The sequence below is a fragment of the Desulfomicrobium aestuarii genome (assembly GCF_055385525.1).
Genome location: NZ_AP042427.1, coordinates 1,355,060 through 1,470,402 on the forward strand (window position 1 = coordinate 1,355,060; position 115,343 = coordinate 1,470,402).

Here is a 115,343-nt window from a genome sequence, read left to right on the forward strand (position 1 = left end):
CACCTGTCCGCCTCCCAGAACGGGACGTCCATTTCCTGGATCGACGCCATGTTCACCTCGGTCTCGGCCACCTGCGTCACGGGGCTGGCCGTGGTGGACACGGGCACGACCTTCTCGACCTTCGGACTGAGCATCCTGGCCGTGCTGATCCACGTCGGCGGCCTGGGCGTCATGACCTACACGAGTCTGGTCTTCTACCTCTGGCGCCGGCGCGTGACCCTCACGGACCGCCTGGCCGTGGGCGAGTCCCTGCTCGGCGACCCGTCCTTCAGGCTCGGGCGGTTTCTCGTCCACGTCTTCGTGGTCTGTCTGAGCATCGAGGCCGCCGGGGCCGTGGCGCTGCAGGCCTTCACCCGCGGCGAGATGGGCTGGTTCGGGGCCTTCTTCCACGCCGTCTCGGCCTTCTGCAACGCCGGTTTCGCCCTCTACCCGGACAACCTCATGCGCTTTGCCGGCAACCTGCCCGTGAACCTCGTCTTCATGCTCCTCATCTTCCTGGGGGGCATCGGCTTCTACGTGCTGGTGGAACTGCCCGGGTTCTTCGGTTCGCTCCTGGGCCTGAGGCGCCTTTCGGGCCGTCTCAGTTGGCAGAGCTCGCTGGTCATCCGCACCAGCCTGTGGCTCGTCTTCATCGGCTGGTTGGTCTTTTTCTGCATAGAGCAGCGCCAGGACGGGCTCCTCACGGCCATGCTGCAGAGCCTCTTTCAGTCCGTCACGGCCCGCACGGCCGGGTTCAACACCATGGACATCGGCGTCATGACGGACACGTCCCTCTTCGTGCTCATCCTGCTCATGATCATCGGCGGCTCGCCAGGGTCCTGCGCCGGCGGCATCAAGACCACGACCCTGCGCGTGCTGCTGGGCTTCGGCGCCTCCCAGGTCAAAGGGCGCGAGCAGGTCGTGGTCGAGGGCTACGCCGTGGACGGCCCGACGGTGAACAAGGCCATGACCCTGACCATCCTGGCCGTGGTTCTCGTCCTGGCCTCGGTCTTCGTCCTGACCATGACCGAGGGGGCCAACGTGCCGCACCAGATGGTGCGCGGCAAGTTCATCGAACTCTTTTTCGAGGCTGCGTCGGCCTTCGGCACCGTGGGACTGAGCACCGGCCTGACCCCGAAGCTGTCGGCCCCGGGAAAGTTCGTCATCATGCTGCTCATGTTTGTCGGGCGCCTGGGGCCCATCGTCTTTCTGACCATGCTGCAGGCCTGGCAGACCCGTGAACATTTCCGCCGCGCGGAACGCAACATGCTCATCGGCTAGGAGATCATATGGCACGCAAGGAATTTGGGGTGGTGGGCCTGGGCAAGTTCGGCCTGAGCCTGGCCCAGTCCCTCATGAGGCACGGGCAGCAGGTCGTGGGCCTGGACAGCGACCAGGAGAAGGTCAAGGCCGCGGCCGAGACCCTGACCCACGCCTACCAGGCCGAGGCCGTGGACAAGACGGCCCTGCAGCAGCTGGGTTTCGGCGAGTTGCCCGAGGTCATCGTCAGCACGGGGCATTCCATGGAGGCGAGCATCCTCGTCACCCTGTTCCTGAAGGAGCTGGGCTGCCGCAGTGTCACGGTCAAGGCCATCAGTCACGACCACGAGAAGGTGCTGCGCAAGGTCGGGGCCGACTCGGTCATCTTCCCCGAACGCTACGCCGCCGAGCAGTTGGCCGCCAAACTGGCCGTGCCGGGCCTCATCGACTACCTGCCGCTGGGCACCAACGTCGTCTTGAAGCAGCTGGTGGTCGACAAGTGGGCCGGCAAGAACCTGCGCGAACTGAACCTGACCAACGCCTACGGTATCCAGGTCGTGGCCGTGCGGGCGGCTGAAGAGCAGCAGTTCGTGTTTGTGCCCAAGGCCGACGCGGCCCTGCGGAAAGGGGATACGCTGGCGGTTATCGGGCGGGGGGAGAGTTTGGAGGGGCTGGTTTCTTAAGAGGCTGCGATGAATGGACGAAATGGACTTTGTGGACGAAATGGACGGGAGGGGCTGGGGATATGGCGCGAGTGCAGATTGAGCTGCCGCAGGCGTGGCTTTTCCGGGCGCGGCTGGCGGTGCGGGTTTCGGACGTGAATTACGGCGGGCACCTTGGCAACGACCGGGTGCTGGGGCTGGCCCACGAGGCGCGGGTCATGTGGCTGTCGTCCCTGGGGCTGTCCGAGAAGGACGTGGGCGGGGCAGGGCTGATCATGGCCGACGCGGCGCTGGTTTTCCGGGCCGAGGCCTTCCTGGGCGACGAGCTGGACGTGGACCTGGGCGTGGCGGAGGTGCGTCGGTCGGGTTTCGAGCTGGTCTATCGTCTGGTCCGCGCTTGCGACGGGGCCGAAATCGCGCTGGTCAAGACGGGCATGGTCTGTTTCGACTACGCGGCGCGCAAAGTGGCGCGGGTTCCCGAGAGTTTCGCCCGGCTGCTTGGGGCCCAGGCGTGATGCGCTGCCGGATCAGCCACAAGCTTTTCCTGTCCGACATGCCCGAGTCCGTGAAGGACGCGGTCATGGCCGAGCTGACTTTGGAGAACCCCAAGTGGCTCGAAAACCTGAAGATGGGCCGCACCAATTTCCGCGTCTCCCGGCACCTCAAATTCTATTCGGCCCGCAAGTGCGGCGGGCTCATCGTGCCGCGCGGCTACGGCGAGCGCCTGGCGCGCATCTGCGCTGATCAGGGCGAGGCGGTCGAGTACGAGGACGAGCGCCGCAGCCTGCCCGAGGTGGACTTTTCTTTTTCCGGGGAGTTGCGCCCCTACCAGCGCACGGCCTGCGAGGCCATGCTGCGCCGCCGCTTCGGCACCCTGTGCGCGCCGACCGGGGCGGGCAAGACCGTCTGCGGCCTGTCCCTCATAGCCAGCCGCCGTCAGCCGGCCCTGATCATCGTGCACACCCGCGACCTGGCCATGCAGTGGGTGGAGCGCATCGAGCAGTTCCTGGGCATCCCGGCCCGGGAGGTCGGCATGATCGGCAGCGGCAGGAGCCGCGTGGGCGAGCGCGTCACCGTGGCCACGGTCCAGTCGGTCTACGCCAGGGCCAAGGAGCTCAAGAAACGCGTCGGGCATCTGGTGGTCGACGAGTGCCACCGCGCCCCCAGCCGAACGTTCACTACCGCGGTAACGGCCTTCGACAGCGCCTACAGCCTGGGCCTCTCGGCCACGCCGTATCGGCGCGACGGACTGACGCAGCTCATCTTCTGGCACCTGGGCGCCATGCACGCCCGCATCGACGGTGAAGACCTGATGGACAGCGGGGCCATCCTGCGCCCCGAGATTTGCGTCAGGCCCACGGAATTCTTCACCCGCCGGGACCCTTCGGAGGAATACGCCCTCATCATCGCCGACCTGACCGAGGACTTGGAGCGCAATACCCTCATCGTCGACGAGGTGGAGCGGGAAATCCGCGCCGGAAGCGGGGTGGCCCTGGTGCTGTCCGACCGCAAAGGGCACTGCCGCGCGCTGCAGGCCATGCTGGCCCAGCGCCACGGCATCGAAGGCACCGTGCTGACGGGCGACACGCCCCTGGCAGAGCGCAAGAGTCTCGTCGGCCGCATCCAGGACGGCCGCGAAAAGGTCGTCTTCGCCACGGGCCAGCTCATCGGCGAAGGCTTCGACGCCAGCAACCTGACCTCCCTCTTCCTGGCCACGCCCGTAAAATTCAGCGGCCGCCTCATCCAGTACCTGGGGCGTGTGCTGCGGCCTTCCATCGGAAAAGCTCAACCAAAAGTTTATGATTTCGTGGATTCACGGGTGGGGGTTCTGGACGCCGCGGCGCGGGCGCGGGCCGCTGTCTATGACGAGATTTTCTCGGCCTAGACGGTCCCGCACCGCCGCGTTGACTTGGGATGGGGCACGGTAACCGAAAGGCGTTGTCCGTTGCGGACCTTCATTACGGATATGGCGGCGGTGGGTAATCATCCCCGTTTGGCGGGCACGAAAAATGCCGAGCCCTGCCACCTTGAACCGATCCGCAGAATTCTCCAAGGATGAGAGACGACGGTGTCCTATCCAACGCGATAGGGCTTCAGCCATTTATCCCTAATGAGGATTCATGGACCCCGCACCAGACGCCTTTGCTTCGACAATCCGGGCCCTTCCGGACAAGATTCTGGAAATCCGTGGACAACGGGTCTTGCTCGATGCCGATCTGGCCGAACTCTTCGGGGTGCTGACCAAGCGCTTCAACGAGCAGGTCAGACGCAACTTTGAGCGTTTTCCCGCGGATTTCATGTTCACGTTGACGGAGCAGGAAAAAGCCGAGGTGGTCGCAAATTGCGGCCACCTCGCAAAATTGAGGTTTTCGCCGTTCCTGCCCCGCGCCTTCACCGAGCACGGCGCTATCATGGCGGCCACGGTGCTCAACTCCCCGCGGGCTGTCGAGATGAGCGTGTACATCGTGCGGGCTTTCGTCAGGTTCCGCGAGATGTTGTCCTCACATCGTGAACTGTCTGCGAAACTCGGGGAACTCGAAGCGCGTCTGGATGACCATGACCAGGCCATCGGCGGCCTGATCCGTGCCATAAAAGCGCTTATGGAGCCCGAAGCGCCGCGCAAGCGTCCCATCGGGTACATCACTGACGCCGGAGATCGTCCACGAACAGGTGACGGCTCTCGTCAATCCATGGTCAGTGAGAAACCATGAACACAAATTGTGACGCCCTCGCTTCGACAATACATGCCCTTCCGGACTAGATTCTGGAAATCCGTGGACAACGTGTCTTGCTCGATGCCGATCTGGCCGGACTCTTCGGGGTGCCGACCAAACGGTTCAACGAGCAGGTCGGACGCAACCTGGAAAAGTATCCGTCGGATTTTATGTTTGTCCTACAAAACAGGCGTTTATAAACTTGAGATCGCAATTTGCGACCACAAGTGGCGGGCATGGCGGTCGGCGGTACAGCCCCCGCGCCTTCACCGAGCACGGTGCCATCATGGCTGCCAAGGTGCTCAACTCCCCTCGGGCCGTCGAAATGAGCGTGTACATCGTGCGGGCTTTCGTCAGGTTCCGCGAGATGTTGTCCTCACATCGTGAACTGTCTGCGAAACTCGGGGAACTCGAAGCGCGTCTGGATGACCATGACCAGGCCATCGGCGGCCTGATCCGTGCCATAAAAGCGCTTATGGAGCCCGAAGCGCCGCGCAAGCGTCCCATCGGGTATATCAGGGGTTCCGAAGACTGAAGCCTGCCCCGGCGCCTTGGATTCTGTCGGCCAGAATCTCCATGTAAAACACCTCGAATTCCGCCATTTCCATGTCCCCCCGCCGCAGCCACTCGGCCAGCCAGGCCGTGCGCAGTGCCAGGGTCCAGGTCGGTAGATAAGCTTCCAATTCCTCGTCGAGCAATCCTTCATTCCGTGCAGTTTCCAAGAATGCGCGGACGAATGCCCCGTCCAGGGCCTCCTCGTCCTCGCTGCCCACGCAGCCAAGGATCAGGGCAAGGTCGTGCAGGGCGCACTTGGGGCCGCAGAACTCCCAGTCAATGGCCGCCAGAATGCGGTCCTGGCCCCAGATGACGTTCAAAGGGTGCGGGTCGCCATGGCAGAAGACGGTCGGCAGATCGCCGCATGCATTCAGGCTGCGGTCCAACAGGGAGAATATCGCGGCTAGCCGGCCGTGAATCTGCGGATGCATGAGGCGGGTGTCGGCCTCGATGCGTAGGGCGTAGGCGCGCAGGTCGAAGGGCGGTTCTTCCGTGGCCAAGCTCCCGGCCACCCGTCGCATTTCCGCCAGGTAGCGGGCCAGCGCCTCGCCGCGCCAGGCATCGCGCCAGTACGAGTCGCGGTCCAGAGGCACGCCGTCGAGAAACGGAGACAGCTGCCAATGGCGCTCCTGCGCGTGCTGGGTGGTTAAGCCGTCATTTCCGGGCAAGGGTGCGGCAACCGCCAGGCCGCGGCGGGACAGGTGCGCCAGTCGCGCGGCAATGGCGGACTTGCGGGCCAGGCAGTCTGTGTCGAGCTCTTCCAGAAGCCAGTCCGCCGCGCCGGCCCGGACCACGACGCGGTCCAGGCAGCGTTCGGGGCTGCCCTGGATGGGTATTTCGGGTCTGGCGCACTCCAGGCGCAGATCCCACGCAGAGAGGATGGTGTTCAGGAAACCAGGGTTGAGGTTCATGCAGGACAAGCGGCAGCGCTCACCACTTGCGGTTCATGTAGCGGATGACGAGGAAGGCCAGGACGGCGATGACCACCGTCATGGCCAGGAGCAGCCCGAAGATGTCGGTGCTCTTGCCCACGAAGCGCAGAGCTCCCATGGTCAGCACGCCGACGAAGCCGCCGATCCAGAGCAGTGCGTTTTGCTTTTTCAAGGTAAACCTTCTTTGCGGGGCGAACACCATTGCTCAGCGCTGGTCCCGGTTGACCGCACTACATAGGGCGCTTTGTTCTCGTTGAGGCGATCGATCCAATAGCCCGGCCTGCGCCTCATATTGGCCACCGCCACGATTTCGAGATGGTCGAGCCGAACATGGTAGATGATGCAAAATGGAAAGCGCTTGGTGCGACAACGACGGGTGCGGGTCGTAAAGGGGCTCCATGCCGATGGATTCATTGTCAGGCGGTTTACTGTAGCGAGGACTTCATCCAAGAATGCAACCCCCAGGCCGGGTTCGCATTCTTCATAGTACTCGACCGCGTGCACCAGTTCGGCGCGTGCAAGAGGGTGGAAGCTGACGTTCATCTGCCAAGGCGTTGTCGAATGTCGGCAAAGACCTCCGCACCGGGAATAGATTGCACCTGGCCTGCATTCAGATCGTCGATCCGCCGTTCCGCCTCGACTGCCCATGCCTGTTCGATTTTTTTGTCGTCGGGGGCGTTGAGGCTTTCAAGGATCGTTTCGGCAATTCGTATCCGGTCCTCGCATGGCAGGGACAGGATTTCTTCCGTCAGTTTCGCGGGTGTCGTCATCGGTAAGCCCTCCAGTGACCCGTGGAGCGGGACACGAAATCCGTGTTGTCTTTGCGCTGGCTACCGTGGTCGTTGTGACAAATCAAGTCGGTCGCGTTGTCGGCCTCGGGACTGGTCTGCAAATGAAAAGGGCAGGTGCGATCCGGCTGATCGCACCTGCCCACGATAACGAAACGCCGGGTGTTCTAGTGGTCGGCCGGCTGGTTGGTCAGGCCCATGGTTTCGAGAAGGTGGAAGATGATGGACATGATCATGCCCACCACGGTGCCCAGGGCCATGCCCTTGAGCTGGACCGTGCCGATGCTCACGGCCGTGCCGCTCAGGCCGACGATGAGGACGATGGCGGTCAGGATCAGGTTGGCCGGCTTGGAGTAGTCGACCTTGGACTCCACCAGCATGCGAATGCCTGAGGCGGCGATGACGCCGAAGAGCAGGATGCAGATGCCGCCCATGACCGGGGTGGGGATGGACTGGATGAAGGCCGAGAGCTTGCCGACGAAGGCCAGGCAGATGGAGATGACGGCTGCCCCGCCGATGACCCACACGGAGTAGACGCGGGTGATGGCCATGACGCCGATGTTTTCGCCGTAGGTCGTGACCGGCACCGAGCCCATGAAGCCCGACAGGGTCGTGGAGATGCCGTCGCCCAGGAGCGAGCGATGCAGGCCCGGGTCCTTGGTCAGTTCGCGGCCGACGATGTTGCCCGTGACCACGAGGTGTCCGATGTGCTCGGAGATGACTACCAGGGAGGCCGGGATGATGATCAGGATCTTGTCCCAGTCGAAGGCCGGGGTGTAGATCGTCGGCATGGCGAAGACCGGGGCGGCCGAGATGAGGTCGAAGTTGACCATGCCCATGGCTATGGACACGCCGTAGCCGACGATGATGCCGATCAGGACCGGGATGACGGCCATGAACCCCTTGAAGACGATGGAGCCGAAGGCCACCACCAGCAGGGTGACCATGGACACGATGATGGAGTTCATGTCGTAGACTCCGGCCTTGTCGGGCATGATGCCGGCCATGCCCGTGGCCACGCCGGCCAGTTCCAGGCCGATGAGGGCCACGATGGGGCCCATGGTGGCCGGCGGCAGCACGACCTTGATCCAGTCGGAGCCGAACTTGCCGATGATCAGCGCCACGGCGCAGAAGATCAGGCCCGAGACGATGAACCCGCCCAATGCGTAGGGATAGTTGCCGCCCCACATGGCCGCGTCGGCGCCCAGCACCACGAAGACAGGGGACAGGAAGGCGAAGCTCGAACCCAGGAATGCCGGCGCCTTGCCCTTGCACAGGAAGAGGTAGATGAGCGTGCCGATGCCGTTCATGAGCAGCACGATGGCCGGGTCGATCTTGAACAGGGTCGGGACCAGCACCGAGGCCCCGAACATGGCGAAGAGATGCTGCAAACTGAGTGGGATTCCCTGAAGAAGCGGTACCTTTTCCTCGACCTGAATGATTCTTCTGCTCATGAAATATTCCTTGATGGATGATGTGTTGCAAGGCCAAATGGGCCCGTCCCGCGCACACGCCGCAGGGTCTGCCGCGCAGACCCCAAATCTGCAGTTTCGTACATGCAGAGCCGTGGGTGGTCAAGAACGTCGTCGGGTGGCGGGGAATGTCAGTCCGTGACGGGACTCAGCAAGCGCCGTACGCACGCCATATGGCGAGGGTCGGGATGGCTTGGATCCTGGATGCGGCCGATGACGCCGTGGACACGTCGGCCCGAGAAAAGCTCGATGGCTTTGCAGTTCTCGATGCGGTCGGTTTCGGCTACGGCCTCTGTCGGGTCCAGCAGCACCGCGCCCAGGCAGCCCGCGCCGCGTGCGGCGATGGCCTCGAAGGTCAGCAGGGAGTGGTTGATGGTGCCAAGCCCGGCCCGGCCGGCTACGAGGATCGATGACCGTGTCGTCAGGGCCAGGTCGAGCATGGTCTTGTCCACCGTGATCGGCACCAGGATGCCGCCTGCTCCTTCGACAACCACCGTGTCGTGTCGTGCGGCGTAGCCGGTGATGAAATCGACCAGGGCCTTGAAGTCTACCGGATCTCCGGCGAAGAGGGGGGCCTTGGGCAGGGGTCGGAGGCTGTGGATGCAGTCCGCGGGCTTCATGCCGGCGGGCAGCCCCCCTGGCAGATGGCGGTGCAGGAAGGCCGGGTCGGAATCCGCACCCGGGTCGACGCAGCCCGTCTGCACGGGCTTGAGATACACGGCGTCCCGGCCCGCTAGGGCACGCATGACCAGGAGGCTCAGCACGGTCTTGCCGACGTCCGTGTCCGTGCCGGTGATGAAGATGACTTTTCCGGGACGCGTCATGCCTCGTCCCCCAGGCTGGCGACCAGGGCGTCGCGCAGCGTGCGCACATGTTCCAGCGTGTGCAGCCCGGTCAGGTTGACGCGCAGGATGGCCTGGCCCAGGGGCACGGTCGGGTAGCGCGCGGCAAAGGCGAGCACGCCGCGGCTGCGCAGGGCCTCGGCCAGACGGGCGCATCGGGCCTCGTCGCCGACTTCCAGGGCAAGGATGTGGGCCTCGCCACGCACCGGGAGGACGCTGCCCAGGATTGACCGGGCTTCATTCCCCAACTGCCGCAGTCGTTTTCGGGCCTCGTCCGCGGCGGCGACCCGCTCCAGCATGGCCAGCACCATGTCCCCGTGCCAGGGCGGCAGGGCCGTGGTGTAGATGAAGCCCTGACCGAAATGGACGAGATGGTCGCGCACGGCATCCGGGCAGAGGATGAAGGCCCCGAACAGCCCGAAGGCCTTGCCCAGGGTGCCCACGGCCACGTCGGCCACGTCCCGCGCCAGCCCCCGGCCGCCGTCGCCCAGAACGCCGAAGGCATGGGCCTCATCCACGACGCACAGGAATTCGAATTCATCCTTGAGCCGCTTGAGCGCCCCGAAGTCCGGGCTGTCCCCGTCCATGCTGAACAGGGACTCGGTCAGCACGGCCTGCACCGGGTGCGCCCGCAGAATCTTCTCCAGATGGCCCATCCGGTTGTGCCGGAAGGTGTGGAAGGAGGCCCGGCTGTGGCGAGCGCCGGCCACGGTGCTGGCGTGGGCGCGCTTGTCGAGGGCCAGGGTGTCCTTATCGTTGAAGATGGTGGCCAGCAGGGTCAGGTTGGCCAGGAAGCCGCTGCCCAGGATCAGGCAGGATTCATATCCGAAATACGCGGCCAGGGCTTTTTCGGCCGCCAGGGTCGAGGCCGCCGTGCCCGTGACCAGGCGCGAGGAGCCCGAACCGCAGCCCTGCAGGCGGCAGAGATCGGCCAGATGCGCGCGCATGTTCCGGTCCTGGGCCAGGCCCAGGAAGTCGTTGGAGGAGAAGTCCAGGAGTTCTCGTCCTTCCACCACTGCGAAGGCGCCGCGGTGTTCGGACACGGCCAGGAGTTCCCGGCCCAGGCCGGCTGCCTTGCGGGCTTCCACGTCGGCGCGCAGTCTGCTCAGGAGCGGGTGCATAGGGCCTCGAAGCGCTGACGGAAAAAGGTGTCGGGAGACGCCAGGGGTGTATGCCCCATGAGCATCCGGCAGGTCGGAACGCCGTCCGTGACGACGTCGTAGGCGGCCCCGGCTGAGGTTTCGGCGACGAGGGTGGCGCGGATGGTCAGCGGGCTGCGGCCCAGCCCCGGGTCATGGACAAGGTCTGAGACGGAAGCGAGGAATGCGCGGACTGCGAAGTCGTGGCGGCGGCGCAGGTGCAGCCCGCAGGCCTGGGCCAGGGCTTCCAGGGCCAGATAGGGCGGCAGTTCGGCCGCGGTCCGGGCCACGATTTCCCGCTCGTCGCATGAAACGACGGCATCCAAGGCCATGGTAGGGTCGAAGGCGGAAAAGTCGGCATCGGGCGCGTCCTCAACCCTAGACGCTGCATGGCGTGCATCCGGACTCATGCCACATCCTTCCCGGTCTTGAATTCCTTGAGGCCCAGACAGGCGTTCTGCCCGCCGAAGCCGAAGCTCTGCAGGAGCAGGTTTTTCGGCCGCAGGGCCATGGGCCTGCGGAGCATGGGGAGGTCCGGCCAGGCCGGGTTTTCGAGGTTGGCGATGGACGGAAAACGGCCGGCCTCGGCGCAGACCAGGCCCACGGCCAGTTCCGCCGCCCCGCAGGCCGAGGCCAGGTGCCCCATGCGGGATTTGAAGGCGCACACGGCCCGGGCGTAGGGAACGGTCCCGGACAGGACGGCGGCCTCGGCTTCGTCGTTGAGGACCGTGCCCGTGCCGTGGGCCAGGACGCAGAGGTCCCGGGTGCCGAGCTTCTCCAGGCAGTGCCGCACGGCCCTGGCGGCCGACGTTCCCGCGGGGTCCGGACCCGTCAGGCTGCCCCCGTCCAGGGACGAGGATGCGCCGACGACCTCGGCCAGAACTTTCGCCCCCCGCGCCGTGGCGTGCTCCAGGCTCTCCAGGATGAACATGGCCGCGCCCTCGCCGATGGCGAAGCCTGAGCGGTCGCGGTCGAAGGGGCGGCAGGCCTCCTCGGGCCGCACGAAATCCGTGGCCAGCACGCCGGCCTGGCGGTAGGCCCGCACGCCCTCGGGCGACAGGCGCGAGTCGCCGCCGCCGGCCAGGGCCACGTCGGCCAGGCCCGCGGCCACGGTCCGGAACGCCTGGCCCAGGGCCTGGGTGGAGCCCGCGCAGGCCGTCATGACCGTCAGGTTCTCGCCGTGCAGACCGAGTGTCTCGGCCAGGGTCGCGGCCAGGGTGTTGGGCAGGCAGTCCAGCAGCCACAGGGCCTTGTCCTCGCGCGGGACCGCCTGGAGGTTCGGCCCCAGGCCCAGAAAGAGTCCGGCGCGGTCCAGATGCTGCGGGCCCAAGGCAGCTTCAGCCACGGCGCGCACGGCCGCGGCCAGGCACAGTTGCTGGCCGCGAGTCAGGTAGCGGGCGTTCTTGCAGCGGCCCACGTGGGACCGCAGGTCGAAACCGGCCACGGGGCAAACGGACACGTGCCTGTCCCCGGCCCAGCGTTCGAAGGGGCCGTGCGGTTCTTCCAGGGCGGCCAGGACCTCCCCGGATGTCGAACCCAGGGGCAGGATGAAGCCGCCGGCCGTGATGACCACCCGGCGGGCCATCAGTCCTCCGCTTCCCCAGCGTGGTCGGCGGCGTAGGCGGCCAGGTCGCGGACCTTGATCACGGGCCCGGCCTCGCGGTCGGCCAGGATTTCGGCGATGCGGGCGCGGTCCAGGTGCGGGTACTCGGCGGCCATGGCCTCCTCGGGGGCCTTGCCCGCCTTGGCGGCGCGGGCCAGGACCTGGCGCATGTTCTTCAGGAACAGGGTGTCGTCGTCGACCTCCATGTCCAGGCGGTGCTGCATGGCCACGCCGATTTCGAGCAGGTCGATGGACTCGGCCCGCAGGTCGCGCACGACGTAGGTCTCGGGCGTGATCTGGGCCGGGTCCAGGTCGAGGATGTCGGCCAGAATGCCGGTGATGGAAGCCGTGATGTTATCGAGGTTGCTCATAGGTATTTCTGCGCCGTCAGACCGGCGTCCATGGTGATGGTTGTACAGGTCAGGGCCAGGGCCTGGTCCGAAAGGAGAAAAAGGAGCGTCGAGGCGGCCTGCTCCAGGCTCACAACCTTGCCGCCGAGGTTCTGCCGCCTGTCACATTCGTCCAGGAAGCGCTTGCCCCGGCCGGCGTCAACGAGACCCAGGCGCAGGCTGACGGAGGTCACGCCGCGCGCCCCCAGCTCCAGCCCCAGGCTCTGGTACAGCCCCTCGGCCGCGCGCTTGGCCGCGCCGTAGAAGGCCTGGCCCGGCGCGGGCAGGGCCGCGGCCGTGGACGAGACGAAGACGAGCCGTCCGAAGCGGCGGGGCAGCATGGACCGGGTCGCGGCCCGCAACAGGCGCAGACGGCCGGAAATATGCGCTTCGAGGTAGCCCTCGGCCTCGTCGCCCGCGGCTGCCGCCAAGCCTTCGAGGTCGCCCTGGGCCAGGTCCACGAGGTAGTCGACGCCTGCGTCCAGGATAGGGGCGAGACCCGCGAAATCGCGTTCGCCCAGGTCCAGACGGGGGCTTGCCAGCTCCGGAAAGCGCCGGGCCACGGCCGCGCGACCCGCTTCCGAGACGTGGGTCGGGATCACGGTCACCCCTTCCTCCCGCAGCAGGGCGGTCAGGGCCAGGCCCATGTCGCTCCCGCCGCCGAGGATGAGGGCCGTGCGGCCGCGAAAGGAGAGCTTCACGTCTCGATCCTCCCCCGGGCGAAGACGGTTTCGCCCTGGTTCAGGGTGCAGGCGAACTCCCCGCCGCGGTCCTCGATGCGCAGTTCGTACGCGCCGGGCGCGGCGAAGCGGGCAAAGGAGAAGCGCCGGACCGTCAGGGGCCCGGCATGGCCGAGGCGCGCGCGCACGGCCTCCAGGCACAGTCCCATGATCAGCGTGCCAGGCACTACGGGGTTGCCGGGGAAGTGCCCGTTGAAGCAGGCGTCGTCCGGGGCGAAGGACACGGGCAGGGTCAGCCTCCCGGCCGCCTTCAGATCCATGAGCCCTGCTCCAGCATGCGCGTGTCGGCGTCCAGGTCCCGGCCGCGGGTGGTCAGGTAGTTGCCGATCATCATGCCGTTGGCCCCGGCCAGGGGCAGCCAGGACTGGTAGTCGCCCAGGACCTTCTCGCGCCCGCCGGCCACGGTGATGTCCACATCTGGCAGCATCAGCCGGAAGAGCGCCACGGACTTGAGGGCGTCGTGGGGCGTCAGCAGCTCCATGTCCTGCAGGGGCGTGCCCGGGATGGGGTTCAGGAAATTGAGCGGCACCGTGTCGACCTTAAGTTCCGCCAGGGTCGCGGCCAGTTCGATGCGCTGGTCCCAGGACTCGCCCAGGCCCAGGATGCCGCCCGAGCAGACCTGCAGGCCATGCTCCCTGGCCAGCAGCACGGTTTCGATGTCCTGGTCGTACTCGTGGGTCGTGCAGATGGCCGGGAAGTGCGAGCGGGCCGTCTCCAGGTTGTGGTGATAGCGGGACAGGCCCGCGTCGACCAGGCGGCGCACGTACTCCGGCGTCAGCAGGCCCAGGGAGGCGCTCAACCCCAGATCCGTGCGCCGTCGCAGTTCCCGCAGGCAGGCGCAGACGCGTTCGATCTCGTCCTCGGCCAGGCGCAGGCCGCTGGTCACGATGGAGTAGCAGGAGGCCCCGGCCGCGTGCATGGCCAGGCCGCGCTCCACCAGGTCCTCCAGCGGGAGCAGGGGGTGCGTCGGGCTGCCGGTGCGATAGTGGCCGCTCTGCGCGCAGAAGGCGCAGTCCTGGGAGCAGGTCCCGGACTTGGCGTTGATGATGGAGCAGGTGAAGGACACGCGGCCCCTGGCCTTCATGACCGCGTTGGCGGCGAAGAGCAGGCCGGTGGTGTGTTCCCGGCCGAGGGCGGCCAGAGCGCGGCCGTCATCCTGCGTCAGGGCTCCGCCCTGGAGGATGCGGTCGAGAAGGGTGCTGACGAGTGGGTTGAGCATGGTGTTTCCGTGAGAGGCGGCAGTATTCGGGGCATTTCGCCTTGTCAAATGCCGTGAGACGTTTCAGCGCGATGCAACGGGCGCTTTGACCTCACCGGCTGATTAAGCTACCGAGCACGTGTCATGAATGCAAAGAAAAATTCCGATCCGATCCCGCCGGACTATTCGTCCGTACAGTGGGTTGCCGCCTCCCTGGACAGCCAGCACCCGGCCGACACGGCCGACGAGCTGGAAAACCTGTCCCTGGCCGAGCAGCTCGAGTACATCCGGGAGATGGACGTGGAGGACGCCTCCGAGTCCATCACGGAGATGGAACGCCACGAGCGAAACCTCCTCATGAGCCGCCTCTCGCCGTCCTTCGCCGCGGCCATCCTGGAGGCCATGTCCCCGGACGACGCCGCGGACATCCTCGAAGACCTCGACGACGACGTCCGGGTCCGCATCTTCAAGAAGCTCGAACGCGAGGACGCCGAGGAGATCTCCGACCTGCTCCAGTTCGACCCGGACTCGGCCGGCGGCGTCATGAACACGGAGATCCTGGCCCTGGACCAGTCCATGAACGCCCAGCAGGCCATCAACCTCATCCGCGAGCGAGTCGAGGAGACGGAGATCCCCTATTACGCCTACATCGTCGATGAGTACCGCCACCTCAAGGGCGTGGTCTCCCTGCGCGACCTGCTGCTGAGCCCCGGCCGCACCCTGCTCAAGGACCTCCTGGGCGACCAGAACCTCATCTACGTCCCCTTCGATACGGACAAGGAGGAGGTGGCCCGCCTCATCAGCCGCTACAACTTCCTGGCCCTGCCCGTCGTCGACCACGAACAGCGCCTGCTGGGCATGGTCACCGTCGACGACGTCATCGACATCATCCAGGACGAGGCCAGCGAGGACATGCAGTCCATGGTCGGCGCCGGTCGGGACGAAACCGTGGACTCGCCCTGGACCTATTCCCTGCGCATGCGCCTGCCCTGGCTGGTCATGAACGTCCTCAACTCGGCCATTTCGGCCTTCGTCGTGCACCTCTTCGAAGGCACCATCGCCCAGATGGCCCTGCTGGCCGCCCTCATGCCCATCGTGGCCAACCAGGCCGGCAACACGGGCCAGCAGGCCCTGGCCGTCATGATCCGGCAGCTGGCCATGGAACGGTTCAACCGCAAAAAGAGCTGGGTGGCCGTGCTGCGCGAGGCCAAGATCGGCACGGCCAACGGCCTCATCGTCGGCGTGCTCGTTTTCGCCGGCCTGTTCGCCTGGACCCGCAACCTCGGGCTGGCCTCGGTCATGGCCGTGGCCCTGGGCCTGGACATGCTCATCGGCGCCGTGGCCGGCGCCTCCATCCCCCTCGTGCTCAAGGAGATCGGCCGCGACCCGGCCCAGGCCTCGAGCATCTTCCTGACCACCCTCACCGACAGCCTCGGGTTCTTCACGTTTCTGGGCCTGGCGGCCCTGTTCCTGTTCTGATGTTGCGACAGCGTTGAGGACGCGGGGCACCGCCCCGCACCCCGCAAGGGGCGCGCCCCTTGACCCGCGTGTTGAGGCGTTAAGGTTTCCGCGTGCTCGCGTTCGGTGCCGTTCCGGGCCGGGCCCGTCTACTGTCCGACCGATGATTGCAACAGGGGAAAGAAGGAGAAGGTGAAGCTTGGCCGTCAGGATGATCTTTCATGAGGCGGCGAAGCACCGCCGTCCAGATGGGATCGAAGGCGCGGTGAAAGCGTCGAGAATTGATTGTGGCAAGGCGCGAGGCGCTTTTCGAGGGTGAAGTGTAGCCGTCTACATGAGCCCTCGAAAAGCGGTGAAGCAACGCAGTACAATCAATTCTCGGCGCTTTCACTCTTCGGGCTCGACGGCGTCCATGAGATCGATGGTCAGACGCAAAAAGTCCGCCTCGGTGATGATGCCGCACAGGGTGGCGTCGCAGACTACGGGCAGGCAACCGTATTTCTCCTCCAGCAGGAGTCTGGCCGCCTCCTTGAGGGACAGGTCGGGGCTGACCGTGACCACGTCGGTCTGCATGATCTCCGTGATGGGGATGCCGGCCTCGATTTCGTCCTGGGTCTCGCGGTCGATGCCCGCCAGTTCGGAGATGGTCGCAGCCAGGATGTCGCGGTGGGTCAGCAGGCCCGCGAAGCGGCCCGCGTCGTCGACGATGGGGATGTGGCGGATGCGGGCCAGGTTCATGAGGTCCTTGGCCGCGCTCAGGCTGTCGTGCTGGTTGAGGGTGAAGACGTCCTTGGTCATGATATTTTTCACCTGGAACATGGCGTACTCCTTTTTTCCCATTCTTCGCCGATTCGATCGGCTGGTGCAAGAAAAAGGTTTGCAGCGGGGTTCCATGGGCCTTGCGGGGACGCACGAGTTGACTTGGTGGGTGAAATCTGGTTTGCATCGAGCGTTTAGGCAATGATTTCCAATGAATCGAAGCGTCCGGGGGGATGAGGGAACTTGAAGGGTCTAGTTCGCAATCGCGAGAGGATGGTGCGGGAGCAGATCGAGGCTCGCGGGATCACGGACGAGCGCGTGCTCTCGGTCATGCGTCAGGTCCCCAGGCACCTCTTCGTCGACGAGGCCCTGCAGGTCCAGGCCTACGGCGACCATCCCGTCCCCATCGGCCTGGGCCAGACCCTGTCCCAGCCGTACATCGTGGCCCTCATGACCTCGCTCCTGGTGGTCCGCCCCCAGATGCGCATCCTTGAGATCGGCACCGGCTCGGGGTACCAGGCGGCCATCCTGGCGGCCATGGGTGCCGAGGTCTTCACCGTGGAGCGCATCAAGCAGCTCTACATGACGGCCCGCACAAGGCTTCTGGACATGCGGTACTTCAACGTCCGGGTCAAACTGGACGACGGCACCATGGGCTGGCCGGAGCTTGGCCCCTTCGACCGCATCATCGTCACGGCCGGGGGGCCCGAGGTCCCGCAGCCTCTCCTGGATCAGCTGACGGACCCGGGTATCATGGTCATCCCCGTGGGGCGGGCCAAGCGGGAACAGCGTCTTCTGCGCATCTTCAAGAAGGAGGGCCGCATTCATCAGGAGGACCACGGCTCCGTGGCCTTCGTGGATCTGGTCGGCTCCCACGGTTGGAAAGTCTGAAGCGGCCCCGCCCCGGACGCCGCCTTTTTTATCGAGAACGAAAAGCCCTTTCCGGCCCCGCGCGGCGGGACGGCGGGCGAAGATACACCCGGAGGGAACATGTCTTCCAAGTCTTCCTGCTCGAGCTGTTCGAGCAAGCAGAACCTGGGCACCATCCAGGACAGCCCCGAGTCCAAGATGGAACGCCAGGACAAGGTCATCGCCAGCACCCTGTCCAAGATCAAGTACAAGCTCTTCGTCATGAGCGGCAAGGGCGGCGTGGGCAAGAGCTCCGTGTCGACAAACCTGGCCGCAGGCCTGGCCCTGCGCGGCTACAAGGTGGGCCTGCTGGACGTCGACATCCACGGCCCCAGCGTCCCGCACCTGCTGGGCCTCAAGGGCCTGCTGGACATCGACCCCGAGAAGGGCATCCAGCCCAAGCGCTACAGCGAGAACCTGTCCGTGGTGTCCATGGAGTCGCTGCTCAAGGACCCGGACCAGGCCGTGTTGTGGAAGGGCCCCATGAAGACCTCGGCAATCCGCCAGTTCGTGTCCGACGTGGACTGGGGGGAGCTTGACTTCCTGGTCATCGACTCGCCTCCTGGCACCGGCGACGAGCCCATGGCGGTGCTGAAGACCGTGCCCGACGCCCTGAGCATAGTCATTACCACGCCCCAAGAAATTTCTTTGGCAGACGTGAGAAAATCGATTAATTTCCTGCAGTACGTGAAGGCGAACATTCTCGGCGTGGTAGAGAACATGAGCGGGCTCATCTGTCCGCACTGTTCGCAGCAGATCGATCTGTTCAAGAAGGGCGGGGGAGAGGAGCTGGCCAAGAAGTACTCGCTGGAGTTCCTGGGCGCCATCCCCCTTGATCCGGCCACGGTGGTCGCCGGAGACCTGGGCAAGCCCGTGGTCATGCTCGATGTCGACTGCCCGGCCAAGCGGGCGCTGCTGGCCCTGGCCGACCGCGTCGTCGAGGCCGCCCGCAACAGCCTGGAGGCGGTCTCAAGCAGCCACGTCTGAAAATGAGGTGACGGTGGGCGTATGAAGCATGTCGTGGCGGTTTCCCTCTTCCTGATGCTCCTCTGGCCCGGCGCGGACGCGCTGGCCAAGGGCATCTATTACATGGTCAAGGAAGACGGTTCCCTGTGCATCACGGACATCCCGACGTCCAAGCGCTTCAAGCCCTACAAGTTTCAGAAGTCCATCAACTACATCCGCAGGGCCCTGGTCGGCTTCAAGCGCGACAAGCGCACCGTGCAGGAGGTGGACGCCATCGTTTCCGGCCTTTGCCGCAAGCACGGCGTGGACAAGAAACTCGTCATGGCCGTCATCGACGTGGAGTCCGGGTTCAACGCCGGCGCCGTGTCCACGGCCGGGGCCCAGGGCATGATGCAGATCATGCCCGAGACGGGCCGGGACCTTGACCTCGAAAACCCCTTCGACCCGAAGGAAAATATCGACGCCGGCATCCGCTACCTGAAGCAGTTGCTCGATACGTTCCCCGACAGGAGGCTGGCCGTGGCCGCCTACAATGCGGGACCCAACGCGGTGAAGAAATACGGAGGCATTCCTCCGTATGCCGAAACACAAAACTATGTACAAAAAGTCTGGGCCCGGCTCCAGCATTACGAATAGACAGAGATGATGAACCTACCCAATGCCCTCACCCTGTTTCGTGTCCTGGCGGTGCCGTTCATCGTCGCCCTGCTGTATTTTCCCGGCCCCACGACCTGCACTCTGGCCATGCTGCTCTTCCTCGTGGCCATCCTGACGGACCTGGCCGACGGCTTCCTGGCCCGCAAGTACAATCAGGTCACCAACTTCGGGAAATTTCTCGACCCCCTGGCAGACAAGATCCTCATCGCCTCGGTCCTGGTCATGCTCGTTGAGCTGAACTGGGTTTCGGCCTGGGTGGCCATCATCATCATCGTGCGTGAGCTCCTCGTCACTGGCCTGCGGGCCATCGCCGCGGACAAGGGGCACGTCATCGCCGCCGACAAATACGGCAAGCTCAAGACCATCATGCAGAGCGTCGCCCTGGTTCCTCTCATCTATCACTATCCGGTGTTCGGCATTAACGTCGCCTGGCTCGGGTCCGGATTGCTTTTTGTGGCCGTCCTGCTGACGATTTATTCCGGTTGGAACTATCTGTACGGCTTTTACCGGGTTTGGGGAGACTGAAGTTTTGCGTTCCGTTTTGCGGATTTTTCCTGTACAAGCCTACTCGACTGGGTGTTTTTGAAGGCCGCGGGCACGACACAATCACTTTTCCGGAATGCCGCATTTCGTGAACAACTCCTCGTGATGGGGGTATAAATGGCTCAAATCGATGCTTTTTTCAAGATGATGCATGAACTGGGGGCCTCGGACCTCCATCTTTCCTCCGGTTCGCAGCCCATCATCCGCCTGCATGGAGAAATGCAGCGCATCAAATACAAGTTTCTGGAGCATGAAGAACTGAAGAAGATGCTCTACGAAATCACCCCCGAGAACAAGATCAAGACCTTCGAAGAGTCCGGCGACGTGGACTTCTCTTACGAGGTTCCGCATCTGGCCCGCTACCGCGCCAACTTCTTCATGCAGAAGCGCGGCATCGGCGCGGTCTTCCGCGAGATTCCGCAGAAGATTCTGTCCCTGGACGAACTGGGTCTGCCCTCGGTTCTCAAGAACCTGGCCCTGCTGCCCAAGGGCCTGGTCCTGGTCACGGGCCCCACGGGCTCGGGCAAGTCCACGACACTGGCGGCCCTGGTGGACTACGTGAACAAGATCCGCAAGGACCACATCCTGACCATCGAAGACCCCATCGAGTTCGTGCACGAGCCACAGAACTGCCTCATCAACCAGCGCGAGGTCGGGCGCGACACCATGAGCTTCAGCGCGGCCCTGCGCGGCGCCCTGCGCGAGGACCCGGACATCATCCTGGTCGGCGAAATGCGCGACCTCGAGACCATCCAGTTGGCCCTGGAAGCGGCCGAGACGGGTCACCTCGTCTTCGCCACCCTGCACACCATCTCTGCCTCCAAGACCATCGACCGCATCATCGAGGTCTTCCCCGGCGACCTGCAGGGGCAGATCCGCTCGGGCCTGGCCGACTCCCTGCGGGCCATCATCGCCCAGAACCTGTTCAAGCGCATCGACCAGCCGGGACGCGTGGCCGGCATCGAGGTCCTCATCGCCACGCCGGCCGTGCGCAACCTCATCCGCGAGAACAAGATCTTCCAGATCAACTCCGTCATCGAGACGGGACGCAAGTTCGGCATGCAGAGCATTGACGACGCCATCATGAAGCTCCTGACGGCCGGCATGATCGACCCCGAGCAGGCCTACAACAAGGCCGCCACCAAGTCCAAGTTCCGCGAGTTCCTGGTCAGCCCGCCCCAAGACTTCACCGAGGTGTAACATGCAACGCGCGCATCTTGACCACATCCTGCATCAGGTGCTGGACTTCTCGCCCGACACTTCAGACATCATCTTCACCGTCAACAAGCCGGTGCAGGCCGAAGTCCACGGCGAACTCGTGGACGCGAAGATCACGCCCAACCCGGGGCCGCTGCTGCCGTTCCAGGTCGAGGCCGTGGCCATGTGCCTCATGGGCCGCAACCTGCGCCTCTACGAGGACCAGCTCTCCCGCGGTTCCTGCGATCTGTCCTACGAGCTGCCCGGGCGCTGCCGATTCCGCGTCAACGTGCTGGGGCAGAAAGGCTCCCTGGCCATCGTCATGCGCAAGCTGACCTCCGTGGTCCCGACCATCAAGGAGTTGGCCCTGCCCGACGTCTTCTACCGGATGTCCAAGGAGAAGTTCGGCCTGATCCTGGTCACGGGCGCCACGGGCACCGGCAAGACCACGTCCCTGGCCGCCCTCATCGACAACATCAACCTGATGTACCGCAAGCACATAGTGACCCTCGAAGACCCCATCGAATACGTGCACGAGCACAAGCTGGGCACCGTCAACCAGCGCGAACTGGGGCTCGACTTCGACACCTTCGCCTCGGGCCTGCGCGCGGCCCTGCGTCAGGCGCCCAAGGTCATCCTGGTCGGCGAAATCCGCGACCGCGAGACCATCACCATCGCCCTGGAGGCGGCCGAGACGGGCCACCTGGTGCTCGGCACCCTGCACACCTCGGACACGGGTCAGACCATCAACCGCATCATCGGCATGTTCGAGCTGGCCGAGGAGCGCCTCATCCGCTCGCGCCTCATGGAGAGCCTCAAGTACGTAGTGTCCCAGCGCCTCCTGCCGCGCATCGGCGGCGGTCGTGTGCCGGCCTTCGAGATCCTCAAGTCCAACCTGCGGGTCAAGGAGTGCATCCTGAACGGCGAGAGCGAGGACAAGACCTTCTACGGCATCGTCGAGTCCGGCGACGCCTACGGCATGGTCACCTTCGACAAGTACCTGGCCAACCTCTTCTACGAGAACATCATCACCGAGGACTCGGCCATGACCTACGCCTCGGACAAGTCGCGGCTGGCCCAGATGCTCGACAAGATCAAGACGGCGCGCGGCGAGAAGGTCACGGACATCGAGGGCCTGGAGCTCGACCACGAATACGAACGCAAGACGTCCCTTTTCTAGGGGGGTGGGAACCATGGAGATCAGCTGCACATCCTGTAATTCGACGTTCGTCATCCCCGACGACCGCATCCCCGAGACCCGGAAGTTCAAGCTCAACTGTCCCAAGTGCCGCGAGCCCATCCTCGTGGACCAGGACGCCATGGAAGAGAAGGTCGTCGCCCCTGAGCACTTTCCCCATGACGCCGTTGTGGCCTTCGTCTTCGTCAAGAACCAGGACCTGGCCGGTCGCATCGGCCAGTTTCTCAAGGGACGCGGCATCTTCGTCTCCGAGGCCCGGTTCATCCATGAAGCCGTGGACAAGGTCCGCATCAACTACTACAATATTCTGATTCTCGAAGAGTCCGAGGAAAGCAAGTCCATCCTGGCCATCGTCAGGAAATGGAACGGTATCAGGCGCCGGGAGGTCAACATCGTCCTCGTCGGGGCCAAATGCCAGAGCATGCACCCCAACGAGGCCTTCCTGCGCGGCGTGAACACGGTCATCGGCGCGGCCGACGGCGAGCGGATCGAAAACTTCCTCGATCTGGCCTTGGGCGAATACGACAACTACATCGAACCATGGACCGAGGCGGGCAGGAAGCTTCGCCAGAAAGGTTAGGACATGATCCGGGACAAGAGCAAGATACTCCTTTTCGCCCTGTGCTTGGTCAACATCTTCATGGTGTTCAAGATCTTCGACGAGGAGAGCGGAATCCCCGCCTACAAGGACCTGCGCCTCAAGATCGAGGGCGTGCAGGCCTCCATTGACGACATCGACGCCCAGAACCGCCAGCTGAGTTCCGAAATCCGGGTGCTCAAGCGGGACGAGAAGTATGTCCAGCGCCTCATCAAGAGGGAGCTGTGCTATGTCGCCGATAACGAAATCATGTACATCGTGAAATGAATATGAACGACACCCTCGCCCTTTTCGACGAGCTCCTGGAGCACGACTCCGGGTCCAAAATATTCTTCCCCCTGGCCCGCCTGTACCGCAAGCAGGGTCACACCCGGAGGGCCATCGAGATCGTGCAGCGGGGCGTCGAGCACCACCCCGATTACCTCGAAGCCCAGCTCTATCTCATCGACCTGCTCTGCGAGGAAGGGGAGGAGGGCGCCGCCGTCGGCAGGGCCCAGACCATCCTCGCCAAGCTGCTGTCCTACGAGAAGTTCTGGCTGCGGCTGCGAGAGCATTTTCTCAAGTCGGGGCAGACGGACCTCGCCATGGCCGCCTTCGTCCTGGAGCGCAACTCCCACGGTGAAAGCGTGGATCTGGCCAAGCTTCTGACCTGCGGCATCGGCCACTATTCCGAAGTCCTGGCCGCAAGCGACGTTCCGGTGGAGCCCGAGAAGGATCTCGACGCGGAGGAGGTCGCCCAGTTCTGCATAAATTCCGGCATCAAGACCAAGACCATGGCCAAGCTCCTCTCTGCCCAGGGCGAGTACGAACAGGCCATCAAAATCTACGACGACCTGCTGGAGGCCGCTTCCACGGACGCGGAGCGCGCCGAGCTCGGCGCCCTGCGCGACAAGGCCTACGCGGAGCTCGGCAGCGTCCCGGACCCCGAGGCCGAGAAGCACAACAAGCTCTTCCTTGTCCTCAACTCCCTGGCGGACCGGCTTGAGCAGAAGTTCGCCCCCGACGCCGTCGGGAACGGGTAGGCAGGTTGCCCCTTGATTCTTTTCCGGCCGGACTATAGGTCCTGTCTGGGCCCTGTGCATGGCCTCCGATCGCTGGTCGTGTCCGTTCAATCCCAATCGATTTCGAGAGAATCCATGAAAAAACAGCTTGTTCTTTGCGGTCTTCTTTTTCTTGTGGCCTGCACCCCGGTGAAGACGACGAGGGAGTATTACGAAGACTACGTCAATCCCAAACCAAGCATCGATTACGAGCAGACGGTCACGACGGATCTGCCGTCCGAGTTCCTTGACGACTACTACACCATCGACAGCAAGATCGTCCGTCTCGTCGACCAGATCGAGCTCATGGATTTCCAGCTCGACCCTGCCTGGATCGAGCAGCAGAAGGCCGTGCAGCCCTGGATCAGGCATATGGCCGTTCTGGACGGCGAACAGCTCTTCCTGGCCGGCGACGACACCCTCGGGTTCGACCCGCAGCTGCGCGAGAGTGTCGTGGAGCTTGGCAAGGAGCCCAAGCGGCGTCTCATCCACAACGCCGACCGGGTCATCCTCGTCCACGTGGGCGCCGTCGGCAACGACAGCCTGCGCACGACCCTGGTCGAGGTGGATATGGATCTCCTGACGGCCGAGATCCGCGAACGCAAGACCTCGCTCTTCACCGGCGACAAGGTCTACGGTCAGGCCTCGGGACTGCCCGCCGAAGCCCTGCTGCCCATCACCAAGTCTTCCCGCTATTCGGGCAGCCGCGACGCGGGTGATGTGGACGTGTACTGGGTTCGGAGCATGGCCTCCGACAATCTCATTTACATCTATCCCAACTGAGGCATCGCTATGCGCCAGGTAACGGTTGTCGAGCACCTGCTGCTCAGCCAGAAGGAGAGGCCCATGGCCTCGGGCCGGTTCACCCGGCTCCTTACGGAACTCATCCTGTCGGCCAAGATCATCGACCGCGAGGTCTCCAAGGCCGGCCTGCTCGACGTTCTCGGGGCCACGGGCGAAGTCAACGTCCAGGGCGAGATCGTGCAGAAGCTCGACGACTTCGCCAACCAGGTCATCATCCGCCGCATGGAGCGGGCCGGGGTGCTCTGCGCCATGGTCTCCGAGGAGAACGCCGATTTCATCGAGATTCCCCGGCAGTTCCCCGTGGGCGACTACATCCTGATCTTCGACCCCCTGGACGGTTCGGCCAACATCGACGCCAACGTGAGCATCGGCACCATCTTCAGCATCTACCGCCGCACGTCCTACACCCAGCAGGCCGTGACCCTGGACGAGATTCTGCAGAAGGGCGCCATGCAGGTTGCCGCCGGGTACATGATCTACGGCTCCTCGACCATGATGGTCTACACGGCCGGCAACGGCGTGCACGGCTTCACCCTGGACCCGAGCGTGGGCGAGTTCCTGCTGTCCCACCCGAATATCCAGATCCCGGAGCAGGGGCGCATCTATTCCGTCAACGAGGGATACTGGTCCTATTGGGACGAGCCCACTCGGCGCATCGTCAACCACTTCAAGTCCGACGAGAACGCCCTCGGGCGCCCTTACAGCCTGCGCTACATCGGCTCCCTGGTCTCGGATTTCCACCGAAACCTGATCTACGGCGGCATCTTCATGTACCCGGCCGACCACCGCGACCCGCGCAAGCCCAAAGGCAAGCTCAGGCTCATGTGCGAGGCCAACCCCATGGCCATGATCATCGAGCAGGCGGGCGGCATGGCCGTGGACGGGACGCGGCGCATCCTCGACATCGAGCCCGAGGAGCTGCACCAGCGCGTGCCGCTCTTCGTGGGATCGAAGAAGGATGTCGAGGTCGTTCTCCAATACTACCGCGAAGCGGGGGACGACCGCCCATAATTCATTCTGGACTGCGTTGCTGCAGCCGTTTTGGCGGGCTCATGTAGTCGGCTACACTTCGCCCTCCAAAACGGCTTTGCGCCTTGCCAGAATGAATTCTGGACGGTCGTCCGCGTTCTGGCTCGCCGAGGACTCCGTGGGGGACGATGCCCCGTCATCGCGAGCGAAGCGCGGCGATCCATCTTCGAGATTTCTCCTTCATGTAACGTATCGAGGCATTTCCGGCTTGTCCGACATTTCCACTTCCCGTGCATCCGGCCCCGTCTGTCTGGGCATCGAGACGTCCTGCGACGAGACCTCCGTGGCCCTGTGGGCCGACGGGAGGATCGAGGCGGAGCTGGTGCATACCCAGATTCCCATGCACTCCGTGTTCGGGGGCGTGGTGCCGGAGCTGGCCTCGCGGGAGCACCTGCGGCTGCTGGACCCGCTGGTCGAGTCGCTCCTGGCCCGGGCCGGACGGCCGGGGGGGGAGGGCGTCGAGCTGGTGGCCGTGACCCGCGGTCCGGGCCTGCTGGGCGCGCTGCTGGTCGGCATCGCCTACGCCAAGTCCTTCGCCCTGGCCCGCGGCGTGCCGGTCGTCGGCGTCAATCACCTGCACGCCCATCTCCTGGCCTGCGAATTCACGGGTCCCATCGAGTACCCGGCCCTGGGCCTGCTGGTCTCGGGCGGGCACACCCACATCTACGCCATGCCCGCGCCCGGGCGCTTCGAGCTGCTGGGGCGCACCTTGGACGACGCTGCCGGCGAGGCCTTCGACAAGATCGCCAAGCTGCTCAATCTCCCCTATCCGGGCGGCAAGTACATCGACGAACTGGCCCGGCTCGGCACGCCCGTGCGGGGGCTTTTCACCCGTCCGTACCTGAACAACGACAACTGCGACTTCAGCTTCAGCGGCCTGAAGACGGCCGTGGCGCTGCACGTCGAGCAGAATGCGCTGCCGGCAGTGGATTACGCCGTTTTCGACCCGGACGCCGTGGACGCGAGAGTCAAGGATCTCTGCGCCACGGTCAGCGAGACCGTCGCCCAGACCCTGCTGGAAAAGACGCGTCGGGCCCTGGGGCGCGTGGACGGCGCCCGAACCGTGTGCATGGCCGGCGGAGTGGCCGCCAACTCCCGCCTGCGGGAGGTCTTCGCCGCTTTTGCCGAAGCCAACGGGCTCAAATTTCTGGCCCCCGCGCAAAAGTATTGTGGTGATAATGCTGCTATGATAGCGTACGCAGGAGTTCAGCTGGCCCGAGCCGGACTGGCGAGCTCGCTGGATTTCGAGGCCATCCCCCGAGGGCGGGCTGTGCCTGACGATTATATCGTAAACCCTTTGTTCAAGGAGTGAATAATGGCTGCTCAAGTGAACGATGCCGGATTCGACGCTGAAGTTTTGAAATCTGATCTCCCGGTGCTGGTGGATTTTTGGGCGCCGTGGTGCGGGCCGTGCAGGGCCATCGCTCCTGTCATCGACGAACTGACCCAGGAGTTCGAGGGCAAGGTCGCCATCATGAAGATGAATGTCGACGAGAATCCCGCCACGCCGAGCAAGTTCGGCATCCGCGCCATTCCCACGCTGATCCTTTTCAAGAACGGCGAAGTGGTCGAGCAGGTCACCGGGGCCGTGTCCAAGGCCAGCCTGAAACAGATGCTCAATGACAAGGCCCTCTAGTTCAAGAGGTTGCTGATAGTCCCTAACCGAGGGTGGCCGCGCGGATACGCAGCCGCCCTCGTTCTTTGCCGAGCCCCGTCCCTTGATCCGCGGCCCGGCGCATCCTTCACCATTAGCCAGGTTTTTGCCATGCGCACCAAACTGATTCTTTTTTCTCTGGTCCTTCTTCTGAGCGGCTGCGGGGCCATCGACTACTATTTTCTGACCCCGCCCGAGGATACGGCCCAGGAGCTTTTCGAGAACGCCCGCGTGTCCATGCAGGAAAAGGACTACGCGCAGGCCATCGACTCCCTGGTCAAGCTGAACGACCGCTATCCGTTCAGCCCCTACGCCATGGACGCCCGACTCATGCTCGGCGACGCCTACTCCCTGGATCGGCAGTACCTAGAAGCCGTGGACGTCTACGAGGAGTTCCTGTCCATGCACCCGCGGCACGAGCAGATCGACTACGTCCTCTTCCAGATCGGCGTGAACAAGTTCAACTCCCACAAATCCATCGACCTGCCCCAGACCCAGCTGTCCGAGGCCATCGAGTCCTTCAAGCGGGTGGTGGACGGCTACCCCAAGAGCGTCTACCGCGAGCCGTCCCAGGAATACATCCAGAAATGCCGCCGCCTCATCGCCGAGCACGAGCTCTACGTTGCGGACTTCTACTACAAGACCGAGCAGTACGGCGCCGCCTGGGCCCGCTACAAGTACGTCCTCGACAACTTCCCCGACCTGACGGACATCGCCCAGACCGCCGAAACCCGCGCCAAGGCGGCCTGGTTCTACGCCCAGGAGCAGGAAAACGACACCAAACGGCATCCGAGCAAGATCAAGCCGTATTTCGACTGGCTGTAGCAGTCCAGGGTTGATTCCGGGCTGCATTTACGCGGCGCTTTTGGGAAGACTCATAAAGTCTGCGACCAAAAGCGCCGCGCGTATTTGCAGGCATCACGCGCGAGTTGTTCGCGCGGACACGGTGCCTCTCCAACACAGTTGCGCGTCGTGACGCCTCACACTGGGGCCATCGTCTGATCTTCGACGACTCCATGGCTTCCCGCAATTCACTCGCAATGCCGCATCGCCAACGCCGTCGTTGCGATGGGACTCCGATGAAGCTCCCCATTCTCGAATCTTTGGCGTGAAATGATGGAAAGGAATGGACTGCCGCGCGGCGCTCGCAGTGACACTTGAGGTCGGTCATCATGTCATGGAAAATGTGAGGACCTTGACGCACACAATTCCGTAAGCGCACTCGCGCAGCTTCCGTTCTCTTCGCGCTCCCTGCTTTCTGGTATAAGAAACTGGCGCACATTGTGCATAATGTCATGGTTGCATGGCTGGGGATTTTTTGGGCGGCTCGTGGACAGGCTGTTCATTTCCCCGGCCATGCCTGACAGTGCCCCGATAAAGGCTGAGCTTTGCTCGGCTCTCCCCGATAATCGCAAGGCGCAGGAGTTGTGTGTTGGAAGAAAAACGAAAATCATCACGAAAGGCGTCTCTGACGCGATGCGTTGTCGACAGGCTTTTTACGTACGAAGCGCACATGCCGTCGCGGGTGATCAATTACAGCGACAACGGCTTGATGATCGAACTTGATGCAGATCTTGCTCCGGGAGATGCAGTGGCCGTCAAATTCGAGGGAGGAGCTGTCGAGGCAGCGGTGTTTGGCGGCTCGATATGTATCGGCATGGTGCGTTGGTGCACCAGACAGGATGGGTTGTTCGGAGGCCTGTACGGGGCGGGTGTGGAATTGGCAAACCATTATTCAAACAGAGCAGCGCCATTGTCTACCTAAAATGATTCTGCAAATTTTTTTGTAACGCCCTTCGGGGCGTTTTTTTTTGTAATGATACGATCTTTAAACAGGACGTGGTTCCACCGGGACCGGAATTTGTGATTGTGTTTGACATCTGTCAATCTTATAAAGTTGTTGATATAAGGATATTTATTGTGTGAGTGTTCGACTGATGTACCTGAATTTCAATTTAATAGTAACTATTTTTAAATATTATATTTTATGTCTTACAAAATCTGTAAATATATTCGCAGTAAAATGTTATGAAAGGAATGTTATTTGCATTTTTATAAAATTAATAAATACATGTAATTTTTTTAAATTGATCGGTAAATTTCACTCGCCCTGAATCTGCGTCTCGAAAGCAAACATGAGGAGGATACATGAGAGTATGGGTTCCTGATATTGTGTACAGAATTTTTCCTCTCTTCGCCGGCATGGTGGGCTTTCTTGGTTGTCTGGCGGGGACGGCTGCCACGTTGAGTCTCGGGAGCCTGTTGATAGTTTACAGTAGCGGCGTATACTGCATGCGAAGATTTTGAACAGATGGTCCTTTTGAGATGGGGTTTTTCATTTCGTAGTAATTATGAATTTTATCGAATAGTTGTAAGGAGTGTAAGTTTTTCCGACATCCAATTGGGGTTATCTTACAGTTCTATGACAAGGGGCCTGCAGATGAAAATCCGCGGGCCCTTTGTTCTGGTTCAATCAAGTTTGTTCGATGTCGGCGTCGTCGCGTGAGGTGTCCGAGTTCCATGATGCCCGTGTTGAGCTGGAGTAGATTGCCGAACTTGAGGATGGGGAGGGGCGGGGGGCTGAGATGGGCCGGGCACAGGTCAAATGCAGAGCAAGGGTGTGTAAGGAAGGTGGCGCGTATAAAAGTCGATCTATTTGAGTGTCACGGAATTTGCTATAATTAATTACTCGACTTTCGGGGTTAGCCATTAGCAGCTAACAACCTTTGTTCATTGAAAATATAATCGAAATCGCGCCCCAAACTACGCATTCCGTCTCGGAAAGCCTCAAACAGTATGCGTTCAGCCTGGTTCTGAGCTTCGCCAAGTTTCTTCAGGTTTTCCAGGGTGATGTCTAGGATTTGGCACAGCGCTTTGACGAGCGTGCAGTCCTCAGCCTCTTCGCAACAACGATGGAATAGGAGGCCAAGTGTTCTGGGGTCGTCAGTCCTGCGTTTCTCGATGCTCAGGAAGATGTATCTGGTCATCACGATGGTCGTGTGGGCGATGAGGGCATCGAAGTCCCGGCTTTGGCAGCCTTTCTCCAGCTCCAGGTGCTGCTTGGCCGTGCGGAAGAATACCTCGATGTCCCAGCGCTTGCCGTAAATGCGGACTACGTCTTCGTCGGCAAGGGTGAGGTTCGTGGTAAGCAAGGCCAGCCAGTCTCTCTTGTGCTTGTTTCGCACGAAGACGAGCTTGGCTTTGAGGCCGTCCTTGAACTCTACCTGTGCGTTGGCCAGGATCTTGGCCCTGCCTCTGCGTTTTCGGATCTGGCTGTAAATCAGCGTCACGTCCATCTTCTGCCCTTCGAAGATGTAGTGGATCTTGGATGTGCGTTTGACCATGCAGATGACGGGGATGTGCTTGCAAACCTCGGAGATCAGGGCAGGCATGGCGAACCAACTGTCCATGAGCAGGTACTTGGCCTTGAAGCCGGCCTTCAGAGCGCGTTCGATCATGGGTTCGATCAGATCCGTGGATTTGGTCACAGCCTCCTGGCGCCGCCGTGCGCCGCATGATCTCTTATCAAGATCTTTGGAAACTTCTTGGTATCGTTGCTTTTTGTTCGCAGAAGAGCGCAGCGCAAAGTCGAGAGGCAACAGGGTCGATCCATCGGACCATGCCAAGGTGAGCAATTTGAAACCCTTGAGGAATCGCCCAGTCGTATGGTCATGAACTTTGGCCAGCAGTTCAACCTTCTTCGATCTGGGACGCTCGATGGTGGAATCGTCGAGAATAAGCACGGATTCACGACCTTTACTCGTCAAACCGTCAACAAATTCATGAACGCCAAAGGCTAGTTTGAGCAAGAATCGTCTCCAACCGAAATTGCTTGAGCGCATGAACTCATAGATGGCATCTTTTCCGACATCGCTTTTTGGATTGATGACGATGCTTCGGTAGATATTCTTTCCGATAAACGGAAGAACAAAGATGTTCAGAAGAATAGTCAAAGCAGAATATCCTCTTGCTTTCTTGATGCTTGAATTTCGCGCAATGGTCGCAATTCCGAACTGACTGAAAAACGAATCAATTCTGCTCTCACACTCGTTTTTAATGAGTTGCAAATCGATGGCATTATTTGTAGTTTGCATGCGGGGATTCCTTTTTTGTGTTCTAATGCGTGGTAACAAAAGAACTACTACAGAAGAGGGATCCCCTCAATCAAAATATTCAATTATTCTCGATAGATTTCTTTTTCTCCGACTTTACTAACAACCCCGAAAGTCGAGTTAATTATTTATCTTCTAATTGAGGTGAGATTTGGGGTCCTGAGTGGTTCAATTACTTCTGATTGTAGCCGCAGTCGTCACGTCTTTGGCCATGCAGGCGCTGGATGATATTCTGAGCCAGCGTGGAGTGATCTCTGTTCTCCACGGAGGATTGCTCGGATATGGGCAGGTTTATGTCGCCAATGAGTTGCTGCTGTGGGGTGGTGGTCACTTGAATTGGCTGGTGGTGATTCTCCTCGCCATCGCGGCCATGGCGTGGTCATATTTGAGGATCATGAACACGTGGACCAGGTGGGTATGTGCCTTCAATTTGGGGATTTTTGTCGGAGTTCTTTACGGTGGCTATGACTTGGTTTGACATTTGAGGGGAATCTTCTCCTGGCCGTCGTTTTCGCGAGGTAGATATGCTGATCGCATGGGTAGTCACTGTGGTGTGTTAAAGAAGTAGCATGTATTACGGGTCGTCATGTGGTAAGCATCGGTAATTTTGACATGTTTTTTTTTGTCTAATGTGAGTGTTGCTGAAGTAATTTAATATTATTCAAATTTTGTGCTCATATAATAAAATATCACTTTGTCGATTTTAATCGTTATTAACGTGATGCATTGTTGGTATCTGTAAAGTTGTACGTGACTTGATTGTCTTTTCTTTTTGTAAGGCAGGTTGCTTGTGAGAGATCACGCTTCATGGGTTCCAGATCGGTGCGATATCATTCTTCTCGATTGTACATCAATGTGGGGTGATGCATTGCGCTGTCACAAGCCTTTTCTCGTTCTTTCGCACAAGGCTTTCAACGAGCGTACGTCGCGCGTCATCGGGCTGCAGTTGGCATTTGGGGACAGGTGCGCTTTGTCGTCCGTTCGCTCGGGGCAGCATGGCCGCACAAGTGGAAAATCGCTTCAATTGTTTGTTCAGGTGCCAAGGTTTAAGTCTTTGAACTGGCGCAGGCGCGGAGCCATCCCGTACCCGGTAAGACGTCTTTCGGATAGTTTTTTTGCCAATGTCTGTTTGTTGCTGAAAGAAATTGTTTAGGGAGTTGTTGCATTTTTGTCAGTTGAATATTTTGCCCGATTCGAGACGTGGTTCTAAAATTTTAAGACATTTAGTAATTTCAAGCGGATAATTAAAATTTACTTGTCAGTGATTTTGAGTGCGTCTAATTTGAAAATGTGCATGTGTTTTTAATTTGATAATGTATAGGCAATATAGTAAATTAATATTCATTATTATGTATTGATGTGCTTCTTTTTGTAAATTTGTATCAATATAGGCTGCATTTTTGTTGTATGTTTTGGCTTATATATTCATATTATATGATTCTTCTTGTGAATTAAATAATTAATTATGAATCTCAGAGTGAATATTTCAAGTGAATTGCAAATTTGCATCATTAATAACAGTGACTTATGGATTCGTCAGTAAAATATCTAGGGTGCGGTGTAAGGGTTGTCGACATTCTTTGAGGATTGGCGTTTGAATTCGCCTTGAGTTTGTCTCAACAATCTAAATTTAATCATTATTCCTGCTTTAGCCTTTTTTTTGCATTACCAGAATTGAACGAATAATACGAAGACAAAGTTTCAACCTCGGAGGACATTATGAAGAGAGCACTCATGACATCGATTGTGGCGGGGGTCTTGCTCTTTGTCGCGAACATCGGCTTTGCAGGCACCATGGTCACGCAGTGGGAGTATCTCAACGATGCCACGTTCGCCTCGTTTACGCAGACCGATACAGGTGTCAGCACCGTGCGCATTGAGGATGGCGGAAAGACGCTGATTTGGGGTGACAGCACTCTGCCCATCAATACAAGCGAACAAAGCAAGATCGTGATCAGTCCTGCTGTTTCCGGTTCAAATCTAGTTACGGCTCTCAGTCCGGCAGTGCCAGTTCCGCAGCCGGTAATCACGGTTACTCATTTCAACAACTCAATTGACGCAAGTTACAAGACTCTCACTTCTGCTCTCATTACAGCGACAATTGAATTTTCTCCATACTTGCCTGACAATACTGCAAACCTGTTCCAGTTTTCCACTTCAATCGACTTCTACTTCTTCGAAACTCCAAACAGCAACCCGACGCCTAACGACATCTTCGTTCTGAAGGATCCGTCGGCCACTTCTGGTTCGTTCAGTTACGATGGTTACACGTACTCCTACATGTTCACGGGATCAGGATTCCAGCCCATAGGAGCCACGTGGGGTGATCCCTACGCCACGTACATCACAAACAATCTGCCGAATGGCGCTTCTGTAGGCCAGGTCAATGGGCAGTATATCGGCTGGGTCACGACCGAGGATTCGCTTACCGTGGCTCCGTTCTACGTATCCATCAGCGCGACTCCAAATCCTGTCCCCGAACCGTCCACCATGCTCCTGCTTGGTGCTGGTCTTCTCGGGTTGAGCGTGCTTGGCAGGCGCCGCCACAGCTGAGTCGACCCGTTTCCTGAAAATGATGAAGGGGAGCTGCGGCTCCCCTTTTTTGCTGGTTCTTTCGTAAGGGATAGACAGCCCAGGGTTCTGCCGCAATCCTTCATGCAAGACCTCGTCGAGGATCGTGTCGCGAGTGCCTCTGGTTCCGGTCAGTTCGAAAGCGTGTGGTTCACCCGTCGGCTTCGGTGCGTGGATGTCCAGCCCTGGCGGGCTGCAGTGAAAAGTTGCGGAAAAGTCCGGCACGAAGAGGTGATGCAGGCTTCAGGTAATAAGTATTTTTATGTAATAAAATCTTTTTTTTATCCGATATATTATGTATGTTATGTCCACTAGGTGGCAAAGTCATGCTCAGGGTTCGTGCGGCGTTGAGTCTGTCGGCCTTGGCGGGCGTCACTGGCGATTTTGAGGTGGTGTGGGAAACCGTGCGTTGCGGCTCTGACCTTGCATGCATGCCTGTCGAGCCGCGGCTGAGAAGGTTTCCGGAGTACGTGATGACGGGGTAGCGGCGTCCTCGGATGAAGGGTGCAAAGTTGCATCGAAGATGTCTGCATGGCGACGGCCTCGCAACGCTCATTGCTCAAGGGGGTAAACATGGACCGTTCCATCGAACGCAGACGCACCATCCGTATCAGGCGCTCCGCCCTGACTTCCGCCAAGCTTGACGACATAGACAGGCCGGCCATCAAGATTGCAGAGACCAAGGAGGAGTTCTTCAAGGCCTTTCGCCTGGTCTATGAGGAGTATTCAGATCAGGGGTACATCACAAAATCCCATCCCTTGGCGATACAGTACAATATTCATAACTTTCTGCCGAAGACATGCGTTTTCGTCTTTCAATCCTATCATGATGTCATTTCGACCATCTCCTACATTCCGGACACCCCTTTGTTCGGGTTGCCACTCGACTCTCTATACCGCGAAGAGGCGAATCGTCTGCGGAAGCAGGGAAGACGGCTTGTCGAGATCGGTTCTCTGGCCACGGAGAGGAGCCTGCGTGGCCGCAATGTCGTCATGTATCTCTACAAAGCCATCATCAATTACGGGCTCATGACTGGTGCTAACGACCTGTGTTTGACAGTGAATCCAAAACACGTGCGTTTTTATGCCGACATCATGCTTTGTGAACAGATTGGAGAAGAAAAATATTACCCTTGGGTCGGTGCTCCTGCCGTTCTTATGCGCGCAAATTTTGACACATACGCTCAGAACATGCTCGAAACATACAATACGGATGACTTCGAGACGGATCTGGCCACATTTTTTTTGAAGATGCGCGGTTCTAAGGTGGATAAAGATATTGATGTATTACGCTATGAGCGCGAGGAGTTTATGGATTACGACGCTGCTCGCTATTTCTTTCAGCAGAGACCGGAGGTGCTTTGCGGTCTGACGGACGAGCAGATCGATTACTTGGAATGGTTTTATCACAAGGCCCTGAACGTTCCCTCGTCGCTGGTTTGTCCGCTTGAGTCGGACGTGGCCTCCGAAGGCGGTCGGGTCGGGAGAGCATGATGCCGGAACACCGCGTGCCGAAGACTGCCAGGGAGTTTCAGGACCAGGCGTTCGCCAGAAATCACGGCCTGATCAGTATCGATGAGCAGGATGCCGTCGGCAGGGCCGTCGTGGCCATCCCCGGGCTGGGAGGCGTTGGCGGACAGCATCTCATCTCTCTGGTGCGGACGGGTTTCCGGCATTTTCGGTTGGCCGAGCCCGACACGTTCGAACTCGTGAACACCAATCGCCAGTTCGGCGCGTCAACGGTGAGCCTCGGCCGTTCCAAGCTCGAGATCATGAGCGCCCATGCGCGGGCCATCAACCCGCATGTCGTCCTCCAGCCGTTCCCCGCGGGGGTGACTCCGGAAAACCTGGACGCCTTCCTGCGCGGGGCAGATGTGGTCGTGGACAGCCTCGATTTTTTCGCCTTCGACATCCGGCGCAAGCTTTTCATGCGCGCGCGCGAACTGGGTGTCCCGGTCATTACCGCTGGTCCCCTGGGTTTCAGCACGGCCGTGCTGGTCTTTTCTCCGGGTGGCATGTCTTTCGACGAGTACTTCGACATTCGCGAGGGCATGAGCGAGGAGGAGTGCTTTCTGCGCTTTGCCATGGGCCTCTCACCCAAGGGCATGCATTTCCGGTACATTGACCGCTCACGGGTCAGCCTGCAACGCAGGAAGGGGCCGTCCTCCTACATAGCCTGTCAGCTTTGCGCCGGCGTGGCCAGCATGGAGGCCGTGCGGCTGGTGCTGGGCCGTCCCGGTGTCCGGCCGGTGCCGGCATACATGCAGTTCGATCCGTATTTGAACGCATTCCGTTCCGGGAAGCTCCTCAAGGGAAATCGCAATCCCCTGCAGCGGCTGAAGCTGGCCGTAGCCACGAAATTCCTCCTGGGGAAGGATGGCCGAAGGGGGCACCAGGCTCCGCCCAGGCCGGCGGACAACGGGGCTTTTCCCTTATCCTACGAAGGGTTCCGCTATCTTGCCGCAGCTGCGGCCGCTGCCCCTTCGGGCGACAACGCTCAGCCGTGGAGATTCCGCACCCTGCCTACGGGTCTGGCTGTGCACATGGTCCCGGAGGCGGACACATCCTTTTTCAATGTCCGCCAGATAGCGACGCTCATCGCCTGCGGCGCGGCGGCCGAAAACGCGGCTCTGGCGGCCGGAACTCTCGGATTCGGGGCGAAGGTGGAGCTGCCGGAAAAGATCGGTCCCGACAACCTCGTAGCCACAGTCTGTCTTTCGGAGGGTGGCGCCGAGGATCCGTTGGCCGATGTGATCTGGGAGCGCTGCACCAATCGCAGGCTCTACAAGCGCAAGGTTGTCTCCGACGGCATCCTGGACCGCCTGCGCGTCGAGGTCGAGGCTTTCGGCTGCAGGCTGCATGTGGTCAAGGGCGAGAAACTGAAGTCCTTGGCCAAGGTCGTTTTTCAGGCCGACAGGATCCGCACGGAACACCGGGGGCTGCACGAGCATTTCAATTCCATGGTGCGGTTCACGGACGCCGAGACCCTGGAGAAACTCGACGGGCTGCCCCTCAAGAATCTGTACGGCGGTGCGGCGGGAGAGGCTTTCCTCAAGCTGACCCGTGACTGGGAGCGCATGCGCCTGGCCAACGCACTGGGATTTGGCCGTATCGTGGCCTCACATTCTGCCAAGGGCATCGTAAACAGCGGTGCGGCGTGCCTGCTTACGGTTCCGGGCATGGGATGGGGAGATTTCATATCCGGCGGCAGAGCATTGCAGCGGTGCTGGCTCAAACTGACTGATCTTGGTCTGGCCATGCAGCCTATGACGGCGGTGACGCTGTTCCGGTTGCGGTGGATATTGGACGGGCAGGAGGGTTTTGAAATGAAGCACCGAGATATGCTGCACGACCTTTGGCCGAAATTCGACGGTCATTTCCCCGAGTTTGATTTTAGGAGGGAAGGGCAGGTGATGCTGTTTCGTATCGGCTACGGGCGTCCGATTGAATACGGGACATGGCGTAAGGCCGTGGAGGCGGCTATGCGCGAATAACGGTATGTCGATTCGCGTTTGCTGTGCAGAGTGCAGTTCCGTGGAGTTGGTGTAATATTTGTCGACAGATTATCTCGGAATTGAACATTTTAAATCACGGGAACCTTCTGAATTACAGAGGTTCCCGTGATTTTCTTGCAGGCAGGGAGTTAGTTGCGCTGTTTGCGTCTGAGAGCGGCAAGAGCCAGGACAGGCAGCGCCAATCCAAGAAGAGTCAAGGTTGCTGGTTCAGGAACCGGGTTCGGCGGAGGAGGCGAGAATGTCCCAGTCAGAAAAAGTTCTTCGAATCCATTGTTAAGACCGAAAAATTCAAAGTAAACATCAAAAGTGTATCCTTTATCGTAGTACTTACTTAAATCCATTGTTGGAGAGTAGACGATGAAGTCCATTTTGCCGCTACCCTTGTTGTTGTCTACTGTAATGAATGATCCTTCAGGATATTCAATTGTTATTGTTCCAGGGGCTGTTACTTTGTTATTTGTATTATATAAGTGATCATTCACACTGTCAAAAGCCCAGTCTTCTATGATGCTTTCGCCATTTCTTATAGTCATGTAAGATGTTACGGTCAGATTCGGATTGGCAGCATTCTGATTCAGATCAAATGTAAAGACGGGAATGTTGACTAACGGACTGAACGCGTCGTGGAGGTAATTGACAAGTTGGTCTACCGGGGCGCTCCACGTGCCGATCGTAGAGGGGTTGTCATAATCCACAGGGTCTTGAAAGTCATATAGGCCGCCTAACACGCCGGTGTTGGTCGCACCATTCGCTCCTGTCATCAACAAGAGGTCTAATCCTCCTGTTCCGGTGGAAACATCGTAGCCGGCATAGCCAAGCTCAGTCAGTATCCTCGCCGAATATGAGAAAAAATCATCGTATTGAATTGCATTGGGGAAAACAGGCTCGGGCAGCGTGGTCACTGACCATGACGGAGACGCAGTGATAAAGATCAACCCTGCAATGGTTGCATATTTTGCAATCAGCTTTCGCATAAGTAAACTCCTTGTGGTTGGATTACCTTATGCCTATGCTTTAGCATTAATTATGCCGAATTGCGCACAGGTTTGACTTGGCCAGATTTTTCTCCAGATGAAATAAAAAAACCGGGAAACTTGAGTTTCCCGGTTGAGAGTGGCTATCGCGAATGTGATTCAGTTCTTGCGGCGGGTTACGGCACCCAGTCCGAGGAGGCCGATGCCGAGCAGAAGCATGGTGCTGGGTTCGGGAGTGGCTACAACTGCAGGGTCAGTGCTGATAAAGCTCCAAAGGCCTGCGCCTGGTTCATTAGTGTCAATATTTTTGATCTTCGCGTCGCCGTAGAAGTTCACGAAATCATTGTAAAGGTCTTCGCTCGGGTCATTGATGAGCTGAAGCCCACCAACAGACCCCGCGACTAAGTTGAGCCCATAGTAGGAGCTGCCAATTTCTACGCCGTTGCCCTGAGGGATAATTGCGGGGGCGTTGCTCCACCAGTACCCTTCATCGATAGAAAGACTCATCCATAAGCTGCCGTCAGTTGCGTCAGCAACGGTGGAAGAAACTGTGGCGCCGAGTCCGAAATTGATATCTGTTGCAGATTCAAACCATTTCAGGACGACACCTGCTGCCAAGTCATCGTCAGTGATCACGCCAAAACCATAATCGTCAGTATCGGGAGCGGCAAACACAATTCTGTTAGATTCTTCGATAATGTCCGCAATCTGAGTGTAAAAAAATCCCTGGAGATATTGCTGATTGATAACAGGCGCCCAGTCGGTTGCTTGGCCTGTGGCCGAAAAATCGATTCTGTTGATGCTCGCGATGCCTATGAAATAGTCACCGATTTCAACAGCATTCTGGTTGGTGTTCCCTTCCCCTTTGATAAGATTTTCCCAGTTGGAGAAGTAAATGTCGTTCTGTCCGGCGCCCAACGTTGCCAAGGCCCAAGCATTTCCTGCAAGGAGGAAAACTAAAAGGGCCACCGTAAAAAGTTTAGTTAATCGAAGCATAATTTCCTCCAGAATAAAGGTTTTGCTGGATAAAAAGCATTATCTGTGCCATGTTCTAATAATTTGATATGATTCATAAAAATGAACTAACGTTCGTTCTCCCCCCGGGGGGTGTAAAGACTGTCGACAAGATTTGAGGAAGCCCTGACCTAGGTAATGATTTGATCGAAAGTTTCAAAAGCAAGTTTCAAGACGAGTGCCTGTCGATGGAGGGGCGTTCGGAAGGAATGACATAACTATTTAAGAATATGTTACATCGAGTTTTGATGATGGAGTAATCGTATGGAGAGCATCAATGCCGGCAAAACTATAATGTCCCCGATCCAGGCTGTGATCATGATCAGAGCGCTCAGCCCCCCAAAATTCATAGTGGGGGTGAAATTGCTCAAAATCAGCACTCCAAAGCCGATGGTCAGAATGACCGAGGTCGCCGTCAGGGCCACTCCTTTTTCCATGGTCACCTGATGAAGCGCATCTCGGACTTGGATATTCTTCGCGCGTTTGCGGTTGTATTCCGTCAGAAAATGTATCGTGTCGTCCACGGCAATCCCCAGCGCCACAACGGAAATGAGCGCCGTGGCCGTGTTCAGCGGTATGCCCAGTGCGCCCATGATCCCAAAGTTGAGGGCGATGGGGAAGATGTTGGGGATGATGCTCAGGGCACCGGTGGCAAAGGAGCGCAAGGCCAGGAACATGATGAGGAAGATCACGGCCGCGGCCATGGCCAGGCTCTGGACCTGGCCCCAGACCAGGGCGTCGATGGTGTTGACGTCCTGCACGGCGCGGCCGGTGATGCGGATTTCCAGACCGCCCGCGTCCATGCCTGCGATGAAGGCGCGCAAATCCTCGATGATCTTGGCCTGACCTGCCGAGCTGTGCTCGGAGATGCGGACCAGGACGCGGGCGTGATCATACGTCGCCGTGATGAAATCCTCGATGTCGTCGGAATCGTAGAGAAGCAGGTACTGGGAGACCATCTCGCGGCTGTCGGGCAGGGCGTGGAATGTCGGGTCTTGGTTGTGGAAGGCCTGGTTCATGTCCTTGAGGAAATCGACGAAGGACATGGTGCGGTCCACTCCGGCCAGTGTCCCGGCATGGGCTTGCAGGCGTTCGATGACGCGCAGCGCGGCCGGGTCGCGGAAGGTGTCGGGAGAAGGCGCCTTGATGGATATGTCAAGAGATCCGACACCACTGAGTCGAGATTCGACAAAATCCAGGTCCTGGCGCAGAGGGGTGGTGGATTTGAAGAACTCCAGGAGGTTTGTCTCGACTTTGATGCCCATGGCCTGCCATACGGAAATGCCCATCAGCAGGGCCGTGGCGACGCAGATGGAACGGGGGCGGCGCTGGACGAAATCGGAGAGGGTTTTCAGCGGCGTGGTGAATGCCGTGCCATGTCGTTCGTGGGTGAAAACGCTCTCGGGTCTGCAGCGCAGCAACAGCGGCGGCAGCAGGAGAAAGGAGAACAGGAACTCGAAGACCATGCCCAGGGACGCCGTGTAGGCGAAGTCCCTGATGGGCGGGATGTCGCTCACGACCAGGGAGATGAACCCCACGGCCGTGGTCAGGCTGCACAGAAAACTCGGGGTGATGATCCGTTGCAGAACTGTCCCGAGGGCTTCCGCAGGACTGTTCGAACTTTCGAGCAGATCCCGGTCCAGATGAGCGAAAATGTGCACCACGTCCGACAGCGCCATGGCCATGATCAGCGGCGGGACGATGGTCGTGATGTTGTTCAGGGTGATGCCGAGGAGCGGGAAGGCGCCCATGGTCGCCCCCGTGCAGACGGAGATGTTGATCACGGCCAGCAGCGTCAGACGCAGATTGCGGAACACCAGCCAGACGGTCAGGGTCACGAACAGGTAGCACAGGGGGATGAACACGGACACGTCGGCCTTCATGTAATGGCTGAGCCCATAATTGGTCACGGTCCATCCGGCGAGTCGGAATGAATCGACCAAGCCCCTGTGCTTGTCCAGCACGGCTTCGGTTTTTTCCAGAAGATGCTTGCGGAATCCCCCGTCTGCAGAGGACATGTCTGGAAAGACGGCAATGGCAGTGGTCTTCCCGTCGGCCGAGATGAGGTTTCCGGCGTAGAGTCCCTCTCCCAGCGCCTGTTCCTTCAGGGTTCGCAGACCGTCGGCGGTATCCGGGATTCTCTCCAGAAACGGGCGCACCTCGAAATAGTCTTCCTCTCCGTGCACATAGTCCACATTGGACAGACTCTGCACTTTGCGAATCTCGGGGAATGCCTCAAGTTCCAGCGTGATGTCCGCGATCATGCGCAGCAGGGGCGGCGTGAAGAGATCCGGGCTGGAGAAGGCGATGATGAAGAACTCGTCGTCCCCGAAAGTGCCCTTGATCGTTTGGTGGAAGGCCACGTCCGGGTCGCCTTCGACAGTGAAGTAGTCGACATTGTCCACGGTCTTGACGCGCGGAAGTTGGACCATGAATGGCGCCGCCAGGAGCAGGCTGAAGATCAGGCACAGGCCTGGCCTCGCCGTGGCCAGGCGGGCGAGGGTCGCCAGTGGTGAGAATGAGGGATGCTTTGTCATGCGGGCGTCGCTCCTGCCGAGTGTCGGTTGTGGGCTCACGGTTTCGAAAGCCGGGTCCGAAAGACATGCAAGGAGCGTACAGGAGCTGACGCCGAAGAACAACGGATATGGGGATTTTCCGGGAAGTTAGCGCAGGGTCAGAGGCTGGGACCGGCCGGGTTCAGGCCGGATCGAAACACACGTCCGGGTACAGGTGGGCGATGATGTTGCGGCACTGCGGCGTGAGGGCATGCAATACCGACGCGCTGTCGGCAAGAAAGCGCCGAGCGAGTTTGGAATCCAAAGGGTTGAGTCGGCAGGTTCCGCAGGCGTTACCGTCAAGTGCGTTCCGAAGACTGTCGCAGATGGAGATTCCTTGGCCTGCATAGGCGTCAGCCAGTTCTTCGGGCCCCACGCGGAGTGTGTCGCCCTTGCCGAATCTGCAGCGGGCTTCGCGTACCGCGACGCGCAGGGCTACGGCTGGCGCATTGACGCGGGCGTAGTGGCGCTCCTCCCCGAAGATTTCAAAGCCGAACAGCTTCATGTACAGCCTGACATGCCGCGGGTTGACCATGATGCAGATGTCATCGACATCCTGGAACAGGCTGTGGGCGTAGACCAGGGTGACGAAGTGCCTGATGCGGTCTCTGGAAAACCTGTTTCTGTCGGATGCCAGGGACGAGATTTCGAGTATTCTTCTGTGTTGATTGCGCAACTCGTCGAGCTCTATCCGGAAAATGTCGTCCATGGGCAGGCCGAAGGCTCCACTGTCGCGCACGGACGTGGCTGTGGACAGCGCTTCGCCTTCGGAAAAGGCCAGAAATACGGTTGTCGTCGGGAGCAGGTGGTATTTTGTGAACAGGAGGCGGCTGGAGTTCTCGGCCACGTACCCCGCCCGGAGGTATTCATGGTACAGGAGGTGGAAGGCCTGAATCAGCTCGTTGCCCGAGTCGGCGATTTTGAAGACATATCCTGACGGGGTTATGTCATGTCCGTCATGGTATGAGGGCGCGGTCGGTTTGGAAGGCCTCAGCTGTGCCTGGCCGGATGGTATCATGAAGGCTCCGCATTATGTGATCGATACGCCGGGCTAGTCCAGACTCGTGCGGAATGCAATAGTGAAAGGGCCTCATGGTTCCGGCTCAAAACCGGTACGTGGCCTGCAAAAAAACTTGGTCGTTGTCGCGATAGCGGCCGAAGAGGGAATCCCGGGGGCCGAAGAAGAGGTTCGTCCCGAGGGAGAGCTCGAGGTTTTTGAAATAGGTCAGGATGGCCTCGGGGGTAAGGAAGGAACCCCCGTCCTGGATGTCCACGGCGTAGCGCAGTTTGAGCATGAAGTTGCCGCGCCAGAATTCCTTGTTCAGCTCACCGTTCAGGTAGAAGTTGTCCCGTTTCAGGAAAAGGGTGTCCTCGTCGTATTCAAACAGGTGCTGGTGCGAGAGCTGGACGTTGGCGTACCAGTCGGCCTCGCCGATGTAGTCGAGACCGACGACCCAGTACGAGACCGGGGGCGAGACGGGGTCGAAGTCCTCGGTGTTGACGGACTGGAGGTCGGAGTAGGCCGCTTCGCCGCGGAAGCCGAATTTTTCCAGGGTGGTCTCGAACTCGAAGCCGAAGATGTTCTGCCGCCCGTAGTCGGCCTGCAGGGTCGGACCCTTGGGGTTGAAGGGGTCCATGCGCAGACGCGGAGTTTTTTCGGTGGCCTGCAGCCAGCTCACGGCCAGATCCCAGCCGGCGATGGTGGCTGCGGCCCGCAGACCGTAGTCCGAATTGTCCAGGCTCTTGCCGGGCTCGTCCTTGTCGATGCGCAGACCCGTGTCCTCCACGCCCAGCAGGGCCCAGGTGTTGCCCGTCCAGTCGTATTCGTTTTCCCTGAAGAAGGGGATGAAGACCGCCTCCAGGGCGATTGCCCCCAAGGGGCCGGCGTCCCTCGGGAAGACCCGGGCCCGGGTCATCCAGTTGGGGAGTTTGCGCTCTTCAAGATCCGGGATGAAAAACTCGCGCATGTCCTGGGGGTTCAGGTTGTCCAAGGGGCTGATCTGGTCCGTCTTGCCCCATCGCACGATCTGCCGGCCCGCGCGCAACTCCCACCCGGGAGCGGCGTGGTGGACGTAGGCCTCGAAGAGGTCCAGGTCGTGGTCGTCGTCCGACGGGTCCGGGCCGAAACCGAGATAATCTGACTGGGCCGAAGCCAGCAGGTACGTGCCCGATGCGTCGCGGACCTCGTTGGCGGGCAGGGGGGGCATCCACTTGCCCTCGACGCGCACGGTGTTGCGGAAACCGCGTGCCTGTTCGGGGTATTCGTCCTCGACAAGCTCCTGCGAGGCCTTGGCCGCGAGGAAGCCCGAGAGCTCGAAGTCGCCCCAGGGGGAGGGCGTTGCGGCCGGTTGCTCAGCGGATTTGGTTTGCCCGAACAGGATGATCTTGTTGCCGGAAGGTTTCGCGGCTTCACTGGCGGATGGCGCAGCATCTGCCTGGGGAGTGGAGGCGGCCACGGAGCTGCCACCCGGCTGGCTGGCCTCTTGCGCAGGGGCGCTGACAGGTGACGCAAGGTCCTGGTCGGCCGGGGAGATGCTGATGACGATTTGGTGCCCGCCGCGTCCGGCCGAGTCCGGCCTGGATTCGAGGCGGTGCGTGACGTCCGCCTTCAGGTCGAAGACCACGCGGACTGTCCGCGGATCGTGTTGGGCGGCGCGAACGCCATGGATCAGTGCAAGGCCGCCCGCGAGGCTGCGCGTTCCGCCGGCCAGCCGGGCCGGACTCATGTCGAGAACGAGCCGGGCGGGTTCCTTGAGCAGGAAAGTGCGCATTACGTCCGGTTTGCGTGACACGGATATGGTCAGTGCCAGGGGGCCCGGCCCGGTTGTCGTTTCGAGGTCGGTGACCAGAAGAGGTTGGCCCGCTCTGGCGGGTAGTATGGAAAGGACGAGCAATGCCAGACAAATGAGTGCGCTCCGGACCATGTACGCGGGCCGGGCGGGGAAGACCCTGAGGGGCGGTGGAGAGGGCGGGTGTTGGTGTCGTGGCATTTTCGAACGTATGTTGAATGTATGGATCACTCAATGAAAATTCGGCAGTTTGCTGGAAATCTTTAGCAAAATTCCATGGATCGAAGCAATCGCGCTTCTGGGGGACGCTTGTGACGATCGTTGCTTCGAGGGGACTCTCTTTTCTCGATGGTGTCTTGGCTGATTTGTGGACTGGATGAATTTGGTGGACTGGGTTGACGCCGTCGCATTTTTGGCGATGCATTATTCGGCCAAGCCGCTCCCAGAGCCGTTCTAAACCCGTTCCGGCAAGGCGAGAATCGGTTTTGACAGCGGTGTGGCCGCCTACATGAGCCCGTCAAATTCGGGGAGCAACGCAGCCCGGAACGGATTTTTCCACGCCCCCCTACCAGTTTTCGAGGGACTGTACGGAGAATGCGCTTTCATCCACGCCCGTGTTGTACTTGATTTCGTTCGTCGTCAGCATCGTCTTGTGACCGCTCTCCAAGTCCTCCATGACCACCCTGGTCTCCGTCCAGATATTCTGGATGTTCTCCAGTTGCAGCACCGTGTAGCGTTTCACCGGCTCAGCGTCTTTGCTGAAAAAGTCCACGCGCAGAGGAAGCGGCATGTCCTTGGCCACCCAGGCGCGGACCATCGTGTACTGGGACTGCGCCTCGGGCTTGGGACGACTCTCCAGAATCCAGCAGGCCACGCCTTCGACGGTGTCCTCGCCGGTGACGGCGTGCTCCGAGTCGTCGACGGGGCGGCGTTCCATGTCCTCGAAGGTGAAATCGGTGTTGACGAAGCTTCGCCCCTTCTGGTCGGCCACGATGCGGCGGGAGCGCTTCAGGGCCGGCAGGTAGAGGAACTGCTCGGTGCCGCCCTGTCCGTCTTCGAGGGCCAAGAAGCCCGTTCCCGCGATGTCCGCCGGAGCGGTGAAGCGCAGCAGACTGCGGCGCAGCCCTCCACGGTCCGCGCCTGTCACGGTGAGCTCACGGACGCGCGGCTGGCCCGAGGAGGGAATGAGCTCCATGGTCTGTCGGCAGGTCATGTCGTCGCCGACATCGCGGTCGTGGATTTTCTGGGCCACCTCGCGGCCTGAAGGCAGTCCCTGCGCGGCGAGGGGAAGGGAGAGAGAAAGAAGGATGACCGCCGCGGTCAAGGAGGCGTGCAGGAGTCTGTTTCGCATGGCTACTCTCCGGTATGTTCGGTGATTCCGAGGCTGTTTTCATTTTCAGTAAATAACGATGAGTGTCAACGTGGGGATCAAAATCTATGCGGCTGTTCGTCTTCAAAATTTTCAGGTCACCCTCCAGTATCGGCTGTAAGTTTTTCCGACATCGGGAGTGCAAAAATTGACACCCATTCTGTGTCAATTTGCAACAGATATGGGGCTCGTCATCCTGCATAGAGGGGGAGTATGAGTTGATAGCTCATACTAAAGTATGAGAAATGTCGTCTTACGGAAATAGATGTGCGTTCGTGAGAAATATTGAGTCGAGACGATTCCGCGTCTTACGCACGAATCCGTCATGGTCCGAAAACACCCCATTTTTATTATCAAAATTTGTCCAACATGAGAGATGAGAATGGCACTTATGCCATGGTGATGGGAAGGAGAAAAGTGTCCTACATCATAAATTATCTCATTTTCATGCTACCTATTTTTATGCGAAGGGGTTACGTATAAAAAATAGGTACCATCATGTACGAAAAGCAAATGTTGATTGGAATTGTCGGAAAATAATGCTTCGGACTTATGGATTCAGCAGAGTCCTTGCGAATGGAGTTGCGTCCGGACCGGCCGGACAAGTCCGGTTCGAGTGGACAAAAAAAAGTGTCATTCTCGTGCGGTGGATGTTGTGAGCTTTGTAACTGCTGAAATTCATGGCATAATTTTTTCGCGACACGTTGGCATGAATATGGCTTTTCATTGCACTTTCCATGCAGAATTGAATAGGCATTGGTGAGTTCCGGATCGGGCCGTTCACGATCCAGTCGCCTGTGCTCCTGGAACCAGGCAAACGCACTGTCGAATTTTGGCAAATATGAACCGTCTCCAGGTCAGATTCCCTGAGGAGGATGCATGTCTCGTTTTACGATTGTGCTGGTGGCGCTGTTGGTAGTTACCTTCATTGCCGGATGCAAAGGGCATACCAAGGAATCGTTGAATGCCGAAGGGCAGACGCTGCTCCAACAGGGCAACTACAACGGCGCCATTGTCCACTTCAAGAACGCTCTGGAGAAGGATCCAAACTTTGTCGAGGCCCGCTACAATCTCGGTGTTGCCTACGTCGAAACGGGCAAGCTCGACCAGGCCGAGCGCGAGTTCCAGAAGGTCCAGCTCCAGAACCCGCACGACGCCCGCGTCGTTTTCCAGCAGGCGCGCATCGCCAACTTCCAGAACAAGCCGGCCGTGGCCGTGCCCCTTCTCGACAGCTACCTCAAGGAACATCCGGACGACGCCGCAGCCATGGAGCAGTTGGCCTTCTCGGCCACCATCGCCGGAGATCCGGCCAGCGCCAGGACGCATTTGGAGAAGGCCCTGGCCATCGAGCCCGACCGCGTCTCAGCCAAGCTGGCCCTGATCCACAACTTCATGACCCAGGGCGATCGCGGCAACGCCAGGAAGGTCATCGATACCCTTCTGGCCAAGGATCCGCAAAACCGTCCGGCCCTGCACGCACTGGCACAGCTCGAGGCCCAGGAGCGCGACCCCGAAGGGATGCTCGATGTCTACGCCCGCATCTCCTCCATCTATCCTTCCGACCTCTTTGCCCGCTACAAGGAAGGGAGTCTGCTCATCGACCAGGGGCAGGGCGATGCCGTGAAGGCATCGGCCGAGGCCATGATCAAGGAATTCCCGAACAAGGCCGAGGGCTATCGGCTTCTGGGCCTGTACCACCTCCGCACCGGCAAATACGAAGAGGCCGTTACGCAGCTTTCCAAATCCCTGCGCATTCAGCCCGACCTGGAAACCTACTATCTGATGGGCCTGGCCTATTATTACATCGGCAATCTGGAGATGGCCGTGACCCAATTCCAGACAGTCCTCGACTATGCGCCGGGATTCATCCAGGCCAGGGTCATGCAGGGCGAGATATTTCTGCGCCAGGGCCGCGGCGCAGAGGCCCTCGTTGTGGGCGACAAGATGATCGAAGCAAGCCCCGAGGATTTCCGCGGGCACGCCCTGAAGGGCGACGCCCTGCTCCTGACCGGCAAACCGAGGGAAACCCTGGTCGAGTACGCAGCGGCCAGGAAACTTGCCCCCACCCATTACGGTCTCATGCTCAAGAACGGACTGCTCAAGCTTTCCATGGGTGAAGCCGACGGCGAGCAGGATCTGCAGGAGGCCCTGAAGGTTTCTCCCCAGGGCCTCGATGCCCGCCTGGCCCTGCACGCCTACTATCTGCGCAACGGGCGCGGCGAAGAGGCCCAGAAGGTGCTGACGGACGGACTGACGGGCGGCAAGACCGACGCCGTGCTCTTCAACGCGCTGGCCAAGGCCGCCCTGGGCCGCAGGGACGCGGCCGGAGCCGACGACTACCTGACCAAGGCCCGCGCCGCCGACCAGTCCTTCCTGCAGACCTACTACAACACGGCCACCTTCCGCCTGGCCCAGGGCAAGCCCGACGAGGCCGTGGCCCAGTACGATCTGGCCCTGGGCGTCAAGCCCGACGACGTGCGCGCCCTGACGGCCTCGGCGGCGGTTCTCGACAAGCAGGGCAAGCCCGACGAGGCCCGCATACGCCTGGAAAAGGCGCGGGCCACGGGTGACCTGGGCGCCGCACTGATGCTTGCGGCCTTTCTGCAACAGCACGGGCAGAGCGACACGGCCCTGAAGGTTCTCGACGAGGAGCTGACCAAGGCGCCGACGAATCTCGGTCTGGTCCAGGCCAAGGCGCGCCTGCACATCGCCCGCAAGGAGACTGACAAGGCCATGTCCCTCTACGGCCAGCTCGAGGCCGCCGACCCCTGGGCCGGCACCATGGAGCGCACGCGAGCCTGGATGGCCCTGGGCGAGGTGGGCAAGGCCGAAGACAGCGCGCGTCGACTCATTCAGCTGAGCCCGAAGAAGGCCCAGTCCTATCTGCCCCTTGCCGCCATCCTCGAGGCCCGCAAGGACCGGGCCGCCGCGGAGGCGGAACTGCGCAAGGCCATGGCAGCCGAGCCGAAGAATCCGAGTGTCGGGGTACTTCTGGGCGAGTTTCAGATGCGCGGCCGCGAACTGGACAAGGCTCTGCAGTCTTTCGATGCGGTTCTCGCCTACGCCCCGACCGATGCCCAGGCCCTGACGGGCAAGGGCATGGTCGTGCAGCTGAACGGGAACAAGGACGAGGCGGCCAAGCTGTATCTCCAGGCCGTGCAGGCCCAGCATGATCACGTCCCGGCCCTGAACAACCTGGCCATGCTCTGGGCGGACAACGAGACGACGCGCCTGCAGGCCGTGAACCTGGCCATGGCCGCCTTCATCCGGGCCAATTCGAACCCCTCGGTCATCGACACCCTGGGCTACACCCTGATTCGCAGCGACCGCGCCGAGGAAGCCCTCAAGGTCCTGGAAAGGGCCCTGGTCCTGGCCCCGGGCAACCCGGTCATCATGTATCATCAGGCCCTGGCCCTGATGGCGCTGGACCGCAAGGCCGAGGCCCTGGCCACCCTGGAACAGGCATTGGCGGGAGGGGAGTTCGAGGAGAGGGCGAATGCGGAGAAATTGTTCGAGGCACTCAAAAACGGATGACGAAGGAGCGGATTTCTCAGCAATGCCTTTGCCTGTCCGCACAACGATGAGAGGCAAGAAAGACATCGATTGCCACGCTTCGCCTGCAATGAGGATCTTGATGATGCGTCAGTGCGCGAAACCTTCGAAGCAGCAATCTTTTTGACAAGAAATTGGGCAGCGCGCATCCCCGACCGGGTTATTCACCGGTCTCGCAGCGGGAGGTTCATTATGGCTACCTTGGTACTCAGAAATCTGGCTCATGACCTGATGTGGGCGTTGCTGGCCCTTGCGGCGTCGCTGGCCATCCTCGCGCCGTCCTTCACGGGAATGGGTTCGGGCCTGAATCTCTGGCACGATCTCGGCGGGTTTCTGGTCGTCACGGTCCTGCCGTCCGTGGCGGTCTGGTCCGTCTTCGGCATCAGAGGCCTCAAGACCAAGGTGTCCACGGCCCTGTGCTGCCAGACCATCGTGACGACGCTGTCCATGGCCATCTTCTACGTCCTGAACAACCAGCATCACATTTCGGGCGGCCAGTCCCAGATCGTGTTTTTGGGTTTTTCCGTCTTCGCCGGCCTGAAGGTCTTCGAATTTCTGTTCGTCAAATTCTACCATGCCCTCATGGGGACGGGAAAGCGTGTCCTCGTCGTGGGTGACGGCCTTCAGGCGGAACTTATGGAGGAGTTCGTGGCCGCCCGCCATGGGCGCTACGTCCTTCTGGGACGAGTCAGCTGCCCCTCGACTCAAGGTGGCCTGGAGAACCATGACGACCCGGGACAGGACGTCGTCAAGACCGGACGTCTTCTCCGGCTCGCCCAAAACTTCATGGCCGACAAGATTGTCGTGTCCCTGGCCGAACGGCGCGGCTTCTTTCCCGTCGAGGAACTCCTGAGCTGCAAGCTGGCCGGCATCGAGGTCGTGGACGCGCCCTCCTTCTACGAGACGGCCACCCACAAACTGCTCATCGAGGACATCACGCCGAGCTGGTTCATCTTCAGCCACGGCTTCAGGGTCACCTGGCTGCTGCGTCTGTGCAAGCGGAGCATGGACATCGTTGCCTCCCTGGCGGGGCTCACCTTCTTTCTGCCCGCCATTCCCTTCATCATCCTTGCCATAAAGCTCGATTCCCCTGGGCCCGTACTCTTCCGCCAGACGAGGGTGGGGCAGGGCGATCGGCTGTTCACGCTCATGAAGTTCCGTTCCATGCGCCAGGATGCCGAGGCCCGCACCGGCGCGGTCTGGTCCCAGGAGAACGACCCGCGCATCACCCGGGTCGGCAATTTCCTGCGCCGCAGTCGGCTGGACGAGATTCCGCAACTCCTGAACATCCTGCGCGGCGACATGTCCCTGGTCGGTCCGCGGCCCGAGCGGCCGGAGTTCGTGGGCGAGCTGAAGAAGAGGATTCCGTACTACTCCGAGCGCCATTACGTGAAGCCGGGCCTGACGGGCTGGGCACAGGTCTGCTTCCCGTACGGCTCGTCCGTCGAGGACGCCATCGAAAAGCTGCGTTACGATCTGTATTACATCAAAAATATTTCGATCTTTCTTGATATCTACATTATTTTCAAAACGTTCACCATCGTCCTGTTGGGTAAAGGGAGGTAGAAATGATTTCTCTGCGCATCATCAACACGTTGTGTCTGAAAAGTATCGTCGTCATGCAGTGCCTGGTGCTGGCCGCGGCCGCACTCTTCGCGGGTCAGGCGCTTGCGGACAGCGACTATGTGATCGGCGCGGGAGACCGCGTGCAGGTCTTCGTCTGGGGCGAGCCCGAGTTGAGTGTCTCGGCCCTGGTCCGGCCCGACGGGCGCATCTCCCTGCCAGGCGCCGGCGAACTCATGGCCGAAGGACAGACTTCCGTGGCCCTGCAGGACGAGATCACCAAACGTCTCACAGCCCTGGTCAAGGATCCGCGCGTGACCGTGTCCCTGGCCGACATCGTCAACAACAAGGTCTACATCATCGGCGGCGGCGTGCCCACGGGCGTGTTCGAGCTGAAACAGAAGACCTCGCTGCTGCAGCTTCTGGCCGGCATGGACCTTACCCGCGCCGATCTGCACGGAGCCCATGTCATGCGCGACGGCGCGCGTCTGGACCGGGATTTCGACAGCCTCCTGCACAAGGGCGACGTGGGCCAGGACCTGGATCTGCGGCACAACGACATCATCTTCTTCCCGGCCCTGCCCGAACCCTATGTGTATGTTCTGGGCGCCGTGACTGCTCCGCGCTCCCTGCCGTTCAAGGACGGCATGACGGTCCTGGATGCCGTGGTCGAGTGCGGCGGCTTCACCAAGTTTGCCGACCGGAACAAGACGGTCCTGGTCCGCCGGGAGAACGGCGCGGAGAAGCGCATCACGGTCAGGGCCGCCGACCTGGTGGAGGGAAAGGATTTGTCCCAGAACATCGTGCTGCAGCGCGGGGACTATCTCATCGCGAATGAATCCTTCTTTTAGGGCGAACGTCTGAGCGCCATTCCGGACTGCGTTGCTGCTTCCGTTTTGAATGGCTCATGTAGACGGCTACACTTCACCTCCAAAACGGCCTTGCGCCTTGCCAGAATGGCTCTCAGGCGTTCGCCGAGGATGGGAAGATGGAGCATATTTACTCAACGTTCCATCCCCGAAGGGAGACCAATGAACCACGAACTGTATCTGGAACTTGAACGCTACATCCGTCTGTTGCTGCGCCGCAAGCGGCTGCTCGTCCTTGTCACGCTGCTGGTCATGACGGTGGGGTTTGCCGTCAGTTACGTCCTGCCCAAGAAGTACGAGGCCGAATCCACGGTCTTCATCGAGCAGAGCGTCATTTCCGACCTGGTCAAGGGCATCGCCATCACGCCGTCCATGGAGGCAAAGATCAGGGTCCTTTCGGTTTCCATGCTCAGCCGCGAGGCCCTGACCAAGGTCCTTCGCATCCTGGACAAGGACGTTTTCTACCCGACCGACGCGGCCCTCGAGGCCTACCTGGAGGAACTGCGGAATCGGATCGACATCAAACTCGACGAGAAGATGGGCGTCTTCTTCATCTCCTTCACGGATTCCGACCCGCACTTCGCCCGCGACCTCGTCAATACCGTCACACGGGTCTACATCGAGTCCAACACGGCCTCCAAACGCGACGAGTCACTGGAGGCCACGCGATTCCTGGCCGACCAGATCGAGAGCTTCAAGAAACGCATCGACGCCGTGGATGCGGAAATCAACGCCTACAAAGCCGAGCACGGCATGCAGCTGGCCGTGGACGAGACCATGATCCGCTTCGAGGTCGCCGAAGCCGAAAAGAAGCTGGAAGACATCCGCGGCCGCCGCTTCGAACTGGAGACCCAGCAGCGCCTGCTGCCGGGCGGAGGCCGTGGCAATCCCCTTGCCGACATGGAGCGCCAGCTGACGGCCCTGCGGACCTCCTACACCGAGAGCCACCCCAAGGTCGTGCGCCTGAAGGGTGAAATCGAGGCCCTGCGGGCCAATCCGACCCCGGCATCAGCTTCCGGCGGGCAGACCGCCATGGCCCGCGGGATGATCCAGGCCGAACTGGAGGCCAACAAGCTTCAGGAAGAGTCGCAGCTCAAGACCATCGAGGACAAACGGCAGCTCCTGCGCGAACTGCCGACCATCCGCGCCGGCCTCAACGATCTGCTGGGCAAGAAAGAGAACGAGTCCCAGATCTACAGCCAGCTCGTGACCCGTTACGGTCAGTCCGAGGTGTCCAAGCAGATGGAGATGGAGAACAAGGCCGTGACGTTTCGCATCGTGGACCCGGCCGTGCTGCCCGAAAAGTTCGTCAGCCCGAGGCGGCCCCTGATCATGGCCGGCAGCCTCGTGGCAGGACTTGGCGCGGGCATGGCCCTCATCATCCTGCCGTACCTCATGGGCGGGGCGGTCAAGAGTCTGGAAGAACTGCGTGTCCTCAACCAGCGCGTCCTGGCCGTTGTGCCGGCCATCCCCAAGCCGGCAGAGGAGCTGGCCCGCCAGAAAGCCGACCGCGTCTTTCTGGCCGGCGCCTTGGCCTACTTTTCGGTCCTTGTGGCGGTGGCCGTGCTGGAGGTTCTCGGGAAGACGCAGATAGAGCAACTCTTTGAAGGCGTGAAATCATTCATACTGTAAATATTTCCTGGAGGCTGTTCAAAAATCATTCTGGCAAGGAATGCATGAAACCTCAAAAATTCATGCAGCGACGCGCCCAGAAGGAGTATTTCAACAGTTTCCTCCCAATAAGGGAGCCTCATGAGCAGAATTGAAGAAGCATTGGCCAAGGCCGCCGGTCTGCAGCCCGGCCCTGCCGCGCAGCGGGCGCCGCACTCGAGTCCTTCCGCCGACGCCGTGTCCGCCATCCCGGGCAACGGTTCCGGTCCGGCGCGCGCGCCCATGGCCGCGGCCCAGGCGGCCGTGCGCCTGCCCGAGGAGACCATGGTCGTGGTCAACCAGCCCCTGTCTCCCGTGGCCGAGGAGTTCCGCAAGCTGAAGGAGGCCCTGGTCAAGATGACCCGACGCGAACGGTTCGACAATCTCATCGCCGTGACCAGCGCCACCGTGGGGGAGGGCAAGAGCATGACGGCAGTGAACCTGGCCGCCAGCCTGGCCTGGGAGTTCGACCACACCGTGCTCCTGGTGGACGCGGACCTGCGTCGGCCGTCGGTGCACAAGTACCTGGCCCTGGAACAGCACAAAGGGCTCTCGGACTGCCTGCGCGAGGGGCTCGACGTGGGCGACGTGCTGGTGCGCACGGACATCGGCAAGCTGACGGTTCTGCCTGCGGGCACGCCCGTGGCCAATCCGGTCGAGCTGTTCACCTCCGAGTCCATGCGTCTGCTTTTTCAGGAGCTCAAGCACCGCTACCCGGACCGCTACATCATCGTCGACACCCCGCCGGTCCTGCCCTTTGCCGAGACGCGTTCCGTGGCCGGCATGGCGGACGGTGTGCTGCTGGTGGTCAGGGAAGGGCAGCCGAGCATCGCCCAGATCGAGGACGCCATCGAGGCCCTGGGCGGCAACGTTTTGGGCATCGTCTACAACGGCGCCCAGTCCCAAGCCCGGGCCTCCTATTATTCGTACTACGGCCGTTACGGCGAGGCGGAATAAGCGTGTACACCTCGTTCTTCGGGCTGCGCGAAAAGCCCTTCGACCTCCTGCCCAACCCGGACTTCCTGTTTCCGAGCCGGGCGCACAGGCGGGCCCTGACCTACCTGACTCACGGCATCAGGGAGAGGGCTGGTTTCATCCTGCTGACGGGAGAAGTGGGGTCGGGCAAGACCACGCTGATCCGCAACATGATCCGCTCCCAACTCAGGGACAGCGTGTTGGCCAAGGTCTTCAACACACGCGTGGACTCCCTGCAGCTGCTCATGCAGATCAACGCCGACTTCGGTCTGGAAACCGAAGGGAAGGACAAGGCGACGCTGCTCAAGGATCTGAACGACTTCCTCATCGAGCAGTACGCCAGGCGCCGCCAGTCCGTCCTGATCATCGACGAGGCCCAGAACCTGTCGTCCGAGATCCTGGAGGAGGTGCGCATGCTCTCCAACCTGGAGACGGACCGCGACAAGCTCCTGCAGATCATCCTCGTAGGCCAGCCCGAGCTGCGCGACATCCTGTCCGCGCCGGGCCTCATGCAGCTGCGCCAGCGCATCCAGATCAACTGCCACCTGCAGCCCCTGTCGACGGCAGAAGTGCGCGAATACATCGCCTTCCGCCTGGAGAAGGCCGGCAATCGGGACGCTCTCGACTTTTCGGACGAGGCCGTTGAGGCCATCGCCGCGTACAGCCGGGGCATCCCGCGTCTGATCAACATACTCTGCGATTACATCATGATCGACGCCTACTCGGCCCAGACCACGGCCATCGACGGCAGGACCGTGCACGAGCTGGCCGCGGACCTGTCCTTCGAGTCCAACTATTGGGACGGTGCCGCCGCGAAGGGCGGGAACGGTTCTGCCGCAACGGCTCCGAAGGCGAACGGGTCCGGCGGGAATGGCGCTGCCGCGGACGGCCCGGTTTCCGGCGGCGCATCGTCCGGCGAGGACGTGCAGTCCAACGTGGAGGCCGTGACCAAAGCCGTCTCGGGCCAGGCCAAGATCCTGAGCGTCATCGGCTCCCTGAACAAGCGCCTGGAGTCCCTGGAGTACATGCCCGTATGGGATCACGCGGCCGTGCTGGACCTGCGCGAGCGCATGGACAAGCTGGAGATGCAGAATGAGGCCATGGTTCGGGAGCTGTGGGTCGCGCTGCGCCAACTGCGGTCGGACATCGCCCTCAGGGACGAGCCGAAACCGGCTGAAACCATCGCGGCTCCCAAAAAAGGCGGACTCTGGAAATTTCTCTGGGGAGAGTGATCTTCCCGTAATCGACGAGCGGTATTCACGAAAACCTTTTGGAACGTCATCCGAAGCCCAGAGGTCCCTTATGCACCATTCTTCTCGCCCCCCCATCGCCCTTGGAACATACGCGAAATTGCTGGTTCGGACCGTCCTGCTGGCCCTCTTCGCCATGAGCGTCGCGTGCCCCGCCTTCTCCGAACCGGAGTGGAAGGCCTCTTTGGGCGTCAGCGGGGAGTACACGGACAACGCCGGCGAGGAGCATGACGGGGAGGAGGACTTCATCACCGCCCTGCGCCCCAGCCTGTCCTACAACCGCGAGGGCGGGCGGCTGCTCTTCCAGTCCGCCTACAGTGGGGACTACCGCTACTACACCCGAGAGACCGAGGACGAGGAGTTCAACCATGACCTGAGGGTTCGCGCCCTGCTGGAGGCGGCCGAGGATTTCTTTTTCGTCGACGCCACCGAGACCTACCGACTGGTCAACGAAGACCGCACCCGCGGCGACGTGCGCGAAGAGGATTCCACCTCCGGATTGGTCCAGCAGAACACGTTCACCTTCTCGCCCTACATCACGCCCCGCTTCAGCGATCGCGCCTCGGCCAAGGTCGGCTACGCCTACTCGAACATCTGGTATGACGACGAGGACAAGGATTCCAAGAACATCCATCGGGGCTTCCTGGATGGGGACTACGAACTGTCGGACCTCGTCTCGCTGCTGTCCGGCTACTCCTACACCATGGAACTGTCCGAAGACGACACCCTGGACCGCCATATCGCCTACATCGGCGGGAGCTACGAATATTCCGCCAACGGCGACGTCTATCTGAAGCTCGGCCCCCAGTATTCCCGCTACCGGGACCGTGGCACGAGTTCCACCAGCCTTTACTGGGACGCGGGCCTGAATCATGACTTCGGGGCCGTTATCCTGGGATTGTCCACGGGCATTACATTCGATGACGACCCGGACACGGGCGAGACCTACGAGCGCCGGTACGCCACCGCGACCCTGACCAAGATATGGGAGCGGACCAGGGCGAGCGTGTACGCGACCCTTGAGGACTACGAGGACAGCGCCGACGGCGGTTCCTACGATGACGAGGACTCCGAGGAGGGCGTGGAGACGACCCGCAGGACGGTCTTCGGGCTGAACGTGTCCCACGAGTTGAGCGCCCGCCTGACCGGCACCCTTGGACTGAGTCACGACTTCGACGATAGCGACGACAACACCAAGCGCTGGTACGCCAACCTGGGCCTGACCTACGCCCTGAGTGAAAGCATGAAGCTCTCGGCCTGGTACCGGTTCAAGGATTCGGCGTCGGATGATATTGATGAGGATTACCGTGTGAACAGGGTGGGGATTCAGTTGACGTATCTTTTTTAGGCGGGCGCCAGGGGATTGAAGAGAACCATTCTGGACTGGGTTGCTTCAGCCGTTTTGACGGGCCGATGGAGTCGGCTACGCTTCGCCCCTCAAAATGATCTCGTCCTTCCGCAATGGCTCTCATGCACCCTCCGGAAATGTTGGGGTGTATGACATCGGAGAGAAGAATGAAGGCGCGTGACGACTGTATGAAACGCCTGTAATACAGTATTAGTGATTGATTTTGTTGCTACAAAAATGATTAAAAATTGGAAAATAAATGTCGGAAAGGAATTGGTAGATTTACTGTGATGAAGAAGATGCGGCAAACATGAATTTGATCCTGTTAAAAAACAATTGTGCCAATGTGCAAGGGAAAATCAAGACAGGAGCGTATTGCAAGATGAATAAGTCATTGGCATTTTTTGCAGAAAAGAATCAAGAATGTATTTTTCGAAATGATCTTTGCATCCAGGAAATATACATGTCTCGGGAACTGTTCAAAATACATTGTGGCAAGACGCAAGCCGATTTTGGAAGGCGAAGTGCATCTGTCTACATGAGCTTTTCAAAATCCGTGCAGCAACGCAGCCAGAATGGCATTTTCAACGGTTCCCCTCTGCCGGGGGTAACGTGCTGAATGCACTGACTGTAGACGTCGAAGACTACTTCCAGGTCACCGCCTTCGAGGGCGTGGTCGACCGGGACGACTGGCCCGTGTATCCGTCCCGTGTTGAGAACAACACCCACCGGGTCATGGATTTGCTGGATGAGCACTGCCTCAAGGGTACGTTCTTCGTTCTCGGCTGGGTGGCCGAGCGCTTCCCCATGCTCGTGCGCGAAATCTCGGACGCCGGTCACGAGGTGGCCTGCCACGGGTTCGGGCACGAACTTGTCTACAATCTCGGCCCTGACGCCTTCCGCAAGGATCTGCGGCTGGCCAAGGCCACCCTCGAGGACATCACGGGGCGACAGGTCCTGGGTTACCGCGCCCCGAGCTATTCCATCACCGACAACTCCCTGTGGGCCCTGGACATCCTCATCGAGGAGGGCTTCAGGTACGATTCGAGCATCTTTCCCATCTTCCACGACAACTACGGCATTCCCGGAGCCGAACGCTTCCCGCACGACATCAGGCGCGAAAACGGCACCATCCGCGAGTTCCCCCTGACGACCATGAATCTGGCCCTGCCCGGCAAGACCCTGGCCCTGCCCATCGCGGGCGGCGGCTACCTGCGCCTGCTGCCGACCAACATCATCCACTGGGGCATGCGCCGCATCAACCAGGTCGACGGCCAGCCGGCAGTCCTCTATTTCCACCCCTGGGAAATCGACCCGGACCAGCCGCGCATCAAGGCCCGCCTCAAGTCGCGCTTCCGTCACTACCTGAATCTGGACCAGACAGAGGACAAGTTGAGGCTCCTGTTCAAGGGGCTTACGTTCGGGACCATGGCCGAGGTGTTGGGGATGAGTGCCGTCCCGGTTGAACAGGGCTGCGCTGCGAGAAACGGGGTCAGGCCATGAATGGGGTGAATCAAGGCGACCTCTATTCGTATGTCGTCCGGGCAGTTGTCGCGCCGCTGTGGGCAAATAAGGAACGCAGTCCGTATCTGAAGCATTACAAGCGGTTTTTGCGCACCCAGTACCGCCCCCTGGAGCAGGTCCGCGAGGACCAGTGGACCCGGCTCAAGAGCCTGTTGGATCACGCGTACGCCCATACCGGCTTCTATCGCGATCGCATGGACAGCCTGGGCATCACCCCGGCGGACATCCGCACCTGGCAGGACTTTGAGCGGCTACCTTTGCTGACCAAGGACGACATCCGCGCACATCGTGATCGCATGGTGGCGGACAGCATCCCAAGTGACCGCCTTTTTCCCAAGAAGACTTCCGGATCCACGGGTGTGTCCCTGTCCTTTTTCGTGGACGAGGACAGCCTGCAGTGGAAGCGGGGGTGCGCACTGCGTCATGACGAGTGGACCGGCTGGCGTCTGGGCGAGCGGATCGGGGCTGTGTGGGGCAACCCGGAGTACAAGAAGTCCTGGCGCGGCTACGTGCGCAACTTTCTTTTGGAGCGGACAACCGTTCTCGACACTTTGCGGATGGACGAAGATGCCATGACCATGTTTCATGCGCAGATTCTCAAAGAAAAACCGCCCCTTCTTTTCGGCCATGCACACTCGCTGTACCTGTTCGCCCGTTTCGTGCAGGCGAACAATCTCTCTCCCATCCGTCCCAAGGGCATCATCTCCACAGCGATGGTTCTGCACGACTTCGAGCGCGCTCTGGTGGAAGAGGTCTTCGGTTGCAAGGTAACCAACCGCTACGGGTGCGAGGAGGTCAGTCTCATCGCCTGCGAATGCGAGGCGCATCAGGGTCTGCACGTAAACATGGACACGCTGCATTTCGAGTGCCTGCGCGACGGCAAACCGGCTCAGGCCGGTGAAACCGGGGCCGTGGTGGTCACGGATCTGACTAACCACGGCATGCCATTCATCCGCTATCTCGTGGGGGACACGGCCCGCATGGCAGAAACGCCCTGCGCCTGCGGCCGCACCTACCCCCGCATCGCTTCCTTGGAAGGCCGCATCGCCGACTATGTGCGCACGCCCGAGGGCGAGTACATCTCCGGCATCTCCCTGACCGAGAATTTCGCCATGGTCCTTGAGGGCGTGAAGCAGATGCAGATCGTGCAGGACGAGCTCGATCACCTCCTGTTTCGCGTGGTGCAGGGGGATGGCGGTCGGGATCAGGCGCTGCGCGCCGACATCGCCCGCCTGGTCAGAGAGAGGTTCGGGACGTCCATGCGGCATGATGTGGAATATGCGGACTCCATCCAGTCCGAGACTTCGGGCAAGTACCGCTTCTGCGTGTCCAAGCTGGACAGCGCCGGGATGTTCGGGGCGGGGCGGCCGTGAAAGTGCTTGTCGTGGACGAGGAAGTCCCTTTTCCCCTGAACACGGGAAAGCGGATCAGAACCTGGAACCTGTTGCGGCGACTCAAAGACCGGCATGAAATCACATTCCTGAGTTGGGGGCGGGGCGAGGCGCCGGCTGATGGCGACGGCGTCCGCTTCATGAACCTTGGCCAAGAGCTTCCGGCCATGCAGGGGCCGGGTTTTTATGCCGGCCTGCTTGGGAACCTCCTTTCGCCCTTGCCGTATTCCGTGCAGCGCCATGCCGGACAAGCCATGAAACAGGCCGTGCGAACTCTGGTGGCCAAAGAACGATTTGATCTGATCCATTGCGAGTGGACCCCTTATGTCGAGGCCGTGCGTGCGGTGATGGGCGACTGTCCGACCGTGCTTTCGGCCCACAATGTGGAGGCGCGGATCTGGGAGCGGTACCTGAAGACGGAGACCCATCCCTTGAAAAAGGAATACATCCGCATCCAGCACCGAAAGTTCGACCGCTTCGAGCGCGACGCGGCAAGGGCCTGTGCCCACGTGGTGGCTGTGTCTCATAAGGACGCGTCGGTTTTCAGTTCCTATGGCTGCCCCAAGGTCAGCGTGGTGCCCAACGGAGTGGACGAAGCCTATTTTTACGTTCGGAAAGATCCGGTCCAGGATCGCAGCTTGGTCTTCACCGGTTCCATGGACTGGCGGCCCAACCAGGACGGGATTGCATATTTTCTGAACGACATTTTTCCGCTCATCAAGAAGTCTTTGCCGAATGTGACGGTCACCATTGTAGGCCGCAATCCTCCCGCATGGCTGACGGTGCTGGGCACGACCCTGGAGGGCGTGCGGGTCACGGGCACAGTGGACGATGTGCGACCGTACATTGCGGAATCCACTCTTTATATTGTTCCCTTGCGCGTGGGTGGTGGTTCCAGATTGAAGATTCTGGAGGCCCTGGCCATGAACAAGGTTGTGCTTTCCACGACCATCGGGGCCGAAGGGCTCCATTTGGATGATGGGCAGCATCTACTGTTACGTGACGATGCCCAGTCCTTCGCCGATGCCGCAGTGGAAGCCCTGCGCGCGCCGGAAAGATTCGACTCATTGGCCAGGCAAGGTCGGGAACGGGTCATGGAACTCTACACTTGGGACAGGATCGCCGCGGCTTTGGACGAGGTTTGGAGTGCCACGGCATGACGGCCAAAATGCACGTCATGCATCTGCGGGCCTCGAACTTCGTGGGCGGACCGGAGCGGCAGATTCTGGAACATGTACGGCAGAGCGAGAGCGAGACCATGCATTTTTCCTTGTGCTGCTTTGAGGAGAACGGATGCCCAACGGAGCTGGAAACCATGGCCGGAAGCTATGGCCTGGACTGCGCCTGCGTCACTGCGGCTGGACCCTTCGATCTTGGTACCATCCGGCAACTTACCAAGATCATCAGAGAAAAAGGGGTCAGCCTGCTGGTCACCCATGGCTACAAGCCCAACCTCCTGGGCCGTTTCGCGACGTGGATCGAAGGCATACCCACCGTGGCCGTGTCTCGGGGATGGACGTATGAGTCGCGGCGGGTACGGTTCTATGAATTTCTGGACCGTATATTCCTGCGCCTGGCCGATGCCGTTGTGGCCGTGTCCGAGGGGCAGCGGCGGAAGATTCTGACCTGCGGTGTGCGGCCGGACAAGGTGCGGGTCATCCACAACGCCATTGACCTGGCGGCCTATCCCGGTCCTGCGGAAAAGAGCGTGCGAGACGAACTGGGCATCCCCCAAGAAGCCATTCTGGTGGCCACGGCCGGGCGGCTCAGCCCGGAGAAGAATCATCAGGGACTGGTTGAGGCTGCACAGCTGGTGCTTGAGAAGATGCCGGACGTGTATTTCGTGATTTTCGGGGAAGGTTTTTTGCGGCCCGAACTGGAAAAGGCTGTGGTCAATGCCGGAATCAGGCACAGGTTCTTTCTGGCTGGTTTTCGCAGCGATGTCCGTTCGCTCCTGCATGAGATCGATATCTTCGTCTTGCCGTCCCATACGGAAGGTTTGCCTAATGTGGTTCTGGAGGCTTTCGCCTGCCGCAAGCCCGTGGTGGCGACCAGTGTGGGCGGGACGCCGGAGGTGGTTAGAGATGGTGTGAACGGTTTCCTCGCGCCGCAAGGAGATATGAGGCGGATCGCCCAAGGTCTTCTGGACTTGGCAGTTGACTCGAGTTTGCGTGAACGGATGGGAAGGGCAGGGCTTATGTCTGTTGAAGAAGAGTTTGGCTTTGAGCGACAGACAAATCTTTACCTTCAACTATACATGAATGTTGGCAATCGATGAAAAAATTGGCGCAAAAGATCGTTTTTCTCTTCGCAACAGCACTGACATGTCCGCTGTTCATTGCTGTAAGATTTGTTGGAGGTGATGGTCTGTTTTGTTCTTTTGGCCAATTGCTTGCTTTGATTCCTGGTAAATCGGGAAGTTACGCGCGCGCAGCCTATTACAGTAAAACTCTGAACCAATGTTCGTGCAATATTTACATTGGTTTTGGATCTTTTTTTTCTCACAAGGCAACGGTTGTTGAAGAATGCGTCTATATAGGCGCGTACTGTATTATCGGTACGGCATATATCGGGAGAAATTGCACCATCGGCAGTCATGTCTCTGTCTTGAGCGGGAAGAAACAGCATGGCTTCGATCAGGTCGGCGTTCCCATCCAAGAGCAATGCGGAATTTTCGAGCAGGTGCGGCTTGGTGAGAACTGCTGGATCGGTGAACGCTCAGTGATCATGGCCGACCTTGGCACACAGTGTGTTGTGGGCGCTGGTTCGGTGGTGACCAAAGCCTTTGACGATCTGTCGATCGTCGGAGGAAATCCCGCCAGATTATTGGGGCAGGTTGGCGAACGATGAACACCTTGCCCTTCATCACCGTCGTCATGCCCGTGCGCAATGAGGCCCGGTTCATTGCCGACACCTTGGGGCAGTTGCAGCGTCAAGATTATCCCAAGGATCGTTTCGAGATTCTGGTTGCCGACGGTATGTCCGATGACGGCACGCGGGATATCGTGGCCCGCTTCGCCGAGGAGGATGTCCGTGTCCGCCTGCTCGACAATCCCAAAATACGCTCCAGCGCCGGGCGCAATGTTGGCTTCAAGGCCGGGCGCGGGGATTATTTCGTGGTTGTGGATGGCCACTGTTATATTCCAGATGATCAATTTTTGCGTAATATCTCGGATTGTTTTGAGAAGAGCGGGGCCGATTGTCTGGGCCGCCCCCAGCCTCTGGACCCTCCGGGCTTGACCCCTTTTCAGCAGTCCGTGGCCCTGGCACGGGCATCCCGTTTCGGCCATGGTGGGGATTCGCTCATTTACGTTGATTATGAAGGGGTTGCCAGTCCAGTCAGCAATGGCGCGGCCTACCGGCGCGACCTGTTCGAGCGGGTCGGGTTTGTGGATGAGGATTTCGACGCCTGCGAGGATGTGGAATTCAACTATCGCGTGGAGCGGGCAGGCCTCAAAGCGTTCACCAGCCCCAGGCTGACGGTCCGCTACTACCCGCGCGAAAACCTGTCATCCCTGGTCGGCCAGATGCGGCGCTATGGTCAGGGGCGCACACGTCTCTATCGCAACCACCCAGCACTACTGAGTCTTTCGGCCCTGGCTCCGGCCTGCTTTGCGGGCGGTACGGCAGCCTTTGTAGCGCTCCTGGGCCTCGATATGGCATTCGGCCTTTCCGCTTTCCTGTCTTTTGTTTTTATTGCCTTGGGGTTGGCGCTGCTGGCTTACGCCGTCCTGGTCGGCATGGCCACGTTTCTCATCTCCCGCGAGCACGGCTGGATCCATGCATCGCGTCTGCCACTCATTTTTTTGGCAGTGCACGGGGGCTTGGGATTGGGAATGTGGGAGGAATTTCTTGCAACGGAGGGTTTGACATTCACACGGCGCCGGAGGGGGGGCGGCCCTTTGCGCATCGCCTTTTTGATCGACGCGATTTATTCCCCGACAGCCGGAACCGAGCGCCAGCTGCTGCTTTTGCTTGATGGCCTTGATCGCAGTGCATTCGAGCCCAGATTGTGCGTGCTGAGAAATTCGTCATGGTTGCAGGAGCATTATTCTCTCTGTCCTATCCATGTACTGAATATAAAATCATTGAGAAGTATTGTAACGTGTTTGAAATTATTTTGTTTTGTTCGTTGGCTGCGTAGGGAAAAAATTGATATTCTGCAAACTCATTTCCGTGATGCTTCGATAATTGGGATGCTAGCAGGTTTTTTGGCAGGCGTGCCCGGCATTATAGCTACACGAAAGAATCAGGGATTTTGGATGAGCGTTGCTGAACTTCGAATGCAAAAGATCTTGAATTCCATTCCTGATGCATATGTGGCAAATTCTGAGTCGACCAGACAGTTGGTTCACACTGTCGAGGGCGTTCCGCTGCGCATGATCCATCATATTCCGAATGGTCTTGATCTGTCTGTTTATTCCCATGTCGATCATGTCGTGATTGAACAGCACAGGAGCTCTTTGCGCATACCGCCCGCCGCGCCGATTGTCGGCATCGTTGCCAATCTGCGTCCGGTCAAGCGGATCGATGTTTTTTTGCATGCCGCCGCATTGGTCTTGCGAGAGTTTCCCGCATCTCGATTCGTAATTGTCGGTGAAGGCGAAGAGCGTCAACGCCTTGATGAATTAGCTTGCGGGTTGGGTATCCGTGACAGCGTCCACTTTTTGGGGCGTCGCACGGATGTGCCGGACCTGCTCCCGATGTTCGACGTAGGGGTGTTGAGTTCGGATTCAGAAAGTTTTTCCAATGCTGTGGTTGAATACATGGCTGTCGGTCTGCCTGTTGCGGCAACCGACGTGGGCGGGTGCCGGGAGGCTTTTGGCGATAGTCCAGCTACGGTACTGGTTCATCCGGGCGATGTGGAGGCACTCGCGCGAGCTGTGATTCTATTTTTGAAAGATGATGAACTTCGAACCGTTGCACGAAAACATCATCCTAAGCGTGTGGCCGAATTGTTTTCTCACACAGCATACGTGCAGCAGTACGAACAACTTTTCAGATCAATCACTCCAATGACTTGGATGTAATTATGTACGGATTTATTTTTAGCACTGCTTACCATGGCGACTATTCAGTAACTGAAGAATTCCAGGGACAGGAATCAGTCGAAATCGATAATCTCAAATTTATTTATTCATCTAAAAATTGTGCTCATAACAGCAGTTACTTCTTGAAAGATAATGCCCCATTTGTCTTTATTTATGGGGAAGTGAATAGTGATGACGTAGTAATGAGCGAAAAAGATAATCCGGCAAGATGGCTTTCGATTCAGATTAAGAGAGATGGAGTGTCGGCAATCAAAAAACTGAACGGGCTTTATTCTATTGTCGTGTATGACAATGTTAAGAAGGTTGTTTCGATTTGCACGGACAGTATTGGTGGTTTTTGCACTCTTTACTATCATTTGAGCGGTGATGGATTATTCTGTTCGACTTCGTTTAAGCACGTTGCACACCGCATCTCAAACCTGGCAATTTCCCCTGATGCAATTTCTCAGTTGATTGCAACTGGTTATGTGTTGCCGCAAAGGACTCTGGCCCGAGACATTTATAAACTTGGCCCAGGTTGTTTGGCGACCGTTTCAGACGGGCAGATATCCGGAACCAACTTTTTTGCCTTGCCTTTCTTGGAAAAAAAGAAATCTTTGGAACCTTCGACGGGCGAAAACTATATTTTGTCGTATTTGCAAAGATATGCTGACAGTAATGCGTGTTTTCTACTCAGCGGCGGGCTGGATTCGAGTACGTTGGTTGGAATGGCAGCCAAAGAACTAGGTCGGCAAGTGTCTTGTTATACAGGTGTTTTTACAGGATGTGGCCATTTGGACGAATCTGGATATGCGAAAATTGTTGCTAAACATTGCGGTATAGATTTGATTTGTGTTGAGCTTGGTCATGAAAATGTTTTGCATGACTTGCCAATGATTGTCGAATCGATTGGAGAGCCGTTTCTCGACTATTCAATATTGCCTACATATGCGTTGTTTAAAGAAATAAAAAATAATTTTGGTGCTGTTATTTCCGGTGATGGTCCGGATCATCTTTTTAATAGGTATTATTCTTTGGCTATGAAACGATCGTTGGGTTTCATGGCGCGACATATTAGTTTTCTCCCGCGTCAAAATAAATATGTTAATCGGTTGTGGCGATCATCATCTGAAGACATCGAGTATACGTACAGTGAGCTCTTTGCCTTGCCACACTGGGGGCATAACCAACGGAGCGAAATGTTGGCGCTGCTGAATCCGGATTTTCGCTGTAATTTCAAGGCAACGTATTCCAAGAGTATGCTTGGTGACAGTATTGTAAAGACGCATGCGGACAACTTGCGGATAATAAATTTTGTCGATTTCTACATTGACGGTTCTTTCGGCGTTTTTTCCAAGGTCGGGAAAGCTTCATCTGCTCTGGGGTTGCTTATTCGGGAGCCTTATCTTGCCTCGCCTTATGCCGGGTTTGCGGCCGGACTTCCTATGGAGGAAAAAATTCGAGGCGGCTTTTATGCCCAGCTTATGTCAAAATGCACGACAAAAGCGCATCTTCGTGATAACATTTCGAGAAAATATCTCCCAGAGTCCATCATTACACGAAAAAAGGGTGGATTTACACCGCCATTGGAAACGTGGTTGCAAAATTTCTTGCTTCGTACCCAAGCGTTTGAGCGATTTTCGAAAACATCGCAAGCGTTATTAAATATTTCGTATGTTAATTTCATATTTAAAGAATTTTTAGATAAAAAGAAGTACGGATGTTTGGTATTTATGCTGATATCATTTGACTTATGGGTCAGGATATTTATTGAGAAACAGAATTGTTCAAAGCGCTCACTTTGTGATATATATGATTAGCGAAATATAATGATGAATTCTATTGATGCATAAATCCATTTTTTAATATATTTAATGTAAAATTGATAAAATGAAAAAAAAAGTTAATACGATTTTTTATTTTATTTTACTCATCTTTTTAGTGATTTATTTGGACTTGTCGTTATTTGCAATGACCGCTTCTGGGCAAATGTTGATGGACGGGCGCGTGGAGAACAGGAACGGTGCTGTCGAACTGAAATGGAAATACGCGGATGGCGCATTGGAGTCGGGATCGTTGGCCGGAGTGCGCATCTATCGTCTGCGGGACGGCGATGAAATGGCGTACCGTGTCGAGCCGCTGCTGCTGATCGAGGATGTGGGGACGGACAGCAGGCTTAAGGTTTCCGACCTCAAGAACGGGTCCAGGGTCATTTTTGTGGGCCAGGCCTATGACAAAGAGGGAAAAGAATTTGAAACCATGGTGTTGTTCGGATTTCCAGGATCACGGGCCAAGGACACTCCACCGAAGGTGAAAAATGTGTATACCGCTTCGGGGCCTCATGCCATTGGCGTCTTCTGGGATCCGTTGGAAGAGGTGAATATCGCCGGATATGATATTTTTCGCCGCAGGGCCGATGAGACGGATTTTGTGCCTGTGGGACATGTCAAGAAGGTTGCAGGCATGTCCTCAAAACACAGTGGCGCGGTTTTGCAGGGAGTGTTGCCTGAGATTCAGCCGACCATGTTCCGGGACAAGTCAATCCTTCCGGGCGTTTCCTATGTGTATCAGGTCAGGGCCGTTGATGTGGACGGTAAGCCTGGTCCTGGTGTGGAGTCAGGTCCTGCGAACTGGGAAACTGCAAGGTCGCCCCGGCCGGAAGAAGTGCTGTTGCTGGTACGGAAGGGGAGCCGCGATTCACTGAGTGTAGCACAACATTACGCGGAACGGCGAGGAGTGCCCGCCGAGAATATTCTGGAATTGAATTTGCCGCCCTATGAGCAAGGGCTCAAGCACCAGATTATTGATGACATCCGGGAACACCTTCTGGAGAACAATCTGGCTGGAAAAATACGGGTCATTGTTCCGTGCTACGGAATTCAGTTGCGCCTTGAGGGAAGAGCGCTGGACTCTATGCTCATGGACCTGTTTGATCGTTACACGTGGGGGCGTGTAATGGGTACACCCAATCCGCTCTTTGGTAGGGATGAGCACTTTGATCCAACGTGGGGGTTGTATCTCGTTTCAAGATTGGATGGGCCAAATGTGGAGATTGCCAAATCCTTGGTGGATAAAGCCATGACGGCAGAGAAATCGGTAACTCCTAAGTCGGGTTCCGCATTCTTTGTCAGGGAAAACCATGGCGAGGACGCCTTCAAAATTGCGCAACGCCTAGGCATCACGGCAGTTCTGGAAGATCGGCTTTTTACCTCAAGCAATATGGTCCCTGACGACACCATGTGGTTTTTTGCCTGGGGGCATGATTACGAAAAGCCAATCCGATCAGGACAATGGCCTGTTGGTTCGGTGGCGGCATACTTGAAATCCAACACGCTTGCACGGATCAACAGGCCAAAGTCTGAGACGTGGGTTCAGGGGCTTTTGGAGACTGGCGTAACTGGAACGTTCGGGGCTGTGATCGAGCCCTACGTTCAAGGGTACACGCGTGGGGATATCTTTTTTGAACGGCTTTGGGATGCAAAAAGTTCATTTGCAGAGAGCTACTGTATGGGGACTCCGACTGTGAGGTGGGCGATGAGCGCCGTCGGAGACCCGTTGTATGCCTTGAAGTTTTAATTCAATCCGATGACCGATCTGGAGAAAGCTTGCAAGATATAGGCAATAAAATTGCAAAGGGTATTGCATACAATACGATGGCAAGAATTGTAATCGTAGCGATACAGGGCGTAACAAGTATTTTTCTTGCCAGAATATTAAGTTCTGAAGATTACGGGATTGTGGCATTCGCGGCAATTTTCGTGAGCTTCCTGAGCCAGTTCAGCGACTTTGGACTTGGAAGCGCATTGGTGCAAAGGCAGTATGTTTCGCAAAGAGTATTGAACACAGCCTTCACGATGCGAAATGTTGTGGCATTCGTTCTTGTCACCATTGCGCTGCTAATTTCTATTGTTGTCCCGTATTTTTATGATTATCCAGGCATAGAGTGGGTAATCCGTTTGATGGCTTTTAATTTTGTGCTCAATAGTTTAGGATTCATCTCTGTAGTAATGTTAAAAAGAGAAATGAATTTCTTGCTATTAAATATTGCATCTTTGTTGTCAACAGTAACTGGCTCTTTTATATCTGTTTTTATGGCTTATGCTGGATATGGTTTTTGGAGTTTAGTGTGGGCTAATTTATTGTCAACTCTGGTATATGTCGCTACAATAAAAATAGTGAAGCCAATCAAACTAAAATATGAAGTTGAAAAAGAGTCTGCGAAAGAATTGCTGAATTTTGGCGGATTCATCTTTATATCCGGATTGATGATATATTTAATTTTCAACGCCTCAAATTTTGTTGTAGGTTCTGTGCAAGGTCCAATTGTTCTAGGATATTTTTCTTTGGCGCTTGACTGGGGAACAAAAATCCCGATTTTGTTGAGTCAGACCGTTTTATCTGTGTTGTTTCCGGCATTTTCAGCAGTCAGGAATGATCCTGAATTGTTGAAGAAAACATACACGGATTCATTGAAGTATGTCGCATTTTTTGCTGTTCTCGTTAATGGAACACTGGCTTGTGTGGCAGAGGATTTTTTGATTGTGATACTTGGTGCGGGTACGGACAAGTGGATGCCAGCTTTGACCGCCTTTCAGATTTTATGTGTGTATGGGATAATTAGGGCAATTCTAGAGCCTATTGGAAACGTTGTCGTGGCTTTAGGTGATTCTAAGGTGCTTTTTAAAGCTAATTTATTGGCTACAATATTTCTAATGATTTTCATATGTCCAGTTTTAAAATTTTTTGATATTAAAGGTGTCGCTTTGTTGCTTTGCGTTTCGTATGTTTTGCAATATTTTATATTTATACCTTATATCGAATATAAAATAGAGGTTAATTTTTTAGATGTAATTAAAGAAACAATCATTTCATCTTCTCTCATGCTAGTATCTGTTTATGTATTTAGTCATTTTGAAGTTGAATTTAACTTTTTAAATCTCAGTATTAAATCGTTTATATGCGGATTGGCATTTTTTCTAAGTTATGGCTTTATGACAAAATGGGATATGCTCATTCGAATAAACAATACGATAAGTCGCCGTTAATATGAGTAAAGTTGTCATCATAATTTTGAATTGGAATAAATGGCAAGATACAATAGATTGTTTAAATTCGGTTTATAAGTCTGACTATTCTAATTTTGAAGTTTTATTGATTGATAATGCTTCTTCGGATGGTTCTGTTGAAATAATCAAGGCTGCATTTCCTGATTTGCGGATGATCGTCAATAGTGAAAATATTGGGTTCACAGGAGGGAATAATCAAGGTATGCGCTTGGCTGTTTCAGAGGGTGCTGATTATGTGTGGTTGTTGAATAATGATACAGTTGTAGATTCGAATTGTCTTTCTAAAATTGTTTATGTTGCCAGTTCTAATGAAAGTGTTGGTTTGGTCAGTCCGGCAATTTGCTATTATGATTATCCGCATATACATCAATTTAAAGGCAATGCTGTTGATTGGGATCATTTAGAGATAGACTGGAATAATAAAGAAGGCGATCAATTAAAGTATCATAATGGTGATAATGTTTGTTTGTGGGGGACTGCTTTGTTGGTTAGTGCAAATTTAATAAAAAAAATTGGTGTACTAAATGAAAGCTATTTTGCATATGCGGAAGATGCAGAATTTTCGCTCAGATCGCTTCTTAACGGTTTTAAAAATATTTATGAGCCTGATGTAAAAATTTATCATAAAAATGAATACTTGAAAAAAAATTATAATAATTCATATTACTATTATTATATAATAAGGAATAATTATTTTTTATGGTCTGATATTATGAATTTTAAATATAATCGTGATTTAATGCGAAGAACAGCTCATGTTGCAATATTTAATGCTAAGAAATTTGAATCATTAAAAATGTATGATTACGCTTGTGTTTGTGTGCAAGCATTTTTTGATGCAGTTTTAAATAAGCGTGGTAAATTTAAAGTTTCGAAGTTATATCAATATGGATGGGTTAAATTTTTACTTATGCATCCATATTTTATAATTAATCTGCTATTTTTAGATGTTAAGTCAATTATAAAGCAAATTATTCAAAGATTGAAATTTGATCATGGTTAATAATATATCAATTTTCGTTTCAGTGATTATACCGGTTTATAATTATGCGCGTTTTATTGGGCGTGCTTTAGATTCTGTTTTGAGTCAAACTTACGGCAATTATGAGATTCTAGTAATAGATGATGGTTCAACAGATAATCTCGCTAACGTTTTAAAAGATTATAATTCTAATATACGGTATTTTTATAAAGAAAATGGAGGCGTATCATCTGCTCGAAATTTTGGAATTAAAAAAGCAAATGGAAAGTTGATTGCTTTTTTAGATGCAGATGATGAGTGGACAGTGGACAAATTAGAAAAACAAGTAAAATTCTTGTCAATAAACAACAATTATCGCATGTGTTATACAGATATGTCTCATGTTTGTAATAATGCATTTGTCAATAGATCATATTTGCATGAAAGAAAATATAAATATTTTAGCTCTGGAGATTTATATTTAAATTTGCTGGAAGAAGGTTTTATTTTTGTCCCGACTGTGATGCTTTATAGAGATTGTTTTGATCAAGTAGGTTATTTTGATGAATCTTTGACTCACTCAGAAGATCGAGATATGTGGTTGCGTGTTGCTAAAAAATTTCAAATAGGGTTCATCGACGAGCCTCTAACGATACGACATGATCATGGTGGCGGAGCTACGTCGGTACGTGATAAATATCACTTGGGCCAAATTCAGATGTATAGCAAGGTAATAGATGGTTGCACAAATCGTGCGGTTTGTCGTGTTGCAATCGAACACAGATCGCGAGCTTATTGGAATTTAGGATATGTATTTTTTTCTAGCTACAATATGATGCTATGCAGAAAAAATATGATTAATGCAATTAGAGATGGTTTTTCAGCGAGAATTTGTTTTTTTTATATATTAGTATCATTTTTTCCTGTAAGTGTAGTCGAATTTTTGCGTAAACTTAAGTCGAATTTGTTAAGAGAAGATGATGATAAGATGTCCTCGCGTTAGTATAGTTGTTTCTACTTATAATTATGGAGTTTTTGTTTATAAAGCGATAAATTCTTTACTTTTGCAGTCATATAAAGATTTTGAGATTATAATTATTGATGATGGCTCTATTGATAATACAAGAGACATTGTTGCGCCATTAGTCGACCATTCAAATATATTTTATTTTTATCAAAATAACCAAGGGCAACCAAAAACTAAAAACCGTGGGATTTGCGAGTCTCGCGGTGAGTTTATCGCTTTTCTTGATGCCGATGACATTTGGATGCCTACTAAGCTTGAAAAACAACTTGCTCTTTTCGCAGACCCAGAAGTTGGTGTGGTTTATTCGCGACGTCTGTGGATAGATGTCGATGGCATCGAAGTTTCAGGCAATGAACGGGAGCTTAGGAGGGGTTGGATTCTGGACCATATTTTTGTCGACAATTTCATATGTTTTTCATCATGTGTGATTCGCAGGTCGTGCCTGGAGCAAGTTGGATATTTCGACGAGTCTATACCAATGGGAATAGACTATGATTTGTGGATACGGCTTGCAAGGGTTTGTAAATTCGATTTTGTTGATGAGCCTCTGGTAAAATACAGAACAGGTCACTCTAATTTGTCCAAAAACACCATGAAACGTTATGAGTGTGCACAACAAATTATGCGGAAGAATCTTTCCAATCCTCAGATCAGATCTTCAATGTCGTGGTATGTGCCCGCTCTGGCCTGGTCTGATACGTGGTCTAATTACGGATATTATCTAGCGGCAATCGGGAAGAAGAAAGAAGGCATTATTTACGCATTGATGGCTATATGCAAATTTCCGTTCTATATCAATGCTTACAAGCGCTTCGCGAAGCTTATTTTATGTCGTTAAATTTATGAAAGAATTTCATTTGCTACCAACTTTGCTTGCAGGGTATCTTTTTCTGCTCATTTTTCGGCCTTACGAATATTGGCCTGTTCTTGGTGAGTTTCGTGTGGAAAGAATTTACATGCTTTGCTTAATGGGGATTGTTTTTTTATCAAAAGAGAAGCGCTTTCTTTCGAGTTCACTCAACGGTGTTGTTTTATTCTTTTCTCTTGCACTCTTGGTATCTGGAACATTTTCCATAAGCTGGGATGAATCATTGAGGATGATTGAGGATTACCTGAAATATGTTGTCTTTTATTTTATGGTTCTCCTTTGCGTGAGGGATGAGAAAGATTTCCGATTTATCATTATAGCGTTCATTGGGGTCATGTTTCTGTATGTCGGAAAATCTGCATGGGAGTTTTTTGTTAATGGGCGCCATGTCTATCGAATGGGCATTTCAAGAATGATAGGGATAGATATAACCTATGGTGATCCCAATTCATTTTCCGCCTCAATTTGCTATTCCCTCCCGTTGGTTTGGGCTATGATTCGGAGTGAATTTGAAAGTGTCTGGCTGCGTCGCGCTTTTTGGGCTTATGGCTGTTTGGCCCTTGTCGCCATTGTAATGACTGGTTCTCGCAGCGGGATGGTGACGGCACTTTTGTTTTTTTTGATCATCTTCATAAGCAGTTCCCGCAAATTTGTTGCTACTTTCGTTATCGCAATAGTTTTAATTTGTTCGTGGCAAGCCATGCCTGAAGATTTTCAAACTCGTTTTCTTTCCACCTTTGTTGATGGCGTCGGCCCTGAGAATGCACGTCAATCTGCGGATGGACGAATGAAAGGGTTTAAGCATGGCATTTCGCTTTTCGTTGAAAATCCAATTCTCGGCGTTGGCCCCAATAATTATCCCTTAAGTTGGGGTATCCGCATGAATGCCCATAATCTCTATGGTCAATTGCTTGGAGAGCTTGGGTTGTTTGGTGGTGTCACTTTTGGTATCTTGGTGATATTGATGATCGTCTATAATAGACGTATTGTTCGAATATTCCAACTCATGGAACGCCGTGGTGAAGCAAATAATATTCATTTTTCTAGGCATGATGCAAAACAGTTAAATGGAAAAATTCATCGTGCTCATCATTCTTCTGATATTCAAGATCGGAAATCAGCATCGGCATCGTTTAGAGATATAGATCCTGTCCCACTTATATTTTACTCTCTTGTAGCGCAGGCGATCATCCAAACCATAATCCTCATGCTTTTTAAAGGATGGGGCGACCATAACCTTTATCGCTACACATGGTTATGGCTAGCTGCATTGACTGTGCTAGGGCATCATTTTTTTCAACGAGAGGTGAAGCGCTTTGGAAAAAAGTAAGCGCCTCTTGGCGATTGTTCGTTGGCCCCTCGGAGGCATTCGAACCTATATGCGATATGTTTACAGGCACCTCGGTCCAGACTGGGAAATCACCATTCTTGCAGCCGATGTCCAGGAGAGTGCGGCCTTGCGAGAAGATGCCAGGAGTATCGGTGCTGAATTGATTCTTGCACATGCGAATCCTTTGGGATTTATGTGGTCGGTATTTCGTGCTTTGGCTTGGAGACGTCATGACATTGTCCAGAGTCAGGGGTTTATCTCCGCCATCGCGGTCTGTTTGCCCAATCATTTTTTTCGCATACCTCATGTGCTCACGGTGCACGGCGTTCTTGAAGACCGTTTGCTGCACGGCTTCGCGGGGCGTCTGAAGCGTTTTGTCACCAACTGGGCCATTTGTTCTGTGGATGCCGTCTATGCTGTCAGCGAAGACATTCTTGCGCATGTCCGGGAGCAGGTGTCGTGTCTGGCTCGATCCAGGACGAATCAAGTCGCGATTCTGAATGGCATAGACCCGGAGATGTTTTCCGGCCCGAGGAAGTCGGGAGAGTTCAGGCGGAGTCAGGGTTTCGGAACAGAGCTGTTTCTTTTTGGTTTTTTGGGTCGTTTTATGCCACAGAAAGGTTTCGATAAAATCATCGATGCTCTGGCCGCCCTGGAACAGAAGTCCATGAAGCGTGATTACCGGCTCATCGCCGTAGGTTCTGGGGATTACAGGGCGCAATATGAGGCGCTGGCTGCAGAAAGAGGGGTTGCACATCGCATTGTTTTTCTGCCTTTTCAGGCTAATGTTGCAGCTATTTATTGCGATTTGGATGCTGTTGTCATGCCGTCCAGATGGGAGGCGTGCGGATTATTGGCCATGGAGGCCCTTGTTAGTGGAGTTCCGCTTATCGCTTCGGATTGCATTGGCTTGCGTGAGGTCGTGCGGGACACTCCGGCTATCGTGGTGCCGGATGGGGATCCGGTGGGCTTGGCTCAGGCTATGGGTGATCTGATGCGTTCTGATTATGATGGAATTTTTGTGTCCTTTCGTGCAACAGCTGCTCAACGTTTTGATGTGCGGAAAAGTGCACAAGATATCCGTATGTTATTCAATCAGACAATTGATGGGCGACAAAACAGTATGTTGAAGTTGAGGAATTGATATCCATGTCAAAATAAATTCATATTTTTATGATCTTGCTTGGCGGTTATTAAATTTATCATTTTATTCTTGAAATATAAATATCCGAGATAACTGGACGATGGTCTGAACCAATGTATTTTTCAACAAAGCATTGCAGAGGGTGTGCTCCATTTGTAGTCAGTACGTGGTCGATTCGAAGGTTAATTGGTATTCCGTATGCATAGTCTCTGTATGTCCATCCATATCCAAAACTTTTTTCTGCGAATGCATTGGAAAATTCACTCCAATATGTTTGATAAATATTGCTTTCGACTGGCATGTTGAAATCCCCTGCGATGATAAGGGGAGATTCCCGGAACTTGAGCGAATTGCGGACAAGTTCAGATACTTTTTGTCGATTCTCCGTTTCCGCGACGAGAAGGTCCGCCTTCCGGGGGTTGATTCCTATTGCGCGATCCAGAATATGCTGAAGTCCATAGCGGGGACTTGGCAAGTACATGGATCCGAAAATGAACTCGCCTTCAGGTGTGGTCACACTGCAAGGCAGCAGACTGTGGCGTGGCCAAACGTGAGGAGGATGCGGGGCCATGATTGGTTCGTGGGCTTGGATTGAATACCTGGAGAGGATTGCGAGGATTCCGGTTTGAATCATTTGCCATCCGGGCGGCAAGTCAAGCTGGAGCGAAGGCGGGCATTCCTGCAGGGCCACGAGATCGACATTTTTTTCACGGATAAGTTGTGAAAGTGCTTTGCAGTCGATGTTTCCTGTTTGGATATTGCACGTGAGAACACGCACCACGTGTCCATTTGCGTTATTCGGCATTGAAAATGCCCATTGCATCCCCATGAACGGACCAACGACTATGGTGCCAGCCAGAAGAAGAGGAACAAGCAATCGGACTCTTCTCCACAGCGCCAAGGGCAGGAGCGGGAAAAGAGGAAGGGTCAGCACCCAGCGTGGGCCGTATAGCAGCAGGGTGCCCGGCCACCAGCGGTCGCCGGCGAGGTACATGAACGTAAGTGTGGTGATGGAGACTGCCAGGTAGCTCCAGGCCAAGAAAGTAAGGATTGAGTCAAATTTTTTCATGGGGTTCGGATCGGTGTGGGTGGCAGGGCCGCGCCAATCCGGTGGTTACGCAAAAGTTTCGCTGGGCGCAATTATCAGCGGTGCCAGGACACATTTATGCTGGTTCACCAAAGGAGGACACGTGACCCTTTCACAGACCTTGCGGGCATACAAACTCGAACTGGTTGTCGTGCTTGTGCTGCTTGCCGCCATTTACCACGCCATCTTCTACGAGATGATTCTCGACTGGCAAAAGGACGACAACTATTCTCACGGCTTCCTTGTGCCGTTCATCGCCGGGTATCTGGCCTACATGCGGAAGGATGATCTTGTGGCAGCCGTGGTCCGGCCCAGCAATGCCGGACTTGCCATTATCGTCATGGGCCTTGGCGTGCTTTTTCTCGGGTGGCTGGGCACGGAATATTTCACCATGCGCTCCTCCCTGGTCATCATCGTGGCCGGATCGGTGCTCTATCTGCTGGGATGGGAAATATTCAAGATCCTGCTGGCCCCTCTGTGCTACCTGCTGCTCATGGTGCCCATTCCGTATATCATCTACGACGCAGCGGCCTTCCCCCTTAAGCTGTTCGTCACCAAAGTTTCGGTTCTGAGCATGAAGGCCTTGGGCATCGTGGTGCTCCAAGAGGGCAATATTCTCATGTTCCCGAACATCACCCTTGAGGTCGCCGACGCCTGCAGCGGCCTGCGCTCCATCATGTCCCTGCTGGCCCTGGGCGCGGCCTACGCCTTTGTGTTGCACGCCAAGACAAGGGATCGGGTCATTCTCATTCTCGCGACCCTGCCCATCGCCATTTTCACCAACTGTCTGCGCGTCATAGCCACGGGCATCCTGGCCCAGTATTTCGGCTCGGCGGCCGCCGAGGGCTTTTTTCATGAATTTGCAGGACTGTTTGTGTTCGGCGCGGCCGTGGTCATGTTTGTACTTCTTGGCACCAGTTTGAAGAGGTGGTCATGAATCTCCGCTTCCGATTTCTCGTTCTCTATGTCTTGTTGGCCGGTATGGCCGCGTACATGAGCTTCCATCGCGACCTGATCGTACCCTTGGCCAAACCATTCAGCGAATTCCCCCCGGTCCATAATGGATGGCGCATGGTCGGGCAGTCATCCTTGAGCGACAATGTCATCAAGGTGCTCATGCCCACGGATTATCTGTCTCGACGCTATGTGGCGCCGGATGGGACAACGGTGGACATGTACCTGAGTTTCTTCGACGGCGGCCCGGACACCGGCGGCATCCATTCCCCCAAGCATTGTCTGCCGGGCAGCGGATGGTTCGAGATGTCATCCGAACGTACGGTCAGGGAACTGGGAGGAGAGCAGGTCAACCTGGTCCGGGCACTCTATGCCATGGGTGAGCAGCGGGAACTGATCTATTACTGGTTCTACATGCGTGGGACAACCATGTCCGACGAATATTCCCTCAAACTGGCAGAGATTACCGGTTCTATGTTTCACAACCGTCGCGACCAGAGTTTTATTCGGATCTCTGTCCAGGCCAAGGGCAATGTGGATGCGGCCAACAGACGGGTCGAGGATTTCCTGAGGGATTTCTACCCACTTTTCCGGGAGTATCTGCCGTCTTGAATAAGTCGTCGGTTCTTCATGATTTTTTTAATCGAATTCCAAATTGAAGATATTTGATATCTTCACCGAGAGTTGTTCTGGCAACGAAATATACACAGCGTTCCCAGAATTTTTTAAACCAATAATCATTGATCCCTATGCAATCTTCGATAGTAAAGCCATGGTGATCGACAGTCCTAAGGATGCTTTTTTTTGTAAAAAATCTTAAATGAGTATTATCTAATATTCCGATGTCTTCATATTTCCAATCTTTATTTACAATCAGATTGTATAAATTTTTATGATATCTCACGTTCGGAATTGAGAAGACTAGAAATCCGTTATGTGATATTTTTTGTTTTATGGATTTAAAAAAATAATCATGATCTGCCATATGCTCGATGACGTCGTTGCATACAACTAAATCAAAATAATTATCTGGAATTTCATTTGTTTTTTCTTGATAAGAACCGACAAGAACATGGTCTAATTTTGTCTTTGCAATTTCGGCTACCGCCTCCACGAGTTCAACGCCCCAGTATTCATTCTTTAGGCGCAAGTTGTTTCGAAAATTTCCTTCGCCGCATCCAATTTCAAGTACTTTTGAATACGATTTAGGTAGAAGTTGACGCATTTCCTTTCTAGTGCATTGATAATAATTTGGCGTATACATTGGCTAAATCCTTTGCAAATGGATTCCGTGAGAGTCTTTATTTTTGTCGATGGTTTCGTGTAGGTCGGCGCTGGTAGATATCATGCCTGTGCGATAACATAAAATTGCACTTGCCGCTATGCAAAAAGAGAGCCTGCCTGCTGGATTATTTCTGCTTAAACAAAACTCCTTTGTGCCAGTGCTGGACAGTCCTATGGTGAAGAAATCAACGCTGCGCTCAGGATGCGTAGCCATAACTCATCCATAAAGCCAATGCCTACTGTCTGATAGATTGAAAATGGGAAGAAGGGATTCGCAGAACGCTCACTTATTCATGCAATAGGCCATATTTCGATAAATTTTGCGCATTCATGAATAACGCCATCATCGCCGTGGTCGGCCTCGGATACGACGGTCTTACTCTGGCAATCGAGTTCGTGACACATTTCCGGATCATCGGTTCGATCTTTCTGGGCGGAAGGCCGCCAACTACAAACTCCTTATCGACGCCATGGACGAGATGGGTGCCACCGGGTTCGCGGTTGCGGCGCATTTCGAGCCGACCACTGGCCCGTTTCTCCTGCGGCAGGCCGATTATGCCGCAGTGGCCGTGCCCACGCCCGTCGGCAAGGACAGAAGGTCAGCCTCTCACCCGTCGAAGGCGTGGCCAAGAACTGTGGTGGGCAACCTCACTCCGGGGGAGATTGCCATTTGGGTCGCCGAAGCATGGCGGACGGTACTGCTCGAATCATGCAGGAGCCGCCTGCTCTGCGGGCAAAATGAAGCATGTCGAAACATCAAATCTTGTCGGCTATTCTTACAGAAACGGTTCGGAACAATCGAAATATTTAGTGTCATTGGGGTTAGCCCGATGGATGGTGAGAGAGCGTATGTTTCGCAGTTCAAAATAGTTTTGACTTCAATGTATTGTTATCGCTGAAATGTTTTTTTTTCGGAAATGTCTATTTTATGATATGGTACGAATTTTGAATAATCTCCTGGTGAATTATCAGGGGGCAATATGAAGAAAATTATTTTTCTACTCGCTGCATTTCTGCTCTTTGCACTTTCTTCTCATGCCGCAGTGATCGACTTCACTGGCGGAACAGCGTATTTAAATGGTGGAAGTCAAGGAATTACTAACGGTGTAAATTATTATTCGAATGTCGATTATTACGTCGAAAGCGGGTTCAAATTGGATTTTATCGGTGCTGATGGATATGTCGCTCCGTACTATGGAGGGGACAATGACGTCATTCACGGTCACTGGGGCACCGGTGATTACGGTCAGCTCTTGGAAATTCGAATTACGCAGGTGAATGGTGATCCCTTCGATTTGAACTACTTCATCCTCACTTCCAACACGGATTTCGGTGGTGGTTCGGCCTCCGGCAATGAACAAGCCTACATCAACGCTTCCTGGGACGGAACGACCATCGGCTTTTCACAGTTGCTTCCTTCGGATGATTGGGGGTTCGTGGGCTCAAATCCGCAGATTTTTCTCGGGAGCGAATTTGACAGCGTCTACTGGTTCTCCTTTACCGTGGGCAATGCTGTCGATTGTTTCGGAATGGACAACTTTTATATTAACGAGCCTGCTCCGACTGTTCCCGAGCCTTCCACTCTGCTGCTTCTCGCGGGTGGCTTCCTGGGGCTGAGTTCTTGGATGCGTCGGGGCAGGGTCCGCTAGCCTTTGGGGTGCATATCTCGACGTTGAGTTAGTTTGGTTCTGTAAATTTCCCGCGGTATGTGGGACGCTTCAGGCATCTGGTGACCGATAATGGGCCCTTCCAAGGCTCGTCGAAGGTTGCCAGATGCATTTTTCATTATAATGTGGCCAGATTCGGAGACCAAGAGTGCAGAAAATGTTCGAGGATTTCCTTCGGAATTTCGGCACTGAAAATGGGGGCTGTCTTCCCGAGACGCCAAAACATGTCGGCCGGAATTGCTCAAATCATGCAGCGGCCGCCTGGTCTGAAGCAATATGGGGGGTGTCGAAATTTCAGATCGGGCTGTCGGCCATTCTTACAGATGCGGGTTTGTGTAGTCGGGATATTTCGCGCTGTTCGGGAGGGCATGATGAAGGAGGGAATCAGGGGGGGCAAATAAAATTTATGTCCTGCAATCACCATGTGAGCGAGCCCCGGTGCTCTCAAGCCAGTCATGTCAATCGCCCTTCCCAAATCGGTTTTTCGCCGCGAATCCTCTTCTGGAACACCTTGTTTGCGCGCCGCGTCAACGTGAGTTGGTGCAAGGTTTTTCAGTCGATAAGAGCCGGTACTTTCAAAAGCAACAATGTTTGATTGTTGTTTAAAATTGAATAGTTATGGGTTTTTGGGCGATACGGGGGGCTTCGAGTGCAGGAACGGCTTGCGAAAATCTTTATCGACCTGAAATATTGATAATATGCTGGCACAAAGTCTGCTATGTCTCCTTGAGGCTTAACAGCCCGTTGATTTATTCATGATCAACACAGTTCTACGGTAATCTGCGCTCCAACAAATTCTTCGCCGGTCTCGCTCTTCATCTCGACAAAAATCATCGAGAAGACCATCCCTCCCAGAACAAAAACAAAAATCTGCACAGAATTGAGGTAAAAATACCCCTTCGGGGTCCCGAAACCTATCAACTGGCGCATCAGCAGGCCGAGGTTGAACCCGGCCACGCACAGCAGGTATCGTTTGTGGACTCGACTTTCGGGGTTGTTAGTAAAGTCGCTGAAAAAGAAATCTATTCGAAATAATTGAATATTTTGATTGAGGGGATCCTTCTTCTGTAGTAGTTCTTTTGTTACCACACAACAGAACACAAAAAAAGGAATCCCCGCATGCAAACTACAAATAATGCCATCGATTTGCAACTCATTAAAAACGAGTGTGAGAGCAGAATCGATTCGTTTTTCAGTCAGTTCGGAATTGCGACCATTGCGCGAAATTCAAGCATCAAGAAAGCAAGAGGATATTCTGCTTTGACTATTCTTCTGAACATCTTTGTTCTTCCTTTTATAGGAAAGAATATCTATCGAAGCATCGTCATCAATCCAAAAAGCGATGTCGGAAAAGATGCCATCTATGAGTTCATGCGCTCAAACAATTTCGGTTGGAGACGATTCTTGCTCAAACTGGCCTTTGGCGTTCATGAATTTGTTGACGGTTTGACGAGTAAAGGTCGTGAATCCGTGCTTATTCTCGACGATTCCACCATCGAGCGTCCCAGATCGAAGAAGGTTGAACTGCTGGCCAAAGTTCATGACCATACGACTGGGCGATTCCTCAAGGGTTTCAAATTGCTCACCTTGGCATGGTCCGATGGATCGACCCTGTTGCCTCTCGACTTTGCGCTGCGCTCTTCTGCGAACAAAAAGCAACGATACCAAGAAGTTTCCAAAGATCTTGATAAGAGATCATGCGGCGCACGGCGGCGCCAGGAGGCTGTGACCAAATCCACGGATCTGATCGAACCCATGATCGAACGCGCTCTGAAAGCCGGCATCAAGGCCAAGTTCCTGCTCATGGACAGTTGGTTCGCCATGCCTTCCCTGATCTCCGAGGTTTGCAAGCACGTCTCCGTCATCTGCATGGTCAAACGCACACCCAAAATCCACTACATCTTCGAAGGGCAGAAGATGGACGTGACGCAGATTTACAGCCTGATCCGAAAACGCAGAGGCAGGGCCAAGATCCTGGCCAACGCGCAGGTTGAGTTCAAAGACGGCCTCAAAGCCAAGCTCGTCTTCGTGCGAAACAAGCACAAGAGAGACTGGCTGGCCTTGCTTACCACTGACCTCATCCTTGCCGATGAAGACGTTGTCCGCATTTACGGCAAGCGCTGGGACATCGAAGTGTTCTTCCGCACGGCCAAGCAGCACTTGGAATTGGAGAAAGGCTGCCAGGGCCGTGACTTCGACGCTCTCATTGCTCACACGACCATCGTGATGACCCGATACATCTTCCTGAGCATCGAGAAACGCAGGACGGAAGATCCAAGAACCCTTGGCCTGCTGTTCCATCGTTGTTGCGAAGAGGCTGAGGACTGCACGCTCGTCAAAGCGCTGTGCCAAATCCTAGGCATTACTCTGGAAAGCCTGAAGAAACTTGGCGACAACCAGAGCCAGGCCGAACGCATACTGCTTGAGGCTTTTCAAGAAGGAATGCGTAGTTTGGGGCACAATTTCGATTATATTTTCAATGAACAAAGGTTGTTAGCTGCTAATGGCTAACCCCGAAAGTCGAGTTGTGGACGTTTTCCTGCCCGCGAAGGTGCGTTCGGCGCATTCCTCCACGATCAAGCACATGCTGGAAACTTCGTTCGACCAATTCCGTTCGTCGCTTTGCCAGTTCGCGCCCTTTTACTGTCTTCAACCGAGCGCGGTTATTGTAAACGGCGCGCCGTGCCTCGTGGTCACCATTCCAGTTGTACAGCCCGTTCGCCTTCGGCTCAGCGATCCTTGTCTTCCAGACACCGCCATCCAATTCTTTCATTACTTCCCGAGAATGGTAGCCCTTGTCCGCAATGACCTCCGTCGGAGCCGTGGTTATCGGCGTGCATCCAACGTCGGAAAGATTCTTACGGGCTGATTCCAGCGTATTGCCGATCGTCGCCGTGTCCCCCTGGTCGGCCTTGTGGATGTCGGCGGAGACAATCGCTCCGGTGTCCAGGTCTACGGCATGCTCGGGCTTGTAGGCGAGGTGAGTGCGGCCGTCCTTCATCTTGGTGATCCGCGCGTCCTCGTCGCTCTCCGACTTCCAGTCCTTGTTCGAAAGCTTCTTGCCCTTGCGCTTGCGATCCATGCGGGCCAGTTCTTCACGGGTCGGCGTCTTGATCCCGCTGTCCTTGGCAATGCGCTCAAGCATCTGCTGGTACGTTTCGCCCGTATCCCGGCGCACTATCGAGCGCATGGCGGCGTTGGCTTCCATGGTCGAAGCGTCGACGCCGAGGCGCTCCCCAACTACCAGGCCGGATTTGGTCAGCGCCTGCAACACCCAGCCGAACACTTCCTGGTGGACTTCCAGGGGCAACCTCTGCCGGATTCTGCTCAGGCTGGAGTGGTCCGGAACCCTCTGGGTCAGGGAGAGTCGCAGAAACTTTCGCAGCGACAAGGAGTCGGAACACCGCCACTCAAGCCCGCGCTCGCTCTCGATACCTTCAAAATAGCCAACCAAGTGCATTCTGAAATATCGACCTGGAGGAATGGATTTCCTGCCAGGACCGGACGTATAATAAGGCTCACAGAGTTTCTCGACAAAGCGGTCAAAGCCGCCCTTGATCAAGACCGACTGCAAGCGGTCATAAAAAACGTGTCCAGGTGAGCGCGGTAAATCCGCACACATGACAAACACCTGACCCTGATCATCACCTTGGTTGCCAAGTCCCATAACAACTCCTTGTTCATGGCAACCTTCTATATTTCTGAGAATTTTTCAACAGTCAGTTAAGACTCTAATTCATGTGTAATCAACGCTATCGTGCCGGGGGAGATATGAAAAATGCGCTGTGTGTGTTTGTTGTGAGTTTTCTTGTCATCGTCAGCGGGGCTGCCCATGCAATGAGCATCACTCCGACCGCCGATGCCGCCACGCTGGTGAACAATCTGTTGGGCAGCGGCGTCAGCGTTGTTTCAAGCTCGTTCAGCGGCGCCAACGGCGCTGCGGGTCTGTTCAGCGGAGCGTCAGGGGCCATTGGCATCAACTCAGGCGTGATTCTGACCAGCGGGTTGGCCAGCTTGGCGGTGGGGCCAAACAGTCAGGCCAACGCCGGGGAGAATAACGATGTTTCCGGGACTGCGCAACTCAATGCACTCATTCCGGGCTATACTACGCATGACGCATCAGTTCTTGATATTGTTTTTACAACAGAAACAGGAAATCTTTTCTTTAATTTCGTCTTTGCATCTGAAGAGTATAATGAATGGGTAGGTTCGAGCTATAATGACGTATTCGGATTTTTTATAGACGGCGTTAATATAGCACTTCTTCCCAATGGAAGTCCTGTTTCTATTAATAATGTCAATTTAGGGGCTAATTCTGCGTACTATATTGACAATACTGGCAATATTAAATTTGATACTCAATATGATGGATTCACAACTGTTTTGACAGCCCAGGCGCTGGGCTTAGGCGCTGGGGCACATACGATCTCGCTGCAGATTGCCGATGCCGGCGATTACGTCCTTGATTCCGCCATCTTTCTTCAGGCCGGCTCATTCAGTGGTACAAACCCGGCCGTTCCTGAGCCCGGTACGATGTTGCTCCTCGGTGCCGGATTGTTGGGGCTCCTTGGCTTGAATCGCAGGGGGGTGTGTCGAAAATAGTTACAACCCACAGGCTCCTCGACTCCTACCTGCGCCTCCAGCACATAATGTGTTGGAGGCGCACATTATTTCAGCTGGTCCGGCAGGTCACGCCCCCCCCCTGGCCGATCCCGCCGAAGTACATGGACCATCACAATCTCGCCATCCCCCGACGTCATTCACAACCTGGACGCCCTGATCCTGGCCGTTTCCCATGCAGCTTTCACGACCATGCACGCAGCGGTTTGCCAATCCCTGCTCGGCAATGGCGGGTGCATGGCCGATGTGAAGTGAATAAACGGTTCAAGAATCTCCTTCATAATTTCAGCTTTGAACATGTGGCTGCCTTCCTGAGACACCGTTGCATGGCGAACGGACTGCGCAAATCATACAAAGGAGTTGTGTATCACCGGAAGCTCACAGAGTTTGGCGATAATTCAGATCAAGTTGTCGAATGGTCGTATAGGTTCGGTTTGGCGGGATAGAAATATTTTGGGTTACTCGGAATAAAATAATCTTCGTGTCGGCAAGCGCTTTTCGATCAGCAGCTCCAGCTCGGGCAGCACCGTCCTGACGAGGGTGGGGCGGCGACTAGCCCGGGAGTAGCAGTTCAGGAAGAGGTTCGATGACGTTCGGGCCGGGTTTGAGAATAGGGGATGACGGGTGCCCCGGCACAGTCATGGACGGCAATCAAGACGGCATCCCCCCTGAAAAAGCAGTGGTGCATGTGGGGGTAAAGGCAGCGACTGAGGCCGCGTGTCTTGCCAATCACCAGGCACCACCCTTCGTTCAAATACCTCCTGCCGGAACGGTCCAGACAGTCTCGGTCAAGGGCGGGGCTTGGCTGACGACCGCCCCCGGGCCTCCGGGCATGCCGCGAAAATGGAAGGGCGCGCACAGCCCGTTGCGCCACCAGCTTTTGAGCAGTTCGCCCACGACCCAGGTCTCCAGCATCGCTCGGGCCATGGCCCCCGCCTCCAGCGTCTCCGGGGACGACCACTCCGTCAGGAAGGCGGCCAGGCCCGTGTCCAGGAAATTGAGCTCGGGACAGGGAACAACTTCAATTTGCTTGAGATTTCACGTCAGGCAACCTGTTGCCGGTTGATTTTGACGCAGCGTAGGCTTGTATGACGTCTAGCATTCGGATTTCCCTGCGAATGTTGCTGTTTTCCGCTGTGATGGGATTTTCCGGCTTTGGCTTACGATTTGTGTAAGACGGTATTAGTGTTGGAATATTTGCTGGGTATGATGTAGGTAAAAGCGTCAGGGCCATGGCGGCCTGCGATTCCCCGTCCCGGCCGGGACGGGGGTCTGATGCGAATGGGACAGTTCGGCCGCCAATCCTTTTCCTGTCCCGAATCACGGCGCGCGCGGATGCATATGACGGAAAAAAAGCCCCCACAGGTCAGTCCCTTTCTCTTTCCCGTCGGTCTTTTCTGCTTCGGTCTCTGGTTCTTCTACGACGGCTGGATCAGTACCGACCCGGCCATGCAGGAGCACCTTCTCTTCAACCGCATCGGCAGCGCCATCATGCTGCCGTGGGCGGTCTTCGATTTCATCAGGACCAGAAAGAGCGAAAGGGCATACAAGGCCCGCATGCAGGCGCAACCGACGCCGCCCGAGTCCTGAGACGCCGCCGATGCTGACCAACCGCCAGCTCGTCGTGCCCTACGCCCTGCCGTATTTCACCTATGTGGGGCTGGCCTCGGTGCCGGTGGATGTGCTGAGCCGGGAGGTCAATTACGGACTGCGCCTCCTCGTGGTCGGCGCGCTGCTTCTGTGGGCCAGGCGGTGGTTCTGCGCCTTCAGGGGGCCTGGATCGCTGGCGGTGTCCGTGGCCTGGGGAGCTGCGGCCGGAGTTTTCGGGGCCGCGCTGTGGGTTGGCCTGTTGTCCCCCTTCGTTTCCGCCGAAGGGGCGCAGGCCTGGCAGCCCCTGGCGTTCTGGCTGCGCTTCGCTGCCGCGGGCGCCCTGGTGCCGGTTTTCGAGGAACTGGCCATGCGCTGCTTCGTCTTCCGTCTGGCCCTGCAGTGGGGCCGGGAACGCGACAAAGGCACTCAGGCGCCCCTGCAGGCCGTACTCGACGAGCGTTCCCTGAACGACGTGCGGCCCGGGGAGTGGTCCTGGACGGCCGTGTTCGTCTCCACGGCGATTTTCGCCGCCGGCCACGGCATGTCCGAATGGCCGGCGGCCGTGGCCTACGGGCTGCTGATGTGCGGGCTGTGGGTGATGCGCAGGGATCTGGTGTCCTGCATGGCCGCGCATGCGTCGACGAACGTAACGCTGGCGCTGTACGTGCTGACCACGGGCCAGTGGCAATACTGGTGAGAGTGGGGGTGGTGGACGCTATGGGCGAGACGGACCGTATGGACCTTGCAGACCAGACCGATGGGGTGGATGGGGCGTCGGCATGAGCGTTTCGCTTGTGCTCACGCTGGCCACCCTGGTCGCGGTGGCTGTGGCGGCGGGGTTTGCGCTGCGTGTGGGGCTTGGCGCCCTGCGCGGGGAGCGGTCCCGGGCTTCGGGGGTGCTGGGGGTGGCGCTGCTGCTTACGGCCGGGCTCGAAGCCTTGGATCTGCTGTGCGTGCTTTTCCCGGCGGAAATGCCCATCTGGCGTTCGGCAGGTTTGGTGGCGGAAGGGGCCCTGGGGCCGGCCTGGGTCTGGTTCACGGCCCTCTTCGCCCGCGACTACGAGGACGGCCGATTGCCGGCCCTGCAGCGCGGGCTGATCGCCGGAGCAGGCCTCATGCTGCCATGGGGCGCTTACCTGGCGGCCACGGGGGCCTACTTCGCTCCGGATTTCACCACGGAGATGCTCCTCTTCCTGCTGCCGGGGAGCTTCTATTTCTACATCGGCTTCATCATGTGCTGCCTGGCGGCCCTCTTCAACATCGAGGCCACGCTTTCCGCGGCCGTGCATTACCGGCGCTGGAAGATCAAGTTCGTGCTCATGGGGGCGGTGAGCATCCTGGCCGCCCTTGTGCTCTATTACAGCCAGGGGCTGCTTTACCGGTCCATCGACATGCGCCTGTCCGGCATGCGCTCCCTGGCGCTGCTTCTGGGCGCGGGCATGATGTGGTTCTCCGACCTGCGGCGCGGACCGGAGGTGCGCGCCAGCTTTTCGCGGCGCATGGCCTTCAAGTCCGTGGTCCTCGTGGCCGCCGGCCTGTACCTCGTGGCCTTGGGCCTCATGGGCGAGGGCGCCCGGATTCTTGGCGACGAACTGGGACGCAACGTCCTCCTGGGCGTCAGCTTCGTGGCCGGCATCGGCCTGCTCACGCTCTTCCTCTCCGAGAAAATGCGCCGCAGGATTCGCCTTTTCCTGCAGCAGCATTTCTACGGAGAAAAGTACGACTACCGCATCCAGTGGGTGCAGTTCACGGACAGGCTCATCTCGGCCCGCAACCAGGCCGAACTCCACCTGGCGGCCCTGTCGGCCTGCTGCGAGACCTTCGGCATCGTCGGGGCGGGCCTGTTCCTTCTGGACCACGGGAGCCGCACCTACATGCCCGTCAGTCTGGTGGAGACGGACCCCCAGGAGGGTGGTTTCGACGAGGGGTCGCACCTGGCTGCGGCTTTGCGCACTCGCCGCAGCGTGGTCCGCACCGCGGACGTGAACGACCGCTCCCCGTGGATGAAGGCGGCGCGGTTCGCCATTCCCATTTTCCGTGACGACAGCCTCGACGGCTTCGTCCTCCTGGGCCCTCCCATCAACCAGGCGGAGGAGTACGACGAGGAGGATTTCGAGCTCATGGACACCATGGCCCGCCACATCTCATCGGCCCTGCTGAACATCCGGCTCACCGAGCAGCTGGCGCGTTCCCGGGAGATGGAGATCATGGGCAAGGTTTCGGCCTTCGTGCTGCATGACCTGAAGAACCACGTCTACACCCTGTCCCTCATGGCCGAGAACGCCCGAAAGTTCATCGGAAACCCGGAGTTCCAGAAGGATCTGGTGGACTCCCTGGCCAGCACGGTGGGCAAGATGAAGATTCTCATCTCCCAACTCAAAGGCCTGCCCGACCGCCAGACCCTGAAGCGTGCGCCGGTCGGGCTGCTGGCCCTCGCCAGGGAGTCGACGCGGCTGCTGCACCAGGAGCGGTTGACCTTCGGGGGTGATGACGCCGTGGTCATGGTCGATGCCGAGGAGATGGGCAAGGTCATCCTCAACCTGTGTCTCAACGCCCTGGAGGCTTCATCTGACGGGCGTCCCGTGACCGTAACGACCGGGTCCGCCCCTGAGCCCTTCGTGCGCGTTGCGGACCAGGGCGGCGGCATCGACCCGGACTTCATCAGAACGGCGCTCTTCGAGCCTTTCAAGTCCACCAAGGCCAAGGGCATGGGCATCGGGCTCTACCAGTGCAAGCAGATCGTCACGGCCCACGGCGGCCGCATCGAAGTCAGGAGCGCGGTGGGGGAGGGGTCCGAATTCACGGTCTGGCTGCCGGGAACGGAGACGTGAGGGGAAGTATTGTGTGGACTGGATGGACGGAATGGACCATATGGACGACGTGGATTGGTTTTGAGCCGTCGTCCGATGGGTGTACGCATCCGGGCGGGGCTGGGCCCCGTCCTGCAAGAATAGAGGGATACCGTGGAAAATCTGCTCATCGTCGATGACAACGAGGATGTCCTGACCCAGCTCAAATGGGGGTTGGCCGGGGACGACTCCAAGCTCCATCTCGCGACCAGGGTGGATCAGGCCCTGGACATATTCCGCAAGGTCTCGCCGGGAGTGGTGACATTGGACCTGGGCCTGCCTCCCCACGCGGACACGTCCGAGGAGGGCTTCCGGGCCCTGGTCGAAATGCTCAAGATCAACCCCGCGGCCAAGGTCATCGTGGTCACGGGCAACGACGAGCGCGAGAACGCCCTGCAGGCCATCAAGCTCGGGGCTTTCGACTTCTTCCGCAAACCCATCGACCTGGACGAACTGCGCGTCATCATCCGCCGCGCCTTCCACCTGCACGCCATCGAGCGCGAGAACACGAGGCATCAGGGGGCGGTCGAGGCAGCGGCCTTGGACAATTACGGCATCGTCGGGGCCTGTCCGGCCATGCGCGGGGTCCTGAACCTCATCGGCAAGGTCGCGGCCTCGGACGTGCCCATCCTCGTCTCGGGCGAGTCCGGCACGGGCAAGGAGCTGGTGGCCCGCGCCATCCACGCCGGAAGCCTGCGCCGCAAGGGCCCCATGGTCTGCATCAACTGCGGCGCAATCCCCGAAAACCTCATCGAGTCCGAGCTGTTCGGGCACGAGAAGGGGGCCTTCACCGGCGCCGTGTCCACGGTCCAGGGCAAGGTCGAATACGCTTCCGGCGGCACCCTGTTCCTGGACGAGATCGGCGAGCTGCCCGTGAACCTGCAGGTCAAGCTGCTGCGCTTCCTGCAGGAAATGGTCATCCAGCGCGTGGGAGGGCGCAAGGACATCCCCGTCAACGTGCGCATCGTGGCTGCGACGAACATCGACATCGCCGCGGCCATCTCCGCCGGCACTTTCCGCGAAGACCTCTACTACCGCATCGGCGTGGTCAACATCCACCTGCCTCCCCTGCGCGAGCGGGAGGGGGATGTGCGCCTCCTGGCCGACTACTTCCTGGGCCGCATCGCCACGGAACTGGGCAAGAACGTGACCGGTTTCTCCCCCGACGCCCTGGCCGGCCTGGAAACCTACGCCTGGCCGGGCAACATCCGCGAACTGGAGAACAGGCTGCGACGGGCCGTGCTGCTGACCGACTCGAATCTCGTCACGGCAGACGTGCTCGGCTTCGAGGCCGGCGGCGGCCAGGAGGGGGGCTTCAGTCTTGGCGAGCACACCCTCAAGGAGGCCCGGGCCATGGTCGAGCGAAAGATGATCGCGGCCGCCCTGGCCAAATACGACGGCAACATCGTCAAGGCCTCCGAGGCCCTGGGCATCAGCCGGCCCACGATGTACGACCTCATCAAGAAGCATGGGATAGAGAACTGAGAAAGGTTCAAGGCCTACGGCGGAGTCCATGCCGCCCATTTCGCCCTTTACCCTCTCCCAACCCGAAAAAGAAAAAGAGCTTGAAGTTTTGCAACCTCAAGCTCTTGATTTCTATGGCGGGGCCGATGGGACTCGAACCCACGGCCTCCGGCGTGACAGGACGATGAATGCCGCTTTACCCCGCCGTATTTCAGCTTGTTACGTAGTTTTGCGTAGTCTCGTTTGGGTTCCAGTGGGTTCAAAAACCCACAAATAACCCACACTGCTTCATATCCCTTTGTCGAAAAACGTCATGTTTCACAGAATTACGAATGTGGCTGAATCTGCCGTTTCTCTAAAAAAATGTATGACATAAATAAGGACTTGCCTCCATTATAATTTTTTTTGTAACGGAAATCCAAAATCAAATCTTGCTCTGGGACTCAAGGTAAACTTTTTTATTGAGTATTTACAAAAGATAGGAGCAAACATGTCAAAGTTTATGATTCCTAATGGTCGAAAATCTAATTGGGAACTCGACTTTCGGGGTTAGCCATTAGTAGCTAATAACCTTTGTTCATTGAAAATATAATCGAAATTGTGCCCCAAACTACGCATTCCTTCTTGAAAAGCCTCAAGCAGTATGCGTTCTGCCTGGCTCTGAGTACCGCCAAGTTTCTTTAGGTTTTCCAGGGTGATGCCTAGGATTTGGCACAGTGCCTTGACGAGCGTGCAGTCCTCAGCCTCCTCGCAGCAACGATGAAACAGCAGGCCAAGGGTTCTTGGATCTTCCGTCCTGCGTTTCTCGATGCTCAGGAAGATGTATCGGGTCATCACGATGGTCGTGTGAGCAATGAGAGCGTCGAAGTCCCGGCCCTGGCAGCCTTTTTCCAATTCCAAGTGCTGCTTGGCCGTGCGGAAGAACACTTCGATGTCCCAGCGTTTGCCGTAAATGCGGACAACGTCTTCATCGGCAAGGGTGATGTCAGTGGTGAGCAAGGCCAGCCAGTCCCTCTTGTGCTTGTTTCGCACGAAGACGAGCTTGGCTTTGAGGCCATCCTTGAACTCGACTTGGGCATTGGCAAGGATCTTGGCTCTGCCCCGGCGCTTGCGGATCTGGCTGTATATCTGCGTCACGTCCATCTTCTGTCCTTCGAAGATGTAGTGGACCTTGGCCGTGCGTTTGACCATGCAGATGACGGGGATGTGCTTGCAAACCTTGGAGATCAGGGCCGGCATGGCGAACCAACTGTCCATGAGCAGGAACTTGGCTTTGATGCCAGCTTTCAGGGCACGTTCGATCATGGGTTCGATCAGTTCCGTGGATTTGGTCACGGCCTCCTGGCGCCGCCTCGCGCCGCATGATCTCTTATCAAGGTCTTTGGAAACTTCTTGGTATCGTTGCTTTTTGTCCGCAGAAGAGCGCAGTACAAAGTCGAGAGGCAACAGGGTTGATCCATCGGACCAGGCCAAGGTGAGCAACTTGAAACCTTTGAGAAATCGTCCGGTCGTATGGTCGTGAACTTTGGCCAGCAGTTCAACCTTCTTCGATCTGGGGCGCTCAATGATGGAATCATCGAGAATAAGCACGGATTCACGATCTTTACTGGTCAACCCGTCAATGAATTCATGAACGCCAAAGGCGAGTTTGAGCAAGAATCTTCTCCAGCCGAAATTGCTTGAGCGCATGAACTCATAGATGGCATCTTTTCCGACATCGCTTTTTGGATTGATGACGATGCTTCGATAGATATTCTTTCCGATAAACGGAAGAACAAAGATGTTCAGAAGAATAGTCAAAGCAGAATATCCTCTAGCCTTCTTGATGCTTGAATTTCGCGCAATGGTCGCAATTCCGAACTGACTGAAAAACGAATCGATTCTGCTCTCACACTCGTTTTTAATGAGTTGCAAATCGATGGCATTATTTGTAGTTTGCATGCGGGGATTCCTTTTTTTTGTGTTCTGTTGTGTGGTAACAAAAGAACTACTACAGAAGGAGGATCCCCCTCAATAAAAATATTCAATCATTCTCGATAGATTTCTGTTTCTCCGACTTTACTAACAACCCCGAAAGTCGAGTTGGGAAACTGTTTCGTTTGCGTTAATTAGAAATTTAATAAAACCAAATATGATGAATATTTTTAGTAGATCTCAACTTATGACACAAAAAAATCTAGATCTTGCAACTGTACTATTAAAAATACTTGGTCATAAAAAGCATCCTGAAAAACCAGAACAAACATTGCAAAGAACGATTCAAAACTTAAGAGACAAGGGAGATTTAGAATTTTTAGGTGAAGGTCGATACAAGTTGACACCTAAAGGAAGCCAAGAAATGACTCGTCTTCAAACAGTACTTGATGGTATTGAAGAAGCTTTTAAAGAAATAAATTTGAGAAAAATTAGATAGATAAGAGGTATTCTATCAGATTTTTTTTAAGAATAAAGGGAATGATATATATGAGAATTGCAACACCTCAGTTGGTCATTGAGCAAAACGATTCATTTGAGCAAGACATTTTAAATCGAAAGGCATATGGTGAAGCATTAATAAAGATTGTGACACAAACAAAAGATGCTTTGGTTATCTCGTTAGATGGTGGATGGGGAGAAGGAAAAACTACTTTTGTTAAAATGTGGCAAGGACTTCTTTTTAAATCAGACATTCCAAGTGTATACATTGACGCATTCAAAAATGATTATGTTGATGATGCATTTATTACAGTTATTAGTGCCATAACAGACTATGCAGAAAAAAATATTAAAAAAAGTTTAAAGCATAAAATACATGACTTGAAAGAAACTTCAAAAAAAGTTGGATGTCAATTACTGTCTTGGACTGCACGCGTTGGCGTCAAAGCAGCTACGCTTGGTATTATTAAAGATGCAGATATAGACTCTCTCAAAGATATAAAGGATGATGTATCGAATAATGCATCAGATTTTATAGGCAAACTTGTGGAAGAAAGAATTGCATCCCATTCAAAAAATGTTGAAATTATAAATTCTTTTCGCAAGATTTTGTCAGATTTACCATCAAAATTGCAACAAGAAGGGGATCGTCCTCTTGTTATTATAATTGATGAACTTGATAGGTGTAAGCCAACTTTTGCGGTTGAGATTTTAGAAAAAATTAAACATCTTTTTTCTGTGGAAAATGTTGTTTTTCTATTAGTAATGAACAAGTCGCAGTTAGAAGAATCAATTAAGTTTGTATATGGACAAAATATTGATGCTCATACTTACCTGCAAAAATTTGTTAACATAGAAACAAAATTGCCAAAAAATATATCGCATAAATATGAAAACGATATTAGAAAGTATGCAGAAAAATTAATTAAGATACACGAACTTCAAACATGGAGCGATGAAAGACAGTTGATTGACTGCGTTGAATCTCTTTCAATACATTTAAATTTCTCACTAAGACAACTTGAAAAGGTTTTTTCAAATTTAGCTATTTTTTATATAACAAGTTCAGAGAATGCTATGCGTATACCGCCGATTATCGCATTGCTTGCCGTAGTTAGAGTTGCAAAGCCATCATTGTTTGAAGATATGCTTTATAGGAAAACTAGTTACGCTCATGTTTATTCCGAACTAAACCTTTATGATCTAAATGATGACAGTGATCGCACTTCGACACTCCAATGGATAATGAAATGGATTAAATATGGTTTAATGAATGAGGATGAGTTTGCACAACTTTCAGAGAATGATGACGTAAAAATTATTGGAAATAATTTATGGCAATATCATGTCAGAAGAGAAAACATCATAGAATTTATAGCAAAACAAATTAGTATTTTTACGTTTAGAAGTTAGGGTTAAAAGCACTGATGAATACGTTAGAAGAAATTTTTTCAAAACAATTAATCAAATTAATTCCAGATATTTATGCTGCAATTTGTACTGGAAAAATTAAGGATAAATCAAGAAAAATTACAAAGCTTCCACAGTTGCAGCAATGGTTAAATTTCTACAGAAATTCAAAATCAATTTTTTTTATTTCAGTTCTAAATATGCTATCGACAACAGGCCGTTGCTCGCTATTACTAGAACAGATGTGCCTATATTTATTGCCTCAAAAAGAAAGAAATGATATATTATATGAGACATTAAATGAAATCAGTTCATATTCAATAGAAGAAAAGATAAAATTTCAATCAGAAGTAGCAGACTATAATCAACGTCTCAAACAAGAGAGTGATGCTCTCTTTAATGAGAATTACGAAAACGTATCAAGAGATCAAGCAATTTCATTTATTTCAGAATCAGAAATTCAATTTTTTTTAAAAGTCATTATTCCATGCTTCGTATTATATGGAAAATTTCCGTCTCAATTACTTAGAAAAGCTCGTCTTGGTGATGAAAAATCTATTAAACAACTAGTACAAATTGATCATTCCATTATTCATGATAAAAAAATTTCACAATATATTCACAATCTTTCTTTTCGAAATCCAACACGTCATAAACTACTAATCCGTGTTCTTGTCAAAGATCATCCAAAACCAAAAGAGAAAGATCTAAAAGTTGATGCTGCTGCGTTGATTTCTTTATTTAATGATTTGTTTAGCAAAGTACTTAAGACAAAAAAGATGACTGCTCCTCAAATCCGACAACTTTTTGTTGATGATACAGATCTACCAGTTGCTGAAACATTCTATAAAAGCATAAAACGAAACACTATGTGGGATGATCTCTTAAAACTCCCGGACAAATACTGATTCAAATTCTGTCCGCGTAACCTCCCTTCCTTCGGCCCTAATCGGGCCGCATGAAAACACTTCTTTCATTTTTCCAACACAATTGGCTGAGTTATCTCCACGCAAGGCCGCATGAAGCGGCGGCCAGCGGAGACCCCGACGCTGGCGCGAGCGAGCAGGCGGCCCGGCCTTGGGCACAACCTTTCAACCTGGGCAGAAATACGGCGCGCGGCGTTTGTGTGCTTGCGGATCGCGCCAAGCGAGAAGCAAGGACACAAAAAGCCGTGCAACGGCCGAAGGCCGAAAAGGGGGGCACATGTCTATCAGCCCCCCTCTAAACATACCCTGTAAACCCCTTTTATCCGGTATCGACTCATTATCATTGACGATTCAAGTCGAGTGGCAAAATTCCGATTTTTTCACCCTTCTGGACAAGGCAAAAGCAGTTGCCAAGGAGTATGAAACCGACTGCCCCTTGTTCACCGACACGGATCAGGACGTTTCTTTCATGGTCCGTTCTCACGGCTCCAGCGGCTACACATGGCTGATCCACGGCAAGGAATACGCCCTGAGTATCGGCAACTGGCTAGCTCCCAAAAGCCGCCCCAGCATCAAACTCGAAATCCGGTCTGAAACTCTGTGGCGCTATACGCCGAACGATGCTTTCCAGCGAATTCTTGCCTTCCTGGAGAATCAAGGCGCAAAGATCATCGCGGTCAAGCCCAGCCGTGTTGATCTGTGCATGGACATCCTCCTTCCTGTCGATCTCTGGAACCTCGGTCTTATGTCCACGGCAGTGACACGCTCGGTTACTCGGTCGGTGTTTTTTGACCGCCAAGCCCTCACAGGCTTTCAATTCGGCAAGGGCGATATGGCGGCGAGACTTTATGATAAGATTCTGGAAATTCAGAGTAAATCCAAGAAATTCTGGTTTTATGACCTGTGGAAACTTGACGCGATACCTGAAGGTTTCAAGGTCATCCGTGTTGAATTTCAGATGCGCCGGGGAGTGCTGAAGGATCTCGGCCTGGATACCCTTGCCGCCACGTTCCCGACATTGGAAAATGCTTGGGCGTATGCCTCCCAGAAATGGCTAACCTTCCAGGACTACCCCGAGCGGCAGTATCATCACCGGCCTATCTCTTCCTGGTGGAAAACCGTTCAGAACTCCTTCCTCGGCATCGAACAGCCATCCCCTCTGATCCGAGCCAAGGCCATTGCGATAGACCAAGAGCGGCTCGCACGGCAAGGCTACGGCTTCTTCACGTCCCTGCTTGCCACGCGGCTTGATTCCCCATGCGCAAAGGTTTCCGGCGATGACCTCTTAGACGAGTTCATCCGAAGCACCATCCTTGCCGGGAAGACCGCGAAGGACATTCCCGACGATGTGGCCGAAAAGGTCATGCGGTTTTACCGGGGCCGGGACAAGCAGAAAGCCGCACGGCAGCTCCGCGAGGAAATGGGCTTCCCGTGCAACCTGCCCAAGGAGGATGAGTCATGAAGATTACTCCGACCCTTGGCCAGATAGTTCAAAGTGCAGACGTCGCCGCCTTCTTCCAGGTTGCGGAATCCACCGTTCTTCGCCATTGTGCGCGCTACGGTGGGGTAAAGATTGGCCGTCGTATCCTGTTCTTTGAAAAACTCATAGATGAAGCGATCAGGAGAACGTATGCCATACAAGCTGGGCAAGAAATGGATGGCTCAGGTCAACATAGACGGGCAGAAGGTCAGGAAACGATTCGAGACCAAGGCCGAAGCGAAGGCGTGGGAAATCGATCAAAAAGACCGCATCCTGCACCCCGAAAAGCAGATCCGTTCGGTCTCACTTCTTGAATGGGGCACCGGGTATCTGGAATTCGCTCTGCGGAAGTTCAGTCCCAAGGTGTTCAACGAGAAAAAGAACGTGTTCCGCCTCCTGGTGATCCGGTTCGGAGCCGACACCCCGGTTTCGACACTCACGCCCGGGCTGGTGCTCGGGTACTGCCAGAAGGAACTGAAGAAGCGTTCCGGCCACAGCGTGAACAAGGATCTGAAGAACCTCCAGGCTGCATACAACTGGGGCATGAAGTACCACGACTTCCCGGAGCCAAACCCGTTCCAGAAGGTGGACCGTCTGCCGCAGGATCAGCAGGTGCGCTACGTGCCGCCGGAAAGGGACTTCTGGGCCGTGTACAACGTCGCAACGGGTCAGGACAGGGTTTTGCTCCATGCCTTCCTGTTCACGGCTGCACGGCGCGGAGAACTGTACAAGCTGAGATGGTCGGATGTGGACTTCGAAGGCCGGCTGATCCGGCTCGGAACCAGGAAGAGGAAGAACGGCTCTCTGGAGTACGAACAGATCCCGATGATGGACGAGCTGTGCGAAGTGCTCCAGGCGCACAAGGAAGAGGCGGAAGGGTTGTGGGTTTTTCAGCAACCCACAGGCAGGAGAAAAGGACAGCCGTACTCGGAGAACCGGGGATTCCCGCAGGACCTGTGCAGGCAGGCCGGGGTCAAGGCGTTCGGGTGCCACGCAATCCGGCATCTGACGGCCTCGATCCTGGCTCAACACAACGTGCCCATGATCGCTATCCAGCAGATCCTCAGGCACAAGAAGCTGTCCACCACGGAAAGATATGTGCGCGGCCTGGAGCCGGTGCGTGTGCACCTCCAGGTTCTTTCCGGCGGGTTCCTCAAAAATAAACCCACAGCGGAACCCACAAAAGAAAAAGAGCTTAAGGCTGTTTAAACCCTAAGCTCTTGATTTCTATGGCGGGGCCGATGGGACTCGAACCCACGGCCTCCGGCGTGACAGGCCGGCGTTATAACCGTCTTAACTACGACCCCGCATGGTCTTCTTGGTGGGCGGTACAGGGATCGAACCTATGACATTCGGCTTGTAAGGCCGACGCTCTCCCAGCTGAGCTAACCGCCCTGTCCCGTCCAACGAGAAACAGTCTCTATAGATGCAGCCCGCCGCTGTCAAAGGCTTTTTTGGGGTATGCGCAAAAAAGATGCGGCGCCGTCGCGGCCGGCTGTTCCAACGCAAAAGGGCCATCCTTGCGGACGGCCCCGGTGCGTTTCGAGCAGCTGCGGGCTAGCCGCAGGAGGTGCAGGAAGAGCACCCGGAGGAGCTCGCCTTCATGCTCGACTTGATGTTGAAGCCCATGTGGGGGTGGAATTCCACGGAGATGGGCTGAGCTTCGCTCATCAGGTTGGTTTCAATCAGAAAGGTGTATCCGTCGATTACGTGAACCACGTCGTTGTCTTTTTGCTCATCCAGAGCAAGCGCCAGGCGAGGCCCGCCTCAGCCAGCCGCCATGTAGACCCGGATCGGGGACACTTCCTTGCCGGCGAAGTGCATGTCGAGCTGCTCTTTGGCAGCCTTGGTCAGTTCAAACATGGAATCCTCCTTTGTGTGGGATCGTTGGTAGTTATTGATCAAATCGATGTCAATGTCCCCGGCGGCAAGATTTTACCGATTCAGGGCGCGTTCCCTCGTTAACCTTGGGACAACAATGACATAGGCGCATCAAAAAGATGCTTGTGTCCTGTCGCGTTCCGGGGGTATGGAGGCCGTATAAACATGAATTCAACCCTGGCCAGAGCATGACGCCACATTCCGCCCGCATCCTGCTCGTCGACGACGAACTCACGCTCCTCGAACTGCTCGGAGACTATCTGCGCGACCGCGGGCACGACGTCGTCACGGCCGAGAATGGGGCCGGCGCCCTGGATCTCTACAACGCCGAACTCCCCGACCTGGTCCTGCTGGACCTGAAGCTGCCGGACGTTTCGGGTCTCGACGTGCTGCGGCACATCACCTCCCGCGACGAGGAGACGGCCATGATCGTCATTTCCGGCGTCGGCTCCCTGGACGACGTCATCGAGGCCCTGCGGCGCGGCGCATGGGATTTCCTGGTCAAGCCCTTCATCAACCTCGAACTCGTCATGCACTCCGTGGAAAAGGCCCTGGAGAAGCGGCGCCTGCGGCAGGAAAACCGCCTGTACCGCGAACACCTCGAGGAGGAGGTCCAGCGGCGCACCCAGGAACTCAGGCAGGAGATTCTGGCCCGCAAGCGCATCGAGGAGGACCTGCGCCGCAGCGAGATGCGCTACCGCGAGCTGAGCCTGACCGACGAGCTGACGGGCCTCTACAACGCCCGTCACTTCTTCCGCCAGGTCCAGGCCGAGGTGGAGCGGGCCATGCGCTACAACAGCCCGCTGTCCCTCTGCGTCCTCGATATCGATCATTTCAAGGAATACAACGACGCCTACGGGCACCTCTGCGGCGACTCGGTCCTTTCGGAACTGGGACGCGGCATCCAGAAGCTCATTCGCGATTCGGACTCCGCCTACCGCTACGGCGGCGAGGAGTTCATCATCGTCCTGCCGGCCACCAACCGCGAAGAGGCGGCGCGCGTGGCCGAGCGCATCCGCTGCTCCTTCCACGAGCACGCCTTCTTCCCCCGCCCCGGGACCGAGGTCCACGTGACCATCAGCCTGGGCGTGACCAGCTACGTTCCGGGAGAGTCCATTTCGGACTTCGTGGACCGGGCCGACCAGAACATGTACGCCGCGAAAAAGTGCGGCCGCAACACCACCGTCTGCCGGTGATAGCGCCCCCGCACCAGGGACTCTTGAAAAACAACCGGGAGTGCCGCCTGTCCCGCCTCCTTCAGCCTTCTTCTTTTCCCTCGCTCATCATCCCCTTCAGCCGACAGAAGCCGCATTCCCCGGCCGAGGTCGGGTAGCCGCAGGTCGTGCAGGGCTCGATGCTGACCGTGGTTTCGCCGCGGGGGGCGAAGCCTGGGCGGCCGTCCTTGAGGAAGCCGTCGTAGAAGCGGATCTTGCGGCCGGGCTGGATGTCCTCCAGGTCCGAGAGAAGCTTCTTGTAGATGGGGAAGCTCGCCTTGGAGCTGTAGGGGCAGGGGGCGTAGCCGTAGTCGATGCCGGCCAGGAAGCAGAGGTTGGCCGTCTCGAACTCGGACATGCGGAAGAGGGGCTTGACCTTCTTGGCGAAGCCGCCCTCGGCCGGCATGACCGGGCCCTGGTCGCTCAGGTACTCCACGTCCCAGCGCATGACGTTGGCGAACAGGCGCGAGGTTTCATCGTCGAGGTTGTGGCCCGTGGCCAGGGCCGTGAAGCCGTTGTCCATGGCGAAGCGGTTGAAGAGGTAGCGTTTGGTCTGGCCGCAGACCGAGCAGATGGGGCGCTTCACGCGCTTCTTCACGTCGCACATGGCCAGGCCCATGGAGGCCGTCTCGATGACGTGCAGCCGGATGCCGTGCTTCTCGCAGAAGCGTTCGGTGTAGCCGCGGGCAATGGGCGAGGACTCGGGGATGCCCAGGTCGATGTGCAGGCCCTCGATGTCGTAGCCCATATCCTTCAGCATCCAGGACAGGGCCAGGGAGTCCTTGCCGCCGGAGATGGCGATGAGGATGCGGTCCTCGAAGGTGAACATGTCGTGCTCCTTGATGGCCCGCTCCACCAGGCGGCGGGCGAAGACCAGGAAGCACTCCCTGCAGAAGGCCGTGTGGTGGCTGGGCAGGGCGACGACGGCCGGGACGTGGCAGCGTTTGCACTTCATGGCTACCCCCTGGACCCGACGTCGCGCACGGTGATGTGGTCGCCGTCCTTGAGATTCAGGTCGTGCGTGAGGAGGCCTCCGTCGCGGATGACGAGGGCGCGGCCGGGCTTGCGGCCGACCTTGAGCAGAAGCTGGGCGACCGTGCCTGGACGGTCCATGGTGAATTCCCGGTTTTCGGGTTCGATACGTACGGTGATCATGCGTTATCTGTTCGTTGTTGTGGGTTTCCGGCAGAAACGTGCAGAGCGGCGGGCCGCGTCCGGAAGATTCCGCCCCTGACGGGCCGTCGCTTTTGCACGGCCTTCGAATTTCGAGTTTTCCACCAGTCAGCTAAGTCGAGGCGGCCCGAAGATCAAGGTTTTTCGGACCGTGGTTGTCCGGATTCGCCGCCGTCGCGGCCGGCCAGGATCAGGAAACCGTCCTCGTCGAGGCGCCCCTGGTCCTGGGTCACGAACCAGCGGATGCCGTCGCGCTCGATCACGGCCGAGCCCGTGTCGCGGCCCAGGTAGCCCTGCATGACCTGGGTGCCGCCGATGAGGATGCGTCCCGTTTCGCCGTGGGACAGGTCCTCCAGGGTGCCAGGGTCCACGATGCGCAGGGCCGAGCCGGGCACGGGCAGGCCCACGGTGCCGGGCTTGCGGCCCTGCTGGACGCTCAGGTCTGCGGGGTTCAATACGTCGGGGGCGTTGACCGTGGCCACGGGAGTGGTCTCGGTGGTGCCGTAGCCGTCGTGGATCATGAGGCCGAACTTCTGGCGGAAGTCGCGGACCGTGGCCGAGTTCAGCGTCTCGCCGCCCGAGAGCACGAAGCGCAGGGAGGCGAACATGAGCGGGTGCAGGGCTTCGGCGGCGGCATAGGCCGCCAGGGCCTCGGGCGCGGCGCAGAGCAGGGTGGCCTCGAACTCCGCGCACAGGCGGCCGACGGTCCGCGCGTCCATGGGGTCGCGGTGGCAGACCACGGGTACGGACTCCAGCAGCGGCAGGAACATGGTCGTGGTCAGCCCCAGGGCCTCGTGCAGGGGCATGGCCGTGAGCAGCACGTCGTCGCCGCGCGGCGTGAAGAGCGAGGACGCCTGGCGGCCGTTGGTGATGATGTTGGCGTGACTGAGGCGCACGCCAACACGCTCACCGCCGCGCTCGACGAAGACCACCGCCGCCGTGTCCGCGCCTGCCGCCCGACCGGGCAGGGCCAGCCGCACCAGCCTCCCGGGCAGCAGGCGCAGCAGCGCACGAGCCGCCCACTCCTGTCGCATGCCCTTGCGCGCGTCCACAAAGTCCATGCAGTCCATGAAGTCCGTCCCGTCCACGACCCGCGCTCCTTCTTCCCCCAGCACCAGCCCGGCACCGGCCTTGCGCAGGCAGCCGCGCAGTTCCTCCTCGCCCAGTCCCGGGTCCAGGTTGACCACGGTCTTGCCTGCCATGAGCGCGGCCATGTTGGCCACGGCCCCCTTGGCTCCGGGGGGCAGCATGACGCCCACGGCCCCCTCGGGGCGTTTGGCCAGAATGCGGGACAGGCGCAGGGCGCACAGGGCCAGCTCTTCGGACGTCAGGCGCGCGCCGGCGGAGTCGGCCACGGCCAGACGCCCCGGGGTGCGGCGCACGGCCTGCAGCCATTTGACGGGGATGGAGGGCTGGGAGCCGGCGAACTCCTGCCAGGCGAGGATGGACATGCGGTGCACGGCGTCCTTGACCTCCATGGGCGATGCCGACGGCGGCAGGGCCGGGCCGAAGCAGAGGTTCACGTCGCGGGTCAGGGCGCCGTCGGTGTTGCGCCGGAAATGGCGGCTCACGGCGGACCAGCGGCTGCCCCACAGACCGCGCAGGTAGAAGGGCACGATGGGACAGTCGGCCTGCGTGGCCGGGATGGCGTATCCGCGGCGGAAGGGGCCGAGCTGCCCGTTGCGGCTGATGGCGCCTTCGGGGAAGAGGACCACGCACTCCCCGGCCTTGAGGGTCTCGGTGATGGTCCGCAGGGCCGATTTGCTGGCGGCCGAGGACGAGATGGGGATGACCCGGTAGAGGTCCAGGAACCAGCGGATGTACCAGCGGTCGTAGTAGCGCCGCGTCATGACGAAGCGCACGGGCCGGGGCACGGCCAGGTGCAGCACGGCCCAGTCGATCCAGCTCGTGTGGTTGCCCAGGAGCAGCACGCCGCCTTTGGAAGGGATATTCTGCAGGCCGCTGACCGTCAGCCGGTAATGCTGGGCGAAGACCACGCGCAGCAGGAAGCGCATCAGGGACTGGGGCAGGTGGCGCAGGGTGTGGAAGGTTCCGAAGGCCATGACGACGGCCAGGGTCAGGATGATGGGAACGCTGGCCAGGCCCGTCAGGGAGGCGAGCACCGTCCCGCACAGGAAGGCCAGCATGGCCACGTTCTGCATGAAATTGTTGCCGGCCAGGATGGTGCCCAGGTCCGAGTCCTCGGCGTTGAACTGGATGAGCGCGTTCAGCGGCACGACGAACAGGCCGCCGAAGAAGCCGTAGACGGTCAGCAGGAGCCCCAGGGCCACGGTGTCGTGCATGGCCGGGATGAGGGCCAGGCAGGCCGTCATGCCCACGGCCGCAAGGGGGATGACGCCCGTTTCGATGTAGGTCTTCGAGAGCCGCCCGGCCGTGACGGAGCCGACGATGATGCCCACGCCGCCGATGGCCAGGAGCCCCTGGGCGATGACGGTGGATGTCACTCCGGCCGATTCCTTGAGATGCGCCCCGAAGGCCGCGAAGAGCACCTGGTTCACGGCCCAGAAGAGCGACAGGCCCAGGACCGAGAGGCGGATGGTCCGGTTGTCCCAGATGTTCTTCAGGTTTTTCTTTAAGTATTCGCCGCGGACGTAAGCGGTGCGATCCAGGCGCAGGGTGGCGTCGCCGTCCTTGTGCTTGGGGATGCGCAGGGCCACGAGGGTCTGGGCCACGGCGCCGGCGAAGAGAAGCAGGCCGCTGGGCGCGATGGCCTGCAGGATGTCCGTCTTGGTGGCGGCCTCGCCGATGAGGGCCTCGAAGACAACGGAGAAGAGCACGCCGCCCAGGAGGATGGCGACGATGGTCACGGCCTGGACCACGCCGTTGGCCATGCCGAGGTTGTCCTTGCCGGCCATCTCCTTGATGTAGCCGTACTTGGCCGGCGAGTAGAAGGCTGACTGGGCCGCCAGGATGAGCGTCAGGGCGAAGGCCGCCTCGAACCAGCCGAGGAGGTAGCTGGCGTAGATGAGGGCGGTCAGGGGCACGGCGAAGAAGGCCGTCCAGCGCATGACCAGGTGCTTGGAGAAGCGGTCGGCCAGGAAGCCGGCCGGCGTGAAGAACATGATGAAGGGCAGCAGGATGCAGGCGTTGACCAGCGCCGTCAGTCCGATCTGAGTGGAGCCGTCGTAGACCTTGAAGACCGTGTTCTGGATGACGATCTTGTGCCCCAGGTCGATCATGGCGTTGACGAGCACGACAGTCAGGTAGGGCAGGAACCCGCGGATGCCGAGGAGCCGGCGGCCGGCGCTCATGCCCGCGCACCCAGCATGCGCAGGCAGGCGGTCGTGACCAGCTCGGGCGTTTCGGGGGTCAGCTCGATCTTGCCGTAGCGGTGCAGGACCAGGGGCTGCATGATGGCGCCCATGATCAGGCCGGCGAAGAGATCCGCGTCGCAGGGAGGGATCTCGCCCAGGCCCACGGCCTGGCCCACGAAGCGCTCGGCCAGCCCGTGGGGCTCGGTCTCGCGGGACAGCAGCTTGTCTTCCGGGAATCCGTGCTGGGTCAGCAGGATGAAGGCGAACTGGTCGCTGTTGTAATGGTAGTAGTCGTAGATGGTCTGCACGGCCTGGGCCAGGCGCAGGCTGAAGGGCAGCCGGTCATCGAAGAGCATTTCGGACACGAGGTGCGTGAACTGGTCCAGCTCGCGGTTGAAGAGCTTCCAGGCCATTTCCTCCTTGCCGTCGTACCAGCGGTACAAGGCGCCTTCCGTCACCCCCGCGGCGGTGGCGATGTCCTTGATGGTCGTGCGCGCCAGCCCCTTGGTGGCGAACAGGCGGATGGCCGATTCCTCTATGATCTCGCGTTTCATGACGGGTCGTGACATGGTGCTTCCTCCTTACTTGGGTGAGCATTTATTTACTCACTTTGCGTCCGCGTCAAGAAAAAGGGGCGCGCCCGTACGGACGCGCCCCGAGGGAGATGTGCCGGCAATCCGTGGGGTCAGATGTGGCGCCCGGCGATGAGATCCTGAATGACGGTCGGGTCGGCGAGGGTGGAGGTGTCGCCGAAATCCTCCATGGCCGTGGAGCCGGCCGTGATCTTGCGCAGCACGCGGCGCATGATCTTGCCGCTGCGCGTCTTGGGCAGGCCCAGGGTGAACTGGATGACCTCGGGCGAGGCCAGGGGGCCGATCTCCTTGCGCACGTGGCTGCGCAGGGCCTTGATCAGGTCGTCTGACTCGTCCACGTCGGCGCGCAGGGTGACGTAGGCGTAGATGGCCTGGCCCTTGATGTCGTGGGGCATGCCGACCACGGCCGCTTCGGCCACGGCCGGATGGGAGACCAGGGCCGACTCGATCTCGGCCGTGCCCAGGCGGTGGCCCGAAACGTTGATGACGTCGTCCAGGCGGCCCATGATCCAGAAGTAGCCGTCGCTGTCCTGGCGCGCGCCGTCGCCGGACTCGTAGCGGCCCGGGAAGCGCTCGAAGTACTGCTGGCGGAAACGTTCCGGGTCGCCGAAGACGCCGCGCAGCATGCCCGGCCAGGGGCGTTCGATGACGAGGTTGCCGCCTTCGTTGGCGCCCGTCGGGTTGCCGTCGTTGTCGACGATGCGGGCGTGCACGCCGGGCATGGGCAGGGAGGCCGAACCGGGCTTGAGCGGCGTGGCGAAGGGCAGGGCCGTGATGAGGATGCCGCCCGTCTCGGTCTGCCACCAGGTGTCGACCACGGGCAGCTTCGACTTGCCGACGTTGGCGTGATACCACATCCAGGCTTCGGGGTTGATGGGCTCGCCGACGCTGCCCAGGACGCGCAGGGAGGACAGGTCGTTCTTCTGGGTCCACTCAACGCCGTCGCGCATGAGGGCCCGGATGACCGTGGGTGCGGTGTAGAAGCTCGTGACCTTGAACTTCTCGACGATCTGCCAGAAGCGCGACGGGTCTGGGTAGGAGGGCACGCCCTCGAACATGAGGGACGTAACGCCCAGCGTCAGGGGGCCGTAGACGATGTAGGTGTGGCCCGTGATCCAGCCCACGTCGGCCGTGCAGAAGTGGATGTCGTCCTCGAAGAGGTTGAAGACGTACTGGGTGGTGTGGGCCGCGTAGGTCAGGTAGCCGCCGGTGGTGTGCACCACGCCCTTGGGCTTGCCCGTGGAGCCGCTGGTGTAAAGGATGAAGAGCAGGTCCTCGGCGTCCATCTCCTCGCAGGGGCAGGTCGCGGGGAGATCCGGGTCGGCCATGACGTCGTGCCACCAGAGGTCCCGGCCCACGACCATGTTCACGTCGTTGCCGGCACGTTTGAGCACGATGCAGTTCGTCACGCTCGGGCAGCCGTTCAGGGCCTCGTCAACGTTGCCTTTGAGGGGGATCTTCTTGCCGGCGCGCAGCACCGCATCGGCCGTGACCAGGATCTTGGCCTCGCAGTCCTGGATGCGGTTCATGAGACTCGAAGCCGAGAAGCCGGCGAAGACGATGGAGTGGGTGGCGCCGATGCGCGTGCAGGCCAGCATGGCCACGGCCAGTTCGGGCACCATGGGCATGTACAGGGCCACGCGGTCGCCGCGCGAAACGCCCAGCTTCTTCAGGATGTTGGCGAAGCGGACGACGTCGGCCAGCAACTCGCGGAAGGTGATGTGGCGGACGTCCTCCTCGGGCTCGCCCTGCCAGATGATCGCCGTCTTGTCGCCCAGGCCGTTTTCCACGTGCCGGTCGAGGCAGTTGTAGCTGACGTTGAGCTTGCCGTTCACGAACCAGTTGATGCGGGGCTCCTTGAAATCGCAGTCCATGACCTTGTCCCAGGGCTTGAACCAGCTGACGAGTTCGCGGGCCCGGTCGCCCCAGTAGCCTTCGGGGTCCTGGTCGGCGCGGCGGTAGTGGGCCTCGTAGGTAGCCATGTCCGGGATATGGGCGCGGGGTGCCGCGGGCGGTGTGAAAAGGCGCTCTTCGTGCTGCAGGCTCTGGATATTTTCAGGACTCATGTGGTGGTTCCTCCTTGATAAAGCTGGTGATTCTTCGTGACCGGGTACTATCAGGAATTACGTCTAGAAGAAATGAATTTTGTTTTCCCGCCTTTTCTGGTAAATGGCTGATATTGGCGGTTAACGGAAGCCGCGCCTTTCCCCCATCGGTAAACGGAGCTTTTCGGACGATGAGCGTCAAACACCTGGATCTGTTGTTCAAGCCCAATTCCCTGGCCATCGTCGGCGCTTCGCGCGACCCCAATTCGGTCAGCGCCATCCTCATGCGCAATCTCATGTCCGGAAAATTCCTGGGCCCGGTGCTGCCCGTGTCGGGCGCCCAGGAGGCCATCTTCGGGGTGCTGTCCTACGTCAGCGTCACGTCCCTGCCCCTGACCCCGGACATGGCCATCATCTGCTCCTCGGTCTTCGACGCCCCGGACCGCCTGGCCGAACTGGCCGACAACGGCACCCACGTGGCCGTGATCATGGACCCGGGCTACGCCCTCCTCGACGGCCCGCAGAAGGCCCAGATCGACGAGCGCATCCGCCAGGTCGCACACGACAAGGACATCCGCGTCCTGGGCCCCGGGAGCCTCGGGATGATCGTGCCCGCCTCGGGCGTCAACGCGAGCCTGTCGCGCGTCGGAGCCAAGGAGGGCCGCATCGCCTTCGTCACCCAGTCCGACAGCCTCTTCGAGTCCGTTCTCGACTGGGCCCGGACCAACAACGTAGGCTTCTCCCACTGCGTCTCCCTGGGCCGCCAGCTGGACATCGACTTCAGCTCGGTCCTCGACTACCTCGGCTCCGACCCGGCCACCAAGGCCATCCTGCTCTACATCGAAAACATCCAGGACGCCCGGCGCTTCATGTCCGCGGCCCGGGCCAGCGCCCGCAACAAGCCCATTCTCGTCATCCGCCCGCGCCGCCTGCCGTGCGAGCTGCGCGACGCCGCCAGCGAGCTGACGGAGATGGACCAGGACCAGATCTACGACGCCGCCTTCCGCCGCGCCGGCATGGTCCGCGTGGACGACATCGACTCCCTGTTCGAGGGCGCCCGCACCCTGGCCAACTACAAGCCCCTGCGCGGCAACGGCCTGGCCATCATGACCAACGGCCAGAGCATCGGCCTGCTGGCCGCCGACACGCTCATCCAGGGAGGAGGGGAGCTGGCCGCCATCACCGAGGAGACCCAGCTCAAGCTGGAGGAGATCCTCGGCCCCGAGCGCTGTTCCGACAACCCGGTCACCCTGCCGTACAACGCCTCGCCGGAAGACTACGCCCGCGTCCTGAGCATCCTGGTGCGCGCCAAGGACGTGGGCTGCGTGCTCATCCTGCACGTGCCCTTCCAGGGCACGTCGAGCCTGGAGATCGCCCAGGCCGTGACCCAGGTTGCCAAGACCAGCCGCTGCCTGGTGCTGGCCAACTGGCTCGGCGAGGAGACCGTGCGCGACACCAAGGACGTCTTCGAGGACGCGGCCATCCCGGTCTTCGACCGGCCGGGCAAGGCCATCATGGCCTACCTGCACATGCTGCGCTACAAGCGCACCCAGAAGATTCTCATGCAGACCCCGGACTCCCTGCCCGCGGACTTCTTCCCGGACACGGAGCACGCCCTGGAGATCATCAGGACCGCCCTGAACGAGGGCCGCGCCCAGCTCTCCGAGGAGGAGTCCCGCCAGGTCCTGGCCTCCTACGGCGTGCCCGTGGTCGAGACCCGCATCTGCAAATCGGCCATGCAGGCCGTGGACGCCGCCTCGGAGATCGGCTTCCCCGTGGCCCTCAAGATCCGCTCGCCGCAGATCGCCCAGCCCTTCGACATCGGCGGCATCGCCCTGGATTTGACCACGCCGGACCTCGTCTTCGAGGCCGCGGCCAACATGTCCGCCCGCGTGCACTCCCAGGTGCCCAACGCCTACATCGAGGGCTTCACGGTCCAGAAGATGGGCCGCCGCCCCGGCGCCCACGAGCTGTTCATTTCCGTCTTCACCGACAATGTCTTCGGGCCCATCCTGCGCTTCGGTCACGGCGGCGTCTCGGCCCCGGTCATCAACGACCACGCCATGACCCTGCCGCCCCTGAACATGGGCCTGGCCCGGGAGCTCATCTACCGCACGCGCATCTCCAAGCTGTTGCAGGGCTCCCGCCGCCAGGCCGCGGCCGACATCGACGACATCTGCCTGGCCCTGATCCAGATCAGCCAGATGGTCATCGACCTGCCCCAGATCACCACCCTGGAGATGAACCCCATCTTCGCCGACGATCAGGGCGTCCTGGCCCTGGGCGCGCGCATCTGGATCCAGCCCGTAGCGGTCACGGGCCCCGAGCGCCTGGCCATCCGCCCCTACCCGCGCGAGCTCGAGGAGTGCGTGCGCCTCAAGAACGGCGACCAGATCCTGTTGCGGCCCATCCGCCCCGAGGACGCCCAGGCCCACCTGGACTTCATCCACGGCCTGTCCGAGGAGGACCTGCGCCTGCGCTTCTTCGGCCTGGTCCAGAACTTCGTACTGAGCGACATGCCCAAGTTCACCCAGATCGACTACGACCGCGAAATGGCCTTCATCGCCACCCACTTGGTCGACGGCAAGCCCGAGACCCTCGGCGTGGTGCGCACCTCGACCAAGCCCGACAACTCCGCGGCCGAGTTCGCCATCATCGTGCGCTCGGACATGAAGGGCACGGGCCTGGGCTCCATGCTCTTCGAAAAGATGATCCGCTACTGCAAGAGCCGCGGCACCCGCTACCTCGAAGGCCAGACCATGCCCCGCAACAAGGGTATGATCGGCCTGGCCAAACGCTTCGGCCTGGCCGTGACCCACAACTACGAGGAGGAGCTGGTCGAGATGCGCCTGCCCCTCTGGGAATGGGAGCCCGGCCGCTAGGAGGCCGCCCAGAATCCATTCTGGACTGCGTTGCTCCCCGATTTTCAAGGGCTCATGTAGTCGGCTACACCTCACCCTTGAAAATTGGATTGCGCCTTGCCAGAATGAATTCTGGGCGACCTCTTTTGGCCGTTCCGGTTCCTGGTCGGTAGGCGGCGGCGTGGACTTTGTGGACGAAATGGACTCTATGGACGCCGCCGGAAGAGGGGGGCGGTGGGGCGTTGCAAACCGCTTGTGCCTTGCCGTGGCGGTTTTTCTGAACGGCCGGGTTGCCACCGGTCGCCGCTGCCTCTTTCCGTCTTTTCTTCGGCCGCGTCCATCCCGTCCACAAAGTCCATACAGTCCATCTCGTCCATAAATCCCGCGCCCCCGCGCCCTCGCTCCCCGCAAATTTCCGCCCCCACGGACATCTGGATAATCCAATCGATTTCCGTTAAACGATTCTCTTCGCGCGGGCCCGGGCCGCGCTCACACTGATCTTTTTCCTGGCGAGGGGAGAGATTTCAGGAGGATATATGACGATGAACGATACGGCCACTCTGACCGTCGACGGCAAGACCTTCGAGCTGCCCGTGGTGCGCGGCACCGAGGGCGAGGTCGCGGTGGATGTGAGCCTTCTGCGCAGCGCATCCGGGGTCATCACCCTGGACCAGGGCTACGCCAATACCGGTTCCTGCTTCAGCGCCATCACCTTCGTCGACGGTGAGAAGGGCATCCTGCGCTACCGCGGCTACGACATTGCGGACTTGGCGCGATACAGTTCCTTCGTGGAGACGGCTATGCTGCTGGTCTTCGGCGAGCTGCCCACCCGCGAGGAGCGCGCCGCCTTCCGCACCATGCTCGGCGACCAGGCCCTGCTGCACGAAGACCTCATGCACCATTTCGAAGGGTTCCCGCCCAACGGGCATCCCATGGCCATTCTCTCGGCCGTGATCAATTCCCTGGGCGCCTACAACCCGGACCTGCTCGACATTCAGACCGAGCGCGAGTTCCGCAAGGTCGCGGCCAAGCTCATCAGCAAGGTGCGCACCATCGCCGCCTTCTCCTACCGCAAGTCCGTGGGCCTGCCCATCATGTACCCGGACCCGAGCCGCTCCTACTGCGAGAACTTCCTGCACATGATGTTCTCCGTGCCCTACAAGGAGCACGTGCCCACGCCCGAGGCCCAGAAGGCCCTCTCGGTCTTCCTGCTGGTCCACGCCGACCACGAGCAGAACTGCTCCTGCTCCACCGTGCGCATGGTCGGGTCCTCCGAGGCCAACCTCTTCGCCTCGGTCTCGGCCGGCATCTGCGCCCTGTGGGGACGCCTCCACGGCGGCGCCAACTCCGCCGTGGTCCACATGCTCGAACAGATCCGCGAGGGCGACATCTCCGTCAAGGAGTGCATCGAGCGGGTCAAGCGCAAGGAGTTCCGGCTCATGGGCTTCGGGCACCGCGTCTACAAGAACTTCGACCCCCGGGCCAAGGTCCTCAAGGAGTGCGCCACCAACCTGCTCTCCACCCTGCACATCAAGGACCCGCTCCTGGACATCGCCCAGGAACTCGAAGAAATCGCCCTGAACGACGACTTCTTCGTCTCGCGCAAGCTCTACCCCAACGTGGACTTCTACTCCGGCCTCATCCTGCGCGCCCTGAATATCCCCGTGAACATGTTCCCCGTCATGTTCGCCATGGGCCGCATGCCCGGCTGGATCGCCCACTGGCACGAACAGCACGTCGAGGAGAACACCCGCATCCACCGGCCCCGCCAGATCTACGTCGGGCCCAATGTGCGGGACTATGTGCCGATGAAGGACAGATAGGGGGGAATGCCTCCGGAGGGCAGGGGACTCGTCCCCTGCACCCCGTTCAGGGGGGATGATGTACGAGTGGAAGGGAGCTGCAGGGCTCCCTTTCTTTTTGGCGTTTTCTTGCCGGAAAGACTCAGACCTGCGGGTCGCCTGAGAAGGCCGGGTTGACCTTGCCGATCAGGTCGCGCAGGACCACGCGCACAACGGCCGTGCGTTCGAGCACCCTCGCGTCGAAGCCCGCCTCGGGGCCGTCATGGTGGCGCATGATGACGGCCAGTCCGGCCGCCTTGTCCGCCGGGTCATCGAGGACTTGGCCATGGCCGAAGCCGCTCACGGATTTGTAGTGCGTGGTGTAACCGCAGGGCAGGTCCTCGCGGATCAGCTCGCTTTCGGCCACGGCGACGAAGCTGACCAGCCCGTTGGCGCGGATGCAGTCCATCTTGCGGCCTTCGAGGGCGCTGTGGAAATAGACGGCGCCGTCCTCGTAGCCGAAATTGACGGTCACGACGTACGGTTCTCGGCCGTCCCACAGGCCGAGCTGCATGGTGCGGCAGCTGCGGAGCAGGCTTTCGATGGCGGCCTTGTCCCGGATGGCTCGTTTTTCCTTTCTCATGTTCTATTCCCCCATCAGGTTGTCGAGGAGTTGAAAAAGCAGCGTCTGCGTCGAGGCCGCCAGTTCCTGCCTGGCCCGCATTTCCCCGGCCGATTGCACGAAACCGGTTCGAGGCTCGAGCTCGTCGGCACAGTTGGCGATGAGCAGCTCCATGCTCTCGGGCGTGGTTTCCAGGTGAAACTGCAGGCCGACAATGCGCCCCCTGGCTTCGAAAGCCTGGTGCCGGCATGCGTCGCTCTCGGCAACGCAGACGGCTCCTGGCGGGATGGAGAAGGTTTCGCCGTGCCAGTGGAAAGCCGGAAACTCCGAGCCCAAGCCCGAGAAGAGCGGTGATTTCGCGCCCTGGGCGGTCAGGCGCACCGGAAACCAGCCGATCTCCCGGCCGTTGTTGGAGGTTACCCTGCCGCCGAGCACCTCGGCCAGAAGTTGGGCTCCGAGGCAGACGCCGAACAGACGCGCCCCGGCGTCGACCGCTTGCCCGAGGTAACGTTTCTCTTCACGCAGCCAATCGAATCGTTCTTCGTCATGCACGCTCATGGGGCCTCCCATGATCACCAGGAGATCCACCTCTTCGATGGTCGGCAGGGGCTCACGCAGAAAGAGGCGGGTCCGGGTGAGGGCATGTCCCCTCGCCTCGGCGTAGCGGACAATGGCGCCAGGCCCTTCGAACGGCACGTGTTCAATGGTGTGTATGCGCATCGATTTTGCCTTTTTTGTAAATGGTTCATGCGGGATGAACCCACTTTGCAACAGGGATGCCGAGGTGCGTTCTGGGCGCTCCGCAGATGAGAAAAGGAACGGGGAATGCTTGCCGAAAGGCAACTGGCGCTGATTTCCAGGGACGGCACCAAAACGGCCTTATGGTCGACGATGTGAAAGGCCGGGCTCTGCCGACGACGAAAATGCTAATTTCGTGAATGTGCGCACCGCGTTTCGGGAACGGAAGCCGTAATGCCCTGGATGACATCGGCTCTGAAAAGAGCGGCCCGCATATCCCTGCCGCTGCAAGGAGCTGCGGCCCCGGCCGGACAGTCCGGGAATGGGCCCCGTCTTCTACCTTCTCTGCGTCATCAGCACCGAAACCAGGACCACCCCGGCCGCGGCCAGCTGGACCATGCTCATGGTCTCGCCCAGGAAGAGGAAGCCGCAGGTCACGGCCACCACGGGGATGAGATTGATGTGGGCCGAGGCCGTGCCGGCAGGCATACGGGTGATGGCCCAGTTGTAGAGGGAGAAGGCTCCCAGCGTCACGCCCGCGCCCAGGAAGAGCAGGATGAGGACGAGCTGCGTGTCGAAGGTTCCGGCCGGGACGTCCAGCAGACGCAGTGCCCCGGGGGAGAAGAAAAGGCAGCCCGTAACCACCTGCATGACCGTCAGGGTCCAGGCCCCGTAGCGACGGCCCAGGAAGCGGATGAGGATCATGTTCGCCGCGGCGCAGACCATGGCCCCGAGTTCCAGGGCGTTGCCCAGAAGAGGGGAGGGGGCCGACTCCGTGGCCTGTCCGGAAAAGCTCAGCACCGCCACTCCGGCCAGGGACAGCAGCAGCGCCCAGACCGTGCGCATCGTCAGCGCCTCGCGCAGGGCAGCCCAGGCCCCGACGGCCACCAGCAGCGGCACCGAGGCCGAGATGACGCCGGCCTGGGCCGAGGTGGTCAGCCCCAGGGCGGCCGATTCGAACCAGAAGTACAGGCAGGGTTGCAGGACGACGGCCGGCAGCAGGAGCTTCCAGTCGCCGCGCCGGTACATGGACAGGTCCACGGAGCGGTACAGGGGCAGGACGCAGGCCAGGGCCACGACCATGCGCAGCCACATGACGCTCCAGGGGTGCAGGTCGGCCAGGGCGGCGCGCATGGCCGAAAAGGATGCGCCCCAGAGCAGGACGGCGCCCAGCACCGCCAGGCGAGGGGCCAGGCCCACGGAAAGGGTTTCGATGACGTCGGGTACGGCGGCGGATTCGGATTTCATGGCAAATCTCCCGGATCAGAGTGACGTAGATGGCGCGTGAGCGGTGCGCGCGGCGTAGTGGCCGGGCGTGACCCCGGTGTAGAGCTTGAAGGTGTTGGTGAAGTGGGGCTGGTCCGCAAAACCGGCCAGCTGGGCCACCTCGGACAGCGGCGTACCGCGCCGGACCAGGTTTCTGGCCAGCTCCACCCGGCGTTGGGTGCGGAAGACGTGGGGCGGCACGCCCGTCTGGCGCTTGAAGGCGCGCAGGAAATGGAACTGGCTGACCCCGAGGGTGGACGCCATGTCCCGGAGGGTGACCTTACGGTCCAGGTCCGCGGCCAGCATCTCCCTGGCCCGGCCGACAAAGGCCCGGTCATGGCCGCCGGCGTCCCTCGACACCCCGCCGTGGGCCCGCAGCGCGTTCCCGAGGGCCCGCACCAGGAACGACTCGGTGTGCAGGCCGTCAGCGCTGTCCAGACTCAGGGCGAGCTGCCGCAGGGGCTCGCACACGTCCTGCCGGTCGCTGACCAGTGTCGTGAACTCGGGCGCGGCCTGGGGCCTGCGGCTCACATCCTCGGCCAGGCTCCGGACCAGATCGAGGCTCAGGTAGAACATGGTGTAGGAAAACACCCCGTCACGGGCCGGACCGCCGGCA

100 protein-coding genes, 3 tRNA genes and 2 pseudogenes (2 of these 105 running past the window's edge) are annotated in these 115,343 nt (G+C 57.5%); 65 read left to right on the forward strand and 40 right to left on the reverse strand.

Going from position 1 to position 115,343, the window contains the following annotated elements; all coding sequences use genetic code 11:
• From ACZ5AC_RS06175 to ACZ5AC_RS06205, 7 genes and pseudogenes are all read left to right on the forward strand, one after another.
• Positions 1-1,260 carry the 3' portion of a TrkH family potassium uptake protein gene (locus tag ACZ5AC_RS06175; protein ID WP_464250080.1) on the forward strand. It extends 87 nt beyond the left edge of the window, so the window shows 1,260 of its 1,347 coding nt (coding positions 88-1,347); its start codon lies beyond the left edge, outside the window; it ends in the stop codon at positions 1,258-1,260.
• Between the two features lie 8 nt (positions 1,261-1,268).
• Positions 1,269-1,922, forward strand: coding sequence for a potassium channel family protein (locus tag ACZ5AC_RS06180; protein ID WP_464250081.1), 654 nt, complete (start codon positions 1,269-1,271; stop codon positions 1,920-1,922).
• A 62-nt stretch (positions 1,923-1,984) separates the two neighbouring features.
• A complete protein-coding gene (locus tag ACZ5AC_RS06185; protein ID WP_464250082.1) occupies positions 1,985-2,416 on the forward strand; it encodes an acyl-CoA thioesterase in 432 nt (143 codons plus the stop codon).
• A complete protein-coding gene (locus ACZ5AC_RS06190) occupies positions 2,416-3,786 on the forward strand; it encodes a DEAD/DEAH box helicase (RefSeq protein ID WP_464250083.1) in 1,371 nt (456 codons plus the stop codon). Before ACZ5AC_RS06185 ends, ACZ5AC_RS06190 begins: the two co-directional genes overlap by 1 nt.
• Before the next feature lie 235 nt (positions 3,787-4,021).
• Positions 4,022-4,612: an ORF6N domain-containing protein gene (locus ACZ5AC_RS06195; RefSeq protein WP_464250084.1), complete on the forward strand. Its 591-nt coding sequence runs from the start codon at positions 4,022-4,024 to the stop codon at positions 4,610-4,612.
• 110 nt (positions 4,613-4,722) lie between these two features.
• Positions 4,723-4,856: pseudogene (locus ACZ5AC_RS06200) on the forward strand (ORF6N domain-containing protein); the annotation flags it as partial.
• A gap of 45 nt (positions 4,857-4,901) precedes the next feature.
• Positions 4,902-5,150, forward strand: coding sequence for a hypothetical protein (locus ACZ5AC_RS06205; RefSeq protein ID WP_464250643.1), 249 nt, complete (start codon positions 4,902-4,904; stop codon positions 5,148-5,150).
• On the opposite strand, the gene ACZ5AC_RS06210 is transcribed toward ACZ5AC_RS06205, so the two are convergent.
• From ACZ5AC_RS06210 to bioB, 13 genes are all read right to left on the reverse strand, one after another.
• The gene (locus tag ACZ5AC_RS06210; protein WP_464250085.1) at positions 5,131-6,081 is read right to left on the reverse strand and encodes a phosphotransferase enzyme family protein; all 951 of its coding nucleotides are present in this window, start codon (positions 6,079-6,081) and stop codon (positions 5,131-5,133) included. The genes ACZ5AC_RS06205 and ACZ5AC_RS06210 overlap by 20 nt on opposite strands.
• 19 nt (positions 6,082-6,100) lie before the next feature.
• Positions 6,101-6,274, reverse strand: a complete 174-nt coding sequence (locus ACZ5AC_RS06215; protein ID WP_464250086.1) for a hypothetical protein — start codon at positions 6,272-6,274, stop codon at positions 6,101-6,103.
• Positions 6,271-6,645, reverse strand: coding sequence for a type II toxin-antitoxin system RelE/ParE family toxin (locus ACZ5AC_RS06220; protein ID WP_464250087.1), 375 nt, complete (start codon positions 6,643-6,645; stop codon positions 6,271-6,273). Before ACZ5AC_RS06220 ends, ACZ5AC_RS06215 begins: the two co-directional genes overlap by 4 nt.
• A complete protein-coding gene (locus ACZ5AC_RS06225; protein WP_464250088.1) occupies positions 6,642-6,872 on the reverse strand; it encodes an addiction module protein in 231 nt (76 codons plus the stop codon). The genes ACZ5AC_RS06220 and ACZ5AC_RS06225 overlap by 4 nt, the downstream gene beginning before the upstream one ends.
• 185 nt (positions 6,873-7,057) lie before the next feature.
• Positions 7,058-8,344, reverse strand: coding sequence for a uracil permease (gene uraA, locus ACZ5AC_RS06230; protein ID WP_464250089.1), 1,287 nt, complete (start codon positions 8,342-8,344; stop codon positions 7,058-7,060).
• 149 nt (positions 8,345-8,493) lie between these two features.
• Complete coding sequence (gene bioD / locus ACZ5AC_RS06235; protein ID WP_464250090.1) at positions 8,494-9,186, reverse strand: dethiobiotin synthase; 693 nt, start codon at positions 9,184-9,186, stop codon at positions 8,494-8,496.
• Positions 9,183-10,325: an aminotransferase class I/II-fold pyridoxal phosphate-dependent enzyme gene (locus tag ACZ5AC_RS06240; RefSeq protein WP_464250091.1), complete on the reverse strand. Its 1,143-nt coding sequence runs from the start codon at positions 10,323-10,325 to the stop codon at positions 9,183-9,185. The genes bioD and ACZ5AC_RS06240 overlap by 4 nt, the downstream gene beginning before the upstream one ends.
• On the reverse strand, positions 10,310-10,753 hold the full coding sequence (locus tag ACZ5AC_RS06245; protein WP_464250092.1) for a hypothetical protein: 444 nt from the start codon (positions 10,751-10,753) through the stop codon (positions 10,310-10,312). Before ACZ5AC_RS06245 ends, ACZ5AC_RS06240 begins: the two co-directional genes overlap by 16 nt.
• Positions 10,750-11,928: a beta-ketoacyl-[acyl-carrier-protein] synthase family protein gene (locus tag ACZ5AC_RS06250; protein WP_464250093.1), complete on the reverse strand. Its 1,179-nt coding sequence runs from the start codon at positions 11,926-11,928 to the stop codon at positions 10,750-10,752. The genes ACZ5AC_RS06245 and ACZ5AC_RS06250 overlap by 4 nt, the downstream gene beginning before the upstream one ends.
• Positions 11,928-12,317: a phosphopantetheine-binding protein gene (locus tag ACZ5AC_RS06255; RefSeq protein WP_464250094.1), complete on the reverse strand. Its 390-nt coding sequence runs from the start codon at positions 12,315-12,317 to the stop codon at positions 11,928-11,930. The genes ACZ5AC_RS06250 and ACZ5AC_RS06255 overlap by 1 nt, the downstream gene beginning before the upstream one ends.
• Positions 12,314-13,036: an SDR family NAD(P)-dependent oxidoreductase gene (locus ACZ5AC_RS06260; RefSeq protein WP_464250095.1), complete on the reverse strand. Its 723-nt coding sequence runs from the start codon at positions 13,034-13,036 to the stop codon at positions 12,314-12,316. The genes ACZ5AC_RS06255 and ACZ5AC_RS06260 overlap by 4 nt, the downstream gene beginning before the upstream one ends.
• Complete coding sequence (locus tag ACZ5AC_RS06265; protein WP_464250096.1) at positions 13,033-13,335, reverse strand: ApeI family dehydratase; 303 nt, start codon at positions 13,333-13,335, stop codon at positions 13,033-13,035. Before ACZ5AC_RS06265 ends, ACZ5AC_RS06260 begins: the two co-directional genes overlap by 4 nt.
• A complete protein-coding gene (bioB, locus tag ACZ5AC_RS06270; protein ID WP_464250097.1) occupies positions 13,326-14,294 on the reverse strand; it encodes a biotin synthase BioB in 969 nt (322 codons plus the stop codon). The genes ACZ5AC_RS06265 and bioB overlap by 10 nt, the downstream gene beginning before the upstream one ends.
• Before the next feature lie 123 nt (positions 14,295-14,417).
• Here bioB and mgtE point away from each other — a divergent pair, with 123 nt between their 5' ends.
• A complete protein-coding gene (mgtE, locus tag ACZ5AC_RS06275) occupies positions 14,418-15,752 on the forward strand; it encodes a magnesium transporter (protein WP_464250098.1) in 1,335 nt (444 codons plus the stop codon).
• A gap of 366 nt (positions 15,753-16,118) precedes the next feature.
• On the opposite strand, the gene ACZ5AC_RS06280 is transcribed toward mgtE, so the two are convergent.
• Positions 16,119-16,550, reverse strand: a complete 432-nt coding sequence (locus ACZ5AC_RS06280) for a CBS domain-containing protein (protein ID WP_464250099.1) — start codon at positions 16,548-16,550, stop codon at positions 16,119-16,121.
• A gap of 213 nt (positions 16,551-16,763) precedes the next feature.
• On the opposite strand from ACZ5AC_RS06280, the gene ACZ5AC_RS06285 reads away from it, so the two are divergent.
• The 15 genes from ACZ5AC_RS06285 to ACZ5AC_RS06355 all read left to right on the forward strand — a co-directional run bounded on the left by ACZ5AC_RS06285 (position 16,764) and on the right by ACZ5AC_RS06355 (position 28,850).
• Entirely contained in the window at positions 16,764-17,381 is a 618-nt protein-coding gene (locus ACZ5AC_RS06285) for a protein-L-isoaspartate(D-aspartate) O-methyltransferase (RefSeq protein WP_464250602.1), read from the forward strand.
• A 99-nt stretch (positions 17,382-17,480) separates the two neighbouring features.
• Positions 17,481-18,386, forward strand: coding sequence for a P-loop NTPase (locus tag ACZ5AC_RS06290; protein ID WP_464250100.1), 906 nt, complete (start codon positions 17,481-17,483; stop codon positions 18,384-18,386).
• A 21-nt stretch (positions 18,387-18,407) separates the two neighbouring features.
• On the forward strand, positions 18,408-19,001 hold the full coding sequence (locus ACZ5AC_RS06295; RefSeq protein WP_464250101.1) for a lytic transglycosylase domain-containing protein: 594 nt from the start codon (positions 18,408-18,410) through the stop codon (positions 18,999-19,001).
• Positions 19,002-19,007: 6 nt separating this feature from the next.
• Positions 19,008-19,547: a CDP-diacylglycerol--glycerol-3-phosphate 3-phosphatidyltransferase gene (pgsA, locus tag ACZ5AC_RS06300; protein WP_464250102.1), complete on the forward strand. Its 540-nt coding sequence runs from the start codon at positions 19,008-19,010 to the stop codon at positions 19,545-19,547.
• 135 nt (positions 19,548-19,682) lie between these two features.
• Entirely contained in the window at positions 19,683-20,765 is a 1,083-nt protein-coding gene (locus tag ACZ5AC_RS06305) for a type IV pilus twitching motility protein PilT (protein ID WP_464250103.1), read from the forward strand.
• A gap of 1 nt (position 20,766) precedes the next feature.
• Positions 20,767-21,942: a type IV pilus twitching motility protein PilT gene (locus tag ACZ5AC_RS06310; protein ID WP_464250104.1), complete on the forward strand. Its 1,176-nt coding sequence runs from the start codon at positions 20,767-20,769 to the stop codon at positions 21,940-21,942.
• 13 nt (positions 21,943-21,955) lie between these two features.
• Positions 21,956-22,540 (forward strand): zinc-ribbon domain-containing protein, encoded by a 585-nt coding sequence (locus ACZ5AC_RS06315; protein WP_464250105.1) that lies wholly within the window; start codon positions 21,956-21,958, stop codon positions 22,538-22,540.
• Positions 22,541-22,543: 3 nt separating this feature from the next.
• Positions 22,544-22,825, forward strand: coding sequence for an FtsB family cell division protein (locus ACZ5AC_RS06320; RefSeq protein ID WP_464250106.1), 282 nt, complete (start codon positions 22,544-22,546; stop codon positions 22,823-22,825).
• Between the two features lie 2 nt (positions 22,826-22,827).
• Complete coding sequence (locus ACZ5AC_RS06325; RefSeq protein WP_464250107.1) at positions 22,828-23,580, forward strand: tetratricopeptide repeat protein; 753 nt, start codon at positions 22,828-22,830, stop codon at positions 23,578-23,580.
• Between the two features lie 114 nt (positions 23,581-23,694).
• Positions 23,695-24,381, forward strand: coding sequence for a hypothetical protein (locus tag ACZ5AC_RS06330; RefSeq protein WP_464250108.1), 687 nt, complete (start codon positions 23,695-23,697; stop codon positions 24,379-24,381).
• Positions 24,382-24,390: 9 nt separating this feature from the next.
• Positions 24,391-25,413 carry a class 1 fructose-bisphosphatase gene (gene fbp / locus ACZ5AC_RS06335; RefSeq protein ID WP_464250109.1) on the forward strand — a complete coding sequence of 341 codons (1,023 nt, stop codon included), beginning with the start codon at positions 24,391-24,393 and terminating at the stop codon, positions 25,411-25,413.
• A gap of 235 nt (positions 25,414-25,648) precedes the next feature.
• The gene (gene tsaD / locus ACZ5AC_RS06340) at positions 25,649-26,743 is read left to right on the forward strand and encodes a tRNA (adenosine(37)-N6)-threonylcarbamoyltransferase complex transferase subunit TsaD (RefSeq protein WP_464250603.1); all 1,095 of its coding nucleotides are present in this window, start codon (positions 25,649-25,651) and stop codon (positions 26,741-26,743) included.
• Between the two features lie 3 nt (positions 26,744-26,746).
• Positions 26,747-27,067 carry a thioredoxin gene (trxA, locus tag ACZ5AC_RS06345; protein WP_028577211.1) on the forward strand — a complete coding sequence of 107 codons (321 nt, stop codon included), beginning with the start codon at positions 26,747-26,749 and terminating at the stop codon, positions 27,065-27,067.
• A gap of 129 nt (positions 27,068-27,196) precedes the next feature.
• Complete coding sequence (locus tag ACZ5AC_RS06350) at positions 27,197-27,910, forward strand: outer membrane protein assembly factor BamD (protein WP_464250110.1); 714 nt, start codon at positions 27,197-27,199, stop codon at positions 27,908-27,910.
• A 607-nt stretch (positions 27,911-28,517) separates the two neighbouring features.
• Positions 28,518-28,850: a PilZ domain-containing protein gene (locus tag ACZ5AC_RS06355; RefSeq protein WP_464250111.1), complete on the forward strand. Its 333-nt coding sequence runs from the start codon at positions 28,518-28,520 to the stop codon at positions 28,848-28,850.
• Between the two features lie 937 nt (positions 28,851-29,787).
• On the opposite strand, the gene ACZ5AC_RS06360 is transcribed toward ACZ5AC_RS06355, so the two are convergent.
• A complete protein-coding gene (locus ACZ5AC_RS06360) occupies positions 29,788-31,179 on the reverse strand; it encodes an IS4 family transposase (RefSeq protein WP_464250112.1) in 1,392 nt (463 codons plus the stop codon).
• Between the two features lie 181 nt (positions 31,180-31,360).
• Here ACZ5AC_RS06360 and ACZ5AC_RS06365 point away from each other — a divergent pair, with 181 nt between their 5' ends.
• The 4 genes from ACZ5AC_RS06365 to ACZ5AC_RS06380 all read left to right on the forward strand — a co-directional run bounded on the left by ACZ5AC_RS06365 (position 31,361) and on the right by ACZ5AC_RS06380 (position 37,262).
• Complete coding sequence (locus ACZ5AC_RS06365) at positions 31,361-31,675, forward strand: hypothetical protein (protein ID WP_464250113.1); 315 nt, start codon at positions 31,361-31,363, stop codon at positions 31,673-31,675.
• A gap of 1,241 nt (positions 31,676-32,916) precedes the next feature.
• Positions 32,917-33,750 (forward strand): THxN family PEP-CTERM protein, encoded by an 834-nt coding sequence (locus ACZ5AC_RS06370; RefSeq protein WP_464250114.1) that lies wholly within the window; start codon positions 32,917-32,919, stop codon positions 33,748-33,750.
• A gap of 591 nt (positions 33,751-34,341) precedes the next feature.
• Entirely contained in the window at positions 34,342-35,262 is a 921-nt protein-coding gene (locus ACZ5AC_RS06375) for an N-acyl amino acid synthase FeeM domain-containing protein (RefSeq protein ID WP_464250115.1), read from the forward strand.
• Positions 35,262-37,262: a ThiF family adenylyltransferase gene (locus tag ACZ5AC_RS06380; RefSeq protein ID WP_464250116.1), complete on the forward strand. Its 2,001-nt coding sequence runs from the start codon at positions 35,262-35,264 to the stop codon at positions 37,260-37,262. Before ACZ5AC_RS06375 ends, ACZ5AC_RS06380 begins: the two co-directional genes overlap by 1 nt.
• 149 nt (positions 37,263-37,411) lie before the next feature.
• On the opposite strand, the gene ACZ5AC_RS06385 is transcribed toward ACZ5AC_RS06380, so the two are convergent.
• The 6 genes from ACZ5AC_RS06385 to ACZ5AC_RS06410 all read right to left on the reverse strand — a co-directional run bounded on the left by ACZ5AC_RS06385 (position 37,412) and on the right by ACZ5AC_RS06410 (position 45,966).
• Entirely contained in the window at positions 37,412-38,257 is an 846-nt protein-coding gene (locus tag ACZ5AC_RS06385; RefSeq protein ID WP_464250117.1) for a PEP-CTERM sorting domain-containing protein, read from the reverse strand.
• 159 nt (positions 38,258-38,416) lie between these two features.
• Complete coding sequence (locus ACZ5AC_RS06390) at positions 38,417-39,253, reverse strand: PEP-CTERM sorting domain-containing protein (protein WP_464250118.1); 837 nt, start codon at positions 39,251-39,253, stop codon at positions 38,417-38,419.
• A gap of 251 nt (positions 39,254-39,504) precedes the next feature.
• Entirely contained in the window at positions 39,505-41,808 is a 2,304-nt protein-coding gene (locus ACZ5AC_RS06395) for an efflux RND transporter permease subunit (protein ID WP_464250119.1), read from the reverse strand.
• A gap of 160 nt (positions 41,809-41,968) precedes the next feature.
• Positions 41,969-42,844 carry an N-acyl amino acid synthase FeeM domain-containing protein gene (locus ACZ5AC_RS06400; RefSeq protein WP_464250120.1) on the reverse strand — a complete coding sequence of 292 codons (876 nt, stop codon included), beginning with the start codon at positions 42,842-42,844 and terminating at the stop codon, positions 41,969-41,971.
• Positions 42,845-42,929: 85 nt separating this feature from the next.
• Complete coding sequence (locus ACZ5AC_RS06405; RefSeq protein ID WP_464250121.1) at positions 42,930-44,816, reverse strand: DUF1302 family protein; 1,887 nt, start codon at positions 44,814-44,816, stop codon at positions 42,930-42,932.
• Positions 44,817-45,180: 364 nt separating this feature from the next.
• Entirely contained in the window at positions 45,181-45,966 is a 786-nt protein-coding gene (locus ACZ5AC_RS06410) for an outer membrane lipoprotein-sorting protein (RefSeq protein WP_464250122.1), read from the reverse strand.
• A gap of 897 nt (positions 45,967-46,863) precedes the next feature.
• Here ACZ5AC_RS06410 and prsT point away from each other — a divergent pair.
• The 21 genes from prsT (at position 46,864) to ACZ5AC_RS06515 (ending at position 75,532) form a co-directional block, all read left to right on the forward strand.
• Entirely contained in the window at positions 46,864-49,518 is a 2,655-nt protein-coding gene (prsT, locus tag ACZ5AC_RS06415; RefSeq protein ID WP_464250123.1) for an XrtA/PEP-CTERM system TPR-repeat protein PrsT, read from the forward strand.
• A gap of 210 nt (positions 49,519-49,728) precedes the next feature.
• On the forward strand, positions 49,729-51,102 hold the full coding sequence (locus ACZ5AC_RS06420; protein ID WP_464250124.1) for a TIGR03013 family XrtA/PEP-CTERM system glycosyltransferase: 1,374 nt from the start codon (positions 49,729-49,731) through the stop codon (positions 51,100-51,102).
• Between the two features lie 2 nt (positions 51,103-51,104).
• Positions 51,105-51,950 carry a polysaccharide biosynthesis/export family protein gene (locus ACZ5AC_RS06425; RefSeq protein ID WP_464250125.1) on the forward strand — a complete coding sequence of 282 codons (846 nt, stop codon included), beginning with the start codon at positions 51,105-51,107 and terminating at the stop codon, positions 51,948-51,950.
• 180 nt (positions 51,951-52,130) lie between these two features.
• Complete coding sequence (locus ACZ5AC_RS06430; RefSeq protein WP_464250126.1) at positions 52,131-53,600, forward strand: XrtA system polysaccharide chain length determinant; 1,470 nt, start codon at positions 52,131-52,133, stop codon at positions 53,598-53,600.
• Between the two features lie 120 nt (positions 53,601-53,720).
• Entirely contained in the window at positions 53,721-54,575 is an 855-nt protein-coding gene (locus tag ACZ5AC_RS06435; RefSeq protein WP_464250127.1) for an XrtA-associated tyrosine autokinase, read from the forward strand.
• A gap of 2 nt (positions 54,576-54,577) precedes the next feature.
• Entirely contained in the window at positions 54,578-55,825 is a 1,248-nt protein-coding gene (locus tag ACZ5AC_RS06440) for an XrtA/PEP-CTERM system-associated ATPase (RefSeq protein WP_464250128.1), read from the forward strand.
• 70 nt (positions 55,826-55,895) lie between these two features.
• Positions 55,896-57,191 carry a TIGR03016 family PEP-CTERM system-associated outer membrane protein gene (locus tag ACZ5AC_RS06445; RefSeq protein WP_464250129.1) on the forward strand — a complete coding sequence of 432 codons (1,296 nt, stop codon included), beginning with the start codon at positions 55,896-55,898 and terminating at the stop codon, positions 57,189-57,191.
• Positions 57,192-57,803: 612 nt separating this feature from the next.
• Positions 57,804-58,694 carry an XrtA system polysaccharide deacetylase gene (locus ACZ5AC_RS06450; RefSeq protein WP_464250130.1) on the forward strand — a complete coding sequence of 297 codons (891 nt, stop codon included), beginning with the start codon at positions 57,804-57,806 and terminating at the stop codon, positions 58,692-58,694.
• Positions 58,691-60,088: a phenylacetate--CoA ligase family protein gene (locus tag ACZ5AC_RS06455; RefSeq protein WP_464250131.1), complete on the forward strand. Its 1,398-nt coding sequence runs from the start codon at positions 58,691-58,693 to the stop codon at positions 60,086-60,088. Before ACZ5AC_RS06450 ends, ACZ5AC_RS06455 begins: the two co-directional genes overlap by 4 nt.
• Entirely contained in the window at positions 60,085-61,266 is a 1,182-nt protein-coding gene (locus ACZ5AC_RS06460) for a glycosyltransferase family 4 protein (RefSeq protein WP_464250132.1), read from the forward strand. The genes ACZ5AC_RS06455 and ACZ5AC_RS06460 overlap by 4 nt, the downstream gene beginning before the upstream one ends.
• Entirely contained in the window at positions 61,263-62,384 is a 1,122-nt protein-coding gene (locus tag ACZ5AC_RS06465) for a glycosyltransferase (protein ID WP_464250133.1), read from the forward strand. The genes ACZ5AC_RS06460 and ACZ5AC_RS06465 overlap by 4 nt, the downstream gene beginning before the upstream one ends.
• Positions 62,381-62,956: an acyltransferase gene (locus tag ACZ5AC_RS06470; protein ID WP_464250134.1), complete on the forward strand. Its 576-nt coding sequence runs from the start codon at positions 62,381-62,383 to the stop codon at positions 62,954-62,956. The genes ACZ5AC_RS06465 and ACZ5AC_RS06470 overlap by 4 nt, the downstream gene beginning before the upstream one ends.
• Positions 62,953-65,136 (forward strand): glycosyltransferase, encoded by a 2,184-nt coding sequence (locus ACZ5AC_RS06475; RefSeq protein ID WP_464250135.1) that lies wholly within the window; start codon positions 62,953-62,955, stop codon positions 65,134-65,136. Before ACZ5AC_RS06470 ends, ACZ5AC_RS06475 begins: the two co-directional genes overlap by 4 nt.
• Before the next feature lie 2 nt (positions 65,137-65,138).
• Entirely contained in the window at positions 65,139-66,956 is a 1,818-nt protein-coding gene (locus ACZ5AC_RS06480; RefSeq protein ID WP_464250136.1) for an asparagine synthetase B family protein, read from the forward strand.
• A gap of 70 nt (positions 66,957-67,026) precedes the next feature.
• Complete coding sequence (locus ACZ5AC_RS06485; protein WP_464250137.1) at positions 67,027-68,712, forward strand: TIGR03790 family protein; 1,686 nt, start codon at positions 67,027-67,029, stop codon at positions 68,710-68,712.
• A gap of 29 nt (positions 68,713-68,741) precedes the next feature.
• Positions 68,742-70,181, forward strand: a complete 1,440-nt coding sequence (locus tag ACZ5AC_RS06490; RefSeq protein WP_464250138.1) for a lipopolysaccharide biosynthesis protein — start codon at positions 68,742-68,744, stop codon at positions 70,179-70,181.
• A gap of 1 nt (position 70,182) precedes the next feature.
• Entirely contained in the window at positions 70,183-71,205 is a 1,023-nt protein-coding gene (locus tag ACZ5AC_RS06495; protein ID WP_464250139.1) for a glycosyltransferase family 2 protein, read from the forward strand.
• Complete coding sequence (locus tag ACZ5AC_RS06500; protein WP_464250140.1) at positions 71,198-72,166, forward strand: glycosyltransferase family 2 protein; 969 nt, start codon at positions 71,198-71,200, stop codon at positions 72,164-72,166. The genes ACZ5AC_RS06495 and ACZ5AC_RS06500 overlap by 8 nt, the downstream gene beginning before the upstream one ends.
• Positions 72,144-73,028 carry a glycosyltransferase gene (locus ACZ5AC_RS06505; RefSeq protein WP_464250141.1) on the forward strand — a complete coding sequence of 295 codons (885 nt, stop codon included), beginning with the start codon at positions 72,144-72,146 and terminating at the stop codon, positions 73,026-73,028. The genes ACZ5AC_RS06500 and ACZ5AC_RS06505 overlap by 23 nt, the downstream gene beginning before the upstream one ends.
• A 4-nt stretch (positions 73,029-73,032) precedes the next feature.
• On the forward strand, positions 73,033-74,388 hold the full coding sequence (locus ACZ5AC_RS06510; protein WP_464250142.1) for an O-antigen ligase family protein: 1,356 nt from the start codon (positions 73,033-73,035) through the stop codon (positions 74,386-74,388).
• 7 nt (positions 74,389-74,395) lie between these two features.
• Positions 74,396-75,532 (forward strand): glycosyltransferase family 4 protein, encoded by a 1,137-nt coding sequence (locus tag ACZ5AC_RS06515; RefSeq protein ID WP_464250604.1) that lies wholly within the window; start codon positions 74,396-74,398, stop codon positions 75,530-75,532.
• 58 nt (positions 75,533-75,590) lie between these two features.
• Here ACZ5AC_RS06515 and ACZ5AC_RS06520 read toward each other — a convergent pair whose 3' ends face one another.
• Positions 75,591-76,601, reverse strand: a complete 1,011-nt coding sequence (locus ACZ5AC_RS06520) for an endonuclease/exonuclease/phosphatase family protein (RefSeq protein WP_464250143.1) — start codon at positions 76,599-76,601, stop codon at positions 75,591-75,593.
• Between the two features lie 121 nt (positions 76,602-76,722).
• On the opposite strand from ACZ5AC_RS06520, the gene xrtA reads away from it, so the two are divergent.
• Both xrtA and ACZ5AC_RS06530 read left to right on the forward strand, forming a co-directional pair.
• Entirely contained in the window at positions 76,723-77,556 is an 834-nt protein-coding gene (gene xrtA / locus ACZ5AC_RS06525; protein ID WP_464250144.1) for an exosortase A, read from the forward strand.
• A complete protein-coding gene (locus ACZ5AC_RS06530; RefSeq protein WP_464250145.1) occupies positions 77,553-78,185 on the forward strand; it encodes an exosortase C-terminal domain/associated protein EpsI in 633 nt (210 codons plus the stop codon). Before xrtA ends, ACZ5AC_RS06530 begins: the two co-directional genes overlap by 4 nt.
• Before the next feature lie 16 nt (positions 78,186-78,201).
• Here the strand turns inward: ACZ5AC_RS06530 and ACZ5AC_RS06535 are convergent, their stop codons facing one another.
• Positions 78,202-78,837 (reverse strand): class I SAM-dependent methyltransferase, encoded by a 636-nt coding sequence (locus ACZ5AC_RS06535; protein ID WP_464250146.1) that lies wholly within the window; start codon positions 78,835-78,837, stop codon positions 78,202-78,204.
• A gap of 1,000 nt (positions 78,838-79,837) precedes the next feature.
• Between ACZ5AC_RS06535 and ACZ5AC_RS06540 the strand changes: the two genes are divergently transcribed.
• Positions 79,838-80,506, forward strand: a complete 669-nt coding sequence (locus ACZ5AC_RS06540) for a PEP-CTERM sorting domain-containing protein (protein ID WP_464250147.1) — start codon at positions 79,838-79,840, stop codon at positions 80,504-80,506.
• Between the two features lie 777 nt (positions 80,507-81,283).
• Here ACZ5AC_RS06540 and ACZ5AC_RS06545 read toward each other — a convergent pair.
• Positions 81,284-81,481 carry a hypothetical protein gene (locus ACZ5AC_RS06545; protein ID WP_464250644.1) on the reverse strand — a complete coding sequence of 66 codons (198 nt, stop codon included), beginning with the start codon at positions 81,479-81,481 and terminating at the stop codon, positions 81,284-81,286.
• Positions 81,482-81,643: 162 nt separating this feature from the next.
• On the opposite strand from ACZ5AC_RS06545, the gene ACZ5AC_RS06550 reads away from it, so the two are divergent.
• Entirely contained in the window at positions 81,644-83,035 is a 1,392-nt protein-coding gene (locus ACZ5AC_RS06550; protein ID WP_464250148.1) for an IS4 family transposase, read from the forward strand.
• 19 nt (positions 83,036-83,054) lie between these two features.
• Here ACZ5AC_RS06550 and ACZ5AC_RS06555 read toward each other — a convergent pair.
• Positions 83,055-84,191 (reverse strand): annotated as a pseudogene (locus tag ACZ5AC_RS06555) (transposase); the annotation flags it as partial.
• Between the two features lie 104 nt (positions 84,192-84,295).
• Here ACZ5AC_RS06555 and ACZ5AC_RS06560 point away from each other — a divergent pair.
• Positions 84,296-85,126, forward strand: a complete 831-nt coding sequence (locus tag ACZ5AC_RS06560) for a choice-of-anchor L domain-containing protein (protein WP_464250149.1) — start codon at positions 84,296-84,298, stop codon at positions 85,124-85,126.
• A gap of 768 nt (positions 85,127-85,894) precedes the next feature.
• On the opposite strand, the gene ACZ5AC_RS06565 is transcribed toward ACZ5AC_RS06560, so the two are convergent.
• Positions 85,895-86,071 carry a hypothetical protein gene (locus ACZ5AC_RS06565; protein WP_464250150.1) on the reverse strand — a complete coding sequence of 59 codons (177 nt, stop codon included), beginning with the start codon at positions 86,069-86,071 and terminating at the stop codon, positions 85,895-85,897.
• Between the two features lie 414 nt (positions 86,072-86,485).
• On the opposite strand from ACZ5AC_RS06565, the gene ACZ5AC_RS06570 reads away from it, so the two are divergent.
• The 4 genes from ACZ5AC_RS06570 (at position 86,486) to prsR (ending at position 91,068) form a co-directional block, all read left to right on the forward strand.
• Positions 86,486-86,734, forward strand: a complete 249-nt coding sequence (locus ACZ5AC_RS06570; RefSeq protein WP_464250151.1) for a hypothetical protein — start codon at positions 86,486-86,488, stop codon at positions 86,732-86,734.
• Between the two features lie 10 nt (positions 86,735-86,744).
• Entirely contained in the window at positions 86,745-87,431 is a 687-nt protein-coding gene (locus ACZ5AC_RS06575) for a CPBP family glutamic-type intramembrane protease (RefSeq protein ID WP_464250152.1), read from the forward strand.
• Positions 87,432-87,513: 82 nt separating this feature from the next.
• A complete protein-coding gene (gene prsK, locus ACZ5AC_RS06580) occupies positions 87,514-89,565 on the forward strand; it encodes an XrtA/PEP-CTERM system histidine kinase PrsK (protein WP_464250153.1) in 2,052 nt (683 codons plus the stop codon).
• Positions 89,566-89,697: 132 nt separating this feature from the next.
• Positions 89,698-91,068, forward strand: a complete 1,371-nt coding sequence (gene prsR, locus ACZ5AC_RS06585) for a PEP-CTERM-box response regulator transcription factor (protein WP_464250154.1) — start codon at positions 89,698-89,700, stop codon at positions 91,066-91,068.
• A 114-nt stretch (positions 91,069-91,182) separates the two neighbouring features.
• Here the strand turns inward: prsR and ACZ5AC_RS06590 are convergent.
• Together ACZ5AC_RS06590 and ACZ5AC_RS06595 are read right to left on the reverse strand one after the other, a co-directional pair.
• Positions 91,183-91,250 (reverse strand) — tRNA-Ser (locus ACZ5AC_RS06590).
• A gap of 346 nt (positions 91,251-91,596) precedes the next feature.
• Positions 91,597-92,988: an IS4 family transposase gene (locus ACZ5AC_RS06595; protein WP_464250155.1), complete on the reverse strand. Its 1,392-nt coding sequence runs from the start codon at positions 92,986-92,988 to the stop codon at positions 91,597-91,599.
• 193 nt (positions 92,989-93,181) lie between these two features.
• On the opposite strand from ACZ5AC_RS06595, the gene ACZ5AC_RS06600 reads away from it, so the two are divergent.
• The 5 genes from ACZ5AC_RS06600 to ACZ5AC_RS06620 all read left to right on the forward strand — a co-directional run bounded on the left by ACZ5AC_RS06600 (position 93,182) and on the right by ACZ5AC_RS06620 (position 98,487).
• A complete protein-coding gene (locus tag ACZ5AC_RS06600; RefSeq protein ID WP_464250156.1) occupies positions 93,182-93,460 on the forward strand; it encodes a hypothetical protein in 279 nt (92 codons plus the stop codon).
• Positions 93,461-93,510: 50 nt separating this feature from the next.
• Complete coding sequence (locus ACZ5AC_RS06605; RefSeq protein WP_464250157.1) at positions 93,511-94,875, forward strand: KAP family P-loop NTPase fold protein; 1,365 nt, start codon at positions 93,511-93,513, stop codon at positions 94,873-94,875.
• Positions 94,876-94,889: 14 nt separating this feature from the next.
• Positions 94,890-95,780, forward strand: a complete 891-nt coding sequence (locus ACZ5AC_RS06610) for a hypothetical protein (protein ID WP_464250158.1) — start codon at positions 94,890-94,892, stop codon at positions 95,778-95,780.
• Positions 95,781-96,075: 295 nt separating this feature from the next.
• Positions 96,076-97,260 (forward strand): hypothetical protein, encoded by a 1,185-nt coding sequence (locus ACZ5AC_RS06615; protein ID WP_464250159.1) that lies wholly within the window; start codon positions 96,076-96,078, stop codon positions 97,258-97,260.
• Positions 97,261-97,428: 168 nt separating this feature from the next.
• On the forward strand, positions 97,429-98,487 hold the full coding sequence (locus tag ACZ5AC_RS06620; protein WP_464250160.1) for a tyrosine-type recombinase/integrase: 1,059 nt from the start codon (positions 97,429-97,431) through the stop codon (positions 98,485-98,487).
• A 21-nt stretch (positions 98,488-98,508) separates the two neighbouring features.
• Here ACZ5AC_RS06620 and ACZ5AC_RS06625 read toward each other — a convergent pair.
• From ACZ5AC_RS06625 to ACZ5AC_RS06635, 3 genes are all read right to left on the reverse strand, one after another.
• A tRNA-Asp gene (locus ACZ5AC_RS06625) sits at positions 98,509-98,585 on the reverse strand.
• Between the two features lie 12 nt (positions 98,586-98,597).
• Positions 98,598-98,673 (reverse strand) — tRNA-Val (locus ACZ5AC_RS06630).
• Positions 98,674-98,835: 162 nt separating this feature from the next.
• Entirely contained in the window at positions 98,836-99,141 is a 306-nt protein-coding gene (locus ACZ5AC_RS06635) for an IscA/HesB family protein (RefSeq protein ID WP_464250161.1), read from the reverse strand.
• A 206-nt stretch (positions 99,142-99,347) separates the two neighbouring features.
• Here ACZ5AC_RS06635 and ACZ5AC_RS06640 point away from each other — a divergent pair, with 206 nt between their 5' ends.
• Positions 99,348-100,355, forward strand: coding sequence for a GGDEF domain-containing response regulator (locus ACZ5AC_RS06640; RefSeq protein ID WP_464250162.1), 1,008 nt, complete (start codon positions 99,348-99,350; stop codon positions 100,353-100,355).
• 61 nt (positions 100,356-100,416) lie between these two features.
• On the opposite strand, the gene ACZ5AC_RS06645 is transcribed toward ACZ5AC_RS06640, so the two are convergent.
• From ACZ5AC_RS06645 to acs, 5 genes are all read right to left on the reverse strand, one after another.
• Complete coding sequence (locus tag ACZ5AC_RS06645) at positions 100,417-101,328, reverse strand: PP-loop family protein (RefSeq protein WP_464250163.1); 912 nt, start codon at positions 101,326-101,328, stop codon at positions 100,417-100,419.
• A 2-nt stretch (positions 101,329-101,330) separates the two neighbouring features.
• Complete coding sequence (locus ACZ5AC_RS06650; protein WP_028577171.1) at positions 101,331-101,528, reverse strand: ubiquitin family protein; 198 nt, start codon at positions 101,526-101,528, stop codon at positions 101,331-101,333.
• 152 nt (positions 101,529-101,680) lie between these two features.
• Complete coding sequence (locus tag ACZ5AC_RS06655; RefSeq protein ID WP_464250164.1) at positions 101,681-104,818, reverse strand: MFS transporter; 3,138 nt, start codon at positions 104,816-104,818, stop codon at positions 101,681-101,683.
• Positions 104,815-105,390, reverse strand: a complete 576-nt coding sequence (locus ACZ5AC_RS06660) for a TetR/AcrR family transcriptional regulator (RefSeq protein ID WP_464250165.1) — start codon at positions 105,388-105,390, stop codon at positions 104,815-104,817. Before ACZ5AC_RS06660 ends, ACZ5AC_RS06655 begins: the two co-directional genes overlap by 4 nt.
• Positions 105,391-105,506: 116 nt before the next feature.
• Complete coding sequence (acs, locus tag ACZ5AC_RS06665; RefSeq protein WP_464250166.1) at positions 105,507-107,480, reverse strand: acetate--CoA ligase; 1,974 nt, start codon at positions 107,478-107,480, stop codon at positions 105,507-105,509.
• 170 nt (positions 107,481-107,650) lie between these two features.
• Here acs and ACZ5AC_RS06670 point away from each other — a divergent pair, with 170 nt between their 5' ends.
• Both ACZ5AC_RS06670 and ACZ5AC_RS06675 read left to right on the forward strand, forming a co-directional pair.
• Complete coding sequence (locus ACZ5AC_RS06670; RefSeq protein WP_464250167.1) at positions 107,651-110,341, forward strand: bifunctional acetate--CoA ligase family protein/GNAT family N-acetyltransferase; 2,691 nt, start codon at positions 107,651-107,653, stop codon at positions 110,339-110,341.
• A gap of 515 nt (positions 110,342-110,856) precedes the next feature.
• Positions 110,857-112,143 carry a citrate synthase gene (locus ACZ5AC_RS06675; RefSeq protein ID WP_464250168.1) on the forward strand — a complete coding sequence of 429 codons (1,287 nt, stop codon included), beginning with the start codon at positions 110,857-110,859 and terminating at the stop codon, positions 112,141-112,143.
• Between the two features lie 121 nt (positions 112,144-112,264).
• Here the strand turns inward: ACZ5AC_RS06675 and ACZ5AC_RS06680 are convergent, their stop codons facing one another.
• The 4 genes from ACZ5AC_RS06680 to ACZ5AC_RS06695 all read right to left on the reverse strand — a co-directional run.
• The gene (locus tag ACZ5AC_RS06680) at positions 112,265-112,744 is read right to left on the reverse strand and encodes a pyridoxamine 5'-phosphate oxidase family protein (RefSeq protein ID WP_464250169.1); all 480 of its coding nucleotides are present in this window, start codon (positions 112,742-112,744) and stop codon (positions 112,265-112,267) included.
• A 3-nt stretch (positions 112,745-112,747) separates the two neighbouring features.
• Positions 112,748-113,443, reverse strand: a complete 696-nt coding sequence (locus ACZ5AC_RS06685) for a type 1 glutamine amidotransferase (protein ID WP_464250170.1) — start codon at positions 113,441-113,443, stop codon at positions 112,748-112,750.
• Between the two features lie 354 nt (positions 113,444-113,797).
• A complete protein-coding gene (locus tag ACZ5AC_RS06690) occupies positions 113,798-114,709 on the reverse strand; it encodes a DMT family transporter (RefSeq protein WP_464250171.1) in 912 nt (303 codons plus the stop codon).
• A gap of 15 nt (positions 114,710-114,724) precedes the next feature.
• Positions 114,725-115,343, reverse strand: partial view of a helix-turn-helix transcriptional regulator gene (locus tag ACZ5AC_RS06695; protein ID WP_464250172.1) — the 3' portion only. It continues 215 nt past the right edge of the window; 619 of the gene's 834 nt are visible here — the last part of the coding sequence; its start codon lies beyond the right edge, outside the window; the stop codon is at positions 114,725-114,727.

What these genes read in the sequence shown, in the direction of transcription:
- ACZ5AC_RS06180 (WP_464250081.1), top strand. Translation starts at nt 1,269, where the DNA reads ATGGCACGCAAGGAATTTGGGGTGGTGGGCCTGGGCAAGTTCGGCCTG.
- ACZ5AC_RS06185 (WP_464250082.1), top strand. Translation starts at nt 1,985, where the DNA reads ATGGCGCGAGTGCAGATTGAGCTGCCGCAGGCGTGGCTTTTCCGGGCG.
- ACZ5AC_RS06190 (WP_464250083.1), top strand. Translation starts at nt 2,416, where the DNA reads ATGCGCTGCCGGATCAGCCACAAGCTTTTCCTGTCCGACATGCCCGAG.
- ACZ5AC_RS06195 (WP_464250084.1), top strand. Translation starts at nt 4,022, where the DNA reads ATGGACCCCGCACCAGACGCCTTTGCTTCGACAATCCGGGCCCTTCCG.
- ACZ5AC_RS06205 (WP_464250643.1), top strand. Translation starts at nt 4,902, where the DNA reads ATGGCTGCCAAGGTGCTCAACTCCCCTCGGGCCGTCGAAATGAGCGTG.
- ACZ5AC_RS06210 (WP_464250085.1), bottom strand. Translation starts at nt 6,081, where the DNA reads ATGAACCTCAACCCTGGTTTCCTGAACACCATCCTCTCTGCGTGGGAT.
- ACZ5AC_RS06220 (WP_464250087.1), bottom strand. Translation starts at nt 6,645, where the DNA reads ATGAACGTCAGCTTCCACCCTCTTGCACGCGCCGAACTGGTGCACGCG.
- ACZ5AC_RS06225 (WP_464250088.1), bottom strand. Translation starts at nt 6,872, where the DNA reads ATGACGACACCCGCGAAACTGACGGAAGAAATCCTGTCCCTGCCATGC.
- uraA (WP_464250089.1), bottom strand. Translation starts at nt 8,344, where the DNA reads ATGAGCAGAAGAATCATTCAGGTCGAGGAAAAGGTACCGCTTCTTCAG.
- bioD (WP_464250090.1), bottom strand. Translation starts at nt 9,186, where the DNA reads ATGACGCGTCCCGGAAAAGTCATCTTCATCACCGGCACGGACACGGAC.
- ACZ5AC_RS06240 (WP_464250091.1), bottom strand. Translation starts at nt 10,325, where the DNA reads ATGCACCCGCTCCTGAGCAGACTGCGCGCCGACGTGGAAGCCCGCAAG.
- ACZ5AC_RS06245 (WP_464250092.1), bottom strand. Translation starts at nt 10,753, where the DNA reads ATGAGTCCGGATGCACGCCATGCAGCGTCTAGGGTTGAGGACGCGCCC.
- ACZ5AC_RS06250 (WP_464250093.1), bottom strand. Translation starts at nt 11,928, where the DNA reads ATGGCCCGCCGGGTGGTCATCACGGCCGGCGGCTTCATCCTGCCCCTG.
- ACZ5AC_RS06255 (WP_464250094.1), bottom strand. Translation starts at nt 12,317, where the DNA reads ATGAGCAACCTCGATAACATCACGGCTTCCATCACCGGCATTCTGGCC.
- ACZ5AC_RS06265 (WP_464250096.1), bottom strand. Translation starts at nt 13,335, where the DNA reads ATGGATCTGAAGGCGGCCGGGAGGCTGACCCTGCCCGTGTCCTTCGCC.
- bioB (WP_464250097.1), bottom strand. Translation starts at nt 14,294, where the DNA reads ATGCTCAACCCACTCGTCAGCACCCTTCTCGACCGCATCCTCCAGGGC.
- mgtE (WP_464250098.1), top strand. Translation starts at nt 14,418, where the DNA reads ATGAATGCAAAGAAAAATTCCGATCCGATCCCGCCGGACTATTCGTCC.
- ACZ5AC_RS06280 (WP_464250099.1), bottom strand. Translation starts at nt 16,550, where the DNA reads ATGTTCCAGGTGAAAAATATCATGACCAAGGACGTCTTCACCCTCAAC.
- ACZ5AC_RS06285 (WP_464250602.1), top strand. Translation starts at nt 16,764, where the DNA reads ATGGTGCGGGAGCAGATCGAGGCTCGCGGGATCACGGACGAGCGCGTG.
- ACZ5AC_RS06290 (WP_464250100.1), top strand. Translation starts at nt 17,481, where the DNA reads ATGTCTTCCAAGTCTTCCTGCTCGAGCTGTTCGAGCAAGCAGAACCTG.
- ACZ5AC_RS06295 (WP_464250101.1), top strand. Translation starts at nt 18,408, where the DNA reads ATGAAGCATGTCGTGGCGGTTTCCCTCTTCCTGATGCTCCTCTGGCCC.
- pgsA (WP_464250102.1), top strand. Translation starts at nt 19,008, where the DNA reads ATGATGAACCTACCCAATGCCCTCACCCTGTTTCGTGTCCTGGCGGTG.
- ACZ5AC_RS06305 (WP_464250103.1), top strand. Translation starts at nt 19,683, where the DNA reads ATGGCTCAAATCGATGCTTTTTTCAAGATGATGCATGAACTGGGGGCC.
- ACZ5AC_RS06310 (WP_464250104.1), top strand. Translation starts at nt 20,767, where the DNA reads ATGCAACGCGCGCATCTTGACCACATCCTGCATCAGGTGCTGGACTTC.
- ACZ5AC_RS06315 (WP_464250105.1), top strand. Translation starts at nt 21,956, where the DNA reads ATGGAGATCAGCTGCACATCCTGTAATTCGACGTTCGTCATCCCCGAC.
- ACZ5AC_RS06320 (WP_464250106.1), top strand. Translation starts at nt 22,544, where the DNA reads ATGATCCGGGACAAGAGCAAGATACTCCTTTTCGCCCTGTGCTTGGTC.
- ACZ5AC_RS06325 (WP_464250107.1), top strand. Translation starts at nt 22,828, where the DNA reads ATGAACGACACCCTCGCCCTTTTCGACGAGCTCCTGGAGCACGACTCC.
- ACZ5AC_RS06330 (WP_464250108.1), top strand. Translation starts at nt 23,695, where the DNA reads ATGAAAAAACAGCTTGTTCTTTGCGGTCTTCTTTTTCTTGTGGCCTGC.
- fbp (WP_464250109.1), top strand. Translation starts at nt 24,391, where the DNA reads ATGCGCCAGGTAACGGTTGTCGAGCACCTGCTGCTCAGCCAGAAGGAG.
- trxA (WP_028577211.1), top strand. Translation starts at nt 26,747, where the DNA reads ATGGCTGCTCAAGTGAACGATGCCGGATTCGACGCTGAAGTTTTGAAA.
- ACZ5AC_RS06350 (WP_464250110.1), top strand. Translation starts at nt 27,197, where the DNA reads ATGCGCACCAAACTGATTCTTTTTTCTCTGGTCCTTCTTCTGAGCGGC.
- ACZ5AC_RS06360 (WP_464250112.1), bottom strand. Translation starts at nt 31,179, where the DNA reads ATGCAAACTACAAATAATGCCATCGATTTGCAACTCATTAAAAACGAG.
- ACZ5AC_RS06370 (WP_464250114.1), top strand. Translation starts at nt 32,917, where the DNA reads ATGAAGAGAGCACTCATGACATCGATTGTGGCGGGGGTCTTGCTCTTT.
- ACZ5AC_RS06375 (WP_464250115.1), top strand. Translation starts at nt 34,342, where the DNA reads ATGGACCGTTCCATCGAACGCAGACGCACCATCCGTATCAGGCGCTCC.
- ACZ5AC_RS06380 (WP_464250116.1), top strand. Translation starts at nt 35,262, where the DNA reads ATGCCGGAACACCGCGTGCCGAAGACTGCCAGGGAGTTTCAGGACCAG.
- ACZ5AC_RS06385 (WP_464250117.1), bottom strand. Translation starts at nt 38,257, where the DNA reads ATGCGAAAGCTGATTGCAAAATATGCAACCATTGCAGGGTTGATCTTT.
- ACZ5AC_RS06390 (WP_464250118.1), bottom strand. Translation starts at nt 39,253, where the DNA reads ATGCTTCGATTAACTAAACTTTTTACGGTGGCCCTTTTAGTTTTCCTC.
- ACZ5AC_RS06395 (WP_464250119.1), bottom strand. Translation starts at nt 41,808, where the DNA reads ATGACAAAGCATCCCTCATTCTCACCACTGGCGACCCTCGCCCGCCTG.
- ACZ5AC_RS06400 (WP_464250120.1), bottom strand. Translation starts at nt 42,844, where the DNA reads ATGATACCATCCGGCCAGGCACAGCTGAGGCCTTCCAAACCGACCGCG.
- ACZ5AC_RS06405 (WP_464250121.1), bottom strand. Translation starts at nt 44,816, where the DNA reads ATGCCACGACACCAACACCCGCCCTCTCCACCGCCCCTCAGGGTCTTC.
- ACZ5AC_RS06410 (WP_464250122.1), bottom strand. Translation starts at nt 45,966, where the DNA reads ATGCGAAACAGACTCCTGCACGCCTCCTTGACCGCGGCGGTCATCCTT.
- prsT (WP_464250123.1), top strand. Translation starts at nt 46,864, where the DNA reads ATGTCTCGTTTTACGATTGTGCTGGTGGCGCTGTTGGTAGTTACCTTC.
- ACZ5AC_RS06420 (WP_464250124.1), top strand. Translation starts at nt 49,729, where the DNA reads ATGGCTACCTTGGTACTCAGAAATCTGGCTCATGACCTGATGTGGGCG.
- ACZ5AC_RS06425 (WP_464250125.1), top strand. Translation starts at nt 51,105, where the DNA reads ATGATTTCTCTGCGCATCATCAACACGTTGTGTCTGAAAAGTATCGTC.
- ACZ5AC_RS06430 (WP_464250126.1), top strand. Translation starts at nt 52,131, where the DNA reads ATGAACCACGAACTGTATCTGGAACTTGAACGCTACATCCGTCTGTTG.
- ACZ5AC_RS06435 (WP_464250127.1), top strand. Translation starts at nt 53,721, where the DNA reads ATGAGCAGAATTGAAGAAGCATTGGCCAAGGCCGCCGGTCTGCAGCCC.
- ACZ5AC_RS06445 (WP_464250129.1), top strand. Translation starts at nt 55,896, where the DNA reads ATGCACCATTCTTCTCGCCCCCCCATCGCCCTTGGAACATACGCGAAA.
- ACZ5AC_RS06455 (WP_464250131.1), top strand. Translation starts at nt 58,691, where the DNA reads ATGAATGGGGTGAATCAAGGCGACCTCTATTCGTATGTCGTCCGGGCA.
- ACZ5AC_RS06465 (WP_464250133.1), top strand. Translation starts at nt 61,263, where the DNA reads ATGACGGCCAAAATGCACGTCATGCATCTGCGGGCCTCGAACTTCGTG.
- ACZ5AC_RS06470 (WP_464250134.1), top strand. Translation starts at nt 62,381, where the DNA reads ATGAAAAAATTGGCGCAAAAGATCGTTTTTCTCTTCGCAACAGCACTG.
- ACZ5AC_RS06475 (WP_464250135.1), top strand. Translation starts at nt 62,953, where the DNA reads ATGAACACCTTGCCCTTCATCACCGTCGTCATGCCCGTGCGCAATGAG.
- ACZ5AC_RS06480 (WP_464250136.1), top strand. Translation starts at nt 65,139, where the DNA reads ATGTACGGATTTATTTTTAGCACTGCTTACCATGGCGACTATTCAGTA.
- ACZ5AC_RS06485 (WP_464250137.1), top strand. Translation starts at nt 67,027, where the DNA reads ATGAAAAAAAAAGTTAATACGATTTTTTATTTTATTTTACTCATCTTT.
- ACZ5AC_RS06495 (WP_464250139.1), top strand. Translation starts at nt 70,183, where the DNA reads ATGAGTAAAGTTGTCATCATAATTTTGAATTGGAATAAATGGCAAGAT.
- ACZ5AC_RS06500 (WP_464250140.1), top strand. Translation starts at nt 71,198, where the DNA reads ATGGTTAATAATATATCAATTTTCGTTTCAGTGATTATACCGGTTTAT.
- ACZ5AC_RS06505 (WP_464250141.1), top strand. Translation starts at nt 72,144, where the DNA reads ATGATAAGATGTCCTCGCGTTAGTATAGTTGTTTCTACTTATAATTAT.
- ACZ5AC_RS06510 (WP_464250142.1), top strand. Translation starts at nt 73,033, where the DNA reads ATGAAAGAATTTCATTTGCTACCAACTTTGCTTGCAGGGTATCTTTTT.
- ACZ5AC_RS06520 (WP_464250143.1), bottom strand. Translation starts at nt 76,601, where the DNA reads ATGAAAAAATTTGACTCAATCCTTACTTTCTTGGCCTGGAGCTACCTG.
- ACZ5AC_RS06530 (WP_464250145.1), top strand. Translation starts at nt 77,553, where the DNA reads ATGAATCTCCGCTTCCGATTTCTCGTTCTCTATGTCTTGTTGGCCGGT.
- ACZ5AC_RS06535 (WP_464250146.1), bottom strand. Translation starts at nt 78,837, where the DNA reads ATGTATACGCCAAATTATTATCAATGCACTAGAAAGGAAATGCGTCAA.
- ACZ5AC_RS06540 (WP_464250147.1), top strand. Translation starts at nt 79,838, where the DNA reads ATGAAGAAAATTATTTTTCTACTCGCTGCATTTCTGCTCTTTGCACTT.
- ACZ5AC_RS06550 (WP_464250148.1), top strand. Translation starts at nt 81,644, where the DNA reads ATGCAAACTACAAATAATGCCATCGATTTGCAACTCATTAAAAACGAG.
- ACZ5AC_RS06560 (WP_464250149.1), top strand. Translation starts at nt 84,296, where the DNA reads ATGAAAAATGCGCTGTGTGTGTTTGTTGTGAGTTTTCTTGTCATCGTC.
- ACZ5AC_RS06565 (WP_464250150.1), bottom strand. Translation starts at nt 86,071, where the DNA reads ATGGCCCGAGCGATGCTGGAGACCTGGGTCGTGGGCGAACTGCTCAAA.
- ACZ5AC_RS06570 (WP_464250151.1), top strand. Translation starts at nt 86,486, where the DNA reads ATGACGGAAAAAAAGCCCCCACAGGTCAGTCCCTTTCTCTTTCCCGTC.
- ACZ5AC_RS06575 (WP_464250152.1), top strand. Translation starts at nt 86,745, where the DNA reads ATGCTGACCAACCGCCAGCTCGTCGTGCCCTACGCCCTGCCGTATTTC.
- prsK (WP_464250153.1), top strand. Translation starts at nt 87,514, where the DNA reads ATGAGCGTTTCGCTTGTGCTCACGCTGGCCACCCTGGTCGCGGTGGCT.
- ACZ5AC_RS06595 (WP_464250155.1), bottom strand. Translation starts at nt 92,988, where the DNA reads ATGCAAACTACAAATAATGCCATCGATTTGCAACTCATTAAAAACGAG.
- ACZ5AC_RS06600 (WP_464250156.1), top strand. Translation starts at nt 93,182, where the DNA reads ATGAATATTTTTAGTAGATCTCAACTTATGACACAAAAAAATCTAGAT.
- ACZ5AC_RS06605 (WP_464250157.1), top strand. Translation starts at nt 93,511, where the DNA reads ATGAGAATTGCAACACCTCAGTTGGTCATTGAGCAAAACGATTCATTT.
- ACZ5AC_RS06610 (WP_464250158.1), top strand. Translation starts at nt 94,890, where the DNA reads ATGAATACGTTAGAAGAAATTTTTTCAAAACAATTAATCAAATTAATT.
- ACZ5AC_RS06615 (WP_464250159.1), top strand. Translation starts at nt 96,076, where the DNA reads ATGTCTATCAGCCCCCCTCTAAACATACCCTGTAAACCCCTTTTATCC.
- ACZ5AC_RS06620 (WP_464250160.1), top strand. Translation starts at nt 97,429, where the DNA reads ATGCCATACAAGCTGGGCAAGAAATGGATGGCTCAGGTCAACATAGAC.
- ACZ5AC_RS06640 (WP_464250162.1), top strand. Translation starts at nt 99,348, where the DNA reads ATGACGCCACATTCCGCCCGCATCCTGCTCGTCGACGACGAACTCACG.
- ACZ5AC_RS06645 (WP_464250163.1), bottom strand. Translation starts at nt 101,328, where the DNA reads ATGAAGTGCAAACGCTGCCACGTCCCGGCCGTCGTCGCCCTGCCCAGC.
- ACZ5AC_RS06650 (WP_028577171.1), bottom strand. Translation starts at nt 101,528, where the DNA reads ATGATCACCGTACGTATCGAACCCGAAAACCGGGAATTCACCATGGAC.
- ACZ5AC_RS06655 (WP_464250164.1), bottom strand. Translation starts at nt 104,818, where the DNA reads ATGAGCGCCGGCCGCCGGCTCCTCGGCATCCGCGGGTTCCTGCCCTAC.
- ACZ5AC_RS06660 (WP_464250165.1), bottom strand. Translation starts at nt 105,390, where the DNA reads ATGTCACGACCCGTCATGAAACGCGAGATCATAGAGGAATCGGCCATC.
- acs (WP_464250166.1), bottom strand. Translation starts at nt 107,480, where the DNA reads ATGAGTCCTGAAAATATCCAGAGCCTGCAGCACGAAGAGCGCCTTTTC.
- ACZ5AC_RS06670 (WP_464250167.1), top strand. Translation starts at nt 107,651, where the DNA reads ATGAGCGTCAAACACCTGGATCTGTTGTTCAAGCCCAATTCCCTGGCC.
- ACZ5AC_RS06675 (WP_464250168.1), top strand. Translation starts at nt 110,857, where the DNA reads ATGACGATGAACGATACGGCCACTCTGACCGTCGACGGCAAGACCTTC.
- ACZ5AC_RS06680 (WP_464250169.1), bottom strand. Translation starts at nt 112,744, where the DNA reads ATGAGAAAGGAAAAACGAGCCATCCGGGACAAGGCCGCCATCGAAAGC.
- ACZ5AC_RS06685 (WP_464250170.1), bottom strand. Translation starts at nt 113,443, where the DNA reads ATGCGCATACACACCATTGAACACGTGCCGTTCGAAGGGCCTGGCGCC.
- ACZ5AC_RS06690 (WP_464250171.1), bottom strand. Translation starts at nt 114,709, where the DNA reads ATGAAATCCGAATCCGCCGCCGTACCCGACGTCATCGAAACCCTTTCC.